General features: G+C 69.8%; 102 protein-coding genes (2 of these 102 running past the window's edge). 40 read left to right on the forward strand and 62 right to left on the reverse strand.

All coding sequences use genetic code 11. The features are described 5' to 3' along the window. The 4 genes in view from HDA40_RS15215 to HDA40_RS15230 are tightly spaced (at most 14 nt apart) and all read left to right on the forward strand, a layout consistent with a single transcriptional unit that may run on beyond the window. On the forward strand, window positions 1–399 hold the end of the coding sequence (locus HDA40_RS15215; RefSeq protein WP_253756230.1) for an ABC transporter ATP-binding protein. It extends 531 nt beyond the left edge of the window; the window shows 399 of its 930 coding nt (coding positions 532–930); its start codon lies beyond the left edge, outside the window; it ends in the stop codon at window positions 397–399. Beyond that, window positions 392–1,270, forward strand: coding sequence for an ABC transporter permease (locus HDA40_RS15220; protein ID WP_253756232.1), 879 nt, complete (start codon window positions 392–394; stop codon window positions 1,268–1,270). The genes HDA40_RS15215 and HDA40_RS15220 overlap by 8 nt, the downstream gene beginning before the upstream one ends. After that, window positions 1,267–2,178 carry an ABC transporter ATP-binding protein gene (locus tag HDA40_RS15225; protein WP_253756234.1) on the forward strand — a complete coding sequence of 304 codons (912 nt, stop codon included), beginning with the start codon at window positions 1,267–1,269 and terminating at the stop codon, window positions 2,176–2,178. The genes HDA40_RS15220 and HDA40_RS15225 overlap by 4 nt, the downstream gene beginning before the upstream one ends. A gap of 14 nt (window positions 2,179–2,192) precedes the next feature. Further along, complete coding sequence (locus HDA40_RS15230) at window positions 2,193–2,906, forward strand: ABC transporter permease (protein WP_253756236.1); 714 nt, start codon at window positions 2,193–2,195, stop codon at window positions 2,904–2,906. A 76-nt stretch (window positions 2,907–2,982) separates the two neighbouring features. On the opposite strand, the gene HDA40_RS15235 is transcribed toward HDA40_RS15230, so the two are convergent. From HDA40_RS15235 to HDA40_RS15250, 4 genes are all read right to left on the reverse strand, one after another. Then, complete coding sequence (locus tag HDA40_RS15235; protein ID WP_253756238.1) at window positions 2,983–4,371, reverse strand: GH1 family beta-glucosidase; 1,389 nt, start codon at window positions 4,369–4,371, stop codon at window positions 2,983–2,985. Beyond that, the gene (locus tag HDA40_RS15240) at window positions 4,368–5,192 is read right to left on the reverse strand and encodes a carbohydrate ABC transporter permease (RefSeq protein ID WP_253763633.1); all 825 of its coding nucleotides are present in this window, start codon (window positions 5,190–5,192) and stop codon (window positions 4,368–4,370) included. Before HDA40_RS15240 ends, HDA40_RS15235 begins: the two co-directional genes overlap by 4 nt. Before the next feature lie 83 nt (window positions 5,193–5,275). Further along, on the reverse strand, window positions 5,276–6,172 hold the full coding sequence (locus HDA40_RS15245; protein ID WP_372502864.1) for a carbohydrate ABC transporter permease: 897 nt from the start codon (window positions 6,170–6,172) through the stop codon (window positions 5,276–5,278). Window positions 6,173–6,266: 94 nt separating this feature from the next. After that, window positions 6,267–7,538 (reverse strand): extracellular solute-binding protein, encoded by a 1,272-nt coding sequence (locus HDA40_RS15250; protein WP_253756240.1) that lies wholly within the window; start codon window positions 7,536–7,538, stop codon window positions 6,267–6,269. Window positions 7,539–7,865: 327 nt separating this feature from the next. Between HDA40_RS15250 and HDA40_RS15255 the strand changes: the two genes are divergently transcribed. Next, a complete protein-coding gene (locus HDA40_RS15255; RefSeq protein ID WP_253756242.1) occupies window positions 7,866–9,731 on the forward strand; it encodes a ricin-type beta-trefoil lectin domain protein in 1,866 nt (621 codons plus the stop codon). Between the two features lie 204 nt (window positions 9,732–9,935). Then, on the forward strand, window positions 9,936–11,189 hold the full coding sequence (locus tag HDA40_RS15260; RefSeq protein ID WP_253756244.1) for an ROK family protein: 1,254 nt from the start codon (window positions 9,936–9,938) through the stop codon (window positions 11,187–11,189). A 2-nt stretch (window positions 11,190–11,191) separates the two neighbouring features. Here the strand turns inward: HDA40_RS15260 and HDA40_RS15265 are convergent, their stop codons facing one another. Next, window positions 11,192–11,713 carry a MarR family winged helix-turn-helix transcriptional regulator gene (locus HDA40_RS15265; protein ID WP_253756246.1) on the reverse strand — a complete coding sequence of 174 codons (522 nt, stop codon included), beginning with the start codon at window positions 11,711–11,713 and terminating at the stop codon, window positions 11,192–11,194. Window positions 11,714–11,752: 39 nt separating this feature from the next. Between HDA40_RS15265 and HDA40_RS15270 the strand changes: the two genes are divergently transcribed. Further along, a complete protein-coding gene (locus tag HDA40_RS15270) occupies window positions 11,753–12,637 on the forward strand; it encodes an EamA family transporter (protein WP_253756248.1) in 885 nt (294 codons plus the stop codon). An 80-nt stretch (window positions 12,638–12,717) separates the two neighbouring features. Here HDA40_RS15270 and HDA40_RS15275 read toward each other — a convergent pair whose 3' ends face one another. Further along, window positions 12,718–13,962, reverse strand: a complete 1,245-nt coding sequence (locus tag HDA40_RS15275; RefSeq protein ID WP_253756250.1) for an RICIN domain-containing protein — start codon at window positions 13,960–13,962, stop codon at window positions 12,718–12,720. A 115-nt stretch (window positions 13,963–14,077) separates the two neighbouring features. Between HDA40_RS15275 and HDA40_RS15280 the strand changes: the two genes are divergently transcribed. Beyond that, entirely contained in the window at window positions 14,078–15,085 is a 1,008-nt protein-coding gene (locus HDA40_RS15280; protein WP_253756251.1) for a lactonase family protein, read from the forward strand. A 117-nt stretch (window positions 15,086–15,202) separates the two neighbouring features. Here HDA40_RS15280 and thrS read toward each other — a convergent pair whose 3' ends face one another. From thrS to HDA40_RS15370, 18 genes are all read right to left on the reverse strand, one after another. Then, on the reverse strand, window positions 15,203–16,423 hold the full coding sequence (gene thrS / locus HDA40_RS15285; RefSeq protein WP_253756253.1) for a threonine--tRNA ligase: 1,221 nt from the start codon (window positions 16,421–16,423) through the stop codon (window positions 15,203–15,205). Between the two features lie 188 nt (window positions 16,424–16,611). Next, window positions 16,612–17,592, reverse strand: coding sequence for a TAXI family TRAP transporter solute-binding subunit (locus tag HDA40_RS15290; RefSeq protein WP_253756255.1), 981 nt, complete (start codon window positions 17,590–17,592; stop codon window positions 16,612–16,614). After that, a complete protein-coding gene (locus HDA40_RS15295) occupies window positions 17,589–18,005 on the reverse strand; it encodes a roadblock/LC7 domain-containing protein (protein ID WP_253756257.1) in 417 nt (138 codons plus the stop codon). The genes HDA40_RS15290 and HDA40_RS15295 overlap by 4 nt, the downstream gene beginning before the upstream one ends. Before the next feature lie 23 nt (window positions 18,006–18,028). After that, complete coding sequence (locus HDA40_RS15300) at window positions 18,029–20,230, reverse strand: sensor histidine kinase (RefSeq protein WP_253756259.1); 2,202 nt, start codon at window positions 20,228–20,230, stop codon at window positions 18,029–18,031. A 154-nt stretch (window positions 20,231–20,384) separates the two neighbouring features. Beyond that, window positions 20,385–21,395, reverse strand: a complete 1,011-nt coding sequence (locus tag HDA40_RS15305; protein ID WP_253756261.1) for a sugar phosphate isomerase/epimerase family protein — start codon at window positions 21,393–21,395, stop codon at window positions 20,385–20,387. Window positions 21,396–21,502: 107 nt separating this feature from the next. After that, entirely contained in the window at window positions 21,503–23,575 is a 2,073-nt protein-coding gene (locus HDA40_RS15310) for a ThuA domain-containing protein (protein ID WP_253756263.1), read from the reverse strand. Further along, complete coding sequence (locus HDA40_RS15315; RefSeq protein ID WP_253756265.1) at window positions 23,572–26,778, reverse strand: carbohydrate-binding protein; 3,207 nt, start codon at window positions 26,776–26,778, stop codon at window positions 23,572–23,574. The genes HDA40_RS15310 and HDA40_RS15315 overlap by 4 nt, the downstream gene beginning before the upstream one ends. Before the next feature lie 157 nt (window positions 26,779–26,935). After that, window positions 26,936–28,135, reverse strand: coding sequence for a Gfo/Idh/MocA family protein (locus HDA40_RS15320; protein WP_308197711.1), 1,200 nt, complete (start codon window positions 28,133–28,135; stop codon window positions 26,936–26,938). 45 nt (window positions 28,136–28,180) lie between these two features. Further along, the gene (locus HDA40_RS15325) at window positions 28,181–29,227 is read right to left on the reverse strand and encodes a substrate-binding domain-containing protein (protein WP_253756267.1); all 1,047 of its coding nucleotides are present in this window, start codon (window positions 29,225–29,227) and stop codon (window positions 28,181–28,183) included. A gap of 109 nt (window positions 29,228–29,336) precedes the next feature. Next, window positions 29,337–30,332, reverse strand: a complete 996-nt coding sequence (locus tag HDA40_RS15330; protein WP_253763636.1) for an ABC transporter permease — start codon at window positions 30,330–30,332, stop codon at window positions 29,337–29,339. Window positions 30,333–30,365: 33 nt separating this feature from the next. Continuing rightward, window positions 30,366–31,907 carry a sugar ABC transporter ATP-binding protein gene (locus HDA40_RS15335; RefSeq protein ID WP_253756269.1) on the reverse strand — a complete coding sequence of 514 codons (1,542 nt, stop codon included), beginning with the start codon at window positions 31,905–31,907 and terminating at the stop codon, window positions 30,366–30,368. Next, window positions 31,904–33,064, reverse strand: coding sequence for an ROK family transcriptional regulator (locus tag HDA40_RS15340; RefSeq protein WP_253756271.1), 1,161 nt, complete (start codon window positions 33,062–33,064; stop codon window positions 31,904–31,906). Before HDA40_RS15340 ends, HDA40_RS15335 begins: the two co-directional genes overlap by 4 nt. Before the next feature lie 234 nt (window positions 33,065–33,298). Beyond that, window positions 33,299–34,150 (reverse strand): MauE/DoxX family redox-associated membrane protein, encoded by an 852-nt coding sequence (locus HDA40_RS15345; protein ID WP_253756273.1) that lies wholly within the window; start codon window positions 34,148–34,150, stop codon window positions 33,299–33,301. 68 nt (window positions 34,151–34,218) lie between these two features. Further along, window positions 34,219–34,833 carry a cell wall protein gene (locus tag HDA40_RS15350; protein WP_253756275.1) on the reverse strand — a complete coding sequence of 205 codons (615 nt, stop codon included), beginning with the start codon at window positions 34,831–34,833 and terminating at the stop codon, window positions 34,219–34,221. A gap of 13 nt (window positions 34,834–34,846) precedes the next feature. Beyond that, on the reverse strand, window positions 34,847–35,257 hold the full coding sequence (locus HDA40_RS15355; RefSeq protein WP_253756277.1) for an RlpA-like double-psi beta-barrel domain-containing protein: 411 nt from the start codon (window positions 35,255–35,257) through the stop codon (window positions 34,847–34,849). A gap of 105 nt (window positions 35,258–35,362) precedes the next feature. Continuing rightward, on the reverse strand, window positions 35,363–36,115 hold the full coding sequence (locus HDA40_RS15360; protein ID WP_253756279.1) for a YaaA family protein: 753 nt from the start codon (window positions 36,113–36,115) through the stop codon (window positions 35,363–35,365). A 10-nt stretch (window positions 36,116–36,125) separates the two neighbouring features. Beyond that, window positions 36,126–36,593: an NUDIX domain-containing protein gene (locus HDA40_RS15365; protein ID WP_253756281.1), complete on the reverse strand. Its 468-nt coding sequence runs from the start codon at window positions 36,591–36,593 to the stop codon at window positions 36,126–36,128. Between the two features lie 70 nt (window positions 36,594–36,663). Beyond that, the gene (locus tag HDA40_RS15370) at window positions 36,664–37,782 is read right to left on the reverse strand and encodes a hypothetical protein (protein ID WP_253756283.1); all 1,119 of its coding nucleotides are present in this window, start codon (window positions 37,780–37,782) and stop codon (window positions 36,664–36,666) included. Between the two features lie 367 nt (window positions 37,783–38,149). Here HDA40_RS15370 and HDA40_RS15375 point away from each other — a divergent pair, with 367 nt between their 5' ends. Further along, the gene (locus HDA40_RS15375; RefSeq protein ID WP_253756285.1) at window positions 38,150–38,917 is read left to right on the forward strand and encodes a hypothetical protein; all 768 of its coding nucleotides are present in this window, start codon (window positions 38,150–38,152) and stop codon (window positions 38,915–38,917) included. A gap of 2 nt (window positions 38,918–38,919) precedes the next feature. Further along, complete coding sequence (locus tag HDA40_RS15380) at window positions 38,920–39,342, forward strand: hypothetical protein (RefSeq protein WP_253756287.1); 423 nt, start codon at window positions 38,920–38,922, stop codon at window positions 39,340–39,342. A gap of 4 nt (window positions 39,343–39,346) precedes the next feature. On the opposite strand, the gene HDA40_RS15385 is transcribed toward HDA40_RS15380, so the two are convergent. Next, window positions 39,347–39,862: a DUF1877 family protein gene (locus tag HDA40_RS15385; protein WP_253763637.1), complete on the reverse strand. Its 516-nt coding sequence runs from the start codon at window positions 39,860–39,862 to the stop codon at window positions 39,347–39,349. A 76-nt stretch (window positions 39,863–39,938) separates the two neighbouring features. On the opposite strand from HDA40_RS15385, the gene HDA40_RS15390 reads away from it, so the two are divergent. Then, window positions 39,939–40,709 carry a hypothetical protein gene (locus HDA40_RS15390; protein WP_253756289.1) on the forward strand — a complete coding sequence of 257 codons (771 nt, stop codon included), beginning with the start codon at window positions 39,939–39,941 and terminating at the stop codon, window positions 40,707–40,709. On the opposite strand, the gene HDA40_RS15395 is transcribed toward HDA40_RS15390, so the two are convergent. From HDA40_RS15395 to HDA40_RS15405, 3 genes are all read right to left on the reverse strand, one after another. Further along, window positions 40,684–41,490, reverse strand: coding sequence for an AAC(3) family N-acetyltransferase (locus tag HDA40_RS15395; RefSeq protein WP_253756291.1), 807 nt, complete (start codon window positions 41,488–41,490; stop codon window positions 40,684–40,686). The two genes, HDA40_RS15390 and HDA40_RS15395, sit on opposite strands and share 26 nt — an antisense overlap. 361 nt (window positions 41,491–41,851) lie before the next feature. Beyond that, entirely contained in the window at window positions 41,852–42,232 is a 381-nt protein-coding gene (locus tag HDA40_RS15400; protein ID WP_253756294.1) for a DUF2784 domain-containing protein, read from the reverse strand. 150 nt (window positions 42,233–42,382) lie between these two features. Further along, the gene (locus HDA40_RS15405; RefSeq protein WP_253756296.1) at window positions 42,383–43,825 is read right to left on the reverse strand and encodes a beta-N-acetylhexosaminidase; all 1,443 of its coding nucleotides are present in this window, start codon (window positions 43,823–43,825) and stop codon (window positions 42,383–42,385) included. Window positions 43,826–43,977: 152 nt separating this feature from the next. On the opposite strand from HDA40_RS15405, the gene HDA40_RS15410 reads away from it, so the two are divergent. Next, the gene (locus tag HDA40_RS15410) at window positions 43,978–44,184 is read left to right on the forward strand and encodes a DUF2277 domain-containing protein (RefSeq protein WP_253756298.1); all 207 of its coding nucleotides are present in this window, start codon (window positions 43,978–43,980) and stop codon (window positions 44,182–44,184) included. Window positions 44,185–44,201: 17 nt separating this feature from the next. Here HDA40_RS15410 and HDA40_RS15415 read toward each other — a convergent pair whose 3' ends face one another. After that, window positions 44,202–44,477, reverse strand: coding sequence for a DUF2630 family protein (locus HDA40_RS15415; protein WP_253756300.1), 276 nt, complete (start codon window positions 44,475–44,477; stop codon window positions 44,202–44,204). 120 nt (window positions 44,478–44,597) lie between these two features. Here HDA40_RS15415 and HDA40_RS15420 point away from each other — a divergent pair, with 120 nt between their 5' ends. Then, the gene (locus tag HDA40_RS15420) at window positions 44,598–45,629 is read left to right on the forward strand and encodes a lysylphosphatidylglycerol synthase transmembrane domain-containing protein (RefSeq protein WP_253756302.1); all 1,032 of its coding nucleotides are present in this window, start codon (window positions 44,598–44,600) and stop codon (window positions 45,627–45,629) included. Window positions 45,630–45,742: 113 nt separating this feature from the next. Beyond that, window positions 45,743–46,246 carry a DUF2795 domain-containing protein gene (locus HDA40_RS15425; RefSeq protein WP_253756304.1) on the forward strand — a complete coding sequence of 168 codons (504 nt, stop codon included), beginning with the start codon at window positions 45,743–45,745 and terminating at the stop codon, window positions 46,244–46,246. Between the two features lie 61 nt (window positions 46,247–46,307). Here HDA40_RS15425 and HDA40_RS15430 read toward each other — a convergent pair whose 3' ends face one another. Beyond that, entirely contained in the window at window positions 46,308–50,231 is a 3,924-nt protein-coding gene (locus HDA40_RS15430) for a P-loop NTPase fold protein (protein ID WP_253756306.1), read from the reverse strand. A 166-nt stretch (window positions 50,232–50,397) separates the two neighbouring features. Between HDA40_RS15430 and HDA40_RS15435 the strand changes: the two genes are divergently transcribed. Further along, a complete protein-coding gene (locus tag HDA40_RS15435; protein ID WP_253756308.1) occupies window positions 50,398–51,687 on the forward strand; it encodes an ArsB/NhaD family transporter in 1,290 nt (429 codons plus the stop codon). Window positions 51,688–51,793: 106 nt separating this feature from the next. Here the strand turns inward: HDA40_RS15435 and HDA40_RS15440 are convergent, their stop codons facing one another. Further along, window positions 51,794–52,816 (reverse strand): serine hydrolase, encoded by a 1,023-nt coding sequence (locus HDA40_RS15440; RefSeq protein WP_253756310.1) that lies wholly within the window; start codon window positions 52,814–52,816, stop codon window positions 51,794–51,796. A 96-nt stretch (window positions 52,817–52,912) separates the two neighbouring features. Here HDA40_RS15440 and HDA40_RS15445 point away from each other — a divergent pair, with 96 nt between their 5' ends. Further along, window positions 52,913–53,968 carry a DUF4037 domain-containing protein gene (locus HDA40_RS15445; protein WP_253756312.1) on the forward strand — a complete coding sequence of 352 codons (1,056 nt, stop codon included), beginning with the start codon at window positions 52,913–52,915 and terminating at the stop codon, window positions 53,966–53,968. 41 nt (window positions 53,969–54,009) lie between these two features. Next, window positions 54,010–54,543: a hypothetical protein gene (locus HDA40_RS15450; RefSeq protein WP_253756314.1), complete on the forward strand. Its 534-nt coding sequence runs from the start codon at window positions 54,010–54,012 to the stop codon at window positions 54,541–54,543. Between the two features lie 3 nt (window positions 54,544–54,546). Here the strand turns inward: HDA40_RS15450 and HDA40_RS15455 are convergent, their stop codons facing one another. After that, entirely contained in the window at window positions 54,547–55,017 is a 471-nt protein-coding gene (locus HDA40_RS15455) for a hypothetical protein (protein WP_253756316.1), read from the reverse strand. Further along, window positions 55,014–55,637: a TetR/AcrR family transcriptional regulator gene (locus HDA40_RS15460; RefSeq protein WP_253756318.1), complete on the reverse strand. Its 624-nt coding sequence runs from the start codon at window positions 55,635–55,637 to the stop codon at window positions 55,014–55,016. The genes HDA40_RS15455 and HDA40_RS15460 overlap by 4 nt, the downstream gene beginning before the upstream one ends. A 57-nt stretch (window positions 55,638–55,694) precedes the next feature. Between HDA40_RS15460 and HDA40_RS15465 the strand changes: the two genes are divergently transcribed. From HDA40_RS15465 to HDA40_RS15475, 3 genes are all read left to right on the forward strand, one after another. Then, a complete protein-coding gene (locus tag HDA40_RS15465; RefSeq protein ID WP_253756320.1) occupies window positions 55,695–56,060 on the forward strand; it encodes a nuclear transport factor 2 family protein in 366 nt (121 codons plus the stop codon). A gap of 80 nt (window positions 56,061–56,140) precedes the next feature. Beyond that, window positions 56,141–56,737: a LemA family protein gene (locus HDA40_RS15470; protein ID WP_253756322.1), complete on the forward strand. Its 597-nt coding sequence runs from the start codon at window positions 56,141–56,143 to the stop codon at window positions 56,735–56,737. A 20-nt stretch (window positions 56,738–56,757) separates the two neighbouring features. Further along, entirely contained in the window at window positions 56,758–58,680 is a 1,923-nt protein-coding gene (locus HDA40_RS15475) for a M48 family metallopeptidase (protein WP_253756324.1), read from the forward strand. 60 nt (window positions 58,681–58,740) lie between these two features. Here HDA40_RS15475 and HDA40_RS15480 read toward each other — a convergent pair whose 3' ends face one another. The 3 genes from HDA40_RS15480 to HDA40_RS15490 form a co-directional block, all read right to left on the reverse strand. Then, window positions 58,741–59,778, reverse strand: coding sequence for a hypothetical protein (locus HDA40_RS15480; protein ID WP_253756326.1), 1,038 nt, complete (start codon window positions 59,776–59,778; stop codon window positions 58,741–58,743). Next, window positions 59,778–60,530 (reverse strand): hypothetical protein, encoded by a 753-nt coding sequence (locus HDA40_RS15485; protein WP_253756328.1) that lies wholly within the window; start codon window positions 60,528–60,530, stop codon window positions 59,778–59,780. The genes HDA40_RS15480 and HDA40_RS15485 overlap by 1 nt, the downstream gene beginning before the upstream one ends. 133 nt (window positions 60,531–60,663) lie before the next feature. Then, entirely contained in the window at window positions 60,664–61,248 is a 585-nt protein-coding gene (locus HDA40_RS15490; RefSeq protein WP_253756330.1) for a P-loop nucleotide/nucleoside kinase family protein, read from the reverse strand. 23 nt (window positions 61,249–61,271) lie between these two features. Here HDA40_RS15490 and HDA40_RS15495 point away from each other — a divergent pair, with 23 nt between their 5' ends. Beyond that, window positions 61,272–61,583, forward strand: coding sequence for an MTH1187 family thiamine-binding protein (locus tag HDA40_RS15495; RefSeq protein WP_253756332.1), 312 nt, complete (start codon window positions 61,272–61,274; stop codon window positions 61,581–61,583). Between the two features lie 146 nt (window positions 61,584–61,729). Further along, window positions 61,730–62,806, forward strand: a complete 1,077-nt coding sequence (locus HDA40_RS15500; RefSeq protein WP_253756334.1) for an endonuclease/exonuclease/phosphatase family protein — start codon at window positions 61,730–61,732, stop codon at window positions 62,804–62,806. Window positions 62,807–62,859: 53 nt separating this feature from the next. Here HDA40_RS15500 and HDA40_RS15505 read toward each other — a convergent pair whose 3' ends face one another. Next, window positions 62,860–63,840: a DUF5060 domain-containing protein gene (locus tag HDA40_RS15505; RefSeq protein ID WP_253756336.1), complete on the reverse strand. Its 981-nt coding sequence runs from the start codon at window positions 63,838–63,840 to the stop codon at window positions 62,860–62,862. A gap of 180 nt (window positions 63,841–64,020) precedes the next feature. On the opposite strand from HDA40_RS15505, the gene HDA40_RS15510 reads away from it, so the two are divergent. Beyond that, window positions 64,021–66,156: a RecQ family ATP-dependent DNA helicase gene (locus HDA40_RS15510; RefSeq protein ID WP_253756338.1), complete on the forward strand. Its 2,136-nt coding sequence runs from the start codon at window positions 64,021–64,023 to the stop codon at window positions 66,154–66,156. A 127-nt stretch (window positions 66,157–66,283) separates the two neighbouring features. On the opposite strand, the gene HDA40_RS15515 is transcribed toward HDA40_RS15510, so the two are convergent. The 10 genes from HDA40_RS15515 to HDA40_RS15560 form a co-directional block, all read right to left on the reverse strand. Next, a complete protein-coding gene (locus tag HDA40_RS15515) occupies window positions 66,284–66,742 on the reverse strand; it encodes a carboxymuconolactone decarboxylase family protein (RefSeq protein WP_253756339.1) in 459 nt (152 codons plus the stop codon). A gap of 175 nt (window positions 66,743–66,917) precedes the next feature. Then, window positions 66,918–69,329, reverse strand: a complete 2,412-nt coding sequence (locus tag HDA40_RS15520; protein WP_253756341.1) for an immune inhibitor A domain-containing protein — start codon at window positions 69,327–69,329, stop codon at window positions 66,918–66,920. A gap of 163 nt (window positions 69,330–69,492) precedes the next feature. After that, the gene (locus tag HDA40_RS15525) at window positions 69,493–70,122 is read right to left on the reverse strand and encodes an HAD family hydrolase (RefSeq protein ID WP_253756344.1); all 630 of its coding nucleotides are present in this window, start codon (window positions 70,120–70,122) and stop codon (window positions 69,493–69,495) included. A 124-nt stretch (window positions 70,123–70,246) separates the two neighbouring features. After that, complete coding sequence (locus tag HDA40_RS15530) at window positions 70,247–71,185, reverse strand: proteasome assembly chaperone family protein (RefSeq protein WP_253756345.1); 939 nt, start codon at window positions 71,183–71,185, stop codon at window positions 70,247–70,249. A gap of 134 nt (window positions 71,186–71,319) precedes the next feature. After that, window positions 71,320–71,706, reverse strand: a complete 387-nt coding sequence (locus HDA40_RS15535; RefSeq protein ID WP_253756347.1) for a hypothetical protein — start codon at window positions 71,704–71,706, stop codon at window positions 71,320–71,322. Beyond that, window positions 71,703–72,173 carry a hypothetical protein gene (locus HDA40_RS15540; RefSeq protein WP_253756349.1) on the reverse strand — a complete coding sequence of 157 codons (471 nt, stop codon included), beginning with the start codon at window positions 72,171–72,173 and terminating at the stop codon, window positions 71,703–71,705. The genes HDA40_RS15535 and HDA40_RS15540 overlap by 4 nt, the downstream gene beginning before the upstream one ends. An 83-nt stretch (window positions 72,174–72,256) precedes the next feature. Further along, on the reverse strand, window positions 72,257–73,387 hold the full coding sequence (locus HDA40_RS15545) for a Glu/Leu/Phe/Val dehydrogenase dimerization domain-containing protein (protein ID WP_253756351.1): 1,131 nt from the start codon (window positions 73,385–73,387) through the stop codon (window positions 72,257–72,259). Next, window positions 73,387–75,000, reverse strand: coding sequence for a 5-guanidino-2-oxopentanoate decarboxylase (locus HDA40_RS15550; protein ID WP_253756353.1), 1,614 nt, complete (start codon window positions 74,998–75,000; stop codon window positions 73,387–73,389). Before HDA40_RS15550 ends, HDA40_RS15545 begins: the two co-directional genes overlap by 1 nt. Next, window positions 74,997–76,937 carry an acetate--CoA ligase family protein gene (locus HDA40_RS15555; protein ID WP_253756355.1) on the reverse strand — a complete coding sequence of 647 codons (1,941 nt, stop codon included), beginning with the start codon at window positions 76,935–76,937 and terminating at the stop codon, window positions 74,997–74,999. The genes HDA40_RS15550 and HDA40_RS15555 overlap by 4 nt, the downstream gene beginning before the upstream one ends. Then, entirely contained in the window at window positions 76,934–78,085 is a 1,152-nt protein-coding gene (locus HDA40_RS15560) for an acyl-CoA dehydrogenase family protein (protein ID WP_253756357.1), read from the reverse strand. Before HDA40_RS15560 ends, HDA40_RS15555 begins: the two co-directional genes overlap by 4 nt. Before the next feature lie 82 nt (window positions 78,086–78,167). On the opposite strand from HDA40_RS15560, the gene HDA40_RS15565 reads away from it, so the two are divergent. Further along, on the forward strand, window positions 78,168–79,304 hold the full coding sequence (locus HDA40_RS15565) for a cytochrome P450 (RefSeq protein WP_372502869.1): 1,137 nt from the start codon (window positions 78,168–78,170) through the stop codon (window positions 79,302–79,304). Here the strand turns inward: HDA40_RS15565 and HDA40_RS15570 are convergent. The 6 genes from HDA40_RS15570 to HDA40_RS15595 form a co-directional block, all read right to left on the reverse strand. Continuing rightward, on the reverse strand, window positions 79,299–80,243 hold the full coding sequence (locus tag HDA40_RS15570) for a DUF3152 domain-containing protein (RefSeq protein ID WP_253756359.1): 945 nt from the start codon (window positions 80,241–80,243) through the stop codon (window positions 79,299–79,301). The genes HDA40_RS15565 and HDA40_RS15570 overlap by 6 nt on opposite strands. A gap of 108 nt (window positions 80,244–80,351) precedes the next feature. Next, complete coding sequence (gene aspT, locus HDA40_RS15575) at window positions 80,352–82,043, reverse strand: aspartate-alanine antiporter (RefSeq protein ID WP_253756361.1); 1,692 nt, start codon at window positions 82,041–82,043, stop codon at window positions 80,352–80,354. Then, window positions 82,040–83,989 carry a bifunctional aspartate transaminase/aspartate 4-decarboxylase gene (locus HDA40_RS15580; protein ID WP_253756363.1) on the reverse strand — a complete coding sequence of 650 codons (1,950 nt, stop codon included), beginning with the start codon at window positions 83,987–83,989 and terminating at the stop codon, window positions 82,040–82,042. Before HDA40_RS15580 ends, aspT (HDA40_RS15575) begins: the two co-directional genes overlap by 4 nt. Window positions 83,990–84,093: 104 nt before the next feature. Beyond that, window positions 84,094–85,791 carry an aspartate-alanine antiporter gene (aspT, locus tag HDA40_RS15585; RefSeq protein WP_253756365.1) on the reverse strand — a complete coding sequence of 566 codons (1,698 nt, stop codon included), beginning with the start codon at window positions 85,789–85,791 and terminating at the stop codon, window positions 84,094–84,096. A 51-nt stretch (window positions 85,792–85,842) separates the two neighbouring features. Then, window positions 85,843–86,601 (reverse strand): dethiobiotin synthase, encoded by a 759-nt coding sequence (gene bioD, locus HDA40_RS15590; protein ID WP_253756367.1) that lies wholly within the window; start codon window positions 86,599–86,601, stop codon window positions 85,843–85,845. Further along, entirely contained in the window at window positions 86,598–87,761 is a 1,164-nt protein-coding gene (locus HDA40_RS15595) for an 8-amino-7-oxononanoate synthase (RefSeq protein WP_253756369.1), read from the reverse strand. The genes bioD and HDA40_RS15595 overlap by 4 nt, the downstream gene beginning before the upstream one ends. 55 nt (window positions 87,762–87,816) lie before the next feature. On the opposite strand from HDA40_RS15595, the gene bioB reads away from it, so the two are divergent. From bioB to HDA40_RS15620, 5 genes are read left to right on the forward strand one after another with little or no spacing between them, the layout of a single operon-like run. Beyond that, a complete protein-coding gene (gene bioB, locus HDA40_RS15600) occupies window positions 87,817–88,824 on the forward strand; it encodes a biotin synthase BioB (RefSeq protein ID WP_253756371.1) in 1,008 nt (335 codons plus the stop codon). Continuing rightward, a complete protein-coding gene (gene bsaP, locus HDA40_RS42690; RefSeq protein ID WP_253756373.1) occupies window positions 88,821–89,009 on the forward strand; it encodes a biotin synthase auxiliary protein BsaP in 189 nt (62 codons plus the stop codon). The genes bioB and bsaP overlap by 4 nt, the downstream gene beginning before the upstream one ends. Window positions 89,010–89,037: 28 nt before the next feature. Then, window positions 89,038–89,904, forward strand: a complete 867-nt coding sequence (locus HDA40_RS15610; RefSeq protein ID WP_253756375.1) for a sterol desaturase family protein — start codon at window positions 89,038–89,040, stop codon at window positions 89,902–89,904. Then, window positions 89,901–90,533: a lysoplasmalogenase gene (locus HDA40_RS15615; RefSeq protein ID WP_253756377.1), complete on the forward strand. Its 633-nt coding sequence runs from the start codon at window positions 89,901–89,903 to the stop codon at window positions 90,531–90,533. The genes HDA40_RS15610 and HDA40_RS15615 overlap by 4 nt, the downstream gene beginning before the upstream one ends. A 15-nt stretch (window positions 90,534–90,548) precedes the next feature. Further along, window positions 90,549–91,919 carry a nitric oxide synthase oxygenase gene (locus tag HDA40_RS15620; RefSeq protein WP_253756379.1) on the forward strand — a complete coding sequence of 457 codons (1,371 nt, stop codon included), beginning with the start codon at window positions 90,549–90,551 and terminating at the stop codon, window positions 91,917–91,919. Window positions 91,920–91,928: 9 nt separating this feature from the next. On the opposite strand, the gene HDA40_RS15625 is transcribed toward HDA40_RS15620, so the two are convergent. Next, window positions 91,929–92,573 (reverse strand): hypothetical protein, encoded by a 645-nt coding sequence (locus tag HDA40_RS15625; RefSeq protein WP_253756381.1) that lies wholly within the window; start codon window positions 92,571–92,573, stop codon window positions 91,929–91,931. A gap of 271 nt (window positions 92,574–92,844) precedes the next feature. Here HDA40_RS15625 and HDA40_RS15630 point away from each other — a divergent pair, with 271 nt between their 5' ends. The 4 genes from HDA40_RS15630 (at window position 92,845) to HDA40_RS15645 (ending at window position 97,101) form a co-directional block, all read left to right on the forward strand. After that, complete coding sequence (locus HDA40_RS15630) at window positions 92,845–94,386, forward strand: M4 family metallopeptidase (RefSeq protein WP_253756383.1); 1,542 nt, start codon at window positions 92,845–92,847, stop codon at window positions 94,384–94,386. Between the two features lie 73 nt (window positions 94,387–94,459). Further along, the gene (locus tag HDA40_RS15635; protein ID WP_253756385.1) at window positions 94,460–95,095 is read left to right on the forward strand and encodes a TMEM175 family protein; all 636 of its coding nucleotides are present in this window, start codon (window positions 94,460–94,462) and stop codon (window positions 95,093–95,095) included. Window positions 95,096–95,158: 63 nt separating this feature from the next. Then, window positions 95,159–96,199 carry an SPFH domain-containing protein gene (locus HDA40_RS15640; protein WP_253756387.1) on the forward strand — a complete coding sequence of 347 codons (1,041 nt, stop codon included), beginning with the start codon at window positions 95,159–95,161 and terminating at the stop codon, window positions 96,197–96,199. Next, window positions 96,196–97,101: an NAD(+)/NADH kinase gene (locus HDA40_RS15645; protein WP_253756389.1), complete on the forward strand. Its 906-nt coding sequence runs from the start codon at window positions 96,196–96,198 to the stop codon at window positions 97,099–97,101. Before HDA40_RS15640 ends, HDA40_RS15645 begins: the two co-directional genes overlap by 4 nt. 115 nt (window positions 97,102–97,216) lie before the next feature. On the opposite strand, the gene HDA40_RS15650 is transcribed toward HDA40_RS15645, so the two are convergent. The 8 genes from HDA40_RS15650 to HDA40_RS15685 all read right to left on the reverse strand — a co-directional run bounded on the left by HDA40_RS15650 (window position 97,217) and on the right by HDA40_RS15685 (window position 106,579). Continuing rightward, window positions 97,217–98,461, reverse strand: a complete 1,245-nt coding sequence (locus HDA40_RS15650) for a glycosyltransferase (protein WP_253756391.1) — start codon at window positions 98,459–98,461, stop codon at window positions 97,217–97,219. A gap of 143 nt (window positions 98,462–98,604) precedes the next feature. Continuing rightward, on the reverse strand, window positions 98,605–99,642 hold the full coding sequence (locus HDA40_RS15655) for a GNAT family N-acetyltransferase (protein ID WP_253756393.1): 1,038 nt from the start codon (window positions 99,640–99,642) through the stop codon (window positions 98,605–98,607). 230 nt (window positions 99,643–99,872) lie between these two features. After that, window positions 99,873–100,670 (reverse strand): ACT domain-containing protein, encoded by a 798-nt coding sequence (locus tag HDA40_RS15660; protein WP_253756395.1) that lies wholly within the window; start codon window positions 100,668–100,670, stop codon window positions 99,873–99,875. 197 nt (window positions 100,671–100,867) lie between these two features. Continuing rightward, window positions 100,868–101,896, reverse strand: coding sequence for a LacI family DNA-binding transcriptional regulator (locus tag HDA40_RS15665; protein ID WP_253756397.1), 1,029 nt, complete (start codon window positions 101,894–101,896; stop codon window positions 100,868–100,870). A gap of 11 nt (window positions 101,897–101,907) precedes the next feature. Then, window positions 101,908–103,305 carry a GH1 family beta-glucosidase gene (locus HDA40_RS15670; protein ID WP_253756399.1) on the reverse strand — a complete coding sequence of 466 codons (1,398 nt, stop codon included), beginning with the start codon at window positions 103,303–103,305 and terminating at the stop codon, window positions 101,908–101,910. After that, complete coding sequence (locus HDA40_RS15675; RefSeq protein WP_253763639.1) at window positions 103,302–104,096, reverse strand: carbohydrate ABC transporter permease; 795 nt, start codon at window positions 104,094–104,096, stop codon at window positions 103,302–103,304. The genes HDA40_RS15670 and HDA40_RS15675 overlap by 4 nt, the downstream gene beginning before the upstream one ends. 95 nt (window positions 104,097–104,191) lie before the next feature. Then, on the reverse strand, window positions 104,192–105,205 hold the full coding sequence (locus HDA40_RS15680) for a carbohydrate ABC transporter permease (RefSeq protein ID WP_253756401.1): 1,014 nt from the start codon (window positions 105,203–105,205) through the stop codon (window positions 104,192–104,194). 69 nt (window positions 105,206–105,274) lie between these two features. Beyond that, entirely contained in the window at window positions 105,275–106,579 is a 1,305-nt protein-coding gene (locus HDA40_RS15685) for an ABC transporter substrate-binding protein (RefSeq protein ID WP_253756403.1), read from the reverse strand. A gap of 318 nt (window positions 106,580–106,897) precedes the next feature. On the opposite strand from HDA40_RS15685, the gene HDA40_RS15690 reads away from it, so the two are divergent. The 7 genes from HDA40_RS15690 to HDA40_RS15720 all read left to right on the forward strand — a co-directional run. Next, window positions 106,898–108,403 carry a SigE family RNA polymerase sigma factor gene (locus tag HDA40_RS15690; RefSeq protein ID WP_253756405.1) on the forward strand — a complete coding sequence of 502 codons (1,506 nt, stop codon included), beginning with the start codon at window positions 106,898–106,900 and terminating at the stop codon, window positions 108,401–108,403. Window positions 108,404–108,439: 36 nt separating this feature from the next. Next, the gene (locus HDA40_RS15695) at window positions 108,440–109,459 is read left to right on the forward strand and encodes a potassium channel family protein (RefSeq protein ID WP_253756407.1); all 1,020 of its coding nucleotides are present in this window, start codon (window positions 108,440–108,442) and stop codon (window positions 109,457–109,459) included. 198 nt (window positions 109,460–109,657) lie between these two features. Then, the gene (locus HDA40_RS15700; RefSeq protein WP_253756409.1) at window positions 109,658–110,332 is read left to right on the forward strand and encodes a dihydrofolate reductase family protein; all 675 of its coding nucleotides are present in this window, start codon (window positions 109,658–109,660) and stop codon (window positions 110,330–110,332) included. Further along, window positions 110,325–111,329: a hypothetical protein gene (locus HDA40_RS15705; RefSeq protein ID WP_253756411.1), complete on the forward strand. Its 1,005-nt coding sequence runs from the start codon at window positions 110,325–110,327 to the stop codon at window positions 111,327–111,329. Before HDA40_RS15700 ends, HDA40_RS15705 begins: the two co-directional genes overlap by 8 nt. A gap of 95 nt (window positions 111,330–111,424) precedes the next feature. Further along, window positions 111,425–113,206, forward strand: coding sequence for an ATP-binding protein (locus HDA40_RS15710; protein WP_372502870.1), 1,782 nt, complete (start codon window positions 111,425–111,427; stop codon window positions 113,204–113,206). A 20-nt stretch (window positions 113,207–113,226) separates the two neighbouring features. Next, window positions 113,227–114,366, forward strand: coding sequence for an exonuclease SbcCD subunit D (locus tag HDA40_RS15715; protein ID WP_253756415.1), 1,140 nt, complete (start codon window positions 113,227–113,229; stop codon window positions 114,364–114,366). Continuing rightward, window positions 114,367–115,343, forward strand: partial view of an AAA family ATPase gene (locus HDA40_RS15720; protein WP_253756417.1) — the 5' end (the start) only. It continues 1,522 nt past the right edge of the window; only the first 977 of its 2,499 coding nucleotides appear in the window; its start codon is at window positions 114,367–114,369; the stop codon falls past the right edge of the window.

The raw sequence follows: 115,343 nt of genomic DNA on the forward strand, positions 1-115,343 counted from the left end.
CACCGGATCGGCAGCGAGTTCGGCATCTCCCTCGTGGTCTGCTCGCACCTGCTCGGCGAGGTCGAGCGGATCTGTGACTCGCTGGTCGCGATCGACGGCGGCCGGTTGTTGCGCGCCGACAGCGTGGCGACCATGACGACCGTCAGCGACGTGCTGGCCGTCGAGGTCTCCGAGGGGCAGCCGGAACTCGCGGCCGCGCTGCGCGCCCAAGGGTTGCCGGTTCGGGAGGAGTCGCACCTCATTCTGGTGCCGCTGGCCGGCGACGGCACCTACGACCAGATCATCGGCGAGGTGGCCCGGCTGGATCTGCCGTTGCACCGGCTGGACCTGCGCCGCCACCGCATCGCGGAACTCTTCGCGACCGCTTCCCCGACCGGACAGGAGGCCGCCGATGTCTGAGTCGGGCGTCATCCATGACATCGGCTATCAGCGCTATTCCGGGCCGCGGCTCGGCCGCGGGTATGCCGTGCGCTCGCTCTACGTGCACAGCCTGCGGACCGCGTTCGGGTTCGGCCGTAGTGCCAAGGCCAAGATCTTCCCGTGGTTCGCCGCCGGCATCGCGCTGCTCGTGGCCGTGATCATCACAGCGGTACGCGCACAGGCGGGCCGGCCGGTGCTCTCCTACACCTCGTACGCCGACGCGATCTCGATCCTCGTCGTGTTGTTCTGCGCGGTCATCGGCCCCGAGTTGGTCTCCCGGGATCTGCGTTCCGGAGTGTTGCCGCTCTACTTCTCCCGGCCGATGACCCGGGCGGATTACGCGCTGGCGAAGCTGGCCGCGACGGTGTCGGCGGCGTGGCTCTTGCTGGCGATGCCGCTGACCATCATGTTCCTCGGTGGAGTGTTCGGGGCGGGCGGCGCGAAGGAGATCTGGCACGAGATCGGCCGGTTCGCCGCCGGCCTCGGCTACGCCGCGCTGTACGCGCTGCTCTTCGGCGCGATCGCGACGCTGGTCGGGTCGCTGGCCAGCCGGCGGGCGGTGGCTGCGGCGATCATCGCGGGCTTCTTCCTCATGACCTCTGCGGTGGCCGGGGTGGTCTCCGGCATCGCCTTCGCCACGGACAGCACGACGTTGCAGCACGCGTTCGGCCTGCTGAGCCCGGCGACGCTGCTCCAAGGCGTACATGCGTGGGCGATCCCCGATCAGCCCGGCGATCTCGAAACCATCCCGGTGGGCAACCTCGGCCCGGTCTACGGCCTGGTCCTCGTGGCCGCCATCGCGGTGTGCACCCTCCTCCTGCTGGCCCGCTACCGGAAGGTGGCCCGATGAAGGTCGAACTCGACGGCGTATCCAAGTGGTACGGCAACCTCGTCGCCGTCAACGACATCTCGATGGTCCTGGCGCCCGGCGTGACCGGTCTGCTCGGGCCGAACGGCGCGGGCAAGACGACCGTGCTGCACATGATGGCCGGTTTCCTCGCCCCGTCCCGGGGCCAGGTGCTGGTCGACGGGCAACCGTCGTGGCGCAACCCGCCCGTGTACGGCAAGCTCGGGCTCGTCAGCGAGCGGGAGGCGGTGCACGGTTTCCTCACGGCGTACGAGTTCGTGCTGGCCAGCGCGAAGATGCAGCGGCTGCCCGACCCGGCCGCCGCCGCGCGTCGGGCGTTGGACCTGGTGGAGATGACTCCGGCGCAGGACCGGCGGATCGAGACCTACTCCAAGGGCATGCGCCAGCGGACCCGGGTGGCGGCGGCGCTGGTGCACGATCCGGCGGTGCTCCTGCTCGACGAGCCGTTCAACGGCATGGACCCCCGGCAGCGGCTGCACATGATGGAGTTGCTGCACCGCATGGGCGAGCAGGGCCGCACGGTGCTGTTCAGCTCGCACATCCTGGAGGAGGTCGAGCAGGTCTCCGGCACGGTGCAGGTGATCGTGGCGGGGCGGCTGGCCGCTTCGGGCGACTTCCGCAGCATCCGGCGGTTGATGACGAACCGCCCGCACGTCTTCACCATCCAGTCCAGTGACGACCGCCGGCTGGCGGTGGCGCTGATGGGTGAGGCGTCGGTGGCGGGCGTCGACGTCGACGCGAAACTCGGCCTGACGGTACGCGCGTCCGACTACGGGACGTTCACCCGCTCGCTGCCGAAGATCGCCCTGTCGACGGGCGTCCGGGTGCACCGGCTGATCCCCGCCGACGAGTCCCTGGAGAGCGTCTTCTCCTACCTGATCGCGGCCTGATTGCGGAGTACGCCATGAATCTCACCATCGCATCGATCACCTTGCGTGGTCTTCTCGGCCGCGCCCGGTTCCTCTGGCTGCTGCCGCTGCCCTTGGTCATGCTGGGGCTGGCCTGGCTGGCGGACGCGCTCGGCGCGGCTCCCGAGGACTGGACCGGGCCGATCGTCGGCGGGCTCGGCATCGCCGTCGTCCTGCCGGTGATGGCCCTGATCGTCGGGACCGGCGTGCTCGGCTCCGAGATCGACGACGGAACCGTCGTGCACATCCTGACCAAGCCGTTGCCCCGCCGGGAGATCATCCTCGCCAAGCTCGCCGTCGCCACCGGGGTCACCGCCCTGGTCGCCGGGGTGCCGCTGTTCCTGGTGGGCCTGATGTCCGACGGCGTACGCCTGGGCCTCGGGCTGTTCGTCGCCGCCATCGCGGGGTCGCTCGCGTACTGCGCGTTGTTCTTGGCGCTGAGCCTGCTCACCCGGCGGCCGGTGCTCGTCGGGCTCGCGTACGTGCTGCTCTGGGAGGGTCTGCTGGGCAACCTGCTCAAGGGCACCCGGCTGCTGTCCGTCCAGCAGAACGTCGTCGCGCTGGCCGACGCGATCTCCGGATCGGACCTGGTCAAGGGCACCATTTCGACGCCGTTCGCGATCGGCGCGCTCGCCGTCTTCGCGATCGGCGGGACGTGGCTGGCGGTCGACCGGCTGCGCTCGTTCAGCGTGGCGGGCGAGACGTCCTGACGTTCAGGCAGACCGAACAGGGGCGGCGTCCGCGAGAACGCCGCCCCTGTTCGGTTACCCCCTCACCGGGAATCCTCTAGAGCGAGTTGGTCGAGATGACGCGGCGGTACCACCGCGCGCTCTCCTTCAGCCGCCGCTCCTGGGTCGCGTAGTCCACGTGGACCAGGCCGAACCGCTTGTCGTAGCCGTACGCCCACTCGAAGTTGTCCAGCAGCGACCAGGCGAGGTAGCCCCGCAGGTCGACGCCGTCGGTGACGGCCCGGTGCGCGGCCCGCAGGTGCGAGGCGAGGAACCCGATCCGCTCGGTGTCCTCGATCTCGTCGCCGACCACGACGTCCGGGAAGGACGCGCCGTTCTCGGTGATGATGATCGGCGTCTTCACGTAGTCCCCGCCGAGCCGCTTGAGCAGCACGTGCAGGCCGTCCGGGTCGATCGGCCAGTCCATCCCGGTCCGGGGCAGGTCGGGGTCGAGGAACTCCACGCCCTCCGTGCCCGGGAACTGCGCCGAGCCCGGCTCGCCGACCTTCGCCGCGACCAGCGTCGGCATGTAGTAGTTCACGCCGAGGAAGTCGATCGGGGCGTTGATCGTCGCGAGGTCGCCCTCCTGAATGTGCGTACCGCCGGTGAAGCGCTCGACGACCTCCAGCATGTCGGCCGGGTAGCGGCCGAGCAGCAGCGGATCGAGGAAGATCCGGTTGTGCAGGCCGTCGACCCGCGCCGCCGCCTCCACGTCGTGCCGGTCGCGGGCGTCCCGGGGGAACACCGGGCTGAGGTTCACCGTCACCGACACCTCGCGGGCGCCGGCTTCGCGCAGCCGCCGGGCCGCGAGCCCGTGGCCCAGCATCAGATGGTGGGCGGCCCGGAAGGCGGCATCCGGCTCGGTACGCCCGGGAGCGTGGTTGCCGGAGGCGTACCCGAGGAACGCCGAGCACCACGGTTCGTTGAGCGTCGTCCACGTCGGTACGCGATCGCCGAGCCGCAGGTACGCCGCGATCGCGTAGTCGGCGAAGGCGTCCGCGGTCGCCCGGTTGGTCCAGCCGCCCCGGTCTTCCAGGATCTGCGGCAGATCCCAGTGGTAGAGGGTGGCCATCGGGGCGATGCCGGCTTCGAGCAGTTCGTCGACGAGCCGGTCGTAGAAGTCCAGCCCGCGCGGGTTCATCGGGCCGGTGCCGTCGGGGATCACCCGGGGCCAGGCGATGGAGAACCGGTAGGTGCCCACCCCCAGCTCTCGCATGATCGCCACGTCGTCGGCGTACCGGTGGTAGTGGTCGCACGCGACGTCGCCGGTGTGCCCGCCGTCCACGAGTCCCGGCGTACGCGAGAACGTGTCCCAGATGGAGGGAGTGCGCCCGTCCTCGCGGGCGGCGCCCTCGATCTGGTACGCCGCCGTCGCGACGCCCCAGCGGAAGCCCACCGGGAAGGTGACGGAGGCGGAGGCCTCGGTGCGGTCCTGGGTCGTTGTCATCCTTTGAGGGCTCCTTGCATGATTCCGTGGATGATCTGCTTGCCCAGCAGCGCGAACACGACGATCAGGGGCATCGTCGCGAGGGCGGCGCCGGTCAGGGTCAGCGAGTAGTCCGTGATGTATCCACTCGCGACGGTGGACAGGGAGACCTGGACGGTGGGGTTCTCCGGGGTGAGGACGACCAGGGGCCAGAAGAAGTCGTTCCAGGCGTTCATGAAGGTCAGCATGCCCAGCACCGCCGCGGCCGGCCGGGCGATCGGCAGGACGACGTGCCAGAACAGGCCCAAGGTGGTGCATCCGTCGACCCGGCCGGCCTCCAGCAGCTCGGTCGGGACGGCGGAGGACAGGAACTGCGACATGAAGAACACGCCGAACGCGCTGACCAGGCTGGGCGCGATGACTGCGTACAGCGTGTCGATCAGCTGCCACTTGGCCATCAGGATGTACAGCGGGATGACGCCGAGCTGGCCCGGCACCATCATCGTCGCGATGACCCCGACGTAGAGCGCGGGCCGGCCGCGGAAACGCAGTTTGGCGAAGGCGAATCCGGCCAGCGAGGAGAACAGCACGACGCTGAAGGTGATGACCGAGGAGACGATCACCGAGTTGATCAGCGCTTTGCCGAAGGCGACGGTGTCGAAGACCCGGCGGATGTTCTCGACCAGGTGCGTACCGGGGAACAGCGGCGGCGGCACCTGGCCGAGCGCCGAGTTGTCCATCGAGGCGACGATGAGGCTGTAGTACAGCGGGAACGCCGAGAAGAACAGGAACGCGATCAGGGTCAGGTAGGTCAGCGGGTGCGCCCGCCGGATGAACCCGATCGGGCGTACGCGGGTCTTCTCCTTGTAGACCTCGCTCACCGGGCGGCGGGTCCGGGGCGGGACGGTGGGCGTCGTGGCCGACATCAGGCCCTCCGGATGCGTCGGGTGAGCAGGAAGTTCAGCATCGCGGCGAGGACGATGACGAGGAACATGAGCCAGGCGGTCGCCGAGGCGTAGCCGAAGTCGAACCGGCCGAAGCCTGCCTGGTAGAGGTAGAGCGCCAGGGTCTGAAACTGCCCGTCGGAGCCGCCGGTGAGGCCGCCGCCGCCGAACAGCAGCGGTTCGGCGAAGACCTGGAGACCGCCGATGGTGGAGACGATGACGGTGAAGATGATGGTGGGCCGGATCGACGGGATGGTGATCCGCCACAGGCGTTGCATCGAGGTGGCGCCGTCGAGGATCGCGGCCTCGTGCAGCGAGTCCGGCACGGCCTGCATCGCGGCCAGGTAGATCAGCGCGTTGTAGCCGGTCCAGCGCCAGATGATCATCGCGGAGATGGCGATGTGGGAGGTGGCGGTGCCGGCCTGCCAGTCGATGTGACCGATGCCGAACTGGCCGAGGACCCAGTTGATCATGCCGTAGTCCCGGCCGAAGAGCTGGCCGAAGATGATCGCGACGGCGACCACGCTGGTCACGTTGGGCAGCAACAGCCCGGTACGCCACAGCGTCTGGCCGCGGAGCCGGTTGTTGAGGATGTGCGCGAGCAGGATGGCGAACAGCAGCTGCGGAACGGTCGAGATGACCCAGATCGACGCGGTGTTGCCGAGCGCGTTCCAGAAGAGCGAGTCCGCGAAGAGAGCCTTGTAGTTCGCCAGTCCGACGAAGGGATGCTCGTCTTCCAGCAGACTCCAGTCGTGCAGCGACACCCAGGCCGTGTAGACCAGCGGGAACGCGCCCAACAGTCCGAACAGAAGGTAGAACGGCGAGATGTAGAGGTATGGCGACGCCTTCACATCCGCCCGGTGCAGCCACGATTTCACCAGGGGCTCCTCGGGTGTTTCAACGGGACGACCTGCGGGATGACCGGCCCCGGTCCGGGCGTCTGGACCGGGGTCGGTCAGCTCAGGGGTGGCGTCAGACGATCTTCTTGATCTCCTCCAGCGCCTGCTTCCAGGCGGCGTCGGGTGTCTGCTTGCCCTGCTCCACGCGGGTCAGGCCGTTCTGGATGGCGGTGTTGATGTCACCGGCCTTCGGCCCGAGGTACTGCGCCTTCATCGTCGTGATCGACTCGGAGAAGATCTTGCCGACCGGCGCGTTGTTGAAGAACGGGTTCTTGAAGTCGGTGATGACCGGGTCCTGGTACAGCGTCACGGTCGAGGGGAAGTTGCCGGCCTTGCGGAAGACCTTGGCCTGCTGCTCCGGGCTGGTCAGCCACTTCGCCAGCTCGTACGCCTCCTTCTGGTGCTTGCCCTGCTTGGGCAGGGTCAGGAAGGAGCCGCCCCAGTTGCCGCCGCCGCCGGGGATCTTCGCGATGTCCCACTTGCCGGCCGCGTCCTTGGCCTGCTCCTGGATGTACGCCATCATCCAGGACGGGCAGGCGATGGTCGCGAACCGTCCCTTCTGGAATCCGGCGTTCCAGTCGGCCGACCAGGCGGCGATCTTCGCCGACAGACCCGCGTTGATCGCCTCGACGGTCTTGTCGAAGGCGGCGCGCACCGACGGGTTGGTCTCGACGATCACGTTGTCCTGGTTGTCGTACAGGCCCTGGTCGAACTGGCCGAGCACGGAGCGGTACATGACGGTCGGGCCGTCCATGAAGGCGGAGTTGGGCAGCTTCGCGGCGGCGTACTTCTTGCCGGCGGTGATGTAGCCGTCCCAGTCCTTCCACAGCGCCGAGACCTGCTCACGATCGGTGGGCAGGCCGGCCTTGGCGAACAGGTCGGTGCGGTAGCACATGGCCAGGCCGCCGACGTCGGTGCCGAAGCCGATCTGGGCGCCGTTCTTGCCGACCGAGGTCTGCCACTTCCAGTCCGGCCACTGCGCCTTGAGGTCGTTGGCGCCGAGGTCGGTCAGGTTCACGAACTTGTCGGGGGTGGCCTTGAACTGGCCGATCCAGCCCTCTTCGATCGCCTCGATGTCGGCCGCGCCCTGACCGGTGGCCAGGTGCGCCGCGAGGTTCTTGTGGTGGTCCTCGGCCTTGGTGACCCGCTCGGTGATCTCGATGTCCGGGTGGGCCTTCATGTATTCGGCGTAGAGGTCCTTGTATCCGAACTCGCCGAACGTCGCGACGACGAGCTTGACCTTGCCGCCGCTGCCGGAGCCGCCCTTGTCGTCGCCGCACGCGGCGACTCCGGCGAGCAGTGCCACGGAGAGCGCCGCGGCACCGATTTTGTGCAGGTTGCGCATCAACTCCACCCCTTCACGGGCGCGTTCAAGAGGAACTCTGCGGGGGAGACCCGGTGAGCTTTCGGAGCGTGATAGAGCGCTCTCCGGGCTTATTTCGTGATGCGATTTAAGGCCCGATCCTTCGGCGTGTCAAGCGTTGACTTATTCGGAACACCGTGTTTACAGTTCCGACCACAGAAGGTTCCATCGATGGATGTCGGGCAGGACATCGCGATGGCGACTGGGTGACGGGCCCGTGAGCTGCGGGTTTCCTGCGAGGTACGCCGTGCCTGCTGCGCGGGACGGCGAAGGCCGTCACCGCCGGATCCCCCGCAGAAAGGCACATCCATGTCTTCGTCCAGGACCGGAAGCATCCCCAGACTGGCCGCGCTCGCGTCCCTCGTCGTGGTCGCCGGGTTGCTCGGACCCGTACCGGCCCAGGCCGCCGGTGAAAGCGTGAACATCTGGCTGACCACCACCTCGGACTCCGGCGGCCGCACGGTCACCCGAGGACTTCAGCAGCAGACGCCGGTGGCGTACGCGGCGAGCAGCCCGGCCGGCAGCCAGACCGTCACCGTCAACGAGAACGTGACCTACCAGCAGTTCGAGGGCGCGGGCGCGTCCTTCACCGACACCGCGGCGTACCTGCTCGACGGCGGCGTCCTCAGCACGGCCACCCGGGACGACGTCATGCGCAAGCTCTTCTCCCCCACCGACGGGATCGGGCTGAGCTTCCTGCGCAATCCGATGGGCGCCTCCGACCTCGCCCGCTACAACTACTCGTACGACGACACCTGCTGCGACTTGAACGACTTCTCGATCAGTCACGACCTCGCCGACGTCGTGCCGCTGACCAGGCAGGCACGCCAGCTCAACCCCAACGGCGTCAAGCTGATGATGGTCCCGTGGAGCGCGCCGGCCTGGATGAAGGACAACAACAACTTCATCGACCAGGGCTGGCTGATGTCGCAGTACTACCCGGCGTACGCCCAGTACTTCGTCAAGACCCTCCAGGCGTACGAGGCGCAGGGGATCCACGTCGACTACATCTCGGTGCAGAACGAGCCGACCTGCTGCGGCGCCGGGACCACATACGCCTCGATGAACTGGAACGGCAGCGGCCTGCAGTACTTCATGAAGACCAACCTGTGGCCGGCGCTGCGGGCGGCCGGGCTGACCACGAAGACGCTGGTGCTCGACTACAACTGGGGCAACTACAACGACCTGGGCTCCGTCCCGCTGGCCGACTCCGCCGTACGCGGTGACTCCCTGTTCGGCGGCATCGCCTGGCACGGCTACGGCGGCGACGTCAACCTGCAGACGACGATCCACAACCAGTACCCGAGCGTGAACGCGTACATGACCGAGCACTCGGGCGGCACCTGGATCGCCAATCAGCAGACCGAGGACATGCTCAACATGATCGACTACACTCGGAACTGGGACCGGTCCTGGGTGAAGTGGAGCCTGGCGGTCGACCAGAACCACGGCCCGCACTCGGGCGGCTGCGGCACCTGCACCGGCCTCGTCACCGTCCACAACGGAGACTCCCGGAGCGGGCAGGTCGACTACACGATCGAGTACTACACGATGGGGCACCTGACGAAGTTCGTGAAGCCGGGCGCGGTCCGGATCGACTCCAGCGCCAACAGCTCGGTCCCGAACGTCGCCTGGAAGAACCCGGACGGCAGCAAGGCGCTCATCGCGTACAACAACACGGGCGGCACGCAGACCTTGAAGGTCAACTGGGGCGCGCAGTCGTTCACCTACAGTCTGCCCACCAAGACGTCGGCCACCTTCACCTGGTCCGGTACGCAGTCCGGCGGCGGCAGCCGGGTCGGCGCCATCACCGGATACGGCGGCAAGTGCGTGGACGTGGCCGCCGCGAACTCCGCGAACGGCACCCAGGTCCAGTTGTACGCCTGCAACGGCACGAGCGCGCAGCAGTGGACCGTCGGCACGGACGGCACCATCCGGGCGCTCGGCAAGTGCCTGGACGTCTCCGGCGGCGGCACGGCGAACGGCACCAAGGTCCAGATCTGGGACTGCAACGGCTCCGCCGCCCAGCAATGGACCTACTCGGCGGCGAACGATCTGGTGAACCCCCAGGCGAACAAGTGCCTCGACGCCACGGGGCCCAGCTCGGCCGACGGCACCCCGCTCCAGATCTGGGCGTGCGGCGGCACCGCCAACCAGAAGTGGACGCTCCCCTAAGGCAGCTGAACACGGCGGCGCCCGCCGACCGGTCTGAAGGCAGAGACCGGTCACGCGGGCGCCGTTTTCGTCGTGTGCGACGCGCTCGGGGCGAGGTGACCCCGAGACATCTACACGCCTCTACTTTGAGACTTATTTCATATCATAAAATCAAGGTCTGGGGCATGCTGAGACGTTCCTCGAACGCAGAGGTGGGTTGCACACATGGTGGCGAGACGGGCGACGGTGCGTGACATGCGCCGGTCGAACAGGGCAGTCCTGCTCTCGAAGATCTACCTGGACGGGCCGCTGAGCCGGCATGAGCTGACGCAGCTCACCTCGCTGTCCCCCGCGAGCGTGAGCACGCTGGTCGCTGAGTTCCTGGAGGAAGGCCTGGTCGAGGAGGCCGGCTCGGTCGAGTCCGACGGCGGCCGCCCGCGCGTGCTGTTGCGGGTCGCGCCCAGCTTCGGCCACGTCATCGGGGTCGACGTCGGCGAGACACGGGTTACCGTCGAGCTGTTCGACATGTCGATGGCGGCGCTGGCCAAGGCCGACTATCCGATCGAGCCCAACCAGCTCGAACCGCGCGTCACGGTCGAGCACATCCTCGAGGGCATCACCGCCGTCTGCGCCCAGGCCGGGGTGGATGAGTCCACGGTGCTCGGAGTCGGGGTGGCGTTCCCCGGGGTCGTCGACTCCGGGGAGGACGGCCTCGTCCACGCTCAGCACCTGGGCTGGGCGGATGGCGTACCCATCGGGACGATGCTGCGCGCGGGCACGCGGATTCCCGTCCATATCGACAACGGCGCGAAGACGCTGGGCCAGGCCGAGATGTGGTTCGGCGCGGGGCGCGGCGCCCAGCACGCGGTGATCGCGCTCGTCGGATCGGGCGTCGGCGCGGCCGTCGTGGCCGACGGCGCGAGCTATCGCGGCTCGCGCAGCAGCGCGGGCGAGTGGGGCCACACCACGCTGGTCTACGGCGGGCGTCGCTGCCGGTGTGGCGCGCTCGGCTGCCTGGAGGCCTACGTCGGCGCCGAGGGCATCCTGGACCGCTACCGGGACGCGAACGGTCAGGGCGCGCCGGGGATCGACGAGGAGTCGGCGATCGGCGCGCTGATCGCGACGGCCGACTCGTCGCCCACCGCGCGCGAGGTCCTCACCCAGACCGTCGGCTATCTCGGCGCGGGCATCGCGACGCTGATCAACCTGTTCAACCCCGAGCGCATCGTGCTGGGCGGCTGGGCGGGCACCGCGCTCGGCGGCCGCTGGCTGCCGGAGATCCGGTCCGCCGCCGCCGAGCACGCCCTCAAGCTGCCGTTCGCCCAGACCACCATCACCCTGTGCGAACTCGGCCCGGACGCCGTGGCGCTCGGGGCCGCGACGCTTCCGGTCGCGCGACTGCTCGCTGACGGCGGCTTGCGTCCCGCGGCGGTCGCTCAGTCAGCACTTGTACGCGGTCCACGCGTCCGCCGTTCGTAACCTCAGTCCGCCGTGTCCGGCGTCGGCAACGGCGACTCGAAACAGGCCAGCCAGGTGGTGAGCAACGACTCCAGCTGGCGAGCCTGCTCCGGGGTCAGCAGGTCGAGCAGGCGGCGTTCGTTGCGCATGTGCTCGGCGAACGCCTGGTCGATCAGGTCCCGGCCGGCGGGGGTGAGCGCCACCACCCGGCCGCGGCCGTCGGTCTGGCTCGGCCGCCGGGTGACCAGCCCACCGCGTTCGAGCCGATCGATGCGTTTGGTCATCGCGCCGGTCGTGACCATGGTGTGCGCGGCCAGCTCGCCCGGCGCCCGTTCGAACGGCTCGCCCGCGCGACGCAGCGTGGCGAGGACGTCGAACTCGCCCTCCCCGAGACCGTATCGCCGATAGACCACGGTCAGCTGCTCGGTCAGCTCGCCGGCCAGCCGGTGCAGCCGGCCGATGACGCCCTGCGGCGTCACGTCGAGATCCGGCCGCTCGCGGGCCCACGCCTGCTGGATGCGGGCCACGTGATCGAGTTCTGTCACCCCTACACAATAGCTTCCCGGGAAGCTAAACTAGCTTCCATGGAAGCTACATCGCGATGGGTGCTCGTCACCGCGATCGCGCCGGTGGCCTGGGGCTCGAACTACTTCGTCACCCACCAGTACCTCCCGGCCGACTCCCCGCTCTACGGGGCGGCGATCCGGGCGCTGCCCGCCGGGCTGCTACTGCTGCTCGTACGCCGGACGCTGCCGCAGGGCTCGTGGTGGTGGAAGTCGCTCGTCCTCGGCGTCCTGAATGTGGGCGCGTTCTTCGCCCTGATCTACGTGGCCGCCCAACTGCTGCCGACCAGCGTCGCGGCGACGATCATGGCCACGTCGCCGGTCGTCATGATGCTGATCGCCTGGGCGGCGGTGGCCGAACGACCCAGAATCGCCCAGCTGACCGGCGCGGGCGTCGGGATCGCCGGGGTCGGCCTGATGGTGCTCCACGGCGGAGCCGCCGTGAACGCCGGCGGCGTACTGGCTTCGGTGGCCGCGATGACGATGTCCTCGCTCGGCTACGTCCTCGCCAAGAAGTGGAGCGCCGACGTCGACGTGTTCTCCCTGACCTCGTGGCAGCTGATCGCCGGTGGACTGGCGCTGCTGCCCTTCGCGGTCGCGGTGGAGGGCGCACCACCCACTGTGGACGCTCCAGCCGTCCTGGGCTTCGCGTACGTGACGGTCGTCGCGACCGCCGTAGCCTTCGCGGCCTGGTTCACCGGGCTGCGGCACCTGAGCGCCGGAACGGTCGGGCTCGTGGGACTGCTGAACCCCATCACCGGGGTGCTGCTGGGCGCGGCCGTCGCCGGAGAATCCCTCGGCACGCCCCAGATCCTCGGCATCGCCCTGGTCTTCCTCGGCATCCTGCTCGGGCAGCCGGTCCTCCGCACCTTCCTCCTCCGCCTCCGCCGCCTCCGTCCCGCGTGATCACTGCGCCAGCCATGCTGCTTCGGGCGGCGAATCGTCCGTTGTCGCCGCACGGCCCGCGCAATGATCTTGCACGTCGCTCAGGCGGGCAGGTTCCACTTCTGGTTGGCGCCGCCGCCGCAGGTCCAGATCTGGAGCTGGGTGCCGTCGGCCGAGCTGACGCCGGTGGCGTCGAGACACTTGTTGGACTGCGGGTTCACCAGGTCACGCGCGGCGGTATAGGTCCATTTCTGGGCGGCGGTGCCGTTGCAGTCCCAGAGCTGAACCTTGGTGCCGTCGGCGGTGCCGCCGCCGGCGACGTCCAGGCACTTGCCGAGCGCCCGGACGGTGCCGTCGGTGCCGATGGTCCACTGCTGCGCGTTGGTGCCGTTGCAGGTCCACAGCTGGATCTTCGTCCCGTTCGCGGTGCCCGCCGACGCCACGTCGACGCACTTGCTCCCATAGCCCGTGATCGGGCCGACGCGGCTGCCGCCCGAGGTCCACGAGTAGACCCGGACGTAGTCGATCGTCATGGTCTGAGGGAAGACCGTCGACGCGTTCGGCGAACCGGGCCAGTTCCCGCCGACTGCGACGTTGAGGATCAGGAAGAACGGGTGGTCGAAGACCCACGGGTTGCCGTTGGTCTCGGCCGAGGTGTGCCGGGAGTACTGGATGCCGTCGACGTACCAGGTGACGGCACCGGGCTCCCAGTCGACCGCGAAGGTGTGGAAGGCGTCGGCGAACGACTGCCCGCCGGGCAGCGTGTACCCGCCGCCGAGGCCACAGCAGCCGGAGTACCCGGGACCGTGGATCGTGCCGTGCACAGTGGACGGCTCGAAGCCGACGTTCTCCATGATGTCGATCTCGCCGCTGTTGGGCCAGCCGACGCTGCCGATGTTGTCGCCGAGCATCCAGAACGCGGGCCACAGCCCCTGCCCGCGCGGGATCTTCATCCGCGCCTCGAACCGCCCGTACGCCTGGGTGAACTTCCCCTGCGTCTTCAAGCGGGCCGAGGTGTACTGGCAACTGCCGTACCAGCAGCTGTAGCCGGACGGATTGCCCTGACGGGCGGTGATCACGAGGTTGCCGTTGCCGTCGAGGGCGGCGTTGCTGGTGCTGGTGGTGTAGTACTCCAGCTCGTTGTTGCCCCAGCCGGCGCCGCCGACGTCGTACGCCCACCGGGCGGAGCTGGGCGCGGTGCCGGCCGCGCCGGTGAACTCGTCGGACCAGGTGAGCCCGCCGACCGCGGCCGCGGCCGGCGGCGCTGCCGGTGCGGTCGCCAGTCCGGCGGCGAGGGTGAGTGCGGCGCTCAGGGCGAGAGCACCACGTAACAGGGTTCGGGACATAGAAAGGACGCTATTCTTCACTAAATATTCTTGTCAATAAAAGTCGCGAAGAAAGTGGGCGCCGGCTTTGAGGCAGTTGTCGATGCGTCCGATGATCAACCGGTACGCTGGCGGAATGCTGATCTACGTGGGCGCGTACACCTCGACCGGCGGCGGCATTCGCTGCTACGAACAGGACCCCTCGACCGGCGCGCTGACGGAGGTGCATCCCCCGGCGGCTGCGATCGATCCGTCCTTCCTGGCCTGGGACGCCACGAAGGCGAACCTGTACGCCGTCAGCGAGTCGACCGGCGGCGTCGAGGCGTACGCCCGCTCGGACCACGGTCTGCTGACCTCGCTCGGCCAGCAGTGGACCGGCGGCGCCGACCCCTGTCACCTGGTCGTCGACCCGACCGGTCAGTTCCTCGTGACCGCGAACTACAGCGGCGGGTCCGTCAGCGTCCACCCGATCGCGCCGGACGGCTCCCTCAACAGCCGCCGCGATCTACTGGAACACGGCGGCAGCGGGCCCGACCCCGAGCGGCAGGAGGGCCCGCACGCGCACATGATCGCGTACCGGCCGTCGGGGAACTCGTTCTACGTCACCGATCTCGGCACCGACCAGATCCACGAGTACGCCCTGAGCGCCGACGGCGCGATCCTCCCCGTCCGCGCCATCGCCGCCGAGACGGGCAGCGGCCCCCGCCACATCGCCTTCCACCCCACCAGCGGCGCGGTCTACGTCTCCGGCGAACTGGATTCGAGCGTGCTCATCTATCAGCCGCAGGGCGACGGGCTGGTCCAGGTCGGCCGGATCCCCGCGACCGCCGAGCCGCCGACCGAGCGCAACTACCCCAGCCACATCGAATGCTCGACGGACGGCCGGTTCGTCTACGTCGGCAACCGCGGCTCGGACTGCGTCACCGTCTTCTCGGTCACCCCGGACGGGCTGACCCCGGTGGCCGACGTGCCCGCGGGCGGCCGCTGGCCCCGGCACTTCGCGTTCGCCGGTGACTTCCTCTACATCGCCAACCAGTACGCCGGCACCGTGACGGCCGGGCGACTCGACCCGGCGACCGGCGTACCGGCGGAACCGGTGGTCGTCGCCCAGGTCGCCGAGGCCGCCTGCGTCCTGCCCGGCTGACTCCTCCGCTCCCGAGCGGCTCTCCGCTTTGGGCGCTGGATCAGGGCTCTGGGTCGAATCATGGTTCAAGATTCGACCGGGAACCCTGATCCAGCGCCAAGCACCGAGCGCGACCGGTCAGGGGAGCAGGGCGACGGAGTGGGCGGCGACGACGGACTGGATGAGGTCCAGCGCCTCCCCCACCGGCTGCGGATCGAGCGACCGCCCGTCCCGAAGCCGCAACGCCACCGCACCGGCTGCCGCCTCCCGGGCTCCGATGACGGCCGCGTAGGGAATCTTGCGTTGCGCGGCTTCGCGTACGCGCAACGACAGTGAGCCCTCCTCCAGCACCTCGACCCGGAGCCCGGAACGCGAAGCCCGGTCGTGCAAGGCCCAGGCGGCGTCCCGCTGCGCCTCCCCGATCGGCACGACGGCCAGCTGCACCGGGGCGTACCAGGCCGGGAAGGCGCCCTGGTGGACCTCGATCAGGTGGGCGAACAGCCGTTCCAGGCTGCCGATGATGCTGCGGTGCACCATGACCGGGCGCTGCTTCACGCCCTCACTGTCCACATAGGCCAGATCGAAACGCTCCGGTTGCGCGAAGTCCACCTGGATGGTGGCCAGTGACAGCTCCCGCCCCTGCACGTCGTGGATCTGCAGGTCGATCTTCGGCCCGTAGAACGCGGCCTCCCCTGGCGCTTCGAAGAACGACACGCCCTCCGCGATCAACGCGTCGCGCAGCATCCCCTCGGCCGCGTCCCAGACCTCGGATTCGCCCAGGAACTTCTCGCCACGCAACGACAGCCGGTAGGAGTCGACGGAGAACCCCAACGCGGCGTGCGCCCGCTTGATCAAGGCGAGCATGTTCGCGACCTCGGCGCCCACCTGATCCACGCGGCAGAACACGTGCGCGTCGTTGAGCGAGATCGCGCGTACCCGGGACAGCCCGGACAGCACCCCGGACCGCTCGGCCCGGTACTGCCCGCCCAGCTCCGCGACGCGTACCGGCAGCTCGCGGTAGGACCGGCCGCGGGCCGCGAACACCATCGCGTGGTGCGGGCACATGCTCGGCCGCAACACCAACGCCTCGCCTTCCGGCGCGGAGTCGTCGGCCATCGGCGGGAACATGTCGTCGGCGAACTTCGCGACGTGCCCCGAGCGCACGTACATCTCGTGTTTGGCCATCGGTGGCGAATAGACGTGCTGATATCCGGCGAGGCGTTCCTCCTCGCGGATGTACTCCTCGACCGCGTGCCGCGCGGCCGCACCGGCCGGCAGCCAGATCGGCAGGCCCGCGCCGACGAGCGGGTCCGAGTGGAACAGCTCCAGCTCACGGCCCAGCTTGCGGTGATCGTTCATCGCTCTCTCCTCCTAGGGGTACGCCCAGGGCCGTCCAGAGAGCGCGAAAACGGCTCCGGGACTGGCCCGGAGCCGTTTCGATCGACTAATGCGTCAGCGGTTCACCGCTGCGTCAGCCTGCACGAAAGCCGCCGGGATACCCGGCGTCGTCGTGCTCTGCTGCTGATGACGCATGAATCGAGGGTACCTCACACGCCGTAGTAGCCGCGAGCACCGGGGTGCAGTTCCACCGGAGCGGTCTTCCAGGCCACCTCGCGGTTGATGTTCCTGCCTTCGGTGTGCACCGCCGCCAGTTCGTCCTGATGCTCGAAGAGCAGCCGGGTCAGCTCGTACCCCAGCTCGGTCGGCATGGTGGGCGTGGTCACCAGCAGGCAGGGGACGGCGACGGTCGACACGTCCGCGCCGAGCCCGTACGCGTCCTTGGGGATGGTCGCCGCCGTGTACGCCCCCGGGTAGTCCTTGTCGAGGATGGGCACCAACGCGTCGGTCGGCAGCAGCGCGACGTGGCCGGGCAGCTTGCCGAACAGCGCGGTGAGGCCGACCACCGGCTGACCGGCGGTCCAGAAGAACGCGTCGAGCTGACCGGCGGCGAACATCGTCGTCATCTGGTTGAGCGAGGCGGTGAACCGCTGCACGTCTTTGGCGGGATCGAGGCCGGCGGCGGTCAGCATCCGCAGCGCGAGGATCTCCGTGCCGGAACCCGCCGGACCGGTGGCCACTCGTTTGCCCCGGAGATCGGCCGGCGTCCGGATGCCGATGCCCGGACGCACCACCACATGCATGTACGCCGTGAACATCCGGGCCAGCGCCCGCACCTCAACGGGCGAACCGGCGAACGAGCCCTTTCCGGTGACGGCGTCGCTGGCCACGTCGGCGTAGGTGAAGCCCACGTCGATGTCGCCCCGGGCGAGCCGCTGCAGGTTCTCCAGGGCGCCGTTGGTCGGCATCGACACCGCTTCGAACCCGGTCAGGTGCTTGTTCACGACGTCGGCGTACCCGCCGCCGAGCTGGTTGAAGACGCCGTTGGTCGGGCCGGTGCCGATGGTGAGCTGGCCGTGGTGCCAGAGCTGGAGCCGGGCGTCGAGTTCCGGCTGGGCGCAGCCGGTCGCCCCGGTCAGCGTCACGACCAGCAACGACAGGAGGGCGGCGACCGCCCGGCGAGTCCTCACAGCTGTCCGGGCAGGCGGGCGCCTGGTTCGAGGGCCACGGCGACGCGCTGCGCCAGCAGGGCCGTCTCGTATCCGGTCTGCCCCAGATCGCAGCCGGGAGCGGCGAGCACCGCGAGGTGCGCCCGGTCGCCGACCGCCATGATCAGCATGACGCCGCCGTCCATGTCCACCACCGTCTGGCGTACCCGTCCGGTCGTGAGGACCATGGACGCGCCCACGGTGAGGCTGACCAGGCCGCTGGTGATGGCGGCGAGCCGGTCGGCCTCGTCGAGCGGGAGTCCCTCGGTGCCGGCGAGGGCGAGCCCGTCGACCGAGACGGCGAGGGCGTAAACGATGTCAGGAACGCGCCGGGCGAAGGCGGTGAGCAACCAGTCCAGGCTGGCCGGGTCGGTTGCGGTGGTCTCAGGGGACATGCTGTTCTCTTTCTTCGGGGGTGCTAGACCGGCGGTGGGGCGTGCCGTTGGGCGGCGGCGAGGCCGGAGGCGAGGCTGGACAGGCGGGCGCGCGCCAGGTCGGGGTCGATCACGCCGGTCGCCGCGGCGGCGACCACGGTGGCCCGGCCCCGGGCGACCCCGGGCGGAGTGGGCGGGCTCGGCGGACCGGAGATGGGCCGGGGTTTGCGGTTCACGGCGTGAGCCGGCAGCAGCATCCGGTTCGGCAGCTTGACGAGGGCCACCGTGCCGGTGGTTGGCGCGCTGCGCAGCTCGACCTGTACGCGCAGCCGCTGGGCGAGCCGGGCGACGACCAGCAATCCCATCCGGCTGGCGAGTTCGCCGGTGAGCACCGCCGGGCGGCGCAGCTGCTCGTTCAGCTCCGCCAGCTGCTCGGGACCGATGCCGATGCCGTGGTCGTAGACGGTGAGGGTCAGTTCGTCGACCGTCCTATGTGTAGAGACCTGCACCTTGCTGCCCGGCGGGGAGAACACCACGGCGTTCTCCAGCAGCTCGGCCAGTAGGTGGACGAGGTCGCCGACGGCGGTCGCGTCGATCCACAGCTCGTCGACCGAACTGGCGTCGATCCGGGAGTACTGCTCGATCTCGGCCGCCGCCGCCATGACGACGTCGGCGAGCGGCTCGGGGTCTACGAACGCCCGGCCGGGCTCGGCCCCGGCCAGCACGAGCAGGTTCTCCTCGTTGCGCCGCATCCGGGCGGCGAGGTGGTCGAGCTGGAACAGCCGGCCGAGGGTGTCCGGATCGGTCTCCGCCCGCTCGAAGTCGTCGAGCAACTGGAGCTGCCGATGGACGAGGGTCTGCCCGCGCCGGGACAACGCGACGAAGATCCGGGCGACGTCCATCCGCAGCAGCGCCTGGTCGGCGGCGAGCCGCAGCGCTTGCCGGTGCAGCGCCGACAACGCCGTGCTCAGCTCGCCGATCTCGTCCGTGCCGGGGGCGAGCCAGGCCGTCACCCGCTCCTGCGAGGCGTGCTCCACGTCGCGGACGGTCTGGGGACTGGGCGCCGAACTGACCTCGGCGATCGCCTCCGGCAGCTCGGTGCTGGTGACCTGCTGGGCGCCCCGGCGCAGCTGCCGCAACCGGCGGCTCGTCTGGATCGCCAGGGCCACCGCCGCGCCCAGGCTGATCCCGACGAGCCCGGCGGTGACCGCCGTGATCGCGGTGGCCTCGTTGCGCGAGTCCGCTTCCAGGACGGCCGCGTCCGCCTCCAGCAACGAGATCACGTCGAGCTGGAACAGGTAGACCTTCCGCATCGCGTTGGTCTGCGCGATGTACCAGGCGTCCGGGTCGACCTCGAGCGCGTCGGGCTGGCTCTCGTAGCGCAACGCGCCCTCGACCAGCCGGGTGGCCTTGTCGACATCGGGACCCTGAACGGTGGCGGCGTACTGGTCGCGGGTGGCGGCCGAGGCGAGGTTGGCCAGCTGGCCGATCCGGTCCGACTCCGAGCCCCGCAGCTCGGCCAGTTCGGCCAGTTCACCGGGCTGGAACTTGCCGCGGCCGAACACCGATCGCAGCAGACTCCGCTGCTCGGCGGCCCGATGCTCGGCCGCGCTCAGCGTCGCCACGATCCGGGCGTTCTCGGCGAGCGCCGGGGCCATCGGCTCGGCTGCGATCGTTTCCGCCATCGAGACCAGGGCGTGCGTCAAATCGTCGTACGCCGCCTCCGGGGTGCCGTCGTCGGGCGATCCGGAATGGCTGGAGTCGAACAGCGCCTGGTCGCTCTCCTTCTCCGGATGCAGCGCGAAGTCCCGGACCAACGGCAGTTTCGTCAGCTCGGCCCGGGCGGACGCGACCGCGGAGGTCAGGTCCGGCGTCAGTTTGGCGACCGCGGCGGCCGCCTGGTCGTAGTTCGCCACGGCGGCGTCGGTCCGGTTCTGCTGTGCCGTCAGCAGCTGCCGGCCGGTCTCGCCGCCGCGCAGCAACAGGTCGGCGGTCTCGGCGATCTCCTGCTCGACCTGATGGTTGAGCTTGACCGTCGCGGTCAGGCCCCAGGCCAGAGTTCGCGCCCGCTCCCCCTCGCGGGCGGTGCTCATCGCCGCACCGCTCTGCAGCAGGCCGAGCACGGTCATGCCGACCGTGGCCACGCCGATCGGCAGCAACAGGCGTACGCGGATGGACCGCAGCGGACTGCGCCGGGCGTGCTGCACCGGCTCCCGCACCGACGCGGCACCGCTGGATGTGGGCATGGCGACGGACCTCCCCGGAGTGACCATTTGAGACTCCGCTCACGCCGGGGGCCGCCGCATCCCCCGAAGGGTTCGCCGTCTTGTCACATGGCATTCAAAAAGTTGACAGATCACACCATTGAGCCCCGCCAAAGCGTGCCAATCCGGCTGGAAGTCACGCGGTGTCGGAGCTGAACGCCGAGTCGAAGGCCGCCGACGGCGCGTCGAACGCCAGTCGCCGCACGAAGCCGACCGCCTCGGCCGCGCCGATGAGCCGGTCCATTCCGGCGTCCTCCCACTCGATCGAGATCGGACCGGCGTACCCGATCGCGTTGAGCGCGCGGAAGCAGTCCTCCCACGGCACGTCGCCGTGGCCGGTCGAGACGAAGTCCCAGCCGCGCCGCAGATCCGCCCAGCCCAGGTGGGACGACAGCCGTCCACGCCGGCCGTCGCCCGCGCGTACCTTGGTGTCCTTGCAGTCCACGTGGTAGATCCGGTCGGCGAAGTCGAGGATGAAGTTCACCGGGTCGACGTCCTGCCAGACCATGTGGGACGGGTCCCAGTTCAGCCCGAAGGCCGGCCGGTGCCCGATCGCCTCCAGCGTCCGCTTCGTCGTCCAGTAGTCGTAGGCGATCTCGCTCGGATGCACCTCGTGCGCGAACCGTACGCCCACCTCGTCGAACACGTCGAGGATCGGGTGCCACCGGGCGGCGAAGTCGGCGTACCCGGCCTCGATCATCGACGGCGGGACCGGCGGGAACATCGCGACCGTGTGCCAGATCGAGGAACCGGTGAATCCCACCACTGTGGACACACCGAGCTTCGCCGCGGCGCGGGCGGTGTCCTTCAACTCCTCGGCCGCCCGGCGGCGTACGCCCTCCGGCTCGCCGTCGCCCCAGATCCGGGCGGGCAGGATGCCCTGGTGCCGCTCGTCGATGGGATGGTCGCAGACGGCCTGCCCGACGAGGTGGTTGGAGATGGCCCAGACCTTCAGGTTGTACTTGGCCAGCGTCGCCAGCTTGCGGGGCACGTAGGTGTCGTCGGACAGCGCCTTGTCCACCTCGAAGTGATCGCCCCAGCAGGCGATCTCCAGCCCGTCGTAGCCCCACTCCGAGGCAAGCCGGCACACCTCCTCGAACGGCAGGTCGGCCCATTGCCCGGTGAACAGCGTGATCGGTCTGGTCATGTCGGTTCTCCTCGTCGTCTCCGATGGGTTGCCGGGGCGCCCGTCGGCGTCGGGTGCCCCGGCGGTTCGACTCCCCGTCCGCACCGCCATGGCGGACGGGAAGCCGTCTAGGGCAGGTTCCAGCGTTGGGCGGCTCCGCCGGAGCACGTCCAGATCTGCGCCTGGGTGCCGTCGGCGGTCGCCCCGCCCGCGGCGTCGAGACACCTGCCGGACTGCGGGTTCCGCAGACTGCCGTCGGTCTGCGGGGTCCAGTTCTGCGCGCCGGACCCGTTGCACGTCCACAACTGGACCTTGGTTCCGTCGGCGGTGCCGCCGCCCGCGACGTCCAGGCACTTGCCGAGCACCCGCCACGTCTGGCCGACCGGCGACCACTGCTGGGCCGCCGAGCCGTTGCAGGTCCAGAGCTGGATCTTCGTGCCGTCGGCGGTTCCGGCCCCGCTGACGTCAAGGCACGTCCAGCCCGGCCCGGTGATCGCGCCACTGCCCGGCGCGCGGGCGACGGTGAAGTCGTCGACGTCGAACAGGCCACCCCCGGTCCCGGTGAAGGTCAGATAGAGCGTCTGCACCCCCACCGGTACGCCGGAGAGCTGCGTACTGACGTCGGCGAAGGTCGTCCACCCGCCCGTGTTCGGGACGGCGACCGAGCCCAGCACGGCACCGGTCGCCGAACCGGCGCGGATCTGGATCGTGCCGCCAGGACCCCCGGACACCACCCGTGCCTTGAACCGCGTGACGCCGGTCAGATCGAGTCCGGCGTACGCCGCCCAGTCGCCCGGGTCGACGTAGCCCAGTGTCTGCCCGTTGTGCGCCCCCGCCTTGGTATAGGGCGACACTCCGGCGGCGCTGTTGAACGACTCGGCTTGGACCGTGCGGTCGACGCCGGCCGGTTTGATCCGGATGTTGCGGAACGAGACGTCGTCGCCGGTCCCGTGGTTCTGCAACCCGACGTAGCCGGCGAGCGAGCGGGCCGGATCGGTGTTGGTGAAGTCGTTGACCTTCACCCCGTTGAGGAAGACCTGGAGCCGTTCACCGGCGACGGTGATCTCGAAGGTGTTCCAGCTCCCCGGTGGGTTCAGCGCGGCGTCACGGGCGGCCACGTCGGCCGACTGGAACCCGTAGACCGCGCCGGTCGTGCGGTCCACGCTGTCGGTCGCGTCGATCTGGATCTCGTACCCGTTGTTCACCGCCGACCACGGATCCGCCGACGCCGGGAAGCCGATGAAGACTCCGGAGTTGTCGTCGCCGGCCAGCCGCCAGTCGAGCTTGAGCGAGTAGTCGGTGAACTGCTGGGCCGAGTACCAGAACAGACCCATGCCGTCGTAGCTGCTCAGCGTCGCGTCCGTGCTGGTGAACCCACCAGGTCCGGCCTGCGACCAACCTGTGGTGGAGCCGTTGTAGAGCGTGCTGTATCCGGTCTCCGGCCGGCAGTCGGCGTCGACCCGGCGGGCGGCGTACCGGATGCCGCCGAGCAGGAGCGCCCGGAACCCGGCCTCCGCGTACGCGGCCTGGGTGTGCCCGCTGCCGGTGTAGAAGGACCGTCCACTCCCGACGGTCTTGCACCAGGTGTGCGGGTGGTCCGCGCCCATCCCGCCACCGGTGTAGCTGGACTCGTCGAGGCTCGCCAGGACGTGCGCCGTCGACCGGGGGTTGGTCTGGTAGTTGTACCACTCGTCGGTGCGGACCCAGGTCTGGCCGAGCCCGGCGGTCGCCGCGTGCGCCCGGTCCTCGACCTTGATCGTGGCCTGCTGAATGGCGGGATGAGAGGCGAACCAGGCGCCGACCAGCTCGCCGTAGAACGGCCAGGCGTACTCGGTGTCGGCCGCCGCGTGCACGCCGACGTACCCGCCGCCGCCCCGGATGTACGCCTCGAAGGCGGTCTGCTGCGTGTCGTCGAGCACGTCGCCGGTGGTGTTGAGGAAGACGACCGCCTCGTACTGCGCGAGGTTTCCGGCGGTGAAGACAGCGGCGTCCTCGGTCGCCGTGACGGTGAAGTCGTTGGCCGCGCCCAGATCCCGCAGGGCCTGTACGCCGACCGCGATCGAGTCGTGCCGGAAGCCGGCGGTCTTGCTGAACACCAGCACGTCGTACGCCGTGTCCGCAGCGCACGCGGCGGTCTCGGCTCCGGCCACCAAGGTCGACACGAGCGCGGCCGACCAGAGAATGCTCCTCAGGGTCCTCATGGCAGGGTCCACTTCTGGTTGGCGCCGGCCGTGCAGTCGTAGATGATCAACTGCGTGGCGTCGGCGATCGAGCCGCCCGGGACGTCGAGGCACCGCCCCGACTGTGGGTTGCGCAGGGTGCCGTCGGCTTGGGCGACCCAGTTCTGCGCACCGGTTCCGTTGCAGGTCCACAGCTGCACGACGGATCCGTTGGCGGTGTTGCCGCCGGAGATGTCGAGACACTTGCCGAGCGACCGCCAGGTCTGCCCGACCGGCGCCCAGCGCTGCGCAGTGGTCCCGTTGCAGGTGTATAGCTGCACATGCGTGCCGTCGGCCGTGTTCGCCCCGGCGACGTCCACGCATTTGCCCGCCAGACCGACGACCGCGCCGGTAGCCCCGCTGCCGAGCCGGTTCAGCGTGAAGTTGTCCAGATCGAAGAGTGCTCCGCTGCCGCCGCTGAAGACCAGGTACAACGGGCCGGAGGCGGAACCGGTGAGGGTCGCCGACACCGTCTGGAAGGTCTCCCAGCCGCCGGTCACCGGCACGGCGACCGAGCCCAGCTGCGTACCGGTCGGGGAGCCGGAGCGGATCTGGATCGTCCCGCCGACTCCGTTGGAGGAGATCCGGGCGGAGAAGCCGACCGCGCCGGTGGTGCTGATCCCGGCGTACGCCGCCCAGTCGCCGTTCTCCACGTAGCCGAGCGTCTTGCCACCGGTCGCCGGGGCGTGCGCGGCGATTCCGACGCCCGACTGCGACGTGTAACTCTCGCCTTCGGCCGCCGCCGCGTTGTTCGTCACGAAGGTGATCGAGTCGAGGTCGAACAGCGCTCCAGCGCCCCCGGCGAAGACCAGGTACAGCCGTTGGGTGCCGGCCGGCGGGTTCGTGATCGCGCCGCTGACCGTGGTGAAGGTGTCCCAGGCCCCGGTCACGGGAACGGCCGCCTGCCCGATCAGCGGCCCGGTCGGGGAACCGGTACGCACTTGCAGGGTGCCGCCGACCCCGGCCGACGAAGCGCGGGCGACGAACGACGCCGCGTTGCCGACGGCGTACGGGTCGAAGGCGATCCAGTCGCCATTGTGGATGTCACCGACCGTCTTGCCGCCCTCAGCAGTCGCCTTGGCGAACTGGTTGATCCCGGCGGCGGCGGTGTAGTGCTCGGCCTGCCGATGCCGAGGCTGGGCGATGTTCTGGGCATGCGTGGTCAGTGTCGGCTGGCCGTTCGCCCCGTTGTCGGTGTACTCGGCGTCGAAGACCCCGAAGATGTTCGCGGCGTCGTCGTGCTCCCCGTCCACCGGTACGCTGATCGCCCCGGAGCAGCCGGTCTGCGACGTGATGGCGTGGCCGTGGTTGTCGTGGCCGAGCACGTAGGTCATCTTGACCCGGGCGCAGTCGATCGTGCCGTCCTCAGGATCGGTGACGGTGATCTGGTACGGCACCGTGTCGCCGAAGGAGAAGAGCGCCCCGTTCGCCGGGAGCTCTACGCGTACCGTCGGAGCGGTGTTGCCGACCGTCACGATCACGCTCGACGATCCGGTGTTGCCCGCCGGATCGCGTACCGTCAGCGTCGCGGTGAACTGACCGTTCGCGGCGTAGGTCTTGCTCGGGTTGGCCGCCGTCGAGGTGGTGCCGTCGCCGAACGCCCAGTTGTAGGTGAGCGCGCCGCCTTCCGGATCGGCCGACCCGGCGGCGGAGAACGCCACCGTCAACGGGGCCAGGCCGGAGGTCTTGTCCGCCGAGCCCTGGGCGACGGGCGCCCGGTCCGCTCCGGCGATGTACTCGATGCGGTAGAGCGCGGAGTTGGCGTCGCCGTTGAAGTAGCCGGTGCCGTAGTCGAGCACGTAGAGCGCGCCGTTCGGACCGAACGCCAGGTCCATCACCTGCTTGCCGGTCCACGGGAGGTTCGCGATCGCACCCGGCGTCCCGTCGGCGTCGACGTCGATCGCCTTGATCCAGCCCCGGCCGAACTCACCGGCGAAGAAGTGTCCGTCCAGTTCGGCGGGGAACTTGACGGTCGAGGTCGAAGCGGCGTTGTAGTGGTAGACCGGCCCGCCCATCGGCGACTCCGAGCCGGTCCCGAACTCCGGCGGCGTACCGGCGTCTCCGCCGTAGCGGATCCAGGCCGGGCGGGCGGCCGGCAGCGTCGTCAGGCCGGTGTTGCGGAACGAGTTGTTCGTCGGCCCGGTGGAACAGGCGTACTTCGGCCCGGTGGTGTCGGTGGCGAAGTTCCACTCGTTGTAGGTCTCTGTCGAGGTGTTCGTCCCCGTGCAGTAGGGCCAGCCGTAGTTGCCCGCCGAGGAGATGCGGTTGAACTCGACCTGCCCGGCCGGTCCGCGATTCGCGTCGGTGCTGCCCGCGTCGGGACCGTAGTCGCCGAGGTAGACCACGCCGGTCGCCTTGTCGACGCTCATCCGGAACGGGTTGCGGAAGCCCATCGCGTAGATCTCCGGCCGCGTCTTGGCCGTGCCCGGGGCGAACAGGTTGCCGGCCGGGATCGTGTAGGTGCCATCGTCGGCCACCTTGATCCGCAGCAGCTTGCCCCGCAGATCGTTGGTGTTCGCCGCCGTACGCTGCGCGTCGTACGCCGGATTCCGGTCGGCGCGCTCGTCGATGGGGGCGTAGCCGGCCGACGAGAACGGATTGCTGTCGTCGCCGGTGGTCAGGTAGAGGTTCCCGGCCGCGTCGAAGTCGATGTCACCGCCGACGTGGCAGCAGATGCCCCGGTCGGCCGGGGTCGACAGGACGACCTTCTCGCTGGCGAGGTTGAGCGTCCAGTCGGCGTTGAGGGTGAACCGGGACAGCCGGTTGACGCCTTGCCAGGCGGAGAAGTCGGTCCCGGTCGCGGGCGCGTCACCGGCCGGAGTGGACAGTGGCGGCGCGTAGTAGAGGAAGATCGCGCGGTTGGCCGCGAAGTTCGGGTCGACGCCGACGCCCTGCAAGCCTTCCTCATCGTGGGAGTAGACGGGCAGCGTGGCGATCACCGTGGTCGTCCCGCCCGCGTCCGTGCGGCGCAACTTGCCGTCCCGGGCGGTATGCAGCACGGAGGTGTCCGGCAGTACGGCGAGCGACATCGGCTCGCCCATCTCGGCGACGCCACGGGCCATCTCGACCTGCTGGTAGTCGGCCGCGTTGATCGTGGTGTGCGCGACGGCGGGACTGCCGCTCAACGGCACGAGGACGAATCCGGCGGCGAGGACCAATGCCGCGGGAAGAGTGGAGCGGTTCATCTGGGTGCCTTCCTGACTCGGGGGAAGTCAGGCGCGCGCCGCCGCGCCGTCATGGGGTCGGGCCTGCGAGCGGCTGGACGCCGGCCGCTCGCAGGCGGGTCGGGTGGGCGCCGGAGGCCGCCGAAGCGGGCCGGCGCGCGAGGGACTGCGTGGGACGTCAGGCGGTGGTGAGGACGGGGTCGACCCCCGTCCAGGCGGAGTCGTTGCCGGCCGAGCGCAGGACCGCGTCGAGCACCAACTGCACCTGAAGCGCGTCCTCGAAGGACGGAGCCGGGTCGGTGCCGTCGGCGATGGCCTGCACGAAGTCGCGCATCTGATGGGTGAAGGAGTGCTCGTAGCCGATGATGTGGCCGGGCGGCCACCAGGCGGCCAGGTACGGGTGCTCGGGTTCGGTCACGAGGATCCGGGTGAACCCCTGCTCCGGGCCGGGTCGCGTGGCGTCGTAGAACTCCAGCTCGTTGAGCCGTTCCAGGTCGAACGCGAGCGAGCCGAGGGCGCCGTTGACCTCGACCCGCAGCGCGTTCTTGCGGCCGGTGGCGAACCGGGTCGCCTCGTAGGTGGCGACCGCTCCCCCGTCGAGCCGGGCGGTGAACAGCGCCGCGTCGTCGACCGTGACGCGACCGAGTCCGCGACCGTCCGCACCGGCCGATAGTCCACTAGAGACGGACGGCAGCGGCCGCTCCCGGACGAAGGTCTCGGTGAGCGCGCTGACCCCGGTGATGCGCTGGCCCGTGACGTACTGGGTCAAGTCGACGATGTGCGCGCCGATGTCGCCCAGCGCGCCCGAGCCGGCCCGATCCTTCTGCAACCGCCAGACCAGCGGGAACTCCGGATCGACGATCCAGTCCTGCAGGTACGCCGCCCGCACGTGCCGGATCGCGCCGAGCCGGCCCGCCGCGATCAGCTGCTGCATCAGCGCGACGGCGGGCACCCGGCGGTAGTTGAACCCGCACAGGCTGCGTACGCCGGACCCGCGGGCGAACGCCGCGGCGGTCGCCATCGCCGAGGCCTCCTCGACCGTGTTGGCCAGCGGCTTCTCGCACAGCACGTGCTTGCCGGCGGCCAAGGCGGCGAGGGTGATCTCGGCGTGGCTGTCGCCCGGCGTACAGACGTCGATCACGTCGATGTCGTCCCGGGCGACCAGCTCCCGCCAGTCGGTCATGGCGGACTGCCAGCCGAGGCGGTCGGCCGCCGCGCGGACGTTGGCCGGATCACGGCCGCAGATCGCCGTCATCCGCACCTGCACGGGCAGGTCGAACGCCCGGTTCACGGTACGCCACGCCTGCGAGTGCGCCGCGCCCATGAACGCGTAGCCGACCAGGCCGACCCGCAGTTCTCCACCGTCTGTCGTGGACACTGATGAAACCTCCCGCAAGAACCGAACGCCAGAACCGATGAACGCTCAGAAACCGAGCTTCAGGTAGGTGCCGGCGTTCTCCTTCGTGATCGTCTCGGAGGAGAGGATGATCTCCTTCGGGACCTGGAGCTCGACCAGATCCGCCATCCCCCGCCCCTGGGCGATCAGCCGGCCGAGCGAGATCGCCGACGACGCCATCGACGGGCTGTAGGTGACCGTCGCCTTGAGGACCGACTTGTCGGCCGCGATGTCCTCGATCGCCTTCTTCGACCCGGCCCCGCCGACCATGATGAACTCGCTCCGGTTGGCCGCCGTGATCGCCGCGAGGACGCCGATGCCCTGGTCGTCGTCGTGGTTCCACAGCGCGTCCAGTTTCGGCAGCGCCTGCAGGAGGTTCTGCGCCTCCTTCTGGCCGGTGTCGGCGGTGAACCGGGCGGCCCGCCGGTTGGCGACCTTGAAGCCGTAGGTCTTCAGCGCGTCGGCGAAGCCCTTGCTGCGTTCCTGGGTCAGCTCCAGCTCGTCCATGCCGGCGATCTCGCCGATCACCGGGCTCGCGACGTTCTTCGCCTTCATGGCCTTGCCGATGTAGTGCCCGGCGGCCACGCCCATGCCGTAGTTGTCGCCCTTGATCTGCAACCGGTACGCCAGCGCGTCGGGGAACGCCCGGTCCAGGTTGACCACGGGGATCCCGGCTTCCATCGCCTTGAGCCCGAACGCGTTCAGCTCCTTGCCGTCGTGCGGCAGCAGCACGATGACGTCGGGCTTCTCGGCGATCAGCGTGTCGAGCGCGGCCCGCTGCGCGGCCGCGTCCTTGCCCGCCTCCACCTGCTTGAACGTGACGTCCGAGTACGCGGCCGCCTGCGCCTTGGCGTTGTTGGTGATGGCTGCGATCCAGCCGTGGTCGGCGGCCGGGGCGGAGAACCCGATGGTGACCGCCTTCCCGGCGGCGACGTTGGGGTTGCTCGCTTCGGCGCCCTTGGTCTGCGCCGTGGTGGGGTTGTTCGACTCGTTGCTCGTGCACGCGGCGAGGACCGCGCCGGCGCCGAGGGCCGCGCCGCCGAACAACAGGCTGCGGCGGGACGAGTGGGTCATGCGCATGACAACCTCCGAAATGGACGGGAAATCCGAAGTTGGACGGAAGATGGGTGCGAGGAGCCCTGCCGCCGTCGGCGAATCGACGGCAGCCGGTGGCGAGGTGGCTCTAGGGTTTGCGGAACAGAGCGGTCAGCGAGCCGAACCGGATCTGCTGGACCAGGACGGCCAGCACGATGATTCCGCCCTTGACCATGTTCTGGACCTCGGTGGGCAGGTTGGCGATGGCGAAGAGATTGGTGATCGTCGAGAAGACGATCACGCCGAACATCGAGCCCACGATCGTCCCGCGCCCGCCGGACAGCAGCGTGCCACCGATGATCGCGGCGGCGATGGCGTCGAGTTCGTAGAGTTCGGCCGCGGCCGCCTGGGCGGAGGTGGCCAGGGAGGTGAGCATGATCGCGGCGATGCCGCAGCACAGCCCGGACAGCGCGTACAGGAGCAGGGTGTGCCGCCGGACGTTGATCCCGGCCAGCCGGGCCGCCTCGGCGTTGCTGCCGATGGCGACCGTACGCCGACCGAACGTGGTGCGGTTGAGCAGCACCCAGCCGAGCGCCGCGGCGACGGCCAGGATGACGACGAGCATCGGGATCCCCGCGACCTTCTTCGTCGCGATCCCGTTGATGAACTGGTCGGCGGAGACCTGGGTCTGCTTGCCGGAGATCTGCGCCGCGAGACCTCGGGCGGCCACCAGCATCGCCAGGGTCGCGATGAACGGCACGAGTCGCCCGTACGCGATGAGCAGCCCGTTGACCGCGCCCGCGATGGTCCCGACGGCGATGGCGGCGAAGATCATGCCGCCCGCGCCGTAGGACTGCGTCGCCAGCGTCGTGGACCAGACCCCGGCCAGCGCGATCAACGCGCCGACCGACAGGTCGATGCCGCCGCCGATGATCACGAAGGTCACCCCGACGGTGACCACCCCGATCGCGGCGGCCTGTTGCAGGATCACCAGCATGTTGTTGACGACCCAGTCGGAGTCGCCATACAGGTCGGGCCGGATGATCGCGCCGATCACGAACAGCACGACCAGCACCCCGACCAGGCCGAGGTTGCGCCACAACGACTCGGTGGGGATCGTCCGCCACCAGCCGCCACGCTCCACAACGGACGTCTGAGCCGTCACCGCACAAGCTCCTTATGACAAGGTGGGGCTCAGCGAGCCCGCCATCACCAGGTCGAGGACGTCGTCCTCGGTCAGTTCGCCGGCCGGCGCCTGTTTGATCAGGCGGCCCTCGCGCATCACGAGCACCCGGTCGGCCAGACCGAGCACCTCCGGCACTTCGCTGGAGACCAGCAGCACGCCGACGCCGCGGCGCGCGAGATCACGGATCACCTGATACAGCTCGGCCCGCGCGCCGACGTCGACCCCGCGCGTCGGCTCGTCCAGCAGCAGCAGCCGCGTGTCGCCCAGCAGCCAGCGGCCGACCACGACCTTCTGCTGATTGCCGCCGGACAGCGTGCCGGCCGGGCGGCGTACGTCGCGGGGGCGCAGCTCCAGGGCGTCCGCGATCCGGCTCGCCTCCGTCTGCTCCCGGCCCGCGTCGGTGAAGCCGCCGTGGGCGTACCGGCCGAACGTGGTCAGCGTGATGTTGCGGTAGACCGGCTCGGCCAGCAGCAGCGCCTGACTCTTGCGCTCCTCGGGGGCCAGGCCCAACCCCGCTTTGACCGCCGCGGCGACGCTTCCCGCGGGCAGGTTCCGGCCCGCGACACTCACCGTTCCAGACTCAGGGGTACGCGCACCGTAGACCGTTTCCAGCAGCTCACTTCGTCCGCTGCCCACCAGGCCGGCGATGCCGACGATCTCCCCTGTGCGTACCTCGAAGGAGACGTCTTGGAACTCGTGTGCCCGCGTCAGCCCACTGACCTGGAGCAGCACGTCGCCCGGTTCGCCCCCGCGAGGTGGGAAGACGTATTCGAGGGAGCGCCCGGTCATCTTGCTGACCAGCTCGCGAGTCGGCGTCGTCCGCGCGGGCAGGTCCACCGCGGAGGTCCGGCCGTCCTTGAGGACGGTGACCCGGTCGCCGATCTCGCGGATCTCCTCGAGCCGGTGGGAGATGTAGACGACCGCGATGCCCTCGGCGGTCAGTTCCCGGATGATCCGGAAGAGGTTGGCCACCTCGTCGTGGGCGAGGACCGCGCTGGGCTCGTCCATGATGAGCAGTTTGGCCTCGTGCGAGAGCGCCCGCGCCATGCTGACGATCTGCTTGCCCGCCGACGGCAACGCCTCGACCAGCCGGTGCACCGGGATCTCGGGGTGCCCGAGCCGCCGCAGGACCTCCCGGGTACGCGTGGCCGCAGTTCTCTTGTGGACGAACCCGAACCGGCTCGGCTCCTGGCCGAGGAAGACGTTCTCCGCGACCGACAAGTGGTCCACGAGATCGAGTTCCTGGTAGATCGTCGCGATCCCGGCCTTCATCGCGGCCTGCGGGTTAGCGAAGACGACCGGGCTGCCCTGCCAGGTGACGGTCCCGGCGTCGGGCTTGTGGACGCCGGCCAGCACCTTGATCAAGGTGGACTTGCCCGCCCCGTTCTGCCCGAGCAGGCAGTGCACCTCACCCGCCCGGACCTCGAGGTGGACCCCGTCGAGCGCCCGTACGCCCGGGAACTGTTTCACCACCCCGTCAAGCTGGAGGATCGTCGCGTCGGTGGCGGCGTCGGTGGCCGTGTCGGTGGTCATGACGCCTGCTCGAAGGCGATCTCGCTGGCCAGCAGGGCGGCGCCGGCGACGCCGGCCCGGCTGCCCAACTCGGACAGGACCAGGGGGAGGTTGCCGGTGGCGAGCGGCAGCGAGCGCTTGTAGACGACGCTGCGGATCTCGGCCAGCATCACGTGCCCCAACTGGGCCAGCCCGCCCCCGATGACGATGAGCGACGGGTTCACGAAGCTCACCAGGCTCGCCAGGACGGCGCCGACGCGGCGGCCCCCGTCGCGGATGAGCTGGATGCAGGCGACGTCGCCCTCGGCCGCGCCGGCTGCGACGTCGAGCGCGGTCACCGCGCCGTTCGCGGCGAGCCGCTCGGCGAGCGCGGGCGAAGCCCCGGAGCGAGCCGCGGCGGTCGCCTCCCGAGCCAGCGCGCCCCCGCTGAACACCGCTTCCAGGCAACCGTGGTTACCGCAGGTGCACACCGGTCCGGCGGGGTCGACCTGGATGTGCCCGATGTCCCCGGCGCACCCGTCCGACCCCCGGTAGACCGCGCCGTTGAGATAGATCCCGCAGCCGATGCCGGTGCCGATCTTGACGAACAGGAAGTTGTCGACCGAGTGCGCGACGCCGCCGTGTCGCTCGCCGACCGCCATGATGTTGACGTCGTTGTCCACCACCGCCGGGCAGCCGTGTTCGCGGGTGAGCAGTTCACGCACGGGATAGCGGTCCCAGCCGGGCATTATCGGCGGCGACACCGGCAGGCCGTCCCGGAAGCTGACCGGCCCCGGTACGCCGATGCCGATGCCGTCGAGGCGGCTGAAGCAGCCCTCGGCCTTCGCCTTGGCCAGCAGTTCGTTGACCCGATGCAGGGTGGCCTTCGGGCCGGAGCGGATGTCCGCCGGTTCGCTGTACGCCGCCACGGGTTCCAGCCGCCCGTCGGTGATCTCGACGTCGATCGAGGTCGCGCCGAGGTCGACGCCGGCGTACCGGATCTCGGGGTTCAGCTCGACGAGAGTGGACCGTCGTCCGCCCCGGGACTGCGCCGGTCCGGCCTCGGCGACCTGACCGGCGGCGACCAGCCGATCCAACTCGGCGAGCAGCCGCGGCCGGGGTACGTCCAGCCGGGCGGCCAACTCGGCCCGCGACAACGGGCCTTCGTCGCGCAACAGCCGCAGCAGCCTGACATGCATGCCGTCTCTCCTCTATGGACACATCGACGCTCGCAGGTGCGTGGTGTGGCGCACACGTTACGAGCTTTCCCCGCGACTGTCCATAGTTTTGTCAGCAGAAACAAAAGTTCCGCCTGATCTTGCAAAAGCCCTCGCCAGCGGCCGCCCCAAAAGCTGCAGATCACGGTCACGCAGGCCAAGAGCGGCGAAGATTGCCTGCGTAACCGTGATCTGCAGCGAAAAGAAGAGCAGAGGTCAGACGGCGTACTCGGGTTGCGCGTGGGGTTCGAGGGCGGCGAGCGTACTGCCGTTGTCGTCCACGACCGCCGCCCGGACGGACTGCGGGTCGTAGCGCAGCCGCGGCACGGCGAACACCGCCGACGCGGGCTGGCCGGCGTACCGGACGGAGTAGACGAGCACGCGCCAGTCCGCCTCGTCCCAGTGCTCCCGAACGTCCGAGGTGACGCTGCGCGCCAGGTCCCGCCACGCGCTGCTCTTGTGCAGTTGGTCCACCGTCGACTCCAGCGGCACGTCGAACGCGCCGGGCGAGGCGAGCGGGTGGGACAGCCGGACGTACAACCGGCGCAGCGGCATCAGCCAGCGCTCGTCGAACTCCGGGGAGAACACGACGATCGCGGCGGCCTCGACCAGCAGAAGCGCGACTCCGGCGACCGGATGATCGGCGAGCCCACCGGTCCACGCGGCACCGGAGGCGAGGGCCAGCAGCGATCCGGCCAGCATCAGCCCGGCCCGGCCGAAGCTACGGCCGTTGATCGGAATGGGCTGCGCGCTCAGGCACCCACAGGACGCCTTCGGGTCCTTGATCTTCGCGTACGCCAGATAGCCGAGGAACCCGGTGCTCAGGGCGGTGGCGGCGACCGCCTCCAGGCGTACGAGTCCGGGCAGGACGAGCGCGGCGCCCAGCACCGCTTCGACCCCGGCGAGCGTGCGATAGGCGAGCACCGCCCGGTCTTCGCCCAGCAGCGGGGCGAGCGCCGTACGCCGCGCGTGCGCGGCCGCGTACCGGCTGAACACCTTGGCCTGCGCGGACCACAGCAGGACCGCGCCGAGCAGGAGTGGTTGCAGGGAACCGATCCACACAAGCATGACGACAACTCCCAGGTCGACGGCAGCCGGGCGGCCGCACCCGCGCCGGACTGCCTAGTGCGTACCGATCAGTGGTTGTGCTGGATGGTGGAGGTGTAGAGGGTGGCGATCTCGATCTCGTTGGTGTCGGGGATCCATGCACCGATGACCTGCGCGTGCCGTCCTACCTGGACCATCGTCATGTCGGCGATGGCCGGCGTGTTGTTGTAGGAGGCGGCCGTGACGCCCGGCACGACGTGTCCGATGATGCGCTTGCCCCGATGGTCGAAGTGGATCTTCTTCGGGGCCAGCGCCGCCACGTGGACCTGGATGTTCACGATGTTCACCCAGATCGCGTCGGCGGCGAGGGTGCCGTCGCCGAGCCGTACGCCACGGGCGTAGAGACCGTCACCCACCGCGACCTTGTCGAGGCTGGTCGGGTGCAGCTTCCAGATGCTGGAGGCGTTGGTGACCCGGATCCGCCACAGGGTGCCGTCCGAGCCGGCGACCAGCAGCATGCCTTCGCTGATGCCGGTGACCCGGCCTTCGGCGAAGTTCGGGTCGGGCGCACCCGGTTCGATGTCGTCGCCCTTGGCGAACGCCGCCTCCGGCGCCAGCGAGCCGAGCGCGGTCGCGCCGACGAGCGAGGCGCTGCCGAGCACGGCCGAGGTGAGCAGGGACCGGCGGTCCATGTTGAGAGCCATCGTCAATCCCTCCCTACACCACATCGATGTACGCCGGCCTCAGCCCGTACGACAGGCTGGAGATGGCACTGAACGCCGCGGGCGTCAGGTCGATGACGCGGTTCGATCCGCAGACCGATCCGCAGCAGGTGCGCTCGCCGCAGAACAGGTCGGTCTGCGGGCCGCAGTCGGCGATCGTCGTGCCGACCTTCTGCCCCGTGCACCGGTTGGTCGTGTAGTGGCGGAACCCGCAGGTCCGCCGAGCCAGACCTTCACCGCAGGCCTCGGGGTTGGTGATCGCGTGACAGGCGTCGGAGGTGTTCGGCCAGGCGTGTTGCCGGCTGCCTGAGTTGCAGGTGCCACAGGCGCCGTGCCCCGCCGAGCCGCAGGGTCCCCACGAACTGCCGCAGCAGAACCATGAGACCTCGCCGTAGAACCCGGCCATGCGCTACTCCTTTCAGGATGGGGGATTCTCCTGGGAGCGTTCGATGGCCATCGACACTTATCGCAATCATGGCGATAAGATCGCTGTTAGTCAATCCTTAACGATTCACAATTCCTGGACGACAATGTCGAACCCCTTGGGCGTCGGCTCGACGAGATACTTCAGGTCGCGCAACGTCCCGAGCAGCTCCTCCGTCGTCTGCGGCCGCGCGCCCGACAGGAGCAGATCCCGCACGACCCGGCCCTTGGTCGCCTTGTTGAAGTGGCTCACCACCATGCGCTTGCCGTCGCGCTCCTGCAGCACGCGTACCGCCACCTGCTCGCGGGGCGTCCAGGTCGCCGCGTAGGCGCCGGACCGCAGGTCAAGCACCAGCTCGTCCCGGACCTCGCGGTCCAGCGCCGGGCTCAAGGCTTTCTTCCAGTACGCCGTGAGCCCACCCACGGGCGGGAGATTCACCCCGATCGAGCAGCGGTACGGCGGGATCTCGTCGTCGAGCCGGACGACGCCCCACAGGCCGGACGAGACCAGGATCTTCCCGGTGTCGATCTCGGACGGCAGGCTCGCCAGATCGAGGTGGTCGTAGAGCACCCCGGTGTAGACGTGCCGCGCCGGCAACGTCTGCGCGGCCGGCAGATCGGCGTTGCGAGCCAGCTCGTCCCGCTGGCCCTCGCTGAGCCCGAGCGTCGTCAGCGCCTTCGCCTGGCCGGCCTTGCTCTTCGCCGAGCACAGCTTGACCAACGCCTTCAGCACACGTTCGCGCGACCGGCGCAGCTGCGGCAGGAACAGCGAGTCGTGGTCGACCGGTGCGCCGGAACCGGCGGCGGCCTTCCCCTCCGACGGCGGCAGCAGGATGAACACGCAGGTGAGCCTAGCTGGTCAGGGTCGCGGGCCGAGCGGTCGCCTCAGTCAGACTTCGGCGCGTCCATGGCGGGCAGGCCGGATGCGCCAGCGCCTCCTCGGTCGTCAGCCAGAGGGTCTCGGCGACCTCCTCCGGCGAGGCGGCGTACGGTTCGGCGCCCGCCGGAACCTCGGCGGCGAAGACCACGTTGACCACGGAGTCGCCGTCGTCGCTGACGAACAGCGAGTTACCCACGTACGCCATCGGCACCCCGTCGAGGTCGATCCCGATCTCCTCGAGGACCTCGCGCCGGCCGGTCGCCTCCAGTACGCCGGGCAGGAAGCCGCCGACCTCGACCTTGCCGCCCGGGCCGGCGAGCGTACCGGCCGCGTGCCCCTCGTTCCCGCGGCGGATGAGCAGCCAGCGGCCGTCCCGATGCGGGAAGACCTCGACGTTGACCACGTACGCCGGACGCCCGGCGGGGGTTTCGACGACCATCCCGGAACCGTACTGCCCGTGGCTTCACAGCGCCGCCACGATCAGCTTTACAGCGGCATCGGCTTTACGCTTACAGCGCCGCCAGGATCGCGGTGAGGACCTTGCGGGCGGTCGCCTCGTGCTTCGCGTACGCGTACGGATAGGCCGAGCCCTGAACCGCCTGGGCCGCGAGGGTCAGCTCCATGTTCTGCCAGCCGGAGACCCTCTTCAGCGCCTGGAAGAACTTCGTCGAGGAGTAGGTCGTGTTCATGATCTGCTTGACCGTGCCCCAGCCCATGCTGGTCCGCTGCTGGAACAGTCCGCAGGAGTCGTAGTCCACCGAGCTGCCCTCGTGCGGGTAGTCGAGCGACTCCGGCACAGCCGAGCTGGCCTGGTTGTAGAGGTCGCTCTCCTGCATGGCGGTCATGATGCCGACGAGCAGCCCACGCTGCGCCACGCCCAGCTGCTGCCCGGTCTTGACGACGGTCAGCGCGTTGTTCATCTGCTTCTGGTCGAGCCCGGCGACCGGTTTGACCGAGGTCACGACCTTCTTCACGGTCGGCGACGGCGAGGGCGTCGCGCTGACCGTCGCGCTCGGCGCCGGGCTGGCCGACGTCGACTCCGCCACCCGAGGGGCGAACCGGTCGGCGGCGTTGGCGACGGAGTTCCGGTCGGCGAGCTGCTGCGCCGCGTTGTCCAGCTGCGCCGGCGTACCCCGCTGGCTGGCCACGACCGAGACACCGAGCAGCGCGATCAGGCCGAGGGCGACGACGCGACCGGCCTTCGCCGAGCCGTGCAGTGTGCGTACGGGGGCGACGCCCGGGGTCAGCGGCCCGGCCGGGGTCAGGTATCGCTCCGCCGACTCCGTCGCCAGCTGGGTCGCTTCGGCGGTCGCCGCCTTGCCGGTGGCTTTCCTCGCGCGCCTCGGCTTCTCGTCTCCAGCCTTCGCGTCTCGCGGCTTCGCGTCTCGCGTCATCGCGTCTCGCGTCATCGCGTCCACCGGCATCGAACCCGTCGGCTTCGCGTCCGTCGGCTTCGCGTCCGCCGGCTTCGCCGATTTCGCCAGCCGGTGCCGGCCGGTCTCTCCGTCGGTTCGCTCCTCCCGAATGCGGTCGAGGAAGAACGTCTGGGTGTCGGTCCAGAGATCGGGTTTGGGGGGCTGCGTACGAGGGCTGGGTCGACCGTCATGGTCGTCATGCTGGGGGCGCATTGGTCGACTTTAAGCAGGTAAAACGTGGTCGCAAACCCCTTAGGGGTGACCTGAGTCACACTGTGGCAGGGCTATCTACGCGCGCGGTGACACGGCGCGCGGCGCTGATTTTTCGGTCATGTCCGGCATTTCCGCTGCGCCGACCTATCTGGACCATGCTATCGACATCACCTGATTGAGCTATGACCCTGAGCTGGGAAATTCCTGCCACCGATATCGGCCGATCGGGCTCGCCCGATCGGACCCGAATCATCCCCTTACCACGATCGTTTACGCCGGCTCGACGACTCCACTGTGGGTCACCACCTGCCCACCAAGAGCTACCGCCTCGGCGCTTCCATTTGCGCCAGTCGATTACCGTGGCGCAGTGATCGACGTTGTTCGCCTCTGGCTCGGCATCCTGGTCGCCGTGGCGCTGCCGCTCGGCCTGCCGGCGCGGCATACCAACATCGGGCTGCGATGTCTTTTCACCGCAGCGTATGCGGCATATGCCATTTTTCCGGCGCTTCTCTTCGGCACGGCGATCGCCACCTGGTTCGGCGTCGTCGCCATCGGCGTCGCCGCCCAGATCGGCGTACGCCGTCGCGCGTCGACCGCCGAACAGACGCCGGACCGCGACGACCTCGCCCGGATGGCGCACCGCATCTGGCAGTCCCACCGGCAGGTCGTCTACGTCCTGGCCGGCCTCCTCCTGCTCCTGCCGGTCGTCGCCGCCGTGCACTTCGGCGGGCGATCGCTCGACGAGCTGGGCCGCCTGCTGGCCGACGATCGGGTGGCGATCATCGTCTCGGGACTGCTGTTCGCCGTCTTCACCGGCGGCGATTTCGTCGCGGCGACGGTCCGCCCGCTCATCCGCCGACTCGCCGAACGGGGCGCGGACATCCATCAGATCGTCCCGACGAGCGCCTACATTGGCTGGATCGAGAGAACACTCGTCTTCACCTTCGTCGCCGGCGGCCACCCCGAAGCCGCAGCGCTGGCCATCGCCGCCAAGTCGTTGACGCGTCTGCCCAACGTGGACCAACATCCCTCCGGCTTCGGCGAATACGTGCTCGTGGGTACGCTCTCCAGCCTGCTCGTGGCCTCGATGACAGCCGTCGTCGTACGCCTGGCCCTGGGCCTTTCCCCGGTGTAGCCATGGCCGGATTCCGTGACCACCGGTACTTCCGCGAACTCGCGGCGCTGAACCTGCCCTCCGACGACTTCGCCGTCGCGGGCAGCGGCCCCCTGTACGCCCGGGGCTGGATCGACGATCCTCGTGACATCGACGTGATCGCGCGCGGCGAGGCCTGGCGGACCGTCTGCCGGATCGGTTCGCTCACCCGCGCGCCGATCAGCGGCTCGGCCCAGGTCAGCCTGTTCCACGGGCACCTGGAGTTCTTCGACGAATGGTTCCCGCCGCGCTGGCGTGCCACCACGCTGATCGACGAGGCCGATGTCATCGACGGCGTCCGCTTCGTCCGCCTCGAGGTCGTCGAGGCAACCAAACGCATGCTCCGACGACCCCGAGACCTCGCCCAGCTGGCAGTGATGGCGGCACGCCGAAGACCACGGCACTAGAACCTCACGAGATCCAGCAGACGACGGCGTCACCGTCCTTCGCCGCCGCCGCGAAGTACTCCTTGACGTGCGGGAAGTGGCAGACCGCCCACTCCAGCTCACCGGGACGGCCCCAGACGCTGGGATAGATCTCGGCCGCCTCCAGCTCGGCCTGGTCGACCCCGCGGATCAGATCCTCGGCGGTCAGCTCGGCCAGCGCCGCCGACGCCCGCTGAACCTCCTCAGGCTGGAGGAACCCCGGCGGCGAATAACCCCAGTACTGCGACTCGTCCTCGGTGTCCTCCGTGAAGAACCACTCCCCGGTGATGATGTCGATCGGGAAATCCCGGCGGGCCAACAAGAACAGCAACGCGTGCCAGGTCTTGTCACTCCCGAACGATCGCCGCTGCGCCACCGGCAGCTCCTCGCCGTTCTCGCTCTCGGCCTTCGACTGCGCCAAGGCGTATCGGTGGGCCCAGTCGAGGTCCTCTTGCGCGCGCTCAAGCTCGGCCGGCGTCAGCCGGACCCATTCGCCATACATTCCCACGCGCGCACCATAGGCGAGGCGTACGACAGTTACACTTGTCAATCACTGGTCCCCGTCGAGGGGAGCGCGAATGGCTGGGCAGCTCGCAAAGCCCCGCGACGAGGCCTACGGCACGCAACGCATCGTCGCGCGATCGGTCCTGTTCGTCACCATCCCGATCGCCTTCATCGTCCTGCTCGCCGCGAATCTGGCCTGGGACCTCGTGCGGGAGAACCTCGCACCGACTGCCCTCGCCTCATGGCCGATGCGGCTGACCCTGCTGGACACGTCGACCTCGGCCGCACTGCTCGGCGCCGCGGCCGGCCTCTACTTCGCCCGGCTCCAATGGGCGTCGGCCAATCGGCCGGCCATCGGGCTGGCGATCGACGACGAAGGCGGCCAGTTCGATCCGGACAGCCCGCGATGGCGCTTCTGGGCGTACAACGCCGGGCCGGGATACGCCGTCGTCAAACGCTTCGCGTACGCGGTCCGCCGTTACGATTCAGCCGAGCCTGCGAGCGACTGGATCAAGCCGTTCGACCTCAACCGGATCTTCGAGAGCTGTGGGCTGATCGACGGCCAGGACTACTTCGTCCGCTGGTACGCCGAAGGTGCACCCTTCTCACCGGTGCCGCACTACACGCAGGGATCGATGGTGGCCTGGTTCCGGCCGGAGGCGCTGGCCAAGTTCGCGCAGATCGACGTAAAGATGGTGTTCCGTGACGCCAACGGCGACACCCACGAACGAGTCTTCCCCTTCATGGACCGGCTGCCCAGCGTCACCGCGAAGAAGATCGCCGCGATACGCCGGCACCCCGCGATCATTCCCCCACAGGTCAGCCGGCCACCGGTGGACGGTTAGCCGCGAACCACTTTGCGGCGTATGCCGTCGCGGATTCCATTGTGAACAGACAGCTCGGCGCACCACCGATTCGGCCGCGGACGACCGAGTCCGTGTCGTGCTCGAAGTCAGCGCCGAGTGCGGCGAAGTCTCCGGCGTTCAGCTTCACGGCCTCGTACGTGATCCGCTGTCTGCCTTCTGGGGTCGCCATAGGGGCGCTGAACGACTGCACGGGCAGATCCGGCAGCCGCGCTTCGGCCAGATGGAACGTGGTGCAACGGTCGAATCCGACGCCGAGGAGGACGACCAGCGCACCGACGGATTCCATCGCGGCGAGCGGCGAACCGTCGCCCAGCGGCGAGGTGAGTTCATGGCGGTCCAGCAGCTTGTGCGCGTCCGGCCCGACCGCAGCGAAGGAAGTGTTCGGATGGTTCGATCGAAACGCCGCGGGCCAGGTGCGTACGCGTTCCGCGATCACGCCCATGCCCACGCTCGGGGTGAGCGCGGGGTCGAATCCCGGAAGCTCGGCGCGGATGAGTTCCCAGTAATCCTCGCTGATCCGGCGATGCGGCCATCGCGATGGATCAACATAGTCCTGATTCTGCGCTGGAACGACGAGGGTCCCTTCGCCGCCGAGGACATCCAAGAACGCTTGGACGACGGTGGTCGCTCCACCACAGACATAGCCGACGGCCCTAAGCGAAGAATGCAGAAGAACAGTCTGCCCGGCTTCCACCCCCAGCTGCCGCACATGCGGCCTGAGCTGGGAAATCGTCCACGGTGCGGGGTGGTCCGCGCTCACGATGTCAGCGTATCAGCGACACTTGGCGAATCTCGTCGAACTGCGGCGCGGCGTACCGCCACCGATGGACGTCGAAGGTCGGCCGGCCCCGCCTCGGCAGCAGGGCCGGCCACGGAATCAGCGGACGTAGATGGTGGGTACGGGTGGGTGCTCATGCCGTCGTCAAGGAAGGACGACGGGTGCGGCGGATGGTTGTAGGCGGTGTTCTGCCACGACAACGCGGCCCCGATATCGGGCGTCGTGCAACAGCGTGTACAACCGCCGGTCGGTCGAGGTCGGCGTGGCATAGGTCCGCAACGCGCTGCTGCCACCACGTCGACCCCGACACGTTCGATGACCGTCCGGTCAACGGACGACCGGTTCAAACAGTCGTCAATGTCTTCTCACGGTGCAAACGGCGACGGCGAAGGACGAACCCGACCCAGGAGACCGCCACGACCGTCCCGACGGCAACCTGGATGACGGTCGTATACCGGGCGGGGTAGACCACCCCGGTCAGGTAGGTGTCGATGAACCCTCGGCTCAGACCGGCTTCGCCGGCCCCTCGCCGCCCCCAGCTCTCCAACGCGGTCAGCGGGCAGTGCCAGCCGAAGACCGTGCTGGTCAGCCCCCACGTCGCCATGGCCAGGTGCGGCCAGATCACCCACGGCCAGCGCCAGGCGAGGAACCCGCCCACCACGAGGAAGACGAGCAGTCCGAAGTGCACGACCATGGTCGCCTCGGCGACCAGCCGATACCCCATGGTTCGAGGTTAACCCCGCAGGCGCGCCACACGCGCAAGATCGTCGGCACCGACGACTGTGACGAGGCGACCTGGTGATCACGGAGTTGCGGAGTTGATCAGGGTGCTGGGAACACGACACGCCGGTTGATCACGACCGAAAGTTCATGATCAACGGGGGAGGCCGAGGCGGTTGACGGTGACGGTGCGCTGCTCTAGGCGTACCAGATGCGCGTCGAGACGCTGGTGGAAGTCCGACAGGTCGCGATCCGCGGACCAGGCCACCTCCGCCACGGCCGCGAGCCGCGGGAAGGCGCGGAACTGCACGAGCGAGGGCGTGGGCGTGTACTCGCTCCAGAGCATGCCCTGGGTGCCCAGGACGCGCCCGGCGGCACCGGTCGGGACCGGCTCGAAGCCGTAGACCCGGTCGAGCGGGGTATGCCCGCCGATGGCCAGCGGTTCGTCCGGCGACTGCGTCTCGTAGTGATCGAGGTAGACGAATTCTTGCGGCACCGCGACCACCTCGTGCCCGGCGTCCAGCGCGGCGGTCACCCGTTCGGCGCCACGCCAGGCGAAGATCAGCGTGTCCTTCGGCGGCGCGGCCTCGACCAGCTCGTCCCACGCCGCGATCTTGCGGCCGTGCCCGGCCAGGTGGTCGCCCATCTCCTTGATCCACCAGCCCAGCAGCTCGGCCGTGCCGCCGAGGCCCTCGTTGGCCACCCGCTTCTGCGCGGCCTCGCTCACGGTCCACTCGTCGAGCGGCACCTCGTCCCCGCCGAGGTGCACATATTCGAACGGGAAGACCGCCACGACCTCGTCCAGCACGTCGCGGGCGAAGGCCAGCGTCGCGTCGTCGGTGTTGAGGACATGCTTCGAGATACCCCAGGCGGTACGCACCGGAAGCTGCCGTTCGGGGTCGTTGCCCAGCCACGGGTACGCCGAGACGGCGGCCTGCATGTGGCCGGGCAGGTCGATCTCCGGCATGATCCGGACTCCCCGGCTCTGGGCGTACGTCACCAGGTCCCGCAACTGCTCCTGGGTGTAGAACCCGCCGTGCGGGGTCCCGTCGAACCTCCCGTCCCGGGCATGCCCCGAGTTGGACTCCGTCCGGTACGCCCCGACCTCGGTGAGGCGGGGGTACTTGTGCACCTCGAAGCGCCAGCCCTGGTCGTCGGTCAGATGCAGGTGCAGGGTGTTGAGCTTGTGCAGGGCCAGCAGGTCGACGAATTCGCGGACGAACTCGATCGGGTGGCACCAGCGGGCGACGTCGAGCAGGGCGCCCCGCCAGGGCAGCCGGGGGACGTCGGTGATCTCGGCGTACGGGAGGCCGTCGGGGTGGGCGAGCTGGCGCAGCGTGGACACCGCCCAGCGCAGGCCGGCCTCGGTCGTCGCGAGCGCCTCGACCCCGCTGCCGTCGATCCGCAGCCGGTAGCCTTCTGGGCCGAGCTCGGCGTCCTCGGTCAGCTGGAACGAGCCACCGACGCCAGGCAGCACCTCGGCGAGCAGGCCGGCGATCGCCGGAGGGGCGGTGACCTGGGCGGACTCGGCCAGCGGCAGTACGCCGGGCGGGAAGATCGCGTGGGCCGGACGAGGGATGATCGCGGGCTCGGGCATGGGGAACTCCCTGCTGAGGGGACAGCGCTTTCCTCGACCATGATCGCAGAGTCGACGATTGATCGTGGGGCGGCTGCCGCACTCGCCGGTCGCGTACGGTCGGGCGGCTCTCGGGGCGGTCGTTTGTCGGTGTTCCGCGCGATAATCGGGCCATGTGCCGAAGCATCAAGACGCTGCGCCCGCCGTTCCAGGAATTGGTGACGGAGGAGGACATCCGGGCGGCCGCGCTCCAATACGTCCGCAAGATCTCCGGCTTCCGCGCGCCCGCCGCGCACAACGCCGAGGCGTTCGACCGCGCGGTCGAAGCCGTGACTCAGGCGACCGCCGAACTGCTGGGCTCCCTGCAGGTCCGCCGGTAGCCGTAGGGTTTGGGTCCTCAGCCCAGGTAGCCCTCGACCTGCGCTGCCGACCGGGCTTCGGCGTCGTCCGGGTTCTGGTGGGCGGCCGCCCTGGCGCGACGCTGCCGGAGCAGATCCCAGAACTGGTCTAGCTCGACCTCGATCGCGGCCAGGCGGGGCTGCTCGGTCTCCGGGTTCAGCTGACCGGAGCTGAGCTTCGACCGCAGCTCGCGCTCCTCGGTCTCCAGGTCGTTGATGTGCTTGAGGATCTGGTCGTCGGTCAGATGCCGGCGCTTGTCGGCCTGGTCGGACATGGTGCTCCTCCTGTCGGGCGTCCCCCGCGCGGCTGGGACACGTAGCTCAGTCTGCCAGCGGATGTGGCGTCCGTCATCCGATCTTGCGGACCAGGCCACGCCAGGAGCACGCTTTCTGACGTGAGTGAGGCTGCGATGGCGGCGGCCCGCCCCTCGCGCAAGTGGCTGCGGTGGGCGGCGTACTCCGTCACAGCCGCGATCGTCTTCTTCGTGCTGCGGAACCGCCTTCCCCACCCCGCCGACGTGATCAACGCCGCGCACTCCGTGGACCTCCGCTGGTTCGCCCTCGCGAGCGTCGCCCAGCTCTGCTCCCTGGCCAACTTCGCCCGTCAGCAACGGCGACTGCTCAGTGCGTTCGGCGTACGCATGACGCTCCCGCAGTCGATGGCCTTGACGCTGAGCCGGTCGGCGATCGCGATCAGCCTGCCCGCCGGGTCGGCCGTGTCCGCCGCCTTCGCGTTCCAGCAGTTCCGGGCGAAGGGCGCGAGCAAGCCGGTGGCGACCGCGGTCATGGTGCTGTCCGGGGTGATGTCGTTCGTCGGGCTGGGCGTGCTCTACCTGATCGGCGGCACGGTCACCGGGCTGATCAGCGTGTGCGTCGGCGCGGCCAGCCTGGTCGGGCTGACCGCCCTGGTCGTGGTGCTGTGGCGGCGCTGGAACCCGACCTCCGACGGCCGGATCGCCCGCCTCGTACGCTCAGCGCACGACGTCGCACCCCGGCACTGGCTCCTCGCACTGCTCTTCGCAGTGGTGAACTGGTTCGCCGACCTGCTCTGCCTCTTCGCCGTCGCCCGGTCGTTCGACGTGAGCCTGTCGATCGGCGCGATCGCGGCGACCTACCTGGGTGTGCAGATCGTCCGGCAGATCCCGCTGACCCCGGGCGGCATCGGCGTGATCGAGACCGGCCTGCTCGCCGGGCTGGTCGGCGCGGGGGCGGCCAGTGCTCCGGCGGCGGCGACCGTCCTCGGCTACCGCGTGCTCTCCTGCTGGCTGATCATCCCGGTCGGCTTCCTCGCCTGGACCGCGCTGCGCCGGGCCGGACGGGCGGCGCTGGACGCGGTCACCCCAGCGCTGGACGTGGTCGGGCCGGCGCTCGACGCGGTCACGCCGACGTCGGTCGCGGACGCCGAGCCGGAACCCGCCGCCGTCTAACCCCGCGCCCGATCCGCGCCGTTCCGCCGCCGCGCTGCCGCTCGCCCGTTCCAGGCGGCTGGATCAGGTGCGGATCACGGTTACGCGTGCATCCCACGTCCAAGATCGCACGCATGACAGTGATCCGCATCCAACGGCAGACGCCCAAGGGCGAGCAGGGACCTGCGAGTGGGGCGTTTCAAGCGCCCGTCCACGGGTACGCGCCGCGCATGGAGCGTGGGAGCAGCAAACACGGCCCCCAGTTGGACGACGAGATGGCCCGGGAGACCCGGGTGCTGACTCAAGGCAGCGGCGGCGGGCGTACCGAGGAGTGGCGGGAAGCCGAACCGGCCGGCGACGGACAACCCGAACCGAACTGGGCTCTCGAAGGCAGTATCGACGTCGCAGAAGGGGATGAAACCGACGCCGATCGGCGAGACTGGCGTGCCCGGGTGGGGTCGTTCTTGCACAAGAGCGATTTCCCAGCGGGCCGCGAAGATCTCGTGAACACCGCGCAGGCCGAGAACGCCCCGCCAGAGGTGCTCGCGGCGCTGGAGAAGCTGCCCGTCGACGGGCGGTACGCCAACGCCCGCGAGCTGTGGGGCGCGCTCGGACTGCGGATCGACGAGCGGTTCTAGCTGATCTTGAATGGGAGACGTCGCCTGGGCGACGTCTCCCATTCAAGATCGGCCAGGTGGGCTAGAGGTACCGGACGGCGATCGACGCGAACACTTCGCGGTCGGTCCCCGGCCGGTCGAACAATCGGCGCAGGCCGCGAATCGTGGGGTCGTCGGCGTCCAACCCGGCGGCCTCGGCGGCCTGCTTCCAGCGTTCCTCGTCACCTGCCGAGTCCAGCAACTCCGCCAGCGTCGTCCGCGCGGCGGTACTCTCCTCGCCGCGAAGCGCACCGAGGGTGTCCAGGAGCCACGGCCAGCGGACCATCAGCTCGACGAACCGGGCCATCTCGATGCTGTGCCGTTCGACCGCCGAGATGCTGCTGCTCAGGTGCCCGGTGAGGTAGTCGAGGACCATGTAGAAGCGCCACAGGTTGAGGAAGGCCTTGGTCTGCCTCGGATTGCGCTGCGGCAGATTCAGCACCGCCGTACGCAGTGCGAGCCGGACAGGCGGCAGGCGCTCAAGGTCCTCCGCGAGTTGCGCCCCGGTCGCGGTGTCCGAGGGCGCCGACGGATCCAGCGCGGCGAACGGCGCGGCCAACCCCGCCGGATCAGCCGCCACTCCCGGTCCCTCCGACAAGGTTCCCAGCGGAGAAGCGGCCGCCCGCTGAGCCGGAACCCGAGAAGCCTGCGCGGGCGAAGCGTCGAGCAGCGCGTCGAGATACGAGGCCATCGCCTGATCGCGTACGCGCGGAAGCCGGATCGGCAGGTCGAGGATCTTCTCCATGAACCGCCACCCGGTGTGCTGGAGGTGGCCGAACGTCGCGGGGTCGTCGTGCGCCCGCCGCCGCAGTGATTCGTACACCGTCTCCAGCTGCGCCGCGACGGTCGCCGGATCGAGTGCGATCACGAACAGGCAGTCGCCGAACGCCTTGTTCAGGAACAGGTTGACCGCCTCGATGGTGTCCGAGACGATCGCCGGGCTGCATCGGTCGAGGTCGTCGACCATGATGATCACCGGCGAGTGGGCGGTGGCGAGCGCGACGACTTCGCGTACGTCGTGTTGCAGCATATAGAGGTAGCCGCGCTGGCTGTTCTCCAGCGGGTCACGGGCGGCCTTCCAGTCGCGGTCGCCGTCGTCCGCCGCGACGCCGTCGGCGGCCGGGCGGGTCAGCACGTCGGGCGAGATCCAGCCGCGTACCTGTTTGAAGCTGGAGAAGGCCAGGTTGCCGATGATCCAGGCGGCGGTGATGCCGATGACCGCGCCCGAGCCGAGCAGCGCGTTGAAGTCGGTGTTGTTCCAGGCCGCGACGCCGACGGCGACCACACCCATGATCACGATGGTCGCGACGGTCAGCCCGATCAGCATGCCGACCAGGGTCCGGGGGATGTAGCTGGCGAGGATGCGCTTGCGCATCGCGGCCGGGTCGGTCCGCCGCAGGTTCAGATCGAACCACAGCCGCTCGCGCTGCGCGGGCGGCAGCCGGTCCGTGATCGAGGTCAAGATCTCCCGGGTCAGCCCGGCCCAGACCTGGTCAGGCTTCTCGTACATCCACGGGTTGAACCACACGGTAATCGCCGTGCTGTCCGCGTCGGCGCGCGGCCGCATCTCGTACTCCAGTCGCTGGTCGGCCTCCGCGGGCCGCGCGATCTGCCGCCAGGCCCAGGCTCTCGTCAGTCTGGTACGCACGACGCCGCCCTGCCATTTCGTTCGTCGGCCGGCGAACAGCCCTTTCGGCGTCTCCGCCTCGGGCCGGGCGAGCAGTTCGTGCGTCGTCTCGACCGGGGTCTTCGCGTCCGCGGCCAGCGCCCCCGGCGGATCCACTTTGGCGCGCAGCTGGCGGAGGACGCTCGACTTGCCCTGGCCCCACGGCGCGTGGATGCCGACGACGACGGGCGGTTTGGTGCTCGGCGACATCAACACCGAGTGGATCGTGTCGATCAACCCGTCGCGGGAGAGTTTGTCGAGGTCGGTGGGCTGATCCTGGAGCAGGATCGAGGCCGGGCGGACGGCGGATCCGATCGAGCCGCCGGAGCGCAGGAGGCTGCCGGTCGCGATCGGCCAGAGGCGTACGCTGCCGTCGTCGTCGGCGGCGAACAACGCCGGGCGCGTGACTCCGGTGCCACGGCCGTCTGGGGGCGCGATCTCGACGACGCCCAGCGCCCGGACCGTCGAGGTGCCGAACCGGACCGGCTTGCCGACCGGCGTGCCGTCGGTCTGCCAGACCATCACCCGGCCGTCGTCGAACCCGCCGAAGATCAGGACTTCCTGGCCGATCCGGGCGGCGGCCAGCGCCGAGACCTGAGCGCTGCTGTGCGTGTACCGGAACCCGGAGGCGACCGTACGCGCGACGGGGTCCACGTATTCCAGGACGCAGGTGTCGCCGTCGGGCCGGGCGGTGACGACCTGATGCCGGGTGCCGTCGTCGAGCGGGCAGGCCGCCGAGATCTGATGGCTCGACACCACCGAGACGGCCTCCGGGCTCTGCACCGCCACGACGCGTACGCCCCGGGTGGAGGCGACGGTGAGCAGCGCTCCGTCGGCGTACGGCACCGCCACCAGGGCGTTGACCGCCCCGCAGTCGCTGATGAGGACGGCGGCCTGGTCCCCCTCGGACAGTCCGCAGATCCGGACCGAGCCGTCGGCGCTGCCGCTGGCGACGTACTGAGCGCCCCGCAGACGAAAGGGTGCCAGCGCCCACACCTCGCCCTGATGCCCCATCGGCAGTTCGGTACGCAGCCCGCCGGAGACGGGGTCCCAGTCGAACACCCGCCGGTCGGCCCCGCCGCTGATCAGGTGCGGGTTCAGCGCGGTGCCCGCCGAGGTCAGCGAGCGGACGGTGCTGACGTGCGCCTTCAGGGCGAGCGGCTGCCGGGCGGTGTTCATCGGGTCGAACCCGCCCGGCGGCATCTCGGTGTCGGGGTCGAGGACGTGGACCGTCTGGTCCACCCCGGCGCACGCGACGTACTGCCCGTTCGCGGTGACGCCGCTGACCGCGACCCAGGTCGTGCCGGGCGCGGCGAACAGGTCGCGCCCGGTGACGTCGCTGATCAGCTCGGTCTGCAGCGGGGTCATCTCGACCCGGCCGTGCATGTCGCCGGAGGCGATCACCACGCCGCCGTCGGCGGTGGTCGCGCAGGCCAGCGCCCAGACCTCGCCGAGGTGCCGGGTGATCTCCCGGAGCGGCCGGTCGGTCGGCCCGTCGAAGCGCCACAACGCCACCGAGCCGCTGGCCGAGGCCGACACCAGCAGCGGCGTCTCCGCGTCCCGGACGAACCGCAGGCGACGGACGGTCGCGGCCTCGTACAACGTGCGCCCCGGACGCAGACCCGCGTCGCGGTCGGCGATCCACAGCTTGACCGTGCCGTCGGCGCTGCCGCTGGCGACCACGTACCCCGAGGCCGGTTCGTCGACCGCGATCAGCGACCAGATCTGGCCGCCGTGGACCCGGGGCTCCCGCGACACCCGGCCGCGATCGAGGTCGTGCAGATCCCAGGTGGCCAGCGAGTTGTCGTTGTACGCACAGGCCAGCCACTGCGAGCCGAGCGCGCGATAGGCGCAGATCTTGAACGGGCGCACATCCCCGCCACCGGCCGAGTCGGGCAGCGTGGTCACCCCGGTGGCGCCCGGCCTCCACAGCACTACGCCGTCGTCGTGGATCGCCGCGACGACCTGGGTTCCGTCGGCCAGCACTCCGACGGCCACGTCCTGGACCGCACCCTCGCCGATCTGCTGGGCGGCGGCCTGCCGGCCGGTGGCCAGGTCGAAGAGCCGCACCACACCATCGGCGCCACCGACGACGAGCCGATCCGGTACGCCGTCGCGCCCCGGCAGCCGGGCGACCGAATGGGCGGCGATCCCGGTGGCGAGCACCCGGATGACCTCGTTCTCCGGCGCCGTACGCAGTTCCACGCCCTGACTGCGGCTGGCCGCGATGATCAACTCGCCGTCGAGACGCAGGAACGTCATGTTCTCCACAGCGCCGCCGAGCCTGGTCAGTTCCGCCACGCGGTCGTCCCCCGTTCGCCCTTGCGGTCTTGTTGTACCTTCTGGCAAGGCACTTCCATCGCACTTGTCGAAGGCACTACGTGGATATCATGCGGCGTTCCTGTTCGGGTGTCCGGTTCATGACCCATCCTGGGGTCACCCCGGGCTCGGGCGAGACGAGCGAACGGTGAAGACGAACACCCGACGGCGCCGCGAGGTGGCAACCGTGGACGAAGACCTCTCCGCCACCGCGGCGGCCGCTCCGGCGGAACCCATCTCGGCGGCCACTCCGGCGCACCCGCGCGGCCTGCTCGGCCGACTGAGCGGGATGGACTGGCTGGCGATCGCGCTGCTCGTCGCGGGCGGTCTGGCGACCGCTACCGGCCTCCTGCCTGCCCGCGACGCGAGCGAGACGCTCGAACGCATCCTGCCGATCCTGATCTTCCTGTTCTCGGTGGTCATCCTGGCCGAGCTGACCGCCGAGGCCGAGGTCTTCGACGTGATCGCGGCGCGGGTGACGATCGCGGCGCGCGGCAGCAACGTCGCACTGTTCTGGCTCTGCCTGGCCTTCGCCGCACTGACCACGATGTTCCTGAACCTCGACACGACCGCCGTCCTGCTCACGCCGGTCATGTTGGCGACCGCCGTACGCGCCGGGGTCGCCCCGCTGCCGCTGGCGATGACGACGGTGTGGCTGGCCAACACGGCGAGCCTGTTGTTGCCCGTCTCCAACCTCACCAACCTCCTCGCCGCCAGCCGTGTGAAGCTCAGCCCGGTCGCCTTCGCCGAGCGGATGGCGCTGCCTCAACTCGCCGCGATCGTCGTCGTCGCGGGTTGTCTCTGGATCTTCTATTGGCGGCGCAACCCGCCGCGTTACACACCGCCGAGTCCGCACCGGGCGGGCAACCGTCCACTGTTCTGGGTCGCCTCGGTCTGCTGCGCGGTCTTCATCACCGGCCTGCTGCTGGACGTGCCGCTGGCGTACATGACGCCGGTCTGCGCGGCCGTCCTCGTCGCCGCGTTCGCGAAGTGGGGGCGGCGGCACCTGCGCTGGAGCCTGATCCCGTGGCGGCTGGTCGTCTTCGTGACCGGCCTGTTCCTCGTGGTCGAGACGGTCGGCCAGCACGGCCTCGACTCGATGATGACCTCGCTGATCGGCACCGACCCGGGCGCGACCGGCACCTGGCGCGCGGCGATCGCCGGCGGCGGCTTCGCCAACATCCTCAACAACCTGCCCAGCTACGTCGCCGGCGAGGCGGTCATCCCGGAGGCCAACCACACGCAGGGGCTCGGCCTGCTCATCGGCACCAACGTCGGCCCGCTGATCACGCCGTGGGCGTCGCTGGCCACCCTGATCTGGGCCGAGCACTGCCGCAACCGGGGCGTGGCGATCGACTGGCGCAAGTTCGTCCTGACCGGCGCCGCCACGGCCGCCGCCGTCCTCGCGGCCAGCGTCGCCGTCCTCATCGTCACCTGATTTCCCCTCGCCCCGGCGAAGCGACCCTGCAGATCACGGATACGCATGCTTCCGACGGCCGAGATCGCATGCGTATCCGTGATCTGCAGGGAACAGCGGGAGCGGGTCAGCCGCCGTTGGACGGGCGGTAGGGGGTGCGGGTCACGAGGGTGGCAGCCTCGGTCGCGCCGGTGAGGCGGCCGAGGATGGTCAGGAACGCGCGGCCCATGACCGCCCGTGCCTGCACCGCCGGGTGGGTCGCCCCGAAGTCCTCCGGGTTCGCCTGACCCCTCGCGAAGAAGGCGTACGTGAGCAGGGGTTCACCGGCGGTGTCGAAGACGATCCCGGCCTCGTTGCGGCCGTCGTCGAACCAGCCCGCCTTGGTGGCGATCCGGGCCCGCTCGTCGGAGGACATCTCCCGGCGTACGCCGTCGGTGAAGGCGATCGGCGAGCGCAGCAGCCCCACCAGGTACGCCGTCGAGGCCGGGCTGAGCAGGTCGCCCCGGACCAGCGCCCGGAGCAGGTCGTGCATCTCGGTGGGAGTGGTGGTGCCGAGGAAGAACCGGTTCGGGTTGGCGACCGGCTCCACCTGCGTACGCGGGAAGCCCTTGGCGACGAGGATCTGGTTGATCTCCAGCGCCGGGGCGACCAGCCCACAGAGGCGTACCGCCGTGTCGTCGGAGACGGTGAGCAGCGCGGCGAGCGCGTGGCCCAAGGTGACCGAGCTGGGGTAGGCCCCGTCGAGGCTGAAGATCCCGTCGCCGCCGGGGATGACGATCGCCGAGGTCACCTCGATGCGCTGGTCGAGCGCGAGCAGCCCGCGGTCGACCTTGTCGAGGACCGCGATCGCGACCGGGATCTTGTTCACGCTATAGGACTCGACCGTGTCGTCGACGCCGGCCGCCACGGCCGAGATCGGTCCGGCCGCGCCTTCGACGCTCACCTTGGCGTTCCAGGTTCCGCCGGCCTTCTTCGCGGCGGCCTTGTAGACCAGGCCGATCGCGGCGGCGGCTTGTTCCGGGGTGGCCTGGGCGGACACGGACGGGCTGGCCTCCTCGGCGGCGGCGGACTCGGCCGTGCCGAACACGGCCGTCGCAGCTGCGACGCTACCGAATCCGAGTGCCGCGCGGCGGCTCATCGGGACGGTCATGCTGATACCTCCTCGTAGCGAGATCATCCGTCGGGAAGACGTGATCGGCGCGGAATTACGTTGCGGGTCGACCGGGATTTCCGGTTTGCTGCGATCATGAAAGGCATCGACCTCTCCCGCGCGTACGCCGCCGATGTCGTCGAGCCGCTGCTCACGCGGCATTTCCCGGACCTGCGGTACGCCACCGCCCGGCTGGGGTCCGGGTCGGACATGCTCGGGCTGGACGACGAGATCAGCCGCGATCACGACTGGGGCTGCCGGCTGACCCTGCTGCTGCCGAACGCTGAGCACGCCCGGGTCGCGACCGTGCACGCGATGCTCGAAGCCGAACTGCCGCCCGAGTACGCCGGCCACCGGGTGCGCTTCCCCGTCACCTGGAATCAGACCGAGTCCCACCAGGTCGAGGTGGCGACGGTGACCGACTTCGCGGCCAGCCGCCTCGGCGCTCGGCCCGCCGGCGACCACACGCTGACCACGAAGGGCTGGCTGACCGTCACCGGCCAGGGCGTACTGGAGGTCACTGCCGGGGCTGTCTTCACCGACACGACCGGGGAACTGGGTCCGCTCCGCGACGCCCTGCGCTGGTATCCCGCCGAGGTGGACCGGTTCGTGCTGGCCACCGCCTGGATCCGGATCGGGATGCGGATGTCGTTCATCGGGCGTACCGCCGAACGAGGTCAGGAGCTCCAGTCGCGGATCCTCTCCGCGGCCCTGGCCGGTGAGCTGATGGAACTGTCCTACCTGGTCCACCGCCGCTGGGCCCCGTACGCCAAATGGCGCGAAGCGCTGCTCCCGGCCAAGGAGTCCCTGACCGAGCCGCTGCGGCGGCTGCTCGACTCCGATGACTGGCGCGACCGGGAGCGAGCCGTCCTCGACGCGGCCGAGCTGCTCCTGAAGGTCCAGCGGGAGAACGGGCGGCCCGGCCCCGAGACGGCGGCGGCCCGCTTCTTCGATCGTCCCTTCTGGACGATTGCCGACGAGGTGCAGTCGTCGCTGCTGGCCGAGGTCACCGACGCCGGGCTGAAGGCGATGCCGCATGGCGTCGGCGCGGTGGGCCAATGGGCCGACAGCGATCCCCTGCTGAGCAATCCGGACAATCGCGCCAAGCTGGCGGAGATCTATGACAACCTGACGGGCGGGCTAACCAGTTAGTAGGAGGTAACTGGTTAGCCCCATCGTGAGGAGGCACCCCCGTGCGTCTTGCCCGAGCAGTCGCCGCCACCGCCCTGATCACCGCGCTCGGCGTCACCGCCGCCGCCAGTCCGGCCGTCGCGGCCGGGCAGCCGGAGAGCCCGTACGGCGACTCCGGCTGGTTCCCCACGCCCAGTGAGCCCGCCGAGATTCCCGGCGGCGCGCTGTGCGCCTTCCCCATCCGGATCGAGGAGCCCATCGACGGCGTCCGTGGCCGGGTCATCGCCACCGAGCCCGAACTGCAGGAGGAGTACCTCGGCCCGCTGACGGTCAAGGTGACCAATCTGGACACTGGCGCGTCGGCCACCGTCAACGCGAGCGGCCACGGGCACGTGGTCACCTATCACGCCGACGGCAGCCAGACCTGGGACTGGTCCGGCCCGGTCGCCATGGGCTTCCGGCCCGACCGCGCCAACAACCACGCCGCCGGGCTCTACTTGCTGACCGGCCGCTACATCGCGGAACTCACGCCCGCGGGCCGCACCCTCAGCTACGCCAAGGGCACGGAGAAGGACATCTGCGCGATGATCGCGTGACGCTCAGGCCGTGGGGCGGCTCTTGCTGATCCGGCCCCACGGCTTGAAAACAGCCAACGTGTACGCGATGAGCAGGCAGACCGGTGACACGACAGGCGGATAGGCCAGATCGCCGACGGCCGCCAGCTCCAGGGAACGCTGAATCGCGGGGGCGAGCCCGACGAGCACGAGCGCCGTGAGGATGAGGTTGAGCACCAGCTTGACCGCCACCCACCAGTACCTGACCAGGCCGTAGCGGCTGCCGAGGCCGAGCAGCAGCCCGCTCAGCAGGCTGATCGTGCCCGTGGTCAGCAGCGACGGCACCGCGAAGGTGTCCAGCGCCCGGAAGCTGAGCATCCGGGTGCTCGGGTCGTCCGTGGTCGCCGCGACGCCGACGAAGACGGCCATCACCACGTCGACTCCGAGCCACACGCCGGCCGCCAGGATATGGACGAGCAGGATCGCTTTACGCGTACGCGGGCCGAACCGTTTCACGACTGTCCTCCCAGGCCGGTGGCGAGCAGATCGAAGGCGCGTACGCCGAACTCGGTCGTCTCGGCGGCGAGCCGATCCGGCGCGACCCCGGCGGCGACGGCTCGCCGGACGTGATCGATGAGCGCGCGATGCACTCCCATCAGCGCGTTGGCGACCACGTACGCGGTGACCTCGTCAGCACCCGGCTCGGCGGCGAGGAGCCCGGCCAACGCAGCGGTCGCCTCGGCCATGACCCGCTGCTCGCGCGTACGCAGAGCGGCGCTGCCGGCGATGACCCGGTTGAGCGTCCGCAGCCGCTCCCACGCCTCCGCGTCCGTGGCGACCTGGGCCAGCAGTCCCCCAGTACGCAGCAGTCGATCCCGGAACGCGGCCAGCGCCGACACGCCCGGCGCACGATCACGGACGGCGTCGACGAGCCCGCTCTCGAAGCTCTCGAACCGCGAGTAGAAGAGGTCTTCCTTGGCCGGGAAGTAGTTGAAGACGGTCGCCTCGGCGACCTGGGCCTCGCGGGCCACCTCGGCGACGGTCACCCGGTCGAACCCGCGCTCGGCGAACAACCGGCCCGCGACCTCGGCGAGGTGTCGCCGAGTCTGTTCCTTCTTGACTTCCCGCAACCCCATGGCGCTAATCTTAGGGCAGCTCTAAAATTGGGGCAACACCAAATTCAAGGAGGAATCATGACCGTCCTCGACCTCGTGCAGCGCTGGGCCGCCGCCGAGCAGCGGAACGACGCGACCGCGCTGGATCAGGTGCTGGCCGACGGTTTCGTCGGCGTCGGCCCGTTCGGCTTCGTGCTGAACCGGCAGCAATGGCTCGCCCGGTTCGGTCAGGGCCTGGCCAACCAGGCCGTGGCCGTGGAAGAGCCGCAGGTGCACGACCACGACGGGGCTGCCGTGGTGATCGGCGTCCTCGACCAGCACACGACCCATCAAGGCCAGGACAAGTCCGGCCGATACCGGGTCACGATCGTGGCCGTCGGCGACGCCGGCGAACAGCGGGTGGCGGCCGTGCACATCGGCCCGCTGCACGACCCCCGGCGTTGATCAGACCCGGTGGACTCGATTGCTTAGGCTGGAGTGAAGATCCCAAGGGGGAACTTGTCCGGCTGCCCAAGGAGAGCGCCATGGAATGGCTGATCGGCATCGTCTGTCTGGTTCTGATCGTGCTTGTCGTCGGCGGGTGGGGCGTGTCCGTTTACAACGGGCTCGTTCGCGCGCGCAACGGGTACAAGAACGCCTTCGCCCAGATCGATGTGCAACTCACCCGGCGGCATGACCTGATCCCCAACCTGGTGGAGACGGCCAAGGGGTACATCAAGCACGAGCGGGAGACCCTCGAGGCCGTCACCGCGGCGCGGACCCGGGCCGTCACGGCGCAGTCCGCCGCCGGAGCGAACCCGGGCGACCCGGCCGCGATGCAGGAGCTGGGCGGGGCCGAAGGCATGCTGACGCAAGCGCTGGGCCGCCTGTTCGCGGTCGCCGAGGCCTACCCGGATCTGAAGGCCAACCAGAACATGATGCAGCTCTCCGAGGAGCTGACCAGCACGGAGAACCGGGTCGCGTTCGCGCGCCAGGCGTACAACGACTCCGTCATGGCCTACAACAACAAGCGGGAGGTCTTCCCGGCGAACCTGATCGCGGGGATGGGCGGCTTCGGCCAGGCCGCGCTGCTGGAGATCGAGGACCCGCAGCAGCGTCAGGCGCCCAAGGTCCAGTTCTGAGCCCGGGCCGGACCCCTCGGATGGACTTCTTCGGCCGCCAGCAACAGGTACGCCGCATGTCGGCGCGCCTGGTGGTGCTCTTCGTCGTAGCCGTCATCGGCATCATCGTCACCGTCGCGCTGGCGGTGATCACGGCGTTCGGCGCCTGGGATGAGGATCCCACGACGATCGTCGGCCTGGCCGTCGCCGCCGCCTTCGTGACCGGACTGTCGATCGGGCTGGCCAGCCTGTTCCGGACGGTCAGCCTGCGGGGCGGCGGCGGCAAGGTCGCCATCGAACTGGGCGGCGTCCTCGTGCCCCAGGACACGACCGATCCGCAGCTCCGGCGGCTGCGCAACGTGGTCGAGGAGATCGCCATCGCGTCCGGCGTACCGGTGCCGGAGGTGTATGTGCTGCCTCGGGAGCAGGGCATCAACGCCTTCGCCGCGGGCTGGTCGCCGACGGACGCGGCGGTCGCGGTCACCCAGGGGTCGCTGGACCGGCTCAACCGCGACGAGTTGCAGGGCGTCATCGCCCACGAGTTCAGCCACGTCCTCAACGGAGACATGCGGCTCAACATCCGGCTGATCGGGCTGCTGTTCGGCATCCTGTTCCTCACCGTCATCGGGCGGGAGCTGCTGCGCTGGGGCTTCTTCGCGGGCGGCGGCAACAACCGGTCGTCCCGGGACGGCGAGAAGTCCGGCGGCAACCCGTTGCCGCTGATCGGCATCGCGATGGTCGGCGCGGGCCTCATCGGCGTCTTCGCCGGACGGCTCATCCAGGCGTCGGTGTCCCGGCAACGGGAGTACCTGGCCGACGCCTCGGCCGTGCAGTTCACCCGGCAGACCTCCGGCATCGCCGGGGCGCTGAAGAAGATCGGCGGGCTGCCGACCGGCTCGCAGGTCCGCAATCCGCGCGAGGAGGAGGTCGGGCACATGCTGTTCGGCTCCGGCCGCCGCCTCAGCTCGCTGTTCGCCACCCACCCGCCGCTGGCCGACCGGATCAAGGTGCTGGAGCCGGAGTTCGACCCGGCCGAGCTGGACCGGCTGGCGCAGCAGTGGGCGCAGCAGCCGCCGGACGGGCAGCAGGAGGACATCGCGCTCGGCTTCGCACCGCCTGCGGCGGCCGCCCCCGCTCCCGCGCCCAAGGCGGCGGTGCAGCCGCACGTCGTGGTGACCCAGGTCGCCGCCCCGACCAGCGAGTCCTATCAGCGGGCCGGAACGCTGCTCGGCGAGATCCCCGAGGCCGTCCTCGGCCGCGCCCGGAATCCGCAGACCGTCGGCCCGCTGGTGCTGGGGCTGCTCATGGCGGAGGACCCGTCGGCTCGGAACGCCCAGCACCGGACGCTGCAGGAGAAGCTCGGCCAGCGGATCGCCGACGCCGCCCTGGCCGAGGCCGGCGACCTGGCCACGCTCGCCCCGGCGCACCGGCTGCCACTGGCCGAGATCGCCTTCCCGGCGCTGCGCTCGCTGGCCACCGCCGACCAGCAGGCTTTGCTCGGCGCGGTCTTCGCGCTGATCCACGCCGACGGCCGGATCACCGTCTTCGAGTACTGCATGTCCCGACTGCTGCTCGGCCAGCTCCAGGAATCGATGAAGCCGAACTCGGGCTGGCGGGAACCGCAGCGTACGCTCGCGGCCTCGACGGACGCCGCGCTCATCCTGCTGGCGGTGCTCGCCCAGGCCGGCGCGGTCAGCGCCACCCGGGCCCAGAGCGCGTTCGACGCCGGAGTCGCCGTCCTCCTGCCCGGCAAGCAGGCCGAGTACGTCGCTCCCCCGCGCGGGGTCGTCGAACTCGAGTCGGTCTGGGCGGCGCTCGACGGCCTCGTCCCAGACGACAAGTCCCGTCTGGTGCAGGCGATCGTGGCGGTCATCGGGTCCGACGGCACGGTGACCGTCGCCGAAGCCGAGCTGCTGCGGACCGTCTGCTCCCTGCTGCACTGCCCGCTCCCCCCGCTCAGCTAGCCCCTTCGACGCTGCCGGCCCTTCTGTGCTCTGGATCAGGGTTCTCGGTCGAATCTTTCCTCATGATTCGACCGAGAACCCTGATCCGCCGGAGGCTCGGTACTTGTCGAGGTCGGTGGCCCGTTCGTCGTACGCCAGCCGCGTCAGCTGCGAGCTGAGCGTCCACATCGCACGCTCCTCGCTGAGGCCGTCCGGCAGCCGCAGGCCCAGCGCTTGGGCAAGGGGTACCCGGCCGACGTTGACCATCGCGCGTACGGCGGCGGACCAGTCGTCGGTCGTGATGACGGCCGCCCGGTACCAGGCGATCGACAGCAGGACCAGAGCGGCCACGGTGGACCACAACGCGACAGAGCCGTCGGCCGCACCCGAGGCCACCGCGCCGACGGCGAACGCTGCGACGATGAGGTGGCCGTAGAGCAGGCAGACGAAGAAGTCCACGGTGGTCCGTGCTTGGTCCACCTGCTTCGCCGTACGCTCAGGCACGACCGCGGTCAGCTCGTACCAGAAGACCTGGGAGTCGAGGCGGTACCGGTCGTAGCCGTACTCTTCCAGCCGCCGGATCGCGTTGCCGAGCCGGGTCGCCACTACTTGACCGTCGTCCACCGGGAAACGGCGCAGCCGCTCATGCAACAGTCCACGTTGGACCGGGCCGCGCCGGGTGTCGGCGGTTACGTGGCGGCCGACCAACGGGTGTGCCCGCATCGCGGCGAGCGCCGCCGCGCCGTCCTCGTCCAGCGTCCCGTTCGCCTCCGCGTCGGCCAGACGAGCCGCGTCGAGGCGGTCGGCGAGCAGGTGCTTGCGGCGCAGCATGCGACGGCGGCCAGCCGCCACGAACGGGCGCGGCCAGCCGAAGTAGCCCTCCAGAATCCGGTAGAGCGGCGTCTGGACGGCGGCGAGCAGCAGCCCGGCCAGGATCGCCGTGGCCAGGGCCAGCAACCCCGTACGCGTGGCGTCCTCGGCCAGATCGCTCAGCCGGGGCAACCCCGCGACCCCGGGAAGCAGCCACGCAGCGATGATCACATTGAGCGCGGCGGGCAGAATCCAGCCGACGACCAGTCCCCAGCCGCCGCTGAGGACTCCCTTGACGATGTCGCTCACTAGCGGCTCCGGAAGCGGCGGAACAGCCGCGTCAAAAACGGTTCGTAATGCTCCGTGCGCGGACCCGGCGTCGTGCCGCTGCGGCCGCTGTCACTGAGGTACGGCCCGGGTGGTGCCGATCCCGGGGCGTTGTCCCAAGGCGCGTCCCCCAGATAGGGACCGGGCGGCGGTGAACCCTGCGGCTGCGGCGTATTCCAGCCCTGGTCGCCCAGATACGGCCCGGGTGGCGGCGAACCTGGCGGCTGCGGCGCATTCCAGCCCTGATCCGCCAGATACGGCCCCGGCGGAGCCGAACCCGACTGCTGCGGGGCACTCCAACCCTGATCCGCCAGATACGGCCCCGGCGGAGCCGAACCCGACTGCTGCGCGGCACTCCAGCCCTGGTCGGCCAGATACGGCCCCGGCGGCGGTGAACCGGGGGACTGCACCGGAGACGGCCCGGCATCCCAGCCCTGATCGGCAAGATACGGCCCGGGTGGAGCCGATCCGGGTGGCTGCACCGGTCGCGACCACTGCGGCGTGGGCGGCTGCGGAACGAACGGCGACGGCGCGGGCGGCGGTGGGACGAAGGGCGGCGGTGGGACGACGGGCGGCGGCGTGACCGGCTGCGGCGCGGCGACCGGTGTCGGCGCGTCCCAGCCGTCGTCGGAAAGGTACGGGCCGGGCGGCGCCGCAGTCGGCAGGTGGAAATCTTCCGGCATCGGCGGCGGGCTGATCGGCGGCGGAACGGGCTGTTCGTCTGGTGTAGACATACGCGACCTCCCCAGGGCCGGGAACGGAAAGCGACCACATCGTACTGCCGGGGAACTCTGGCGGAAGCCCGCCCAGAGGACCAGTCTCGGATGCGCGTACTCCGATGGATCCGAGCATTCGCGCCCGCGACGGCTACGGCTCCTGAGCCCGTTCCACGATCTCGGCGACCTGCCGCGCGAGCGCCTCCCGGCCACCCCGGTTGTCGACGCGCTCGTGCGGCGCCGCCGGCGGCCGGTCCGGCTGGATGCGCGCCACGTACGCCCCGTAGTCGGCGAGCTTGACCCCGTCCCGGGCCAGCCCCCGCGTCTCGATCCGGCCCCGCAGCGTCACCGGATCGGTGTGCACCCAGATCAGGCGTACGCGCGGGCCGCCGAGCGCGGCGACCCAGACCTCCCACCGGCCCGGATCATGGATCGGGCCGCTGAACGGGCCCGACAACAACACGGGACAGCCGTGCGAACGCACTTCCCGGGCCGTCGCGGTGAGCCCGGCGTACTCGTGTTCCTTGATGTGCTGGTCATACCAGGGTCCCTCGCGTTCCCCCTCCGGCCGCCCGTACGCCGCCAGCGTCGCGGCCACGAAGTCGCCGTAGAGGGTGTCCTTGTCGAGCAGGGCCGGCACCGGATCGAGGCGCTCCAGCAGCAACCCGGCGACGGTGGACTTGCCCGCCCCGGGCGGCCCGGCGACCACCCACACGTCCGCGACCTGGTCTTTCACGCCCCGATGATAGCCTCGTGATCATGTCCGTTCTGGTCGCGTTCAGTGTTTCCCCGGTCGGCACCGGCGAGGACGTCGGGGAGATCGTCGCCGAGGCCATTCGCGTCGTACGCGCGTCCGGCCTGCCCAACCGCACCGACGCCATGTTCACCACCATCGAAGGCGAGTCCTGGGACGAGGTGATGGCCGTCGTCAAGGCCGCCACCGAGGCCGTGCACGCCCGCTCTCCGCGTACCGGGCTGGTGCTCAAGCTCGACTGGCGCGACGGCGTCAGCGGAGCGCTCGACGCGAAGGTGGCGACCGTCGACCGCCTCCTCGGCGACATCGGGGACTGACCGGATCGATCGATTTGGTGGCACAATCCCCCCGACCGCCACGAGCCTGCCGGCTCGGTCCGGTGGTCTTCGTCGATTCCAACGGCCGTGAGTCCAGCGAACGGAGGAGTTCGACGACCACGTAAGACCTGGGGAGGAGCGAAGTCGTGGTTCGCAGGAGTTTGGCGATCTTGGTGATCGCCGTCGCCGGGATGGTCATCCCGGGCGCGGTGCCCAGTGGGGCCGCGGTTCTTTCGGCCGGCGAGGTCCCGGCCACCAACGTCCTGACGACTCCAGCCCCGGCGGGCGCGGCTACGGCGAATGTCGCTGTCGCCGCCACCGTGGGGCTCAAGGTGATCAGCCACAACATCTGCGGTGGCATGTGTCAGCACGGGACGACCACCAATCTGCCGGTCGTGGCCAATCTGGTGGACGCCTACACGCCGCACTTGATGATGTTCCAGGAGGTGTGCTACCAGCAGTTTGAGTGGTTCGGCGCGCACACCTTCACGTCCGGGCGATATCAGATGGGCTTCACCGCGATGCTCACCAACTACACCGGTTGCGGGGCGACGAATTGTGCGGTCAACGAGGACGCGGATCCGTCCAATGACGACCGACGCTGCTGGATCGGTCAGGTCATGGCCGCTAGGGGCACGCTGAGCGGCCGCGACGAGATCTCGGTCGGCGGCGAGCGTCATCAGATCAACGGGTCGGCTGCGGTCAATCCGCGTACCTTCCGCGCGTTGTGTTTCGACGTCAGCCTGCCGGAGTTGGGCAGCCGTGTGGTCAAGGGGTGCAGCGTTCATTTCCGCGCGTTCCAGGATCCTGCCGGGATCAACAAGCGAGCCCGCACCGCGCAGGCGACGCGCCTGGCATCCGATCTCGACGGCGACATCGCCAACCGCAAGATCGTCGTCGTGGGCGGGGACTTCAACTCGCACGCCGTCGACCCGGCGATGGACGCGTTCTACCGCCCGGAAACCCTGCCCGGCGGCGGGTTCGGCATGTTCTACGAAGCCGACCAGGACGACGACCGCTACTACGGGACCCGGTGCAGCGCATCGGCCGCAGCCTGCCGGAGCGGCGCGAAGACCCTCGGAACCGCCACGAAGTACGACTACATCTTCTACTCCGAAACCGTGGACCCGGCCTCGGTGAGTGCCCTGCCGATCGAGGTCGCCGACACCGTCTCCGACCACGACTTCTACCGTGGCCTCAACGAGGTGAGCACCACCGCCTGACCAACGGCCCCCGAGCGGCGGTCGCCGCTCGGGGGCGACGGTTCGCGGGGGAGCTACCGCGGCGTGCGCTGCGCCGGAACGGCCGGCGTCACGCGTACCGCCGTGTCTGCGGGAAGAGCGGGGATCGCGAGCCGGATCGTGCCGTCGGGCGCGGCCACTGGGTCTTGGCGTTGCGCGGACCCGTCCGCGGTCGAACACCAGGTGGCGATGTACGGGCCGGGCGTGAGACCGCTCAGCGTGACTAGTCCCTCCGAAGTGGAGGGAATCCACAGCAGCGCTTTGTTCGACGCGGTGAGTGCCAGGGCGGGTCCGGTCGCGATCGGCGCGAACCGGCCCAGGCACTCTCCCGCGAGAAACGCGCGCAGACCGCGAAACCGCACGTCGGCGAGGTGCCCGGCGTATCCCGAGAAGATCGTCGCCCACGGCGACCGGTCGCCGTCGTAGAGAACGGGCAGGTGGCCGAGGCCCGAGCCGATTTCGAAGTCGACTCCCGCGATCGGGTGGCCGTACGGATCGACCGCACGCAGCGCGTCGGTCCACTCCGGACTATCACGTGACCAGGCGAACAGCGCCGGGTGCGCCGCCCAGCGTGCACCCGCGTGCAGGGTCCAGCTCGCCGCGGGCAACGTCATGATCACCGATAGGCCCTGCTCGGCGGCCAGGTCGAGAACCCGATCGAGCCGCTGCGCGGATTCTCCTGGCGGCTCGGCGGCGAGCCGGGCGACGGTCGCGCCGGCCGCCGCCAGCTCGGCCAGCCGCGCCTCGGCGTCGGCGAGCGGGCCGAGGTCCGCGCCGAGCGGGAGAAACGGCTCGCCTGACTCGTAGCGAAATGCCCCATCCTGGGAGTGAATCGCCCCACGCGCCGCCGGATCGGGGTCGACGTCCAACCCCAGCGGCGGACTCAGCTCCCGTCCGTGGCTGGCCACCACCTGCCAGTGACCCGGCAGCGGCGGCGCGAACCGCACCCGCCACCCGGCCTCGTGGGGAAAGGCCGGCACCGCGGTGCTCAGTCCGGCGGGGCCGGTCACGGTCATGATCGGCGCTTCTTCCCCCATATCATACGCAGGACGCACCCCGTCCAGGGTGAACTCGGTCGGCCGGTGCACCGCGGTCTGCGCAGGTCCGGCGAGGATCAAGGTCACGGCGCAAACGATTTCATCGATCCACAGCAGCGGCAACCGCCGTTCGGAGGGTCCGCCTGTAGTGTCTGTGGCGTGGAGCTGCGTGATCAGGCTGAATCGGTCCTGCGTAAGCTGGTCGGCCCAGCAGGCAGTGGTGCTCCTCATGGGGGGCGGGCGGCCGAGCCGACGCTGCGGGAAGATCAGTGGACGGCGATCCAGGCTCTCGTCGAACACCGTCAACGCGTCCTCTGTGTGCAGCGCACGGGCTGGGGCAAGTCCGCCGTGTACTTCATCGCCACCGCCCTGCTCCGGCGCACCGGGAGCGGGCCGACGGTGATCGTGTCGCCGCTGCTGGCGCTGATGCGCAACCAGGTCGCCGCGGCGGAGCGGGCGGGCATCCGCGCCCGGACGATCAACTCGGCGAATCTGGAGGAATGGGACCAGATCACCGACGAGATCCGGGCCGGGGCCGTCGACGTGCTGCTGATCAGCCCGGAACGGCTCAACAATCCGGACTTCCGGGACGGGGTGCTGCCGAAGCTGGCCGCCACGACCGGCCTGCTCGTCATCGACGAGGCGCACTGCGTCTCCGACTGGGGTCACGACTTCCGGCCCGACTATCGGCGGCTGCGTACGCTGCTCGGCGAGCTGCCCAGCGGCGTTCCGGTGCTGGCGACGACCGCCACCGCCAACGGCCGGGTCTGCGCCGACGTGGCCGAGCAGCTCGGCGCGGACGTGCTCGTGCTGCGGGGTCCGCTCGGCCGGGATTCCCTGCGGCTGTCGGTCATGTCGCTGCCGTCGGCGGCCCACCGGCTGGGCTGGCTCGCCGACCACCTCGACGGCCTGGCCGGCTCGGGCATCGTCTATACGCTGACCGTCGCCGGGGCGAGCGAGACCGCCGAGTTCCTGCGGTCACGCGGCTACTCGGCCGCCGTCTACACCGGACAGGCCGAGGACGCCGAGCGCCGCCAGGCCGAGCAGGACCTCCTCGACAACAAGGTCAAGGCGCTGGTGGCGACGTCGGCGCTGGGCATGGGCTTCGACAAGCCCGATCTCGGGTTCGTCGTGCACCTGGGCGCGCCCGCCTCGCCGATCGCGTACTACCAGCAGGTCGGCCGGGCCGGACGCGCGGTGGAGTCGGCGGACGTCGTGCTGATGCCGGGCGAGGAGGACACCGCGATCTGGCGATACTTCGCCTCGCTCGCCTTCCCGCCCGAGGACCAGGTACGCCGCGTGCTCGACGTCCTCGATCAGGCCGGCCGACCGCTGTCGACGCAGGCGCTCGAACCCCTCGTCGACCTTCGGCGTACGCGGCTGGAGATGATGCTCAAGGTCCTCGACGTCGACGGCGCCGTCCGCCGCGTACGCGGTGGGTGGTGCTCGACCGGCGAGAAGTGGTCCTACGACACCACCCGGCTGGGTCGCGTGGCCGACGCCCGGGAGTCCGAACAGCGGGCCATGCTCGCGTACGCCTCCACTTCGGACTGCCGGATGCACTTCCTGCGGCAGCAGCTCGACGATCCCGCCGCCGCGCCGTGTGGACGCTGCGACACCTGCGCCGGGGAGTTCCTGGCGCCCTCGGTCAGCGAGGAGGCGCTCGCGGCGGCGACGGCGTACCTGCATCGGCCGGGCGTCACGATCGAGCCCCGGCGGCAGTGGCCGACCGGGCTGGCCGCCATCGGCCTCGACCTGTCCGGCCGCGTACCCCCCGATGAGCAGGCGTCGGCTGGCCGGGCCATCGGCCGGCTGTCCGATCTCGGCTGGGGGCCCCGGCTGAGATCGCTCCTCGACGCCGGGGACGGACCGGTCCCGGACGACGTCCTGAAGGCGCTCGTGGAGGTGCTGAAGGACTGGGCCAAGGGCGACGATCCCTGGCCGGTACGCCCAGCCGGCGTGGTCGGCATCGGCTCCCGCCGCCGCCCTAAGCTCGTCGCGTCGGCCGCGGCCCGGATCGCCGAGATCGGCCGCCTGCCGTTGCTCGGTCTCACGACTCCGCTCGGCCCGCTGTCCCCGGTGGCGGGCGGCAACAGCGCGCAACGGCTTCGCCTGGTCCACGGCTCGATCGAGATCGGCGCGGACCTCGCCTCCGCCCTGTCTACTGTCGACGGACCCATCCTGCTGGTGGACGACGTCGTCGACAGCGGCTGGACGGCGACGCTGGTCGCCCGCGAGCTACGCCAGGCCGGCGCGTCCGCGGTCTACCCCCTCGCCCTCGCCCTCAACGCCTGACCCACGCCTCCGTTCTTGGGCGCTGGATCAGGGATCCGCGTCGAATCTTGGGCCAAGATTCGACCGGGATCCCTGATCCAGCGCTGAGCAAGGCGACGGCGGTGAGCGGGGCGGCAATGGCGGCGGCTCACCAGGTCTGGGAGCCGGCCTGCTGGCGTGTGGTGGCGTTGACCCGGTTGTAGAAGTTCGTGGTGGCGATCCACAGCACCAGCGCGGCCAGCTCCTGCTCGTCGTAATGCTTCGCGGCCGCCTCCCACACGTCGCCCGGGACGGCGTCGGCCCGGTCGGCGAGGCGGGTCATCGACTCGCTGAGCGCCAGGGCGGCCCGTTCGGCGTCGGTGAAGTACGGCATCTCGCGCCAGGCGGCGACACCGTGGAGGCGCTCGTCGGTCTCGCCGGACTTCTTGGCGCTCTTCACGCCGTAGTCCACGCAGAAGCCGCAGCCGTTGATCTGGCTGGCCCGCAGGTGGACCAGCTCCAGCACCGGGCCGGGTACGCCGGTCGCCTGGACCGACTGGCTCAGCGCGTACACGGCCTTCAGCGCACCGGGAACGACGGAGACGGGGTTGGTCATCCGAGCCTGCATTGTTTCTCTCCTTCACAACGGTTCGTCATTGCACTGACGGGTGCGAAGGAGCGGATGTGACAGCTGTGACAGCCGTCACATGAAGCAGGCCGGCAAGATGAGCCGGCAAGACGAAACGGCGCCCGGGGGCAAGCCCGGACGCCGTTCGCGGAACAGGTGAAGCAGGTGCGGTCCGTCAGGAGGTGACGCGGATCTTGATCGACGTGCCGCTCTCCGAGAGCACGCGGATCTTGACCCCCGCCGCCGGCAGGACGACGCCGTGGTTCGGCAGTTCGGCGTACCAGTAGGTCTTGGTGTCGTCGAACAGCGGCTGCGCCGCCTGGCCACGGACGTAGTTCGCCACGCCGTTGATGTGCAGCGTGAACGAGTCCGCCCGAGTCAGGCTGAACGGCGCGTCGTAGACCTGGACGCGAGCCCGCCACGGAACCCCGTTGAGGTTGTACAGGGGCACCGGGTGCGAGTCGATGTACAGGTTCCGGCCGGAGCCGGGGTGGGCGAAGGTGTCGTTGTCGGCGTACGACGTGTCCCAGTAGGAGACGAGCAGACCCTGCTGGTACGCGTAGTGGTCGACCTTGTCCGGCTGCGTGTTCAGGTAGCCGAAGTAGTACGGCCCGGTCTTGAGGTACTTGTCGTAGGAGACGTAAGACCGGTGCCCGGCGATGTAGTAGTTGTCGAAGAACGCCGAGATGGACGTCCCGACGGCGGAGAAGTTCGCCGCGGTCCAACCGTTCGCGCCGCTCTCCGCGCCGTCACTGAAGATCGCCGAACCGTTCGCCGTGATGGCGACCTCGTCCACGAAGATGCCGTTCGGCACCGCCGCGTCGTTGCCGGCCACCGCGCCGTCCGTGGCGTAACGGATCCGCAGCGAGACCGTCTTGCCGGCGTACGCCGACAGGTCGAAGGTCGCCGGGGTCCACGCCGCCTGCGTGCCGTCGATACCGTTGCCCTCGGCCGCGTTGGCGATGCTGCCGGGGATGGCCTTCCAGCCGGTGCCGTCGTCGACCTCCACGAACGCGTAGTCACACGCGTCCGGGCCGCAGTCTTCGATGTCGTACCGAGCCTGGAAGGACAGCGAGGCCGTGCCGGCCGGCAGAGTCACCTGCCGGGCCAGGGAGGCCGCGTAGTCGTCACCGGAACCGCTCCACCACTGCTTCGATCCAGCGGCGGGAGCGCCCAACGCGGTGACGACTTCCTTCTTCGGGAGTACGACCACGAGGCCTTGGGCCTTGTCCGAGTTGTACTCCTGCGGGCCGAGCGTCAGCGTCTTGTTCCCGCCGACTCCGGCTCCCGCCACCACCGTCTCGTAGTCCAGCCAGCCCAGCTGCAGCTTGTTCCAGGCTCCGAGGTCGCCGGCACGGTCGCCGATGAACTGCTCGCCCTTGGCGCCGAGTCGGCTCTGCGCCATGAGCGTCCAGTGCTCGTTGTTGTTGTCCCCGCCGTAGATGTTGTTGTAGTCGTCCGGCAGGCCGAGGTCGTGACCGAACTCGTGGAAGAACACGCTCCGGCCGCCGTTCTCCGGCTGGATCGTGTAGTCGCCGATCCACAGACCCGAGGTGCCCACCTGGGTGCCACCGAGCGGGTTGGCCGCCGGGCCCTGCGACCCGACGAGGTTGCTGTACGCGTACCAGCGGTGGCTCCAGATGGCGTCCTCACCCTGCTGCGGGTCGCCGTCGGCCTGGTCGCCGCCGGCGTGGACGATCTGGAAGTGGTCCATGTACCCGTCGGGCTCGTTGAAGTTGCCGTCGCCGTCGAAGTCGTAACGGTCCCACTTGTCGAACGTCGCCAGTTCGGCCGTGATCTCGGCGTCGGTGCGGCCGAGGGCCTTCTGGTCGGCGTACCACTGGTTGGCCGCGTCCTTGATCAGCGCCCACGTGTTCGAGCAGACGTTGCTGGCGCACGGGTAACCGTTGGACCGGCCGTAGCGCGCCTCGTTGTACTGGACCTTGACCCAGTCCGTGACCGTGCCGTCCACGCTGTACCGCCCGGACGACTGGGTCTCGTAGTAGGTCTTGAGCGACTCGACACCCTTGCCGGTGCCGAAGTACATCTCCTGGTAGTGCTCCCGGTTGTAGTCGGGCTGCCACACGGTCGAGTTGTCGACCGCGCGGTTCGGTTCTGGGATCGAGTTGACCAGAGGACCCTCGAACGTCGCCGGACCTGCGGTGTTGGCGTCGGTGTCCTGGTCGGGGTAGCTGGGGTGCCGCTGGTCGCCGAACTCGGCCAGGATCACGAAGACCCGGTCGGTCGTCTCGCGGGCCAACTCCACGTACTGGTCCTTCTTACCTTTCCCAGAGGACGTGCTGCGGGAGCCGGCGGCCGTCTGTCCGACCTTGACGACCGTGCTCGCGCCGCGTTGCTCAGCCTTCCGCTCGCCGTTCAGAACGGCGGTGAGGCCTTGCTCGCGCAGCTCCCTTCGCTTGTCCTCCAAGGGGTTGGGCAGCTCGTCTGCGCCCGGCGCACTGTCACCGGTCGCTTCCGTGCTGACGGGGGAAGCCGGCTGAGGCGCCGCCAACGCAGCCGAACCCAGCGTGGTGCCGAGTCCGGATGCCAGCGACAAGCCGAGCAACCCCGCGACGATTCTGCGCATGTCCACCTCCGGTAGGGGAGTCGCCCGCCACCGTTCGGATGATCCGGTGTCGAGCGTGGGGGTACGCCTCTCGATCGGAGAGCCGACATGCAAGCTAATCCAGATATCCGGAAATCGGAATACCAGGTTCATCGATAACTATTAGCCGAGCGTACGGTTTCGGTTACCGTACGAGGGCGTACGCCTCCCGCAGGTCGCCCCCGGCATAGACATGCGTTGCGAGTGTGCGCACATGATGGTCACCGTTGACGGCCACCCGCACGGGCACCGCCGCGAAGAGCGCACTGTCCGATTTGGAGTCTCCATACGCGACACAGTCGTCCCTGGTCAGACCGTATCGAGCGGCCAGCTCGTCGGCGATCGTCACCTTCGACTGAGGGTTCAGCACACCGCACACGTCGAGGGTGGTCCCGGCCGGGAACGGCACGTCCGGGAAGACCGCCGCGCGTACCTCGTGCACGCCCCAGGAACTCAGCCGGCGGACGAAGAAACTCGGCGACAAAGATATGACAGCGCAGTGCTCACCGCGCTCGGTGATCTCGGTCCAGACGTCGCGGATGCCCGCCAGCCATGGCGCCCCGGCGAAGGCGTCGGCCACCACGGCCTCCGTCAACGCCGACCACATCGCGTACGCCTGGCGCGCGTACTCGGCTGAATCGACCACGCCGGTGGCGAACTGGCCGTCCAGCGATCGAAACTCGTCCACCTTGCCGATGACCTTGGCCAGCTCGATGTTGGCCGAGGAGTCGCGGATCAGCGTGCCGTCCATGTCGAACAGATGCAGCCGGCCCATCGCGCCCTCCCTTCAAACACTTCCTGCTCAGGGGGCATTTCTGTGAGCAGGGGAGATGAAGGATAGCGCTGAGGGCGGTCCCCCGCCAGGAAAACCGCCCTCGAAACGCCTAAATCCGGGTGAACTAGTCGCCCTGGTCTCGCCGCGAATGCTCAGCCAGGAACTTCTCCAGCTCGGCACCCAGCTCGTCGGCGGTCGGCAGCGGCACCGGATCGGTCAGCAGGCTGACGTCCCGGCCGCGAGTGAACGCGTCGTACTGCTCCTCCAACGCCTTCACGACCGCCGCCGCCTGCGGGTTACTGACGAGCTGGCGTTCGATCTCGGCGCGTACGCGTTCGCCGGCCTCCCGCAGCTCGTCGGCGGGCAGCAGCAGCCCGGTCGCCCGGGAGACCGAGGTCAGCAGCAGCTCGGCCGCCGGCGGGTACTCCCCTTCGGCCAGATAGTGCGGAACGTGCGCGGCGAACCCGATCGCGTCCAGCCCGATCTGGCCCAGCCGGAACTCCAGCAGGTTCGTCACACTCGCCGGTACGCGTACCCGATCGATCCACGGCTCGTAACCCGCGATCAGCTCAGCGCGCGTGCCGTGCGCGGTGACCCCCGCGGGCCGCGTATGCGGCACGGACATGGGAATGGCGTGGATGCCGACGGTGACCCGGACGTTGAGCCGGTCGATGAGCATCCTCAGCGCGGCGATGAACCGCTCCCACTGCATGTCCGGCTCCGGGCCGGTGAGCAGCAGAAACGGGGTGCCGTCGTGGTCGCGCAGGGCGTGCAGCTCCAACCGGGGATCGTCGTAGGTCTCCCAGTGGTCGGCGGCGAAGTCCATCAACGGGCGCCGCGCCCGATAGTCGAGCAGCTGGTCGATGTCGAACGAGGCGACCACCGACTGGCCGGGCAGCGCGGGCTCCAGCACGTCCAGCAGATGCTCACGGGCCAACCGGCCGGCCCCGCCGGCGTCGATGAACCCGCTCAGGGCGTGCAGCAGCACCGGCCGCCCGAGGTCGGCCGCCTCGGGGCCGGTCAGCTCCGGCGCCAGCTCGAAGAGTTCCTGCGGGTCTCGCACAGTCGTAAACCTCTCAAGGTCCGCACACGTACAAAGCGCACAACGCGTGCGCTTCGTGATCCATTCCCGGCGCAGAGCGCGTATGCGAGCCGCCGGGAATGTGGTCGATGACGCCCCCCGCGCCCCCGATCACATCACACCTGGAGTACCGCCATCCGCAACGGGCCTACCGGTCCGTGGCTTTCGATGCCCGGTCCGGCGTGCTTGAGCCAGCAGGTCCGAGTGTCCTGGTCGACGACGTACCAGACGCGACCTCCGCTGGTGACCTCGTACTGCCACTGCTCCAGCCGCCGGCCGTCGTGCACCGCCCAGCCCAGATCGAAGCGAAGCCGGTGCTGGCGCTCGGTCTCTGGACGAGGACACGGATCGTCACGCATCGCCTCGTACGCGGTCCGTGCATTCGAGGCCGCCTGGCGGCACAGTTCCTCCCAGCCCTTGGCGGCGTCGTTGGTCGCGAACCGGATCGTGTACTCGTCACGAGTCGCGGGCGGAGCGGCCCGATCACCGCGCTTGGGACTCATGGAGCATCGGGCAACGGCACCGTGCCGAAGTCGCCGGTGGTCTGGTCTCGGAGGATCGCGAACAGTTCGGGGTCGGAGTACGCCTCGGCGGTGTTCCGCCAAGCCGTGAGCACCACCGAGACCGAGGCCATGTTGCCGAGATCGGCGGCGGCAGCTGCGATCGCGACGAACTCCTTCGCGAACTCGTCGATCGCCTCCGCCGGCAGGAATCGGACCCAGGGCAGCACTCTCGGGAGCAGGCCGGCCAGCAGATGCGGATCGGTTCGCGCGATCTCCGAGAGGAGCCGGGTCGTGAGATCGACGACTTGACCTTCTCGGTCGGCTCGGTCGGCGGACATGAGGACGAGGTCGTCGGCGTCCCGACGGCGCAGCCGCAAAGCACGCACCCGGAGCAGGCGCTCCACTGTCGCGGCTGGTTCACGGAGAAGCTCCGAGAACGGCACCGAGTCCAACGGCACAGCAGTCATACTTCAATATTAGTTCAGAAGTCCCCATCGAGAGCAGTCCATTCATGATCATGGTCATGCAAATGCGCGTGGGCAGGGCCCGATCAAGGGAGCCGTGAGCGGGCGATAGCCGTCGCGGCGTCGCGAAGCGTCGTGGAGTCGGCGGAGGCGCGCGCGAGCGTCTCCAGCGTCAGCGTCCCGAGCACGGAGGAGATCTTGGCGTACGCCGCTTCGGCGGTGGGCGCGATGTCGCCGAACAGCGTCCACCACCACCACGCGTTGGTGGCGACGTTGGCCACGAAGTCGGGCAGCACGACGACGCCGCGGGCGTACAGGGCGGCGGCAGCGGCGGGGGTGGTGGCGACGTTAGCCGCCTCGACCACCAGCCGAGCTTGCACGGAAGAAGCGTTCGAGGAGTCGATGGCGTACGAGACGGCGGCGGGGACGAGGATGTCACAGGGCACGTCCAGCCAAGAGTCTGCCGAGACGACGTCGCCGGGTGCCAGGGCGGAGCGGTCCATCCTGCCGAAGCCGTCCCGATGGCGCAGCAGGTGCTCCACGTCGAGGCCGGACGGGTTGACGACGAGCCCGTCCGCGTCGGCGACCCCGACGACGAGCACCCCGGCTCGCGCCAGGTAGCGGGCGGTCGCCCCACCCATCGAGCCGAATCCTTGAATCACCGCGCGCGGGGTGGACGGGCCAGCGGGGAGGGCGGTCAGGGCGCAGGTCGCGACCCCGTAGCCGCCGACGAGGTCGGCCAGGCTGATCCCATCGACGTCGACGGCGAAGCCCGCCTTGACCCGCGCCAGCCCGGCTTCCGGGTCGGGCAGGAGCTGGAGAGCCGCCTCGATGGTGGACCGCAGCCCGATCTCCCCGGCCAGCTCGTCCAGCATGTCCTGGCGTACGCCGAGGTCTTCACCGGTGGACCAGATCGTCTCCAGCAGCGGGCGCATCGCCTGGAGGTAGCGGCGCAGCACGCCGCGCGCGTCCGGGTGGTGGGGCGAGCAGTCGATGCCGCCCTTACCGCCGCCGAAAGGCTGGTAGCGGTCGCCGGGGACGCGGACGACCGCTTCTTTCAGGGTCATCCCCTGGGCCAGGTCGCGCACCTCGTCGAGGGTGCAGCCCGCACGCATGCGCAGGCCGCCGCTGGATACGCCTTGGCGCAGCGCGTCCACGACCAGGTAGCCGCGGATGCCGGTGACCTCGTCGGTCCAGGTGACTTCCAGATAGGTCACTAGGGTGCCTCTTCCTCCACCACGAGCAGGGTCGGCCCGGGGTGTTCCAGGCTCGCCTTGACCAGGCTGCGCAGTTCATCGGGCGTGCGCACGGCGAATCCGGCCCCGCCGAGCGCGGTCGCGAGCGCGATCAGGTCGGGCACCGGCAGGTCGACGCCGATCGGGTCGATCGACGCCGCGCGCATCTCGGCGCGGATCTCGCCGTATCCCCCGTTGACGAAGACGACGATCGGCAGGGCGACGCCTTCGGCCGCGGCGGTCGCGATCTCCTGACAGCTGAACATCAGGCCGCCGTCGCCGCACAACGCCACGACCGGCCGGCGCGGCCGCGCCACCTTCGCGCCGATCGCCGCCGGCAGCGCGTACCCCAGGGTGCCGAAGCCCGTGGGGAAACCGAACGCGCCGGGCTCGTGCACCGGCAGGTTGCCCAGCGCGCCGTAATACCCCGCCATCGCGTTGTCCGCGAGCACAAGTGCGCGCTTGGGCAAAGCTCCGGCCAGCGCGTCCATCCACGCCGTCCAGCGCGCGCCCTCGGCCCGCGCTTCCGCTCGAATCTTCGCTTGTACGCCGGACGCAGCGACCTCCACGGTGATCCCGTCGGCGGCTTTCAGCAGTGGCAGCAGGTCTTCGAGGGCGGCCGTGGCGTCGCCGCAGATCGGCAGGGCCGGGCGGGCGTTGATGAGCAGTTGGGTGGGATCGAGGTCGATCCGGATGACCTCTCCGCGCGGGGCTGGCGGCTCGTGCCAGAAGTCGCTGGGCGCCATCTCCGTCCCTACTGCGAGCAGTACATCCCGTTCGGCCAGCCATTCGCCGGCGGCCGGCAGATGCGCGGCGGCGCCCAGGCTGAGCGGATGGTTCTCCGGCATGACGCCCTTGCCGTTGGCGGTCGTCAGCACTCCACAGTGGAGGAGTTCGGCGATCGCGATCACCTGAGCGGCGGCGCCCCGTGCCCCGCCGCCGGCCAGGATGCCGGGCCGCTGGGCGCCGTTGAGCATCGTCGCCGCCCGGACGATCTGGGCTTCGTCGGCCCGGCGGCGGGCGATCCGCAACGGCGGCGCGATGCTGACCGGAGCGCTCTCGGCGAGCAGGTCCAGCGGGATCTCCAGATGGACCGGCCGAGGTCGCTCGGCGGCGAAGTCGGCGAAGATCTGGGCGACCGCCTCGGTCAGCTCGGCGTGGCTGCTCACCCGGTGTGAGTACCGCACGATGTTGGCCAGCGCCGCTCGCTGGTCGCGCATCTCGTGCAGCAACCCGGTCCCGCGCTGCGGGTGGCGTAGCGGCATGCCGGGGGACACGGCCAGCACCGGCACCGAGTCCGAGTACGCCTGCGCCAGCGCCGCCGTGATGTTGAGCAGCGCCGGACCGGTCGTGACCAGCGCGACGCCGGGGCGGCCGGAGGTCCGGGCGTACCCGTCTGCGGCATATCCGGCGCCCTGCTCGTGGCGGGTGGTGACGTGCCGGATCTTCGAGCCCGCCAGATGCCGGTAGATCTCCAGGTTATGGGTGCCGGGGATGCCGAACACAGTGTCCACCTTGTGCGCGGCAAGGCTGGCCACCAGTGTTTCCGCACCGGTCAGCTGGGCTCCGCCAGGCTGGCTCAGGCTATGAGTCATGAAACATTTTCTCCATGACAGTCCAGCGCCACAGCCCCGGATGATGTGACGAGTACCGGGTTGAGTTCCAGCGCGGCGAGCCCGGCCGTCCGGCAGATCGCCCGGGAGACCGCCTCGATCACGCTGGTCAACCCGGTCACGTCGACGGCCGGTCGCCCCCGATGCCCGGCGAGCAGCGGGAACAACCGCAGTTCGCGCAGCAGATCGCCGGCCCGGTACGCGTCGACGGGCGCGAGCGCGACGGCGGAATCCTGGCGAACCTCGGCGAGCAGCCCACCCGCGCCGACCACGACGACCGGGCCGAAGCAGCGATCGATCCGGGCGCCGATCAGCACTTCGATCCCCTCGGCGAGATCATGCTGCCGTTCGACGGCGTACGCGGGACTGGCGGGCAGCCGGCCGAACGCGGCGGTCACCGCAGCGGCGGTGCGCAGTCCGAGGACGACGCCGCCGTCGTCGGACTTGTGCGCCCGGCCCAGCGCCTTGAGCACCACCGGATAGCCGATGCGCTCGGCCGCCGCCACCGCCTCGGCGGCGTCGCGTACCGGTTCGGCGTCGGCGAAGGCGACCTCGGGCAGGAGCGCCCGACCGGCGAAGTACCAGTCGCCCGGCGGCACCGCGTCCACCCCGGACGACGCTGCATCCACTGCCGACACTCGTGGGGGTACGCCGCGCACCGGGGTCGCCGCGTAGGCGAGCGCCCCGATCGCGTGCTCGACGGCCGGCCAGACCGGGATGCCGGCCGCCGTCAGCCGCCGTACGCTGGCCGACGGCCCGCTCGGCGGGAATCCGGCGAAGCTGTGCACCACCACCGGGACACCTCCCTCGGCGGCACCGTCGCTGATCTCGCCCGCCACCGCGAGTTCGGTCTCGGCCATGGCCGGATCGTCCGCGCTGTAGCCACCGAAATACCCGGTGAGCAGCACGCAGTCGACGTCTCCGGTGGCCGCCAGGTCGCCGGCAGCCCGGGAGTACGCGGACATGTCCCGTTCGCCGGCGCCGGCCAGATCCACCGGCGGACGCGGGACGGCCAGCCCGGCCGCGATCGCGAGATCGGCCGCGAGGATGCCGTGCCCGCCGCCGTCGCCGACGATCCCGACGCGGTTGCCCCGAAGCCTCCGGACGACCCGGCACGCCTCGATCAACTCCGTCGGCGTACGCACCAGCCGGATTCCGGCGTCCCCGCAGGCGGCCGCCAGGACGGCGTGATCGCCTGCCAGCGCGCCGGTGTGCGTACTCGCGGCGGTCGCACCGACGGTCGAGCGACCGGCGGCCAGCAGCGCCACTGGAATTCCACTGTCGACGATCGCGGCGGCCCGTTCGATCAGCGTCCGCCCGTTGGTGAAGTCTTCGAGGTAGAGCGCGATCGCCCGCGCGCCGCCGTGTTCGGGCAGCAGATCAGCCGTACGCAGGCCGGCGCAGTCGCCCAGCGAGGCGAACCGCCGGAACCCGAGCCCGGATCGGCGCGCGATCACGCCGAGTTCCAGCGCCAGATTGCCGCTCTGGGAGAACAGCGTGATGTCGCCCGGCGGCAGCTCACCCCACAGGAGGCTCAGGCCGCTTCGCGAGTCGTAGACGCCGAGGCAGTTGGGACCGAGCAGGGTCGCGCCCTGATCGCGTACCACTTGGGCGACCCGATGAGACTCGGAGCGGGACAGGCCGGCGGTGATCCCGACGACGGATCGCGCGCCCGCGGCCAAGGCGACGCCGACGGCGGCCGCGAAGCCGGCGGCCGGCACCGCGATGACCGCGAGGTCGATCGCCCGCTCCGGAGCGGGCGTGAACGCGACGGTATGCAGGCGGCCGGGGCGGGGATTGACCAGCTGGACGTCCACACCGGACCGCAGCGCGCCCTCGGCGAGGTGACGGCCCCAGGACCCCGGCCGGTCGGAGGCGCCGAAGACCGCGATCGAGTCGGGGGCGAAAAGCGGGTTCACGGCAGGAACCTCGAAATGATCAAGCGCTGGATGTCGGAGGTGCCCTCCTCGATCTCCTCCAGCTTGGCGTCGCGCATCCACTTCTCGGCCAAGAACTCCCGCGAGTAGCCCCAGCCGCCGAGCGTCTGCACCGCCGCCCAGGAGCAGAACATGGCCGTCTCACTGGCGGTCAGCTTGGCCATGGCCGACTCCGCGGCGCACGGCAGCCCGGCGTCGAGGCGTTTGGCCGCACGCCAGGTGAGCAGCCGCGACGCCTCGATCTTGGCGGCCATGTCGGCGAGCCGGAAGGCGACCGCCTGGTGCTCGATGATCGGCTTGCCGAACTGGGCCCGGTCGCGGGCGTAGCTCGTGGCCAGGTCCAGACAGGCCCGCGCGAGCCCGGTGGCCGACGCGGCGAGGACGGTCCGCGAGATCTCGAAGGTACGCATCAAGCCGTGGAACCCGCGGCCCTCGTCGCCGAGCCGGTCCTCCTCGGGCACGAAGACGCCGTCGAGGAAGATCTCGGTGTTGGTGATCGCGCGCTGGCCCATCTTCCGCATCGGCGGCCCGAAGCTCAGCCCGTCCTTCGTGAGCAGGAACGCAGTCACGCCCTTCGAACGCCGGCCGGGATCGACGGTGGCGAAGATCACGTAGTACTCCGCGACGCCGCCGTTGGAGATCCACGCCTTCTGGCCGATCAACCGGTAGCCGCCGCTGGTCCGTTCCGCACGGGTGGTGATCGCGGCCGAGTCGGAGCCGACGCCGGGTTCGGTCACCGCCAGCGCCGTCATCGGCGGGTTCGGCCCGGTCAGCGGGCGCAGCCAGCGTTCCCTCTGCGCCTCGGTGCCGAGTTCGAGGACCGGGTCGGCGAAGAACCCGTTCGAGGTCAGCAGGTTGCCGATCGCGGCGTCGGCCGCACCCAGCTCCTCCTGCACGAGGCACTGGGTGAACACGTCGGTCGCGCCGCCTCCGCCGTACGCGGTGGGCAGCATGAAGTCGGTGATCCCAGCTGCAGCGGCCTTCCGCCACAGCACCCAGGGCGTGACCGTGTCGGCCTCGTCGACCTCGCGGGCCACCGGCCTGATCTCGCGTACGCCGAAGTCCCGGCAGAGGTCGAGCAGCGCCCGCTGCTCGTCGGTCAGCGGAACGAGTTCGGTCGGGAGATCCACGGCGGCCCCTTACTGATCGGTGAGTCAGTAGACCCGCTGGCCGCGACGCTGTCAACGGCGGTCGCCGGATACTCTCCATGACGTGCTGTTTCGGACCTGGGAAGCGTCGGCGGAGTCCCCCGTCGTGCGCCAGGGCGACCACGTCCTCGTCTCCTCGCACGCCCTCGTCCGCCAGGTGCTAGCCGATCCGGAGACCTTCGCGCCCGACAACGCGCTCGACGCGGTGACCCCGATCCCCGTCGCGGCTCTGCGCGTACTGGCCGGGCACGGTTTCCGGCTGCCGCCGACACTGGCCAACAACGGCACCCCCTCGCATCCGGCCGTCCGAGCCCTGGCGGAACAGGCGCTCCATCCGCATCGAGTGGCCGCGCAGGCCGACTGGCTGACCGGGATCGTCCGGCGGCGGGTGGCCGCCTTGGCGACCCGGCTGCGATCCGGCGAGACCGTCGACCTGTACGCCGACCTGACCTCGGACCTGCCGCTCCTGGTGCTCGGTCGGCTGGTCGACCTCCCTGACGACGACGTACGCGTGGTGAAGGAGTTCTCCCGGGCCGCCCTCGAACTGTTCTGGGCGCCCGTCGACCTCGACCGGCAGCTCGCCCTGGCCGAGACGGTCGGGCACTACCACGCCGTCCTCCGTAAGCACGCCGAGCAGGGCGAAGGCATGATCGCCGGGCTGCGCGCCCTGGGCGACCCCGATCTCGTCGTGGGCGCGCTGTTCTTCCTGCTCGTCGCAGGTCAGGAGACGACGTCGCAGTTCCTGACGCTGCTGCTGCACCGGCTCGCGACCGAGCCGGCCGTCGTGACCGGGCTCGCGCGCGGAACCGTCCGCGTCGACGACGTCGTCGAGGAAGGGCTGCGCCTGGTGCCGCCGATCACCACCTGGCGGCGGGTCGCGACGCGTACGGTCTCGCTGGGCGGCGTCGAGGTGGCGGCCGGGGCGTCGATCCTGCTCTGGCTGGCCGAAGCCGGGCGCGACCCGTCGATGACCCCGCACCCGCAGGACTTCGTCCCCGGCCAGCGGGGCTCCCGGCGGCACCTCGCCTTCGGCGCGGGCGCACATCGCTGCGTCGGCGCTCAGCTCTCCCGCATGGAGGCGGCCGTGGTCGTCGCCGAGGCCGCCGCCCTCGTCCGCGAGATCGACGTCGTCCGGGCGCCGTGGTGCCCCGACAACCTCAGCTTCCGGATGCCGGACGCCTTCCAGATCCGCCGATCATGACGGTGCCCACGGCCCCATCACGAACCGCCCGTCCACAGTGAACGGATACGGGTTGGGCAGACAGCCGTCGAGCGCGATCGTCTGGGTCTGCATGACCGGCGCGAGCTGACCCGCACCGGGGCACAGCATGTGGTTGAAGCCGAGGAAGTGCCCCATCTCGTGACTGATCACCATCTGCCGGTACGCCGCCATGTCCCGGAAGCCGACCGCACCGTACAGCCATCGGCCCAAGTTGATCAAGATGTTCTTGCCGTATCGGCAGGAGTAGACGCCCTCGGTGTCGACGCCGGCCGACCCGCAGAGCTTGTCCACCGTGGCGGGCGTCGCCAGCCGGACGCGTACGCCGTAAGAGCCGTCGCTGACCCGCTGGAAGGACCAGGACTCGTTGCTCATCCCCTCGTCCGCGTCGGTGACCGGATGCGCGGCGGAGGCGATCCAGCCCCGCTCGTTCGCGAGGATCCCGTCGACGGCGGCGGCGAAGCTCGCGGCGGTCCACGGCGGCACGGTGCCCCAGGAGATGCCCTGCTCCAGCTCGACCTGATATTTCACCAGCGTCTCGCCGGCGCCGACGACACCGGAGCCGCCACCGGCGATGGTGAACGTACCCGCACCGTGCTGGGGCACCTCGAACTTGGGCACCTGAGGCAGGACGACGCCACGCTCCGATTTCGCCGGAAGCGTCGTCGAAAGGATCTTGGCCGGACTCCGCCGAGGCAACGGGGTCGTCGTCCGCGTCGGCGTCACCCCTGGGGTCTCGGTCGCCGCACCGGCCAGCGTGAGCTTCTCGGTGGTGGCCTTTCCGGCGCTCGACGAGGCGACGGCGCTCGGCCCGACGTCGCTCGGCCCGTCGGCGACCTCGCCGGGAACACTCGGTTTGCAGCCCACCAGGGCGGTCGCGCAGACCACCGCGGTCACCACCGGTACCCAGAATCGCCGCATCGCGTCCTCCCCCGAACCAGATCCGGGCGGGAGGTTACCACCATGCGAAGCGGGAGGCGACCGACGACCCGATCGCCTCCCGCTGCCGTGACGCAGCGATGAAGGTCGCTAGTTGAGGGCTCCGGAAAGGGCCACCACGATGGGCCCCAGCAACGGCAGCACCACATTCGACAACGCGTACACGATGGTGTAACTCATCAACGGCGTGGCGTTGCCCGCCGCCTGCTGGACCGCCGTGGCGGCCGGGGTGGAGCACTGCTGACCGGCCACCGCGCCCAGGGTGAGCGGCGCGGGCAGCTTCATCAGCTTCCAGCCCACGAACAGCGAGATCGAGGCCGGGATCAGGGTGACGAGGATGCCCGAGATCGGCAGCGCGAACCCGAACTTCTTGATCAGGTCGATCGCCTCCGGTCCCGAGGACAGGCCCACCGCGCAGATGAAGGTGGCCAGGCCGAGATCCTTCACGACCTGCGCCGCCGCCGGGGCGTACTGCCCGCGCTTCGGGTTCTTGGCCCGCAGCCAGCCGAACAGCAGACCGGACAACAGACAGCCGCCGCCGGTGCCGAGCGAGAGCGGGATATCGCCGAGCGGCACCTCGATCTTGCCGATGAGCATGCCCAGGATGATGCCGATCGAGATGAAGACGATGTCCATCTTGACCGTCGGGTCGATCTTGAAGCCCACTCGCGGCACGAACCTGTTCAGGTCGCTCTTCATGCCCGTGAACTTGAGCGTGTCGCCGGTGTTGATCTGGGTGCCGTTCTGCACCGGCAGGTTGTGGTCCATCCGGGTGATGCCGGTGAGGAAGATGCCGTGCCGGTCCTTCTCCGGGATGTCCGCCCGGAGGTCGCCCAGCGACTTCCCGCCGTAGCCGGGCGCGGTGAGGATGGCCTCCTGGACGTCGAGGTCGACGTTGAAGCCGCTCACGCTGGCCCGCTCCGGCCCGATGATCTGGTCCGCGTCCAGCAGACCTTCCCTGCGGCCGTTGAACAGCACCAGGTCGCCCGAGGCGAGCCGGGTGCCCGGTTGGACGGCGACCGCCTCGCCCTGCCGCTGGATGCGCTCCACGACCACGCCCCGGCCGAGGACGCCCTCGACTTGGCCGACGGTCTGCCCGGCCGCCATCGTCACCTCGTGCGCCCGGCCCACCACGTCCGGCAGCGCCGGAGTGGCGCCCTCCTCCTCCGAGCCGCCGCCCAGTTTCTTCCAGAGCTTGTCGGCCTCGTCGCGGAGGTTGATCCGCATGATCGCCGGCGCGATCTGGCTGGTCAGCAGCACGATCGTGATCAGGCCCATGATGTAGGAGATCGAGTACGCCGTACCGACGTTGGCCTGCAACGTGCTGATCTGATCGGCTGGTAGGTCGAGTTTCCCGATCGCGTCGGTGGCTGTACCGACGACCGCCGACTCCGTCGCGCCGCCGGCGAGCAGGCCGGCCGCCGTGCCCTGGTCGAGTCCGAGGATGACGGTCGCCAGGCTCACCACCACCAAGATGGTGACCACCTCGATGAGCGTGAAGACGCCGTACTTGAGGCTGGCCTTGTTGAGGCTGGCGAAGAAGGACGGGCCGCTCATGTAGCCCAGGGTGAAGATGAACATGGCGAAGGCGATGTTCTTCACCTGGCTGTTGAGCGTCACGCCGAGCATGCCGACGAAGATCGCGACGATCAGCGTACCGGCGACGCCGCCGAGCGAGATCTTCCAGAACTTGATCTTCCCGATCGCGAAGCCGAGCGCCAGGCAGACGAAGAGCACCAGCCCGTCGACCGACTTGAAGAGATCGGCCAGCCAGTCCTTCACCGCTTCGACCCGGCCTTGGCCGGAGCCTTCTTGGCTGTGGTCTTCCGGGCCGTGGTCTTCCGGGCCGTCGACTTCTTTGCCGTCGGCTTCTTGGCCGGAGCCTTCTTCGCCGTCGCCGTCGCGGCCTTCTTGACGGGCGCCTTGGCGACAGCCTTCTTCACCGGGGCCCGCTTCGCCGCTGCCTTCTTGGTGGCCGCGGCCTTGGTGGCGGTGGACTTCGTGGCTTCGAACTTCGTGGCTTCGGACTTCGCAGCCGGAGCCTTGGTGGCTGCTGCCTTGGTGGCTACGGCCTTTTTGGCGCCGACGGCCTTCCGGGCGGACGTGCCCCCCGAGGTCTTCTCGAACTCGGCGTAGTAGTCCTCCATGATCTCCCGGAGCCACTTACCGATGTCCTGATAGGACTCATAACGCAGGTTCGCCAGGCTCACCCGGACGCTCCACTCCGGACCGTCGAAGCCGCCGCCGTTCAGCAGGACGACCGAACCCTTCTCGGCCAGCCGGAAGACCGGGTCCACCGGCTCGAAGTTCTGCGCCAGCCAGCTCGCGAACTCCGGACTCACATACCGCTCGGCGTAGTTCATCAGGTCCAGCTCGACGTAGTAGTGCGCCGCGTGCGGGTCCTTGGGCAGCTTCACGCCCATCCCCTTGACCAGCGCGTGCATCCGCCGGGCGATGATGGTCTGACAGGTCTCCTGGTAGGTGCGCTGCTCGTCCAGCAGGTCGAACAGGGCGAACAGCCCCATCTGGATCTGCTGCGGCAGGGAGAGGCCGGCCGTGTGGTTCAGCGCGACCTGCCGGGAGTCGGCTACGAGCCGGTCGATGAACTTGAGCTTCTCCGGCTCCAGCGTGATCGAGGAGTAGCGCTCGTTCAGCTGCGCCTTGCGCTTGGCGGGCAGCTTCGCCAGCTTGCCCTCGAAGATGTTGTCCCGGTTGACCGCGATGACGCCGAGCCGCCAGCCCGTGCAGCCGAAGTACTTGCTGAACGAGTACACCCCGATGGTGTTCTTCGGCACCGTCGACATCAGCGACTCGAAGCCGTCGACGAAGGTGCCGTAGACGTCGTCGGTGATGACCGTCAGGCCCGGGTTCGAGGTCTCGGTGATCCGCTTGATGTGCGCCCGCGACTCCGGCGACAACGCGACCGACGGCGGATTCGACGGGTTCACCAGGAACAGCGCCTTGACCTTCGGGTCGGCCAGCTTGTCCAGCTCGCTCGGGTCGTACTGCCAGGTGTGGAAGCCCTCGGAGTCGAACCGGGACGCCTTCAGCTCGACGACGTCGAACTGGTAGCGCTCCAGATGCGGGATCTCCAGATAGGGCGTGAAGATCGGCGTCATGATCGCGATCGTGTCGCCCTTGTTCAGGATGCCGTTGATCAGCGCCGAGTCGAACAGGTAGCACATCGCCGCCGTGCCACCCTCGACGGCGTACAGGTCGAAGGGCTGCTTCGGCGCCTTGCCGCCGCACATCGCCTGCACCAGGTACGCGTGGACGACCCTCTCCATATGGCTCAGCATCCGGTCCGGCTCCGGATAGTGGTCGCCGATCACGCCGTCGGCCAGCTCCCAGGCGTACGCGTCCGGGTCGAACTTGAGCTTCTTGACGCCGTAGTCGAAGCTGCGCTGAAGCAGCGAGGCACCCGGCTCGTTCCGGTTGGCCTGCAGGAAGGCGCGGTAGCGCTGGGCGATCCCGGCCTTGGCCGGCATGCCGCCGACGCCGTCCCACTCGTCCCAGTCCCGCCGGGACTCCTCGATGCCGAACCTGCCCAGCAGGAAGAATGCCTCCCGGGGTTCGGTCGCGATCCAGTTCGGGTTGCCCCGGCCGGCGTTGAGCATGGTGACCGCTTCGAGCTTCACGTTGTCGTTCGCCAGCTCGATCAGCGAGTTCTTCAGCTCGAACGGGCTCAGCGACTCCAGTCGCTTCTGTTCGGCCCTCGACGTAGCCATTTCTCTTCCCCCCGTTGTGCGTTGCCAGACGCTGTTGCCAGACGCTGTTGCCAGACGCTGTTGCCAGCTGCTTGCCAGACGGTGTCGCCAGATGGTGTTGCCGGTTAGGACAGCAGGGCGACGATGACCGCGCCCCAGATCGTGAGCAGGGTGTTGCCGATCGCGTACGGGACCGTGTAACCGAGCACCGGCACTCGGCTCTTCGCCGTGTCGCAGACCGCCCCGATCGACGCCGTCGTGGTGAACGTGCCGGCCGTCGAACCGAGGTTCGTGGCAGTGGGCCACTTGTAGAGCCACTTGCCGAGGAACAGCGTCAGGAACATCGGCAGCAGGGTCACGACGAGGCCGGCGAAGAGCAGCCCCAGTCCCTCGCTCTTGACCCCGGAGATGAAGTCCGGGCCGGACTGGATGCCGACGATGCCGACGAACATGCACAGGCCGCCGGTGTCCATCAGCCACTCCGCGGCCGGCGGGAACCGGCCGAAGGTCGGGTTCCGCGAGCGCAGCCAGCCGAAGATCAGGCCCATGATGAGCGCGCCGCCGCTGGTGGTCAGGCCGATCTTCGCGCCCGCGATGGCCACCGTCGGGATGCCGATCAGGCCGCCGAGGAAGATGCCGAGACCGACGTAGGAGTAGTCGGTCTCGTCACTGCTCCGGTTGGGCTTGCCGATCACCGGCACGGCCTGCTCGACCAGTTCCTTCGGGCCCTCGACGGTCAGCTCGTCGCCCTTGTGCAGGACGGTCGTCAGGCCGAACGGGATCTCGACGCCGGCCCGCACGATCTTCTTGACGAAGAGGTTGCGCGCCTCGTCCTCCTGCGCCAGCTCAGCGAGCGTACGCCGCTCGAGCTTCTTGTTGATCAGGACGACCGAGAGCGTCTCGATGTCGTAGCCGAGCAGCTCGGGGTCGTCGACCTCGGTGCCGACGGCGTTCATCTCGCCGTGGATGAAGTCGCTGTGATTCGCCGTGACGGTGACGATGTCGCCCGCCCGCAGGACGGTGTCGGGCGTCGTGAAGGCCAGCTCGTCCCCGCGCCGGTAGCGCTGGAGATAGATCCGGCGGCCCCGGCTCTTGGCCAGCGTCTCCTCCGCCTTGACGGTGCTGCCGTCGAGTTCCGAGCCTTCGGACACCCGGAAGGTCCGCCGCACGACCTGCCGGTACGCGGGCTGGCTGTCGGGATCCTTGAACGTGCCGAGCTTCTTCTCCAGCTCGGCGCACTCGGCCGCGAGGTCCTTCGTGCCCAGCATCCGCGGCGCCAACTGCGACAGGAAGTACGCCGCCGCCGCCGTCCCGAAGAGGTAGCAGACGGCGTACCCGACCGGGATCTGGTTGACGAAGGTCTGCTTCTGATCGTCGGGGATGCTCGACGAGCCGTTGATCGCGTCGGTCGCGACGCCGATGACCGCCGACTGCGTCAGCCCGCCGGCCAGCAGTCCAGCGCCCCAGCCGGGGCCGTAGCCCATGATCTTCGCCATGACGTAGGCGACGATCAGGCCGAACACACAGCCGATCACGGCGATCACCAGCTGCGGCACGCCGTCCTTCTTCAGCGCCGCGAAGAACTGCGGCCCGACCCGATAGCCGAGGGCGAACAGGAAGGCGATGAAGGCCACCGTCTTGACGAGGTCGGGGATCTGGATGTCCAGCTGCCCGACCAGGACACCGGCAAGCAGCGTACCGGTGACGGAGCCGAGGGTGATGCTCTTGACCTTCAGCCTGCCGATGGCGAAGCCCAGGGCGAGGGTCAGGAAGATCGCAAGCTCGGGATGAGCTTGCATCGACTCCTTGAACCAATGCCACATACCAGGCAAATTACGGCAAATGCCCTACCCGGATGAGGCGATTCGAAAAGATCAGTAATCGTCCTCGGCGAGCAGCCGGGGGTCGTCGCAACTGCCGTAGAGCGTCTCCGTCAGCCACCCGGCCGCGCTGCGCCGGAACACGCCCGGCTCCATCGAACCGGCTCCGTCCGGAAGCAGGCCGTGCAGGTCACCGGGCAGATCGTCCAGGTTAGTCAGATGCACCAGCTCGACCTCGGCCGGCCACGCGCCCAGCACCACCAAGCCGGCGACACCCCGCCGCTCGAGCGCCTCCAAGGTCAGCGCCGTGTGATTCAGCGTCCCGAGTCCGGCGCGGGCCACGACGACGGCCGGGGCGCCCAGGTTCACGGCGAGGTCGGCGACCGTCCACGCGCCGCCGCCGGGAATGTCGGCGAGCCGGGGACCCATCGGGACCAGCAGTCCGCCCGCGCCCTCGACCAGGACGAGATCATGCTCGGCCGCCTGCCGCTTGACCTCGTCCAGCACGGTGTAGAGGTCGAGCGGCGGCAACTGCGCGACGCGGGCCGCCGCGAGCGGGGCGAGCGGATCGGGGTACGACGCCAGCGTCCGAGTGGTGGCCGGACCCGCCAGGCGGCGAATCACCTCCTCGTCGGGGACCTCCCCGTACGCCGGGTCGACGCCGGTCTGGCCGGGTTTGACGACGGCCACCCGCAGTCCGCTCGCGGTGGCACAGGCGGCGATGGCGGCCGTCACGACGGTCTTGCCGACTCCGGTGTCCGTCCCGGTGACGATGACCGGACCGGTGACAGGGGTGGTGAGGGGGGTGTTCATGGTGCTGCCTCTACGACTTTCTCCAGCGCTTGCTCGAAGGCCGCCCGGGGCACCCCGACGTTGATCGTCAAGCGCAGCCGGGACACATGGTCCGGAGTGGACGGTGGCCGGAAGCACCCTACCGCCACCCCGGTACGCCGGCACTCGGCGGCCCAGGTCGCCGCCAGTTCGGCCGACGGCGCCTCCACCGACACGATGCCGCCGGCCGGTCCGCTCACTCGGGCCGAGGGTGCGGACGCAGGATCGGACGACGCAGCCGCCGGGCGTACGCGGAAGCCGGCGTCGGCCAGCCGGCGGTGCGCGTACAAGCTGCGAGAACGTAGCTCGACCCGCAGCTCGGGCGAGGTGATCGCGAGGCGGGCGGCCACGCGGACGCCGGCGGCGACGGCCGGCGGTAGCGCGGTGTCGAAGATGAAGGTGCGGCCGGTGTCGATCAGATGCCGGACCAGCGCGGACGGTCCGGCGACCACGCCGCCCGCGCCGCCGAGGGCCTTGGAGAGGGTGGCGGTGATCACGACGTCGTCGGCGCCCGCGAGCCCGGCGGTGGAGTCCTCGACCACCCCGAGGCCGTGCGCGTCGTCGATGAGCAGCAGGGCGTGCTGCTCGCGCGCGACGTTGTGCAGGTCCCGCAGCGGCGCGAGGTCCCCGTCGACGGAGAACACCGACTCGGTGAGCACCACTGCCTTCTTGTGTTCGCCGAGCAGGCTCGCCAGATGGTCCGGGTCCGCGTGCCGATAGGTGACCGTACGCGCCCCGGCCAACCGGCAGCCGTCGATGAGGCTGGCGTGCACATGCTCGTCCGCGATCAGCACCGTCTGCGGCGTGACGAGGGCCCGGACGACGCCGAGATTCGCAAGATAACCGGACGAATACACCAGAGCGTCGGCGGCGCCGAACCAGGCGGCCAGCTCCTGCTCCAGCTCCGTGTGCAGCTCGGTAGTGCCCCGGACCAGTCGTGAACCGGTCGCACCCAGCCCGTACGCGTCGAGCGCCGCACTCGCGGCGGCGATCACCTGCGGGTGACGGGACAGCCCGAGATAGTCGTTGCCGGCGAGGTCCACCATCGGCTCGGCGGCCGGGCGGGGACGCAGTTCGCGCCGCAGGCCGGCCCGGTCCCGCAGCTCGGCCTTACGCGCGAGGGCGGCCTGCCAGTCGGACACTGCGCGGGTCCCCTTCCAGGTGAGCGATGGTTAAGGCACCTTGTAGGGTACGGCCATGACCGACATCCCCAGTGACATCCTCGTACGCGCGCGGGAGCAGGTACTCGAGCGGGGCGTCGGCCTCGACGAGACCGACGTGCTGGAGATCCTGCGGCTGCCGGACGACCGCATCGCCGACGCCCTGCAGCTCGCCCACGAGGTACGCATGCGCTGGTGCGGGCCGGAGGTCGAGGTCGAGGGCATCGTCTCGCTGAAGACCGGCGGGTGCCCGGAGGACTGCCACTTCTGCTCCCAGTCGGGGTTGTTCTCCTCCCCGGTGCGCGCCGTCTGGCTGGACATCCCGTCACTGGTCGAGGCGGCCCGGCAGACCGCCGCCACCGGCGCCACGGAGTTCTGCATCGTTGCCGCCGTCCGCGGCCCCGACGCCCGGCTCATGACGCAGATGCGCGAGGGCGTGAAGGCGATCAAGGAAGCCGTCGACATCAACGTCGCGGCCAGCCTCGGCATGCTCAGCCAGGAGCAGGTCGACGAGCTGGTCGAGATGGGCGTGCACCGCTACAACCACAACCTGGAGACCTGCCGGACGTACTTCCCGAACGTGGTCACCACGCACTCGTGGGAAGAGCGCTGGGGCACCCTCAAGATGGTCCGCGACTCGGGCATGGAGGTCTGCTGCGGCGGCATCCTCGGCCTGGGCGAGACCGTCGAGCAGCGCGCGGAGTTCGCGGTCCAGCTCGCCGAACTGGACCCGCACGAGGTCCCGCTGAACTTCCTGAACCCCCGCCCCGGCACGCCCCTGGAGGACCAGCCGGTCCTCGACCCCAAGGACGCCTTGCGCGCCATCGCCGCCTTCCGGCTCGCGATGCCGCGGACGATCATCCGGTACGCGGGCGGCCGCGAGATCACCCTGGGCGACCTGGGTACGCGCGACGGCCTGCTCGGCGGGGTGAACGCGGTGATCGTCGGGAACTACCTGACGACGCTCGGCCGACCGGCGACCCAGGACCTGGAGCTGCTCGCCGAACTGAAGATGCCGGTCAAGGCGCTGTCGGCGACCCTATGACCCGATTTTGCGGTCGATGCGGTCACCCCGCCGTCGCGGATCACGGGGGGTGCGCGGCGGCGTTGGAGCTGGAGCCGCCGCGGTACTGCGCCGAGTGCGGCCGCCGGATGAAGGTGCAGGTCGTCCCGACCGGCTGGTCGGCCACCTGCGTCGAGCACGGAGAGCGATCCAGCGGGTCTTCCTAATGCGAGAGTTACTCACTAGTATCCGCGCATGCCCGTCCCTGACCTGCCCGATGTCGTCCTCTGGTCGATCCCGGCGTTCATCCTCCTGACCCTGCTCGAAGCGATCTCGTACCGGCTTCACCCGGACGACGACGAGCTGGGGTACGCCGCCAAGGACACCGCCACCAGCCTGTCCATGGGATTGGGCAGCCTCGGGTTCGACCTGCTCTGGGGCATCGTCCCGGCGTTGGCGTACTCGGCGATCAACCTGGTGACCCCGCTGCACGTCCCGATCACCTGGCAGTGGGTGCTGGTCTGCCTGCTCGCCCAGGACTTCTTCTACTACTGGTCGCACCGCAGTCACCACGTGATCCGCGTCCTGTGGGCGTCGCACGTCGTGCACCATTCGAGCCGCCGCTTCAACCTCTCCACCGCGCTCCGGCAGCCGTGGACCGGGTTCACGAGCTGGCTGTTCTACCTGCCGATGATCGCGTTGGGCGTACACCCGGCGGTGCTGGCCTTCTGCAGCTCGGTCAACCTCGTCTACCAGTTCTGGATCCACACCGAGCGGATCGACAAGCTGCCCCGGCCCCTGGAGTTCGTCCTCAACACGCCGTCGCACCACCGTGTGCACCACGCTTCGCAGGGCGGCTATCTCGACCGGAACTTCGGCGGCATCCTGATCGTCTGGGACCGGCTGTTCGGCTCGTTCGCCCCCGAGATCGAACGGCCGGTCTACGGGCTGACCAAGAACATCGGCACCCACAACCCGCTACGCGTCGCCTTCCACGAGTACGCCTCGATCGGCCGGGATCTGCGCGCCGCGCGTACCTGGCGGGAGCGGCTCGGCCGGATCTTCGGCGGACCGGGCTGGGAGCCGGCGGCGCCCGCCGAGTCCGAGGGGGCCGGCAAGTGATCCTCGCGCTGTACGCCGTCCTCGCGGTGACGCACATCGTCGTCTCCGCCTTCGACGTCACCTGGGCGGAGTGGGCCACCAAACCGCTGCTCATGCCGCTGCTGGCGCTCTACGTCGTGCTGCGCCGGGGACCACGGCCGGTGGTCGCCGCCCTGCTGCTGTCGGCGGCCGGGGACGTGGCGCTCCAGTTCTCCGGGCCCGACGTCCTCTTCCTCGTCGGCATGGGATTCTTCGGGGCCGCCCACGTCTGCTACATCGCGTACTTCGTGCGGCGCGGAACCTTCGCCGGGAAGGCGTGGATCGCCGGTGTCTACGCCGTGGTGTGGGTCGGCTTGATCGCCTGGTTGTGGCCCGATCTGGGGGCGTTGCAGATCCCGGTGGCCGCCTACTCGCTGCTGCTGTTCACGACCGGAGCGACCTCCGCGCGGCTGGGCCTGCGGGCCGGACTCGGCGGGGCGTTCTTCGTCCTGTCCGACACCCTCATCGCGGTGGGCCTGGCCGATCACGACCTGCCGGGGCCGGACGTCTGGGTGATGGTCACCTATGCGTTAGCGCAGGTCCTGCTCGCAACGGCGGCAACCCGGACAGACCCGTCGCACAAGGTGTCCGCCATGGACAACTCATCGTAACCCTTAAATGACCGGATGAGCCCGGCCCCCGGTTATCGCGACGCCCCCCTCACTCAGTTCCACAACGAGCCAACGGATCCGGACGAGGCGGAAGACTTCCTGCGACAGCTGTACGCCGAACAACCCAGGCTCGGCGTGGACGCGCGACTCGTCGCCGCCCGCGTCGAGCAGGTACGCGAACAGATCGACGCGCTCGGCACGTACGCGCACACCCGGACGGAACTGGTCCACGGAGCCCGGATGGCGTGGCGCAACTCGAGTCGCTGCATCGGCCGCCTCTACTGGAACAGCCTGGTGGTACGCGATCTGCGCGGAGTCTCCGGTGTGGACGCCACCGCCGAGCAGCTCGTTCAGCACCTGCAGATCGCCGCGGGCCAGGGCAAGAACCGCGGCCGGCTCCGTCCGGTCATCTCGATCTTCCCGCAGGCCGTGCCGGGCCGGTCGCGTACCGTGCTGTGGAACGAGCAGCTGATCCGCTACGCGGGCTACCGGGACGGCACCGGCGATCCCCTGTACGCCGACTTCACCGAAGCGGTCACCGAACTCGGCTGGAAGGGCAAGCACAGCGCGTTCGACATCCTGCCGCTGGTCCTGCAGGAGACCGGCCAGGAGCCGCGCCTGTTCGAGTTGCCCGAGCACGCCGTGCTGGAGGTGCCGCTCACGCATCCCGATCTGGCCTGGGTCGCCGAGCTGGGCCTGCGCTGGCACGCGGTACCCGCGATCAGCAACATGCGGCTGACCATCGGCGGCGTCAACTATCCGCTCGCGCCGTTCTCCGGCTGGTACATGGGCACCGAGATCGGCGCGCGCAATCTCGCCGACGCCGATCGCTACGACCAGCTCCCGATCATCGCGGAGCGGCTCGGCCTCGACACCACGCGCGAGTCCAGCCTGTGGCGCGACCGCGCGCTGGTCGAGCTGAACCGTGCGGTGCTGTGGTCCTTCGAGCGGGCCGGGGTGAAGATCGCCGACCATCACACCGAGTCCCGGCACTTCCTCACGCACATCGCCAAGGAGGAGAAGGCCGGGCGGACGGTCCCGGCCGACTGGTCCTGGATCGTCCCGCCCCTGTCCGGCGGCGCCACCCCGGTCTTCCACCGGTACTACCCCGAGGCCGACCTGAAGCCCAACTTCTACCTCGACGAGAACGCCAAGGAACTCTCCCGCTGCCCGTTCCACGCCGCGGCCAGCGCCTCGGTCGCCCCGCCCGGGGCTCACTCGCTTCCCGCGCAGCGCACTCGAGATCACCCAGCGGTACGCCCAGCGGTGCCGGACTATGACGACATCACTCGGGAGGTGCCCATGGTGGCCGAGTCCCTGGCGTTGGGCGGTCCCGACGCCGGGCCGATGCGCAAGGGCTGGCTTCGCGGGAACCGCAAGGTCTGACCGGACCGGTCAGACGAGCTGCGCCTTCTCCTTGTTCTGCTGCACCCGGCTGATGAGGTCGTGGACCGGCTTCGTCCCGCTGCCCACGATCAGGCCGGTGATCAGCGAGTCGACCCAGGCGGGCACGGCGTCCCACTGCGGGTTCTCGGCGAGCATGTGCAGGAGGTAGAAACCGCCGCTGGCCGACATCACGGTGGCCAGCCCGGTGGCCAGGCCCCAGGCGATGATGCCCTTGTCCGCCTTGGCCTGCTCCAGGTCGGCCTTCGCCTTGGCGGTCGCGGCGGTCGTGCCGGCGCCGTTCTCCATCGCGGCGAGCGCCCAGTCGTAGCGGTGCTGTGCGGTGCGACCCGGCAGCCACCGCGTGAACGGCTCCAGTACGCGTTCGACAGCGGCGGTCACCACGACCAGACCGGCGAAGATGGACCCTTCGCTGGTGGCGCGGAAGGTGTTCACCGGACCGTTCGCCCAGATCGCCCAGGCGGCGAGCAGCCCGCCGCCGACCAGCGCCAGCCCGACCCCGAAGGCCCAGAGGTGGGCCGGCATCGTCGGAACCGCCGCGGTCTCGGCGTCCGCCGGTTCGGTGGTCTGCTGCCCGGTGGTTTCCTTGGGCTTCGCCTGCTGCGGGATCGTGCCGGTACGCCGTACCACGGCCATCGTCGGAACCAGCCTTCTGTCGTCCGTCTTACTCAGCCTTACTCAGCGCGGCGAGCTTAATGCCCGGTGCCGACACTGCGGAAGCTCGCCGACTGTCGGGAACCCGGCGATGCTCACTCTAAGTAATTCTTCTATGGCCATATTTACAAATCAGGTCGACCTGAGCATCCTTCTGTTCAGTCGTCCTGGCCTACCGGCCCATGGGCGACTAACCCGGACGGACCGTGGCGAGCTGGCTCAGTCCCGGTCCGCCTGACCAAGGGAGGAAATCTTGTCCATCCGCCGGATCACCCCCGTCCTGGGTGCCGCGGTCGCCGGAGCGGCGTTGTTCGCCGCCGCTTCACCGGTCGCATTCGCCGCCCCCGCGGCGCCCAGCCCGTTCACCCGAGCCGTCGCACAACTCAAGAGCCACGCGGCCCCGGGCGCGGTCAGCGCCGGACAGTCGTTCACGCTCCGGAACGTGCAGACCGACGCCGACGGCACCGAGCACGTCCGCGTCAACCGGTACTACCAGGGCCTGCCGGTCCTAGGTGGAGACACCGTCGTCCACCTCGGCAAGGGCAACTCCTGGAAGGGCGTCAGCCACGCGTTGCGCGGCGGGCTGACCCTGTCCACGACGCCTCGACTGTCGGCCGCGCAGGCCGCGACCGCCGCCCTGGGCGCGTCGCGGGCGGCTTCCCAGCACATCGACGGTACGCAGCTCGTCGTCGACGCCGACGGAGCCGACACCGCGCTGGCGTACGAGGTCGTCGTGAGCGGGGTGGCCGCCGACCGGCTCCCGAGCGAACTGCACGTGCTGGTCGACGCTCAGACCGGCCGCGTACGCGACGCGTGGGACGCCGTGCAGACCGACGGCGTCGGCCACGGCTTCCACAACGGCGACGTCGCGGTGGGCACTGTCCTCAGTGGCGGCACCTACCAGCTCAACGACTCCGCCCGGGGCGGGCACAAGACGTACGACCTGTTCGGGGCGACCACCGGCACGGGCACGCTGGTCACCTCGACCAGCAACGTCTTCGGCAACGGCACGCTGAGCGACCGTAACTCCACGGCCGTCGACGCCCACTACGGCGCGGCGATGACCTGGGACTTCTACAAGAACACGTTCGGCCGCACCGGCATCCGCAATGACGGTGTGGCGGCGTACAGCCGGGTTCACTACAGCAGCGGGTACACCAACGCCTTCTGGAGCGACTCCTGCTTCTGCATGACCTACGGCGACGGCGGCACCGGCTGGACCCCGCTGACCTCGTTGGACGTGGCCGGGCACGAGATGAGCCACGGCGTCACGAGCAACACCGCGGGCCTGCGGTACAGCGGCGAGTCCGGCGGTCTGAACGAGGCGACCAGCGACATCTTCGGCACCCTCGTGGAGTTCTACGCCGGCAACGCCAACGACCCCGGCGACTACCTCATCGGCGAGGAGCTGCAGACCAGCGGCGCGCCGTTGCGCTACATGGACAAGCCGTCGAAGGACGGCGCGTCGGCCGACTGCTGGTCCAGCTCGGTCAAGCGGCTCGACGTGCACTACTCGTCGGGCGTGGCGAACCACTTCTTCTACCTGCTGGCGGTCGGTAGCGGCACCTCCTCGTGGGGCACCAGCCCGACCTGCAACGGTGCGACCGTCACCGGTATCGGCAACGCCAAGGCCGGCGCGATCTGGTACCGCGCGCTGACCGTGTACATGACCTCGCGCACCGCGTACAGCGGCGCGCGTACGGCCACCTTGTCCGCCGCGGCTGACCTCTACGGCTCCGGCTCGACCGAGTACGCGACCGTCGCGGCCGCTTGGTCCGCGGTGAGCGTGTCGTAAGGCACTACTCTGTGCGGCCCCTGGGACCCACCTGGGGGCCGCACGTGTCAGCGGCGTACGCCAGAATGACGCCGTGACCGAACGCCCCAAGATTGCTCCCGAGTCCGGCCATGGCCTGGAACGCGTCATCTTCTTCTCCGACGCGGTCATCGCCATCGCCTTGACGTTGCTGGCCATCGAGCTGCCCGTGCCGAAGGGCGAGGAGTGGGTCCACCAGCTCAAGGACTACCTGGGCTCGGACTATGTGGCGTTCCTGATCAGCTTCGCCGTGATCGCCACGCTCTGGTTCAACCATCACCGGATGTTCCAGCAGATCGCGCGGCTGACCTACGGCATGATCTGGCTCAACATCCTGGGCCTGTTCACGATCGTCCTGATGCCCTTCGCCACCAAGATCCTCACCGGGCTCGGCGACCTCCCGGCCGGGCCGATCTTCTACTCCAGCGTCATGGTGCTGTGGGCCGTCGTCTGGATTCTCATGGTGCTGACGGCGACGCGCCAGAAGCTGTGGAGCGAGGACGCGCCCGCCACGGCTCCGGGCAACATGATCTTCGGTGCGTCCGCGCTGCTGGTCGCGTTCGGCCTGTCGATTCCGATCGCGTTCGTCAACTCGGACTGGGCGACCTTCTTCTGGATCAGCGCCTGGCCGATCTCCAGCGTCGGCATGCGGATCCGCCGGAGCCGCCTGGAGCGTGCGTCGGCTCAGTAGCATCACTGCGCGCACCTCACCGCGGAGGTCGTCACCCCGGAAAGTCGTCCCGGAAGGGAAGTCATGGCCGACATCTCCCGCAGGTTCTTCCTGCGGCACCTGCGCAGCACCCCGACCAACTGGGTCCGGCACCACGCCAAGGGCAAGGTGAAGCGCGAAGGCGTCGGGCTGTCCTTCTGGTATCGCCCGCTGACCGCGGTACTCAGCGAGGTGCCGGTCGACGATCGGGAGCTGCCGCTGCTGTTCCATGCGCGTACCAGTGACTTCACGGACGTCACCGTGCAGGCGACGGTCACCTACCGGGTCGCCGAACCGGCGGTGGCCGCGTCCCGGCTGGACTTCTCCATCCACCCGCAGAGCGGCGTGGCGAGTTCCCGGCCGCTCGACCAGGTGGCGACGCTGCTCGCTGAGCTGGCTCAGCAGCCCGCGCTGGACCTGCTGGCCCGATTGCCGCTGGCCGAGGCGCTGACCGCCGGCATCTCCCCGGTACGCGAGGCGGTGTCGGCCGCGCTCGCCGACGATCCCCGGCTCGCCGACCTCGGGGTGGCCGTCGTGAGCGCCCGCGTCGTCGCCATCCGGCCGGAACCGGAGCTGGAACGGGCGCTGCAGACGCCGACCCGGGAGACCGTGCAGGCCGAGGCCGATCGCGCCACGTACGCCCGCCGCGCGCAAGCGGTCGAGCAGGAGCGCGCGATCGCCGAGAACGAGCTGCAGAACAAGATCGAGTTGGCGCGCCGGGAGCAGCAGCTCGTGGAACAGCACGGCGCGAATTCGCGGCGGCAGGCCGAACTGGACGCGGCCGCGCAGCTCGCCGCCGCCCAGGGTGCGGCCGAACGGGAGCGGGTCGCCGCGACGGCCCAGGCCGAGCAGGAGAAGCTGCTCGCCGACGCCCGCGCCAACGCCGTACGCGTCGTCGGCCTGGCCGAGGCCGAGAAGGAAGCCGCCCGGGTCGGGGCGTACCGCGATCTGCCGCCAGGCGTGCTGCAGGCGTTGACGGTGCAGGAGTTCGCCGGGCAGCTGCCCGACATCCAGTCGCTCACCATCACGCCGGACGTGCTCACCCAGCTGCTCGCGAAGCTGTCGGGCGGCACGGAGTCCCGATGAGCTACACCACGCTCGCACCCCGGGTGGTGGTCGTCTCCCGGCGCAGCGAGCTGGCCGAGCTGCTCGATCGCCACGGTACGCGCGGCGCGGCCGGCTACTTCCTGCGCCAACGCGGCCGCAGTCTGGACGAGGTGCAGGCCCGCCATGACGCGCTGGACGCGGCGCTGACCGAGGTGAGCGCCGCGATCCCGGCCGACTGGCGGCGCGGCGCGGTCGACCGTGCCGACCTGCCCCGGTTCCTGTTCAGCCCGGAGGACGTCGTCGTCGCGGTCGGCCAAGACGGCCTCGTCGCCAACGTCGCCAAGTACCTCTCCGGCCAGCCCGTCGTCGGCGTCGACCCCGAACCCGGCCGGAATCCCGGCGTCCTGGTGCGGGTCACCGCCGACGCCGCCGCCCAGCTCCTCCCGTCGGTCGTCACCGGGACGGCCAGGGTCGAGTCCCGGACCATGGCCGTCGCCGTCCTCGACGACGGGCAGCGCCTGACCGGCCTGAACGAGATCTACTTCGGCCACGGCTCCCACCAGTCGGCCCGCTACTCGCTGTCCACACCGGAGGGACGCCGCGAACGGCACTCCTCGTCGGGAGTCGTCGTGGGCACCGGCACCGGCGCGACCGGCTGGTGCGCCTCGATCTCCCGAGAACGTTCCGGCTCGCCGACGCTGCCCACCCCGCAGGACCGCGAACTGACCTGGTTCGTCCGCGAGGCCTGGCCCTCCCCGGCGACCGGCGTCACCCTCACAGCCGGCTCACTCGGCGCCGGCCAGCAACTCGAATTGGTCAGCGAGGGTGAACAGCTCGTCTGCTTCGCCGATGGCATCGAGATCGATCACCTCACCCTGGCCTGGGGCCAGCGCGTGTCGATCGGCCTCGCCGAGCAACACCTCAACCTCGTCGTCACCTGACCTCCGCCCTCCGCTCCGCGCTGCGCACTAAATCAGGGATCTGGGTCGAATCTTGGGCCATGATTCGACCCAGATCCCTGATCCAGTGCAAAAAAGGGGGCAGGGCCGGGGGGCGTCAGCCGGCGGCGCGGTCGTAGACGTCGCGCATCGCGGCGGCGTACCGGGTGGGGGTGTGCAGCAACGCCCGCTCCCGGGCCGCCAAGCCGAGGCGGCGGGCCGCTTCGGGGTCGGTGAGCAGCTCGGCCAACGCCCGTCCGTAAGCCTCGGGAGTGGGCTCGGCCAGCCTGGTCGCGCTGCCCAGTGCCCCGGTCCGGTGCAGCTGCGCGTCGGCGAGCACACTCGGCACCCCGGCCAGGGCGGCTTCCTGCAGCACCAGCCCCTGGGTGTCGGTACGCGACGGGAAGGCGAAGACGTCGGCCAAGGCGTACGCGGCGGCGACCTCCTCGGGCGGGAGCTGGCCGGTGACCACCACTCGGTCGGCGACCCCGGTCGACTGGAGCAACCCGGCCAGCCACCGGCGTTCGTAGACCGCTCCGATGAGGACCAGCTGGGCGGCGGGCAGCGTACGCGTGATCGTCGCGAACGCCTCCAGTAACAGGTCGACGCCTTTCTCCCGGTTCACCCGACCGACGAAGAGAACGACGAGTCCATCGTGGACACCATGACGGCGGCGGAACTCCGCGATGTCCTCCCCCGACGGCGTACGCGGGGCGACCCCGGCGGGGACGAGGAAGATCCGCTCGTCGGGGACGGGCAGCCCGCCGCGGGCGAGCACGGCCGGCGTCGGGACGACCACCGCCGCCGCGTCGTCGAGCAGCAGCCGGTTCAGCCCGTCGATCGCCGCGTGCCGCCGGGACCGGGCCGGATCCGGGTTCGGCGGTTCGACGCCGATGCGGTTGGCGTACCAGGACAGGCCCAGTTCGATCGCACGCGCCGGAATCCGGTACGCGTCCGCGTACGCGTACAAGTCGGTGTGATAGCTGTGGACGAGCGGCAGGCCGAGCCGTCGCGCGGCGATGGTCCCCAGCAGACCCATAGGGCCGGGCGTGTGCACGTGGATGAGGTCGGGCCGCCACGCCGCGAACCGTTCGAGGTGTACGCGGCGCGGCCACCCGCCGAGCCGGAGGTCGGCGACGCCGCACGGCACCGAGCCGAGCGTGAGCAGCTCCGGGCACGGATTCTGGGACCGGTGCCGGGGCGCGACCGTCACGGTCTCACAGCCGTCCGCCGTGAGCGCGTCGCACAGGGTTCGCAGCGATGTCACCACCCCGTCGCGGCGCGGGAGGTAGGTGTCGGTGAAATGGGCGACCCGCTGAACCCTGGCGACCACCGGTACCGGGGCGATGAGCTGCTGCGTCATGTCGCTTTTGGTACGGGTTCCCGGCGTTGTGCGGGTAGCGCGCAAGTGTGCGGCGGCGAAACTTCTCGCATCGTCCTTCCCGTCAGATCATGGATGTGCAGGCTTCCGGGACCCGAGGAAGCCTGCACATCCATGATCTGGGCCTAACGGGCGGGGATGCGGCTCTCGGTGAGGGCGAGCGTGACGCTCACGAGCGCGCCATCCCGGTCGTACGTCGGCTCGATGCTGAACGCGTCGGCGATCCGCCGCACCGTACGCAGCATCGCGGTGTTCTCGGCCTGCGTGTGCACCAGGATCGCCGCGAACTCGGCCGGGCGGGCCAGCGAGATCAGCCGCCGCAGCAACGCGGTGCCGAGACCGCGACGCTGCCAGGCGTCCGCCACCAGCAACGCCGCCTCAGCGATCTCTCCCTCGCCCACCAGGTTGGCGAGGGCCACGACCCGACCGTCCGAGTCGACCGCCACTAGCGCGCAACCACGCTGTGGCTCCAGCAGCCGAAGCAACTGCGCCGCCGTCGGACCCCGCGAACCGCTGAGATAACGGCGGTACAAGCTCTCCGGCGAGCACCGCTCGTGCAGGGCGACCACCTCGTCCAGGTCGGCCCGGGTCGCCGGGCGCAGCAGCAGTTCGGCGCCATCCGGCAACAGCAACGTGGCCTGGGCCAACTGCGTACGCGTCACCTGCCCGGCGACGTCGGCCAGCGCCTGCGCCCGCGCGAACTCGGCCGGCGTGAACACCGGAGTGGACCGGGTCAGCACCAGCGTCCCCCCGTACGGATCGGCCACCGTCAGCTCGCTCGACGAAAACCGCTGCTGCTCCCGGGACGGCCGCCAAGCGACCTCGCAACCGAGGAGCCCGCCGAGGGTCTCCCCCAGGTTCTCCGGAGCGGCGATCAGCCGAGCCGCCTGGCCGAGCGCCTGCGTCGGCGGATCGACCAGCCCATGTGCGTCCGCCGGGCTGATCCAGGCATCCCGGCCCCGGCCCTTCTCCACCGCCGCGCGCAGATCAGCCTCCATCAACCGGTCCGGGGCGTCGATCAGAAAGTCGTCGACCGCGCCCGCCTCGGTCGTGTGCACCTGCACCGCCAGAATGTTCACCGACCGCAACGCCAGACTGGCGGTCAGCACCGCGAGATAGCCCGGCCGATCGTCGATCGTCGCTCGCACCCGCCACAAGGTCATCGCCGCCCCCTCGCAGGGATTCGTCACCTCGGAGCCGCGTCGCTCCCCTCCCCTAAACCCTCATGGTCCGCTGTTACACCCCGGTTACCAGGGGAAATCGCCAAGCTGCTGTGCTTGATCTCACCCAGAGGCCGATTCGTTCCCGGATGGGGCGGTCACGTCGCTCGTCCCCACTGCGGCCGCCCGGCCCTGCGCCTTCGATTCGCTGCCCGGCAGCCCGGCGGGGCGGGTCACTTCGCGACGGGTGGAGCGGAGACGAGGTCGAGCTGGTCGCCGAGGACCAGGGCCGCCGCGCGGACGAGCTGCGCGATGCGGTCGACCTCAGTGGCGTGGAACGCGGCCGCGACCGGAGCGGGCAGCGCCTCCGCGTCGACCGTCACGATGCCGAACGAGGGCTCCGGCTCGGGCGGCATCTCCACCCCGCCCCGGGCGACCACCAGCACCAGTCCGGCGCGGCCGAACGGGGCTACGGCGTACCGGGTGCCGTCGGGGCCGGTCAGCGCCCGCGCTCGCAGCGGCGTCACCTCCGGCAGCCGGGGCGCTTGCGGCGCACGCCAGCTGGCATGGGCGACGGCCGGCTCGGCGCGGCCGATCGACGCGCTCAGCGCGGTCAGGCCCTCGGTGCCGCTGCCGTTGCGGACCGCCCAGTCGGCCGGGACCACCAGCACGGCGGCCCACTCCGCAGCGAGCAGGGTCGGAACCGCGTCGACCAGCGTGCCCAGTCCGTCGAGCGGGTTCACGACGATCTGCGCGAGCAGCTCGGCGTCGTTGCCGCCGTGCACGGGCGCTCCGATCGCCTGCCACACCCCGTCCACGCGTACGCCCGGCATTGCGCCTAGGCCGGCCAGCAGACGGCGTACGCTCGCCCCGCTGGGCCAGACCACGGTGAAATCGTCCACGGCCCGGCCGCCCGCCCGCTCCAGCACGACGACCTGCACGATGTCGGCTCCCGCGACGCCCAGCGTCCGGGCCACCTGGCCGAGGGAGCCGGGGCGATCCGGCAACGCCACCCTGATCCGCAGCAACATGGCGCATATTCTCGCGCCCGCTCGTTTCAGGACAGTTGCGACACTGTGTCCCAGGCTGGTTGGCACACGCGTGTCTGCGAGCCTGGACACGTTGATCATGCCGTTGGGGAGTTGATCAGGGCGGCACGGACACGACACGCCGGTCGATCACGACCGATAGTTCATGATCACGCACAAAGACCCCGGGGAGGGCGGGGTCAGGTGGAGGCGCGGTGGACCAGGTGAGTGTCCAGGAGGACCGTGCGCGGCGGTTCCTCGCCGCGGATGAGGTCGACGAGCATCCGGGCCATCTGCCGGCCCATCTCCTCGACCGGCTGGAAGACGCTGGTCAGCTGCGGTTCGGTCTGCCGGGCGATGACGGAGTCTTCGAAGCCGACCACGGCGACGTCGCGGGGGACGACTCGGCCGGCTTCGCGCAGCGCCCGGAGGGCGCCGGCTGCCATCAGGTCGGAGGCGGCGAAGACCGCGTCCAGCTCCGGTACGCGAGACAGCAGTCCCCGCATGGCGTCGTATCCGCTGGCCTCGGTGAAGTCGCCCCGCGCGATGAGCTCGTCGCGTACGGGGAGGTTGGCCTGCTTGAGCGCCTGCTCGTAGCCGGTGAGCCGGTCGACACCGGGCGAGATGTCGGCCGTACCGGCGATGGTGGCGATCTTGGTGCGGCCCGCGTGGATCAGGTGTTCGGTGGCGATCCGGCCGCCGCCGACGTTGTCGACGTCGACGTAGTAGCCGTCGCCGTCGGCCGGGCGCGGCGCGATGACGGCGGGCAGCCCGCGTTCGGCCAACAGGTCCGGCAGCGGGTCGGCGTAGTGCAGCGAAAGCAGCAGTACGCCGTCCACGTGCTGGTCGGTGAGGTGGTGTTCGACGCGCTGCCGCTCGGCCGGCGACTGAGCCATCGCCAGCCAGAGCTGCAGCTGCGTCTCGGACAGGGCGGCGCTGATGCCGCGCAGGATCGCCGCGAAGAACGGTTCGGCGAACAGCCGTTCACCGGACTCCGAGACGACCAGCGCGACCGAATCCGTACGCTGGGTGACCAGCGCGCGGGCCGCCCGGTTAGGCACGTATCCCAGCTCGGCGATCGCCTTCTCCACCACCGCCCGGGCTTCCGGGCTGACCTGTGGCGAACCGTTGACGACGCGCGACACCGTCCCGCGGCCGACGCCTGCGTGCGCGGCGACCTGGTCGAGCGTGGGGCGCCCGGCTGACCGGGCGCGCGGGGAACGTGCCATAACCGTGAACTCTACTTCCCGGTACCGTCGGCGGTGATCAGCGAGTTCGCCTGGATCACGTCGGCGTACCACGAGGCGCTCGCCTTCGGCGTGCGTACCTGCGTGGTGTAGTCGACGTGGACCAGGCCGAACCGCTTCTCATAGCCCCATGCCCACTCGAAGTTGTCCAGCAGTGACCAGGCGAAGTACCCCGCGAGCGGGATGCCCTCGCCGATCATGCCGGCGACCTCGGCGAGGTGCCGGCCGATGTAGTCGATCCGCTCCGGGTCGGCCACCGCGCCGTCGGCCCCGATCTCGTCCGCGTAGGCCGCGCCGTTCTCGGTGATGTACAGCGGGATCGGCCCGTACTCCTGGTGCACCCGGCGCAGCAACGCGGTGAGCCCCTCGGGGTCGATCTCCCAGCCCATCTGGGTCACCGGCAGGCCGCGCCGGTGGAACTCCACCTGCTCGCTGCCCGGCCAGGCGCCGCTGTGCGAGTCGGTCTCGCCCGAGCCCGAGGGGCCGGACACGACCTGACGGCTGTAGTAGTTCACCCCGAGGAAGTCCAGCGGGGCGCTGGTCACCGCGAGGTCGCCCGGCCGCACGAACTCCAGATCCGTCAGATGCGCCACGTCCGCGGCGACGTCTTCCGGGTACGCGCCCCGCAGCACCGGGTCGAGGAACACCCGGTTGCCGACGCCGTCGATGCGGCGTACCGCGTCGAGGTCGGCCGGCGACTCGGTGTGCGGCAGGAGTGAGTGCAGGTTGAGCGTGAGCCCGATCCGGGCGTCGGCGTCGGTGCGCAGCGCTCGGACGGCCAGGCCGTGCCCCAGGTTGAGGTGGTGCGCGGCGGCCAGCGCGTCGACCGGGTCGGTACGCCCAGGGGCGTGGTGCCCGTTGCCGTAGCCCAGGTACGCCGTGCACCACGGCTCGTTGAGCGTGATCCAGTGCTTGACCCGGTCGCCGAGCGCGGCCTGGGTCAGCGCGGCGTACTCGCCGAACCGCTCGGCGGTGTCGCGGTTGGGCCAGCCGCCCGCGTCCTCGAGTTCCTGCGGCAGGTCCCAGTGGTAGAGCGTGATCCAGGGCTGGATGCCCTGCTCGAGCAGTTCGTCGACCAGCCGCGAGTAGAAGTCGATGCCGTCCGGGCTGACCGGACCCCGGCCGTGCGGCTGGATCCGCGACCACGACGTGCTGAACCGGTACGCCTTCAGCCCGAGCTTGGCCATGAGGGCGACGTCCTCGCCCATTCGGTGGTAGTGGTCGCACGCCACGTCGCCGGTGTCCCCGTTGACCGTCCGGCCGGGCGTGTGGCTGAACGTGTCCCAGATGGAGGGGGTGCGACCGCCTTCGGTGACGGCCCCCTCGATCTGGTACGACGCGGTCGCCGCACCCCACAGGAAGTCGGCCGGAAAGTCGGAATTGCTGGTCACGCCTTCAGAGCACCTTCCATGATGCCGCCGATGATCTGACGGCCGAACACGATGAACGCCGCCAGGAGCGGCAGGATTGACAGCAGCGTACCCGCGAAGACCTGCGCGTAGTCGTTGTAGTACCCCGTCGAGAGGTGCTGCAGCGAGATCTGCACGGTCGGGTTGGACGGGTCGCCCATGGCCAGCGAGGCCCAGAAGAACTCGTTCCACTGTGCCATGAAGGTGAACAACGCCAGGACGGCGATGGCCGGGCGGAGCGCCGGAAGCACCACGCTCCAGTAGATCCGGAAGGTGTTGCAGCCGTCGACCCGAGCCGCTTCGATCAGCTCGTCCGGCACGGACTGGCTGACGTACTGCCGCATCATGAACACGCCGAACCCGTTGACGAGGAACGGAACGATCACCGACGGCAGGTGGTTGGCCCACTGGAGCTTGGCCATCATCATGTACAGCGGCACCACACCGAGCTGCGCGGGCACCATCATGGTGACCAGGATCGACAGCATCAGCGCGTTGCGGCCGCGGAACCGCAGCTTGGCGAAGGCGAACCCGGCGAGCGTCGACAGGAACACGACCGAGACGGTGAGCGTCAGCGAGATGATCGCCGAGTTCACCATGCCCGTCATGAACGCCGCGTTCTCGTTCGACAGCAGCCGGCCGACGTTGTCGCCCAGGCTGCTGCCCGGGATCAGGGGCGGCGGCACCGAGCTGGTCGCGCCTTGCTCACGGGTCGCCACGACGATCATGTAGTACAGCGGGAAGATCGACAGGACGACCGTCGCCAACAGCATCACGAAGGTCAGCGGGGTCGCCTGGAAGACGTCCCGGCCGCGGCGCCGAGGCTTCGCGGCGGGCGGGGCCGGCGGACGGTCGACGGAGACGGCGGTCATTTCTTGCCTCCACGCTTGCCGGAGGACTCCAGCCGTGCGGTGATCAGGTAGTTCACGCCGCTGAAGATGAGGATCAGGAAGAAGAGCAGCCACGCGACGGCGGCCATGTCGCCGTACTCGAACTTGTTGTAGAACTGCTCCATCAGGTACATCGTCACGGTCTGCGACTGGCGCAGCGTGCCGCCGAGGAAGGCGCTCGCTCCCCCGGTGAACAGCAGCGGCTCGGCGTACAGCTGGAAGCCGCCGATGGTCGAGATGATGACCGTGAAGATGATCGTCGGCCGCAGCATCGGCACCGTGATCGACCAGAACTGGCGACGCGACGACGCGCCGTCCAGGGCGGCGGACTCGTAGATGTCCTTGGGGATCGACTGCATCGCGGCCAGGTAGATCAACGCGTTGTAGCCCATCCAGCGCCAGTCCACCATGGTCGAGATGGCGAGCCAGGCGGTCCATTTGTGCGCCTGCCAGTCGATCGGGCTGACCCCGACGAAGTGCAGCAGCCAGTTGATCAGGCCGAAGTCGCGGGCGAAGAGCTGGCTGAACAGGATGGCGACCGCGGCGACCGAGGTGATGTTCGGGACCAGTACGCCCATCCGCAGCCACATCCGCCCGCGCATCCGCTTGTTCAGCGCGTTCGCCAGCATCAGCGCCAGCAGCAGCTGCGGGATCGTCGACACCACGAAGATGCCGATCGTGTTGAAGACGGCGTTCCAGAAGTAGTTGTCGCTGAGGATCTTGACGAAGTTGTCGAGGCCCACGAAGGTGTGCGTGTCAGCGCCCACCTCCCAGTCGTTCAGCGCCACGTATCCGGTGTAGATCAGCGGGAAGAGCCCGAAGATCCCGAAGATGACGAAGAACGGAGCGATGTAGACGTAGGGCGAGGCCTTGGTGTCCAGGCGGCTCCAGCGCGACGCGCGTACCAGGAAGGACGACGGCGAGCGGGGGGCCCGGCCCGGCTGCGGGGGCACTTCGGCCGAGTGTGCCGGAGTAGTGGTCGGCAGGCTCATGGTGACTCCAGGAAGCTCGGCGCCGGTGCGCGGCCGAGACCGCGCACCGGCGCTGGCTGGCTAAGCCGCTTACGCGGCCTTCTTGCCGTCGGCGACCGCCGTCGTCCAGGCGGCGTCGGACTTCTTCTGACCCTGCTCGACCGAGCGGAGCGCGTTCTCCACCGCCGTACGCACCGGGACGTTCTTCGCGCCCAGGTAGACCGGCTTGAGAGCCTTCGCGCTGGCGCCGTAGATGGTGCCGGTCGGCGCGTTGCTGAAGTAGTCGTTCACCGCGGCCTTGACCGCCGGGTCGTCCAGCGCCTGCGGCGAGGACGGCAGGTTGCCCTTCGACTTGAAGGCGGCGATCTGGCCGGCCGGGTTGGTCAGGAACTTGGCCAGCTCAGCGGCTTCCTTCTGGTGCTTGCTCTGCTTCGGCACGGACAGCCAGGAGCCGCCCCAGTTGCCGCCGCTGCCGGGGACCGTGGCGATGTCCCACTTGCCCTTGCCCGCGTCACCGTTCTGCGAGGTGATGTACCCGGTCATCCAGGCGGGGCAGGCGATGGTCGCGAACTGCGCGTTCTTGAAGCCCGCGTTCCACTGGTCGGTCCAGGCCTGGAGCTTGGCCGACAGGCCCGCCTCGAGGATCTTGTTCGAGATGTCCCAAGCCTTCCGGACGGCCGGGTTGGTGTCGGTCACGTACGCGTTCTTCGTGTCGAAGTACGTGTAGCCGGTGGTGTTGCCGGCCTCCTGCATCAGGATGCTGTTGTAGGTGTTCGTGACCGCGTCGATGAAGCCGGCCTTCGGCACCCTGGACTTGAACTGCTTGCCGACGTTGATGTAGTCGTCCCAGGTCGGCCAGAGCTTGGAGACCTCGTCGCGGTTGGTCGGCAGGCCGGCCTGCTTGAACAGGTCGGTGCGGTAGCACATCGCCATGCCGCCGACGTCGGTGCCGAGACCGATGAGCTTGCCGTCGTCGGTCTTGGCCGCCTCGTACTTCCAGGGCAGGAAGTTGCCGGACAGGTCCTTGGCGCCGTACTCGTTGAGGTCGACGAAGGCGGAGCCCTTCGACTTCATGTCGATGATCATGCCCTCTTCGATGGCGATCACGTCGCCGAGGCCGCTGCCGGCCGCGAGGCGCTGCGTCACCTGCTGGGTGTAGTCACCGAGCTGGCCGCCGGTGCCACGCTCCACGATCTTGATGTTCGGGTGCGCGGCCTGGTACTGCTTGTAGAGCTCCTCGTAACCGAAGTTGCCGAAGACGTCGACGTTCAGGGTGATCTGCTCGGTGCTCGAACCGGTGCCGTCCTTGTCGTCGCTACAGGCGGTCAGGCCGAGCGCTCCAATCGCAAGGACGGCGACCGCCGCGAGGGCGCGGCGGCGCGAGGTGACGCCCATCGATGACCCCTCTCAGGTCGTTTTCAGTGCAGGTGGGGGGTGGTGCAGACTGCCCGGGTTGTGGTCTGGACCACACCGCCGGGAGCGCTCCCATGAGATTGCCGTGACGTTACGGGGAAGTCAAGGGAGGGATGGGAGCGTTCCCAAGTTGTTATCCGGGTCTATCCCCGGCCGAGCAGCGCTTCCACGCTCAGCCGTGACGACGGCCTCCACCGACCGGGCTACGGCAAACGGGCCGAACGGCCCATGCCCGGGAGTGCACCGGGCAGTGGGCTCAGCGCGTACCTGCTAATGTCCGCCAACCTGAGAGGACAAGCGGTGCAGCTGACGACGGCTACGGCCGATTCGCGGGCCCACGAATCTCGGCCCAGCACGCCGGCGGGTGACTTCGCGGAGTTCGTGACCGCGCGGTCGGCCCGCCTGCTGCGCGTCGCGTACCTGCTCACCCGGGACTGGGCGCTGGCCGAGGATCTCCTGCAGTCCTCGCTGGCCAAAGCCTGGACGGCCTGGCGGCGTATCGAAGGCGATCCCGAGCCCTACGTCCGGCGGATCCTGGTGAACACGTACACGAGCTGGTGGCGGCGACGCTGGCACCACGAACGTCCCATCGGCGAGCTGCCCGAACAGGCCGCTCCGGACGAGCACCGCGGCTACGACGACCGCGACCAGCTCGCCCGCGCGCTCGGCCGGCTGCCCCGGCAGCAGCGCGCGGTCCTCGTCCTGCGCTACTACGAAGACCTCTCGGAGGCCCAGATCGCCGACGTGCTCGGCATCTCGCCGGGCACCGTCAAGAGCCACGCGGCCAAGGCCATCGCCAAACTCCGCGTCGACCCCGGGCTCACCGGTCTCCAACCGGACTCCGAGCCGCCCGCCGGCGCCGCCCGCCTCGCCGCCGTCCAGGACCGGATCCAGCACGCCCGCCAGCGTCGCATCGTCTCGATCGCCTCGGTGTGCGCGGTGGTCCTGGCGCTCGTCCTCGGGTACGCCATCAATCCGGCCCACAACGTGGTCCCCGCGCCGATCGCGTCCGCGACGTCGCGCCTGATCAACGGATTCCCCGAGTACGCCCTGGGCAACCGAGTCGTGGCGACCGGCACCGCGACGGACGAGACGACGCCGACGAAGCTGTCGTGGGTGGCCTCCACGAGCGACTTCTCCGTCTACATGCGCTGCCGGGCCTCGGCCGCGACGTACATCCGGGTCACCTTCGAGACCACCAGCGGCCAACTGGGCCAGATGGGGTGCGACGCCACTCCGGACGGTCCGCGTACGGGGATCGGCACGGCGATCGCCTGGCCGACCGAGAACGTGATGAACGCCGGGGTCACCGCCGGGGCGTACGTGGTCATGACCGTCAGCCTGGCGATCACCAAGCGCCCGGCCCCCGCCGATGTCGTCGTGGACGTCGCCGTCGGCGAACGGATGGCCTGGTCGGACTACCCGTTCCCGGCGAAGCCGAAGGTCCTGCAGGAGCTGGACTCCAACCGGCTCGACCAATCGCCCAAGGCGCTCGAACTCCGGCCGCCCGCCGCCGATGCGAGTCAGACCGTGAAGACAGTCGGCCTCACGTGGGGGACCCAATACAAGATCCACATAAGTCAGCGAGCGCCCGGCATACTCCGGCTGATGGTGGCCGGGGTGGAGGTGATGAGCTGCGGCAACTGGAGCTGGGAGACCGGCGGCTGCGGGTACACCCTCGATCCGAAGGACCCCGACCTGCTCGCCAAGCTTCCAGCCCTGAGGCCGGGCGAAGAGTTCGAGATCGCGATCGTGCCCGAACACGTCTCGGCGGACTGGGCGGCGTGGATCGCCCCGGAGGAATAACCCGGCAAACGGCCCGGAACTCCCTACAGTGGAGCCATGGACCAGGGCGCGTTCGGCGAGGCCGACCAGGGCGGCGTACGCCTGCCGGGGCGCCACCCGGGCGATCCGCTGCGCCAGATCTGGCGGCGCATCGCGTACGCCGTCCTGATCCTGGCCGCCGTCGTCGTCATCGTGATGCTCGACCGGGACGGCTACAAGGACGCGAACCGGCCCGAGCTGACCTGGCTGGGCGCGTTCTACTACGCCACCGTGACCCTGTCCACGACCGGCTACGGCGACATCGTTCCGGTCAGCGACGCCGCCCGCGTGGTGAACATCTTCCTGATCACGCCGCTGCGGGTGGCCTTCCTGGCGATCCTGGTCGGCACCACGTTCGAGGTGCTCACCCGGCGTACGCGAGAACAGCTGCGCCGTAGCCGCTGGAGGTCCACCTTGATCGAGCACACCATCGTCGTCGGGTACGGCACGAAGGGGCATACGGCGATCCAGACGCTGCTGGCCGACGGGTCGCCGAAGACGGCGTTCGTCGTCATCGAGCGTTCGACCAACCTGGCCGAGGAGGCCAACCGGGACGGCTTCGCGGTCGTCGTCGGTGACGCCACCCGCAGCAGCGTGCTGCGCAAGGCGGCGGTGGAGACGGCCGAGCGCGTCGTCGTCGCGACCGACCGGGACGACACCGCTGTGCTGGTCGCGTTGACCGTCCGCCAGATCAACCAGGGGTGCACCATCGTCGCCTCGGTCCGCCAGGCCGAGAACGAGCCGCTGCTGTTGCAGTCCGGGGTGGACGCCGTCATCACCACGTCCGAGGCGGCCGGCCGGCTGCTCGGGGTGGCCGCCCGCTCCCCCGCGATCAGCGAGGTCTTCAACGACCTGCTGATCCACGGCGCCGGTCTCGACCTGGTCGAACGCCCGGTCAAGCCGGAGGAGATCGGGCGTACCCTCCGCGAATGCGCGGAGCCGGTGATCGCCGTGCTCCGAGGCGGGCACGCACTGCCGTACGGCCAGGTCACCACGTTGCAGACCGCCGACCGGCTGGTCCTGGTCACCTCCCCCTGAGGGACGCCTGCCCGCCGCTTCCGCAAGATCGTCGGCCGCCGACGATCATCGCGCTCCAGCGTCCAAGATCGGCGGCCACCGACGATCAACGCGCTGTGAGCCCCACGAACGGCGGCAGCCGACGATCATGGCCGCGCCAACCCGCAAAATCGGCGGCCACCGACGATCACGACCGTGCGACCTGCGGATAATGCGAGCGTGACGATCGACGAGGAGTTGCTGCGCCGGTATCCGCGTACGGCGGGGCTCCGGGTCAATTTCGTGACCAGCCTGGACGGGGCGGCCGCCGTCGACGGGCTGTCGACCGGCCTGTCCAGCGTCGCCGACAAACAGGTCTTCCGGCTGCTCCGGATGACCTGCGACGCGCTGCTCGTCGGGGCCGGCACGCTGCGCGACGAGGATTACCGGCCGCTCACGCTCGACCCCGAACGACGGTCCTGGCGTCTGGCGTCCGGGCTTTCGGCGTATCCCCGCTTGGTGATCTTCAGCCGCATGCTGGCGCTGGACCCCGGGCATCGCGCCCTCCGCGAGGCTCCGGCCCGGCCCCTGGTGGTGACGCCCGCCGATCCGGGCGACCACCCGCTGCGCGAGGTCGCGGACGTGCTGGTCGCGGACCTGAGCGAGGCGCTGGCCCGGCTGCGCGCCGACGGGCTCACCCACCTGCTCTGCGAGGGCGGCCCGACCCTGCTCGGCGCGTTGACCAGCGCGGACCTGGTCGACGAGCTCTGCCTGACACTGTCGCCGGTGCTCACCGGGCCCGGCGCGACCCGGATGACCGTCGGCCCCGAGCATCCATCGAGACCAATGCGCCTGATCCACGCCATACCCGCTGACCAGGCACTTCTGCTCCGGTACCGTCGCGCGCATGATTGACCTGGGGGAGATCGGTCCCGAGGAGCCGCCCGCGCCCCGGCCACGCGTGGTCCGCGCCTGGCTCGCGCGGCACAAGCGGTGGGTCGCCGCCGGATCCGCGCTGTTCCTTCTCGCCATCAGCTTGTACGCCGTCCTCCCCGGCCTGCTCCGGAGAGAGCCGACGCCGCAACCGTCGCCCACGCCGATGAAACGGATCGAGGGCTTTCCCGAGTACGCCAACGGCGCCCGCGTGGTGGCCGCCGCCAGCGCTCCCCTCGCCGCGACCGAAGCAGCGCTGACCTGGACCGTGACCGAGTTGGGAGTCACTATTTTCGATCGCTGCGAGTTCCTCGCCGCGGACGGCACCCAGCTGAAGGCGCAGTTCATGGTCAGCGGCGACGTCTGGTGGGAGTCCAGCTGCGGACCGGACGGCGGGACCGGCGCGAGCCGCTACGGAGCCGAGGCGTGGACGACGCACGGGATCGAGATCGGCGACACGGTCCGGATCACGATGCGAATCGGCGGGGCCACCCGGTTCGACGCGGCGACGCAGAAGACGATCGACGCCGAGACGCCCCACGTCGGCACCATCGGCGTGGCGATCGGCGTACCGGTGCCGTTCGAGGAGTATCCGCTGCCGGCGCGGCCCAGCACGCTGCCCGTGTTACAGCTCCCGGTCAACGGCGACGGCGGCGACGGCTCCTCGCGGTCCTACCTGCGCAGCGACGCGGACGCGCTGGAACCGATCACGGTCGACCTCGTGTGGGGGTCGTACGACCTGTCGATGTCGTCCGCCACGCCCGGCGCCCTGCACGTGACCATCGACGGCGTCACCGTCACCGACTGCGAAATCTGGTCCTACGAGGGCGACAGCTGCGGGCTCGGCTGGACGATCGGCGACCCGCACGGCTTCGACTGGCAGTCCCAGATAACCGCGCGACCAGGGGAAACAGTGCGCCTGACCATCACGCCCACCCATGTCACCGGGCCGTGGGGCGTACGCATCACACGATCCTGACCTCCCCTGAACGGGGTCCCTCTCCTGTCGCGCACACGACTCGGCACCCTTGCGTACCGGGGTCTTGTCGCAGGATGCCGTTAGGGTCTGAGGGCGTGAGCTTCCCCGCGCACTCCCCCGGCGACCAGACCGGCCCCGGCAGTCCCGTCGGCCGCGTCCTCGGTACGCAGGACGCCAGCCCGCTGACCTTCTGGGTGGCCGTCGGCTCCGACGCCTACCTGCAGCTCGACGACGTCGTGGTGACCCAGCGCGACCTGCCCGATCGCGGCACCGTCACGATCTCCGGCGTCGTCACCGCCGTCCGCGCCCGGCACGAGGGCGCCGCGTTCGAGTCCGACGTCTTCGCCATCGCCGACGGCATGCTGCCCGCGATGGTGCAGGAGGCGGCCGAGATCACGGTGACCCGGGTCGAGCCCGAGATCTACGTGCCGCCCGCGCCGGGCGCGGTGGCGTACCGGGCGCACGGCGAGACCCGTGACGCCGCGCTGAGCTTCGACCGGATGCAGCGGCGGCTGCCGATCGGCATCGGCCGCGACGGCGCGCCGCTGTACCTCAACACCGACTTTCTCGACGGCAGCCGGGGCGCGCACGTCAGCATCTCCGGCATCTCCGGGGTCGCGACGAAGACGAGCTTCGCCACGTTCCTGCTCTACTCCATCTTCACCTCGGGCGTGCTGGGCTCGAAGGCGGAGTCGGCCAACACCAAGGCGCTCATCTTCAACGTCAAGGGCGAGGACCTGCTCTTCCTCGATCACGAGAACAACAGGCTCGACGAGCCGACCCGGGAGGCGTACCACAAGCTGGGCCTGGACGCGGGGGCGTTCAAGCAGGTCACGGTGTTCGCGCCGGCGCGGGCCGGGGACCCGTCCGGCAGCCCCGACGTGGCGAGCCGGCTGACCGGGGTCGACCCGTTCTACTGGACGCTGAGCGAGTTCACCGAGCAGCGCCTGCTGCCTTATGTCTTCGCCGACGCCGACGACGAGCGCCAGCAGTACACGATGGTCGTCCACGCGGTCGCCGCCCACCTCGCCCGCGAGGCGCAGCCGGCCGGGGGCGGGATCAGCCTGGACGGCACCCGGCTCGGCAGCTACGACGATTTCGTGGATTACATCGTCGAGCAGCTCAACGACGACGAGACCCGATCCACCTGGGCGGGCAGCTCGGTCGGGCTCGGCACGGTCAACGCCTTCGCCCGCCGCCTGATCTCCAGCAAGCGGGACCTGTCCCGGCTGATCCGCGGCGACCTGCCCGGCGGCCGGGCGCACCAGATCAGCACCGCCGACGCCGGTCAGGTGACCGTGGTCGACCTGCACAACCTGCCCGACCGGGCGCAGCGCTTCGTCGTCGGTGTGACGCTGAAGACGGAGTTCGAGCGCAAGGAGAAGGCGGGCACGGCCAAGCCGCTGCTGTTCGTGGTGCTGGACGAGCTGAACAAGTACGCACCCCGCGACGGCACGAGCCCGATCAAGGAGGTGCTGCTCGACATCGCCGAGCGCGGCCGGTCGCTGGGCGTGATCCTGATCGGCGCCCAGCAGACGGCGTCGGAGGTCGAGCGCCGGATCGTGTCCAACTCCGCGATCCGGGTGGTCGGCCGGCTCGACCCGGCCGAGGCCTCGCGACCCGAATACGGCTTCCTGCCGCCCACCCAGCGGCAGCGGGCGCTGCTCGCCAAACCGGGCACGATGTTCGTGGCGCAGCCGGAGATCCCGGTCCCGCTGGCCGTCGAGTTCCCGTTCCCAGCCTGGGCCACCCGGCCGTCCGAGGCGGGCGCGGCCCCCCGCGCCACGCTGGCCAGCATGGTCAGTGCGACCGACCCGTTCGCGGTGGTCGGCTCGACACGCGACGGTGGCATCGACGACGACGAGATCCCGTTCTAGCAGCCGGAGAGGGCTCTGCCGTGAAGATCCTGCACACCTCCGACTGGCACGTCGGGAAAGTCCTGAAAGGACAGCCGCGGGCCGAGGAACAGCTCACCGCGTTGGCCTCGGTCATCGAGGTCGCCCGCGGGGAGCGACCCGACCTGATCATCGTCGCGGGCGACCTGTTCGACACCGCCGCTCCGACGCCCGAGGCCCAGAAGATCGTCTACCGGGCGCTGGCAGCGCTCCGGCGACTCGCCGAGATCGTGGTGATCGCCGGCAACCACGACAACGGGCCGGCGCTGGACGCCCTGCGGGTGTTCGCCGAGTCGGAGAACCTGCACCTGCGCGGCCGGGTCTCCGACAAACCGGCGGACCACCTGATCACCGGGGTGACCCCGGGCGGCGAGCCGTGGCGCTGCATCGCGCTGCCCTTCCTCTCCCAGCGGTACGCCGTCCGCGCGCTCGACATGTTCGAGCTGACCCAGGCCGAGGCGCACAGCACGTACGCCGACCACCTGTCGCGCCTGCTCGAGGCGATCGCGGCGGAGAGCTTCACCGACCCGAGCGCGGTCAACCTGGTCACCGCGCACCTGACCGTCGTCGGCGCGGCGATGGGCGGCGGCGAGCGGGAGGCGCACACGATCCTCGGCTACGCCGTCCCCTCGACGGTGTTCCCGCCGAACACGCACTACGTGGCGTTGGGCCATCTGCACCGGGCGCAGACGCTCCCCGGGCACTGCCCGGTCCGCTACAGCGGCAGCCCGTTGCCGGTCGACTTCGGCGAGGAGGAGAACCCGCCGTCGGTGACGATCGTCGAGGCCACCGCCGACACCACGGCGCTCGTCCGGGAGGTTCCGCTGCCGTCCGGGCGGCGGCTGCGTACGCTGCGGGGCACCCTGGAGCAACTGTCCGAGATGGACCCGGGCGACGACTGGCTGCGCGTCGTGGTGAGCGAGAAGCCGCGCGCCGGGCTGCGCGAGCAGGTGCAGGAGATGCTGCCGCGCGCCCTGGATATCCGGATCGATCCGGCGATGCTGGAGACGAAGCACCCCGACCGGCCGGCTCGGGCCGAACGGTCACCGGTCGCGTTGTTCGCCGACTACCTGGCCGACCGTGGTCATGACGACCCCGCCACTCAGAAGCTCTTCGAGGAGCTTTACCAGGAGGTGAGCTGAGTGCGCCCGCTCCGGCTGGACCTGCGCGGTTTCGCGATCTTCCGCGAGCACACCGTCATCGACCTGACCGACGCCGACTTCTTCGCGCTGGTCGGCCCGACCGGCTCGGGGAAGTCCACCATCCTCGACGCGATCTGCTTCTCGCTCTACGGCCAGGTGCCGCGCTGGAGCGGCAAGACCGTCGTGAACGCCCTCGCGCCGTCCGGAATCGAGGCGGCGGTTCGGATGATCTTCGAGTCCGGCGGCCGCCGCTACGCCGTGACCCGGGTCGTCCGGCGGGACGGCAAGGGCCGGGTCGCCACGAAGCAGGCGGGGCTGCAACTGCTGCCGCCGACGTTCAACGTGGCCGTGCTCGACGGGGACGAACCCGTCGAAGAGCTGGGCCAGACCCTCGCCGGTACGCCCGTCGAACTGGACGCGGCCGTGGCCGACGTCGTCGGGCTGCCCTACGACCAGTTCATCAAGTGCGTCCTGCTGCCGCAGGGCGAGTTCGCGGCGTTCCTGCACGCCAAGCCGGCCGAGCGCCAGGAGATCCTGGTGAAGCTGCTCGGGCTGGAGGTCTACGAGCAGATCCGCGAGAAGGCCGCCGAGCGGGACAAGGCCGCCGCCCATCAGCTCTCGGCGACCGAACGGCTGCTCGCCGACCTCGCCGCCGAGTCCGACGACGGACTGCTGGCCGCCGCGCAGGAGCGGGTGGACGCCGTCGAAGCGCTCGCCGCCCGGGTGGTGGCCGAGGCGCCGGGGTTGTCCGCCCTCGACGCCCAACGCCGGGCGGCGGTCGAAGCGCTGGCCGTGGTGGACGGGCGGCTCACCGCGCTCGGCCGCATCGCCGCACCCGCCGACGCCGGGGCGTTGGCGACGGCTGGGCAACAGGCCAAGGCCCGGCTCGCCGGTGTCGCGGACGAGCTGACCGCGGCCGAGGAGCACGAGGAGAAGGCGCGCGCTCGCCTCGACGCGACCGTCGATCCGGCCGACGT

This window comes from Hamadaea flava, from assembly GCF_024172085.1.
In the GTDB taxonomy this organism is placed as follows: domain Bacteria; phylum Actinomycetota; class Actinomycetes; order Mycobacteriales; family Micromonosporaceae; genus Hamadaea; species Hamadaea flava.

Coding starts and splice junctions, on each gene's coding strand:
- HDA40_RS15220 (WP_253756232.1), top strand. CDS start 392: ATGTCTGAGTCGGGCGTCATCCATGACATCGGCTATCAGCGCTATTCC.
- HDA40_RS15225 (WP_253756234.1), top strand. CDS start 1,267: ATGAAGGTCGAACTCGACGGCGTATCCAAGTGGTACGGCAACCTCGTC.
- HDA40_RS15230 (WP_253756236.1), top strand. CDS start 2,193: ATGAATCTCACCATCGCATCGATCACCTTGCGTGGTCTTCTCGGCCGC.
- HDA40_RS15235 (WP_253756238.1), bottom strand. CDS start 4,371: ATGACAACGACCCAGGACCGCACCGAGGCCTCCGCCTCCGTCACCTTC.
- HDA40_RS15250 (WP_253756240.1), bottom strand. CDS start 7,538: ATGCGCAACCTGCACAAAATCGGTGCCGCGGCGCTCTCCGTGGCACTG.
- HDA40_RS15255 (WP_253756242.1), top strand. CDS start 7,866: ATGTCTTCGTCCAGGACCGGAAGCATCCCCAGACTGGCCGCGCTCGCG.
- HDA40_RS15260 (WP_253756244.1), top strand. CDS start 9,936: ATGGTGGCGAGACGGGCGACGGTGCGTGACATGCGCCGGTCGAACAGG.
- HDA40_RS15270 (WP_253756248.1), top strand. CDS start 11,753: ATGGAAGCTACATCGCGATGGGTGCTCGTCACCGCGATCGCGCCGGTG.
- HDA40_RS15275 (WP_253756250.1), bottom strand. CDS start 13,962: ATGTCCCGAACCCTGTTACGTGGTGCTCTCGCCCTGAGCGCCGCACTC.
- HDA40_RS15280 (WP_253756251.1), top strand. CDS start 14,078: ATGCTGATCTACGTGGGCGCGTACACCTCGACCGGCGGCGGCATTCGC.
- thrS (WP_253756253.1), bottom strand. CDS start 16,423: ATGAACGATCACCGCAAGCTGGGCCGTGAGCTGGAGCTGTTCCACTCG.
- HDA40_RS15295 (WP_253756257.1), bottom strand. CDS start 18,005: ATGTCCCCTGAGACCACCGCAACCGACCCGGCCAGCCTGGACTGGTTG.
- HDA40_RS15300 (WP_253756259.1), bottom strand. CDS start 20,230: ATGCCCACATCCAGCGGTGCCGCGTCGGTGCGGGAGCCGGTGCAGCAC.
- HDA40_RS15305 (WP_253756261.1), bottom strand. CDS start 21,395: ATGACCAGACCGATCACGCTGTTCACCGGGCAATGGGCCGACCTGCCG.
- HDA40_RS15310 (WP_253756263.1), bottom strand. CDS start 23,575: ATGAGGACCCTGAGGAGCATTCTCTGGTCGGCCGCGCTCGTGTCGACC.
- HDA40_RS15315 (WP_253756265.1), bottom strand. CDS start 26,778: ATGAACCGCTCCACTCTTCCCGCGGCATTGGTCCTCGCCGCCGGATTC.
- HDA40_RS15325 (WP_253756267.1), bottom strand. CDS start 29,227: ATGACCCACTCGTCCCGCCGCAGCCTGTTGTTCGGCGGCGCGGCCCTC.
- HDA40_RS15335 (WP_253756269.1), bottom strand. CDS start 31,907: ATGACCACCGACACGGCCACCGACGCCGCCACCGACGCGACGATCCTC.
- HDA40_RS15340 (WP_253756271.1), bottom strand. CDS start 33,064: ATGCATGTCAGGCTGCTGCGGCTGTTGCGCGACGAAGGCCCGTTGTCG.
- HDA40_RS15345 (WP_253756273.1), bottom strand. CDS start 34,150: ATGCTTGTGTGGATCGGTTCCCTGCAACCACTCCTGCTCGGCGCGGTC.
- HDA40_RS15350 (WP_253756275.1), bottom strand. CDS start 34,833: ATGGCTCTCAACATGGACCGCCGGTCCCTGCTCACCTCGGCCGTGCTC.
- HDA40_RS15355 (WP_253756277.1), bottom strand. CDS start 35,257: ATGGCCGGGTTCTACGGCGAGGTCTCATGGTTCTGCTGCGGCAGTTCG.
- HDA40_RS15365 (WP_253756281.1), bottom strand. CDS start 36,593: ATGGTCGTCGAAACCCCCGCCGGGCGTCCGGCGTACGTGGTCAACGTC.
- HDA40_RS15370 (WP_253756283.1), bottom strand. CDS start 37,782: ATGCGCCCCCAGCATGACGACCATGACGGTCGACCCAGCCCTCGTACG.
- HDA40_RS15380 (WP_253756287.1), top strand. CDS start 38,920: ATGGCCGGATTCCGTGACCACCGGTACTTCCGCGAACTCGCGGCGCTG.
- HDA40_RS15385 (WP_253763637.1), bottom strand. CDS start 39,862: ATGTATGGCGAATGGGTCCGGCTGACGCCGGCCGAGCTTGAGCGCGCG.
- HDA40_RS15390 (WP_253756289.1), top strand. CDS start 39,939: ATGGCTGGGCAGCTCGCAAAGCCCCGCGACGAGGCCTACGGCACGCAA.
- HDA40_RS15400 (WP_253756294.1), bottom strand. CDS start 42,232: ATGGGGTATCGGCTGGTCGCCGAGGCGACCATGGTCGTGCACTTCGGA.
- HDA40_RS15405 (WP_253756296.1), bottom strand. CDS start 43,825: ATGCCCGAGCCCGCGATCATCCCTCGTCCGGCCCACGCGATCTTCCCG.
- HDA40_RS15410 (WP_253756298.1), top strand. CDS start 43,978: ATGTGCCGAAGCATCAAGACGCTGCGCCCGCCGTTCCAGGAATTGGTG.
- HDA40_RS15415 (WP_253756300.1), bottom strand. CDS start 44,477: ATGTCCGACCAGGCCGACAAGCGCCGGCATCTGACCGACGACCAGATC.
- HDA40_RS15425 (WP_253756304.1), top strand. CDS start 45,743: ATGACAGTGATCCGCATCCAACGGCAGACGCCCAAGGGCGAGCAGGGA.
- HDA40_RS15440 (WP_253756310.1), bottom strand. CDS start 52,816: ATGACCGTCCCGATGAGCCGCCGCGCGGCACTCGGATTCGGTAGCGTC.
- HDA40_RS15445 (WP_253756312.1), top strand. CDS start 52,913: ATGAAAGGCATCGACCTCTCCCGCGCGTACGCCGCCGATGTCGTCGAG.
- HDA40_RS15460 (WP_253756318.1), bottom strand. CDS start 55,637: ATGGGGTTGCGGGAAGTCAAGAAGGAACAGACTCGGCGACACCTCGCC.
- HDA40_RS15465 (WP_253756320.1), top strand. CDS start 55,695: ATGACCGTCCTCGACCTCGTGCAGCGCTGGGCCGCCGCCGAGCAGCGG.
- HDA40_RS15470 (WP_253756322.1), top strand. CDS start 56,141: ATGGAATGGCTGATCGGCATCGTCTGTCTGGTTCTGATCGTGCTTGTC.
- HDA40_RS15475 (WP_253756324.1), top strand. CDS start 56,758: ATGGACTTCTTCGGCCGCCAGCAACAGGTACGCCGCATGTCGGCGCGC.
- HDA40_RS15485 (WP_253756328.1), bottom strand. CDS start 60,530: ATGTCTACACCAGACGAACAGCCCGTTCCGCCGCCGATCAGCCCGCCG.
- HDA40_RS15495 (WP_253756332.1), top strand. CDS start 61,272: ATGTCCGTTCTGGTCGCGTTCAGTGTTTCCCCGGTCGGCACCGGCGAG.
- HDA40_RS15505 (WP_253756336.1), bottom strand. CDS start 63,840: ATGACCGTGACCGGCCCCGCCGGACTGAGCACCGCGGTGCCGGCCTTT.
- HDA40_RS15515 (WP_253756339.1), bottom strand. CDS start 66,742: ATGCAGGCTCGGATGACCAACCCCGTCTCCGTCGTTCCCGGTGCGCTG.
- HDA40_RS15520 (WP_253756341.1), bottom strand. CDS start 69,329: ATGCGCAGAATCGTCGCGGGGTTGCTCGGCTTGTCGCTGGCATCCGGA.
- HDA40_RS15525 (WP_253756344.1), bottom strand. CDS start 70,122: ATGGGCCGGCTGCATCTGTTCGACATGGACGGCACGCTGATCCGCGAC.
- HDA40_RS15535 (WP_253756347.1), bottom strand. CDS start 71,706: ATGAGTCCCAAGCGCGGTGATCGGGCCGCTCCGCCCGCGACTCGTGAC.
- HDA40_RS15540 (WP_253756349.1), bottom strand. CDS start 72,173: ATGACTGCTGTGCCGTTGGACTCGGTGCCGTTCTCGGAGCTTCTCCGT.
- HDA40_RS15550 (WP_253756353.1), bottom strand. CDS start 75,000: ATGACTCATAGCCTGAGCCAGCCTGGCGGAGCCCAGCTGACCGGTGCG.
- HDA40_RS15570 (WP_253756359.1), bottom strand. CDS start 80,243: ATGCGGCGATTCTGGGTACCGGTGGTGACCGCGGTGGTCTGCGCGACC.
- HDA40_RS15580 (WP_253756363.1), bottom strand. CDS start 83,989: ATGGCTACGTCGAGGGCCGAACAGAAGCGACTGGAGTCGCTGAGCCCG.
- aspT (WP_253756365.1), bottom strand. CDS start 85,791: ATGTGGCATTGGTTCAAGGAGTCGATGCAAGCTCATCCCGAGCTTGCG.
- bioD (WP_253756367.1), bottom strand. CDS start 86,601: ATGAACACCCCCCTCACCACCCCTGTCACCGGTCCGGTCATCGTCACC.
- bioB (WP_253756371.1), top strand. CDS start 87,817: ATGACCGACATCCCCAGTGACATCCTCGTACGCGCGCGGGAGCAGGTA.
- bsaP (WP_253756373.1), top strand. CDS start 88,821: ATGACCCGATTTTGCGGTCGATGCGGTCACCCCGCCGTCGCGGATCAC.
- HDA40_RS15610 (WP_253756375.1), top strand. CDS start 89,038: ATGCCCGTCCCTGACCTGCCCGATGTCGTCCTCTGGTCGATCCCGGCG.
- HDA40_RS15620 (WP_253756379.1), top strand. CDS start 90,549: ATGAGCCCGGCCCCCGGTTATCGCGACGCCCCCCTCACTCAGTTCCAC.
- HDA40_RS15625 (WP_253756381.1), bottom strand. CDS start 92,573: ATGGCCGTGGTACGGCGTACCGGCACGATCCCGCAGCAGGCGAAGCCC.
- HDA40_RS15640 (WP_253756387.1), top strand. CDS start 95,159: ATGGCCGACATCTCCCGCAGGTTCTTCCTGCGGCACCTGCGCAGCACC.
- HDA40_RS15645 (WP_253756389.1), top strand. CDS start 96,196: ATGAGCTACACCACGCTCGCACCCCGGGTGGTGGTCGTCTCCCGGCGC.
- HDA40_RS15650 (WP_253756391.1), bottom strand. CDS start 98,461: ATGACGCAGCAGCTCATCGCCCCGGTACCGGTGGTCGCCAGGGTTCAG.
- HDA40_RS15655 (WP_253756393.1), bottom strand. CDS start 99,642: ATGACCTTGTGGCGGGTGCGAGCGACGATCGACGATCGGCCGGGCTAT.
- HDA40_RS15660 (WP_253756395.1), bottom strand. CDS start 100,670: ATGTTGCTGCGGATCAGGGTGGCGTTGCCGGATCGCCCCGGCTCCCTC.
- HDA40_RS15665 (WP_253756397.1), bottom strand. CDS start 101,896: ATGGCACGTTCCCCGCGCGCCCGGTCAGCCGGGCGCCCCACGCTCGAC.
- HDA40_RS15675 (WP_253763639.1), bottom strand. CDS start 104,096: ATGCTGTTGGCGACGGTCGTCCTGTCGATCTTCCCGCTGTACTACATG.
- HDA40_RS15680 (WP_253756401.1), bottom strand. CDS start 105,205: ATGAGCCTGCCGACCACTACTCCGGCACACTCGGCCGAAGTGCCCCCG.
- HDA40_RS15685 (WP_253756403.1), bottom strand. CDS start 106,579: ATGGGCGTCACCTCGCGCCGCCGCGCCCTCGCGGCGGTCGCCGTCCTT.
- HDA40_RS15695 (WP_253756407.1), top strand. CDS start 108,440: ATGGACCAGGGCGCGTTCGGCGAGGCCGACCAGGGCGGCGTACGCCTG.
- HDA40_RS15705 (WP_253756411.1), top strand. CDS start 110,325: ATGATTGACCTGGGGGAGATCGGTCCCGAGGAGCCGCCCGCGCCCCGG.